This window comes from Paractinoplanes bogorensis (assembly GCF_018829635.1).
GTDB classification, from domain to species: domain Bacteria; phylum Actinomycetota; class Actinomycetes; order Mycobacteriales; family Micromonosporaceae; genus Actinoplanes; species Actinoplanes bogorensis.
Genome location: NZ_JAHKKG010000002.1, coordinates 682,366 through 794,587, shown reverse-complemented (window position 1 = coordinate 794,587; position 112,222 = coordinate 682,366). Strand labels below are relative to the sequence as shown.

The following is a 112,222-nucleotide window of genomic DNA, read 5'->3' as shown; positions in this document are numbered from 1 at the left end:
GCCACCCGGCTGCGGCTGACCGTAGCCCGGCTGCGGGGCTGCGGCAGGACGCGGCGGGGCGGACGACGGCGGGGCCTGACGGGAGTTGAACGACGACTCGGCCTCGAAGAGTTTCTCGAGCTCACCGCGGTCGAGGAAGACTCCCCGGCACTCGGTGCATTGGTCGATCGTGACGCCGCTGCGCTCGTAGACCCGCATCTGGCCGTGACACTTCGGACAGGTCATCTGCATCTCACCGACGGTACAAGGCTGTGTCATCCAACGGGCTACTTGTGGCTGTGTGGTTCCTGAGTGCCGGCTTTGCGGGACTGTTCCGGACGAGCGGAACCAGAGCGCCGGCCCAGACCAGGAACGCGATCGGATACAGAAGGTAACCGAACCGGGTCGTGGGCATCAGCAGGATGGCCGCCAGCAGGCCCCAACCGATGATCAACGAGGCCGAACTCGGGGTGCGCGGGGGCCACCAGAGGATGCGTACGGTGATGGCGGCCGCGACTACGAGCAGCAGCCCCAAGGCCACGAAGCGACCCTCCGGGACGTGCTGGGCGATCAGATAGCCGGGGAACGGGGATTGGGCGGGGCTGGTGACCAGTCCGTGGCCGAGCGGGAAGCGGATGACGTTTTCGAGGAAGGCGTCCTGAGCCACCTGGAACGGCGGGATCAGCACCAGGATGGGCAGGCCGAGGGCGCCGGGGAGCAGCTTGCCGCCGCGGGCCACCGCCATGGCCAGTATTGCCAGCACGGCTACGACCGGAAGCGCGAAGAGTTTGCAGGCGGCGGCCGCGCCGACGGCGACACCGGCCCATCCGTAGCGGTCGGTAGCGGCGAAGGCCAGCGCCAGCAGACAGAGCGCGAGCACCGGGATGTCGTCGCCGCCGGTGGCCAGCGTGAGGGCGCAGACCGGTAGGACGGTGACTGCCTGTAGTGCGCGGGTGGTCGACCGTTTGCGCAGCAGGGCCATCGCGGTGATCAACGTGAGGGCCGTGAACAGGGCGAACCAGATGCGGGCATCGGTCCACCAGACGTCGCCGAACATGGCTCGGGGAAGTCCGAAGACCGACATGCCGGGCTGGTACGGGCTGTAGCCCATCAGGCGCTCGTCGGCGGGCAGGGCGGCGATGGCGTCTCGGGACAGGTAAGGGGTTCCGTCGGTGAGCAGGCGTTCGCCCATCCGTTCGACGACCAGCACCTCTTCCTGGGCCCGATCGGTGCGGCCGTCGGCCCTCTGCACGGCTTGGACGACCAGCGGCAACAGGGCGGCGGCGGACCACGTGATCCAGGTGAGGGTGGCCCGGGCCCGGTTGCCGACCAGGGCACGGAGGACACGCCAGGCGCGGCCGGTGGCGTCGATACGGTCGCGGACCGCGCGGTAGCCGAGGAACTGCAGGAGGGCCAGCAGGAAGGCGTCGGCGTAGGCCCAGGCCGCGATCGATCCCCAGGCGCGGTGCGGCAGCAGAGTCGACGAGAGAGCGGTGACCAGGGCGAACACTGCGGACAGGGCGTAGAGCGGGAGGTCGATCGCGTAGCCGCCGGCCGCTTGATCGAGGCGGGCGAAGAAGCGGCCGATCCGGGTGGTGGGCGCTCGCGCGGTGTCGGATGCGGACTTCGTCGCGTTTGGGGCCGGCTTGTCATCGGGTCGCGGCGGTTCACCACCGTCGTCGTAGCCCTCGTCCGCGTCCGTGTCGTCGCTGGCAGCAGGAGAGGTGGGACCGGCCGGCCGACGGGGAGCGACATCGTTGTCATCGTCGCTCGGGGCGTTGCTGTCGGATGAGGGTGCCTCGACGGTCGCGCCGACGTTGTCATCGTCGCTCACGGCATCGGCGTCGGACGAGGGGGTCGCGGCAGGCCTGCTGGTTCCGGATTTCTGGGCGGGAGATGTGCCGGAGCTGTTGGCGTCACCGGTGGTCGCGTCGGTAGCGGTCGGTTCGCCGGCGCTGTCGGACGGTGTCGTGTCGGTGGCAAGAGTCTTGGCGTTAGCGGGAGCGGGCTGCGTGCTGTCGTCCGGGGGTGCGATGCCTGCGGTGGCCGGGTGCGCTCCGCCGCTGTCGGATGGAGTCGCGTCGGTGGCGAGAGTCTTGGCGTTAGTGGGGGCGGGCTGCGCGCTGTCGTCCGGGGGTGCGGTGGTGGGCGTCTTGGCTGCGGTGGCCGGGTGCGCGCCGGCGTTGACGGATGGCGTCGTGGCGGTGGCGTCGGTGAGGGGGACAGGCGGCTCGTCCGAACCGTCGGTGTCGTCGGAGGGTGGCTCGCCGGTGCCGGCTTCGGGGGAGTCCTCGGGAGATGGCCTGCCGACGGGTTTGCCGGACGCAGGCGATGCAGGGCCGGTGGGCTCCGCGCTGGGCGAAGGAGCTGCGAGCGAAGTAGCTGCGGGCGAAGTGGCGGCGGGCGCGGTGCTGGCCGTGGTCTCCAGATCGGGCGACGCGTCGGCAGCGGCCTCGAAGTCGGACGATGCAGCGGCGGTGTCCAAGGCGGGCGATGCCGTGGCGGTGGCCTCGGAAACGGGCGAAGTCATGGCTGCGGTCTCGGACGCCGACGAAGTGGTGGCAGCGGTCTCGGAGCTGGGTGACTCGGAGAGGACGTGACCGGGTGCGGTGCTGTCCGCTTCGGGGGGAGTACCGGTTTTGGACTGAGCGTCCTCTGTGGGGGGATTCTGGGGGGTGCGGTCACGAAGCGTACGGGAGGAAGGTTTGCCCCCAACGGGGTCGGCGGCGGGCCCCTCAACTGCGGATTTGCTCGCCGTCTGCCCTGCATCAGTCACGCGGGCAAGTGTGGCAGAGCGGATCGCCCGGACCCCCCGGACCGGCGCCGCGACATGCGGACGACCGCGCCACCATCGTGCAGTGAGGGTGCCAGCGCGCCCGGTCGACCGGCCGTTCCACGCTGCATCGTGGCCAGCAGACGCGCCGCCGACATGGGGCGGGCGAACAGGTGTCCCTGCCCCGCTACGCAGCCCAGACTCCACAGCGCGTGCCTCTGCGGCTCGCTCTCCACACCGTCGGCGATGACCGACAGGTGCAGGCTCCGGGCGAGGTCGACCGTGGAACGGATCACAGCCGAGGCCTCGGAGGAGGTTTGGACGGCGCCGATGAACTCGCGGTCGATCTTGAGTTGGTGGACGGGGATGTGGGACAGGACCGAGAGGGGGGTCACGCCCGTACCGAAATCGTCCAGGGCCAGGCGCACGCCGGCCTCGCTCAACTCGGTGAGGGCGCGGCCGACCACGTCGAGCTGGCTCAGCGTCAGCGTCTCGGCGAGTTCGAAGATCAGGCGGTCGGCCGGCACCTCGTGGCGGCCCAGGCGGCTCAGCACCGTCTCGGGGAAGCGCGGGTCGAGCAGGCTGCGGGGCGACACGTTCACCGCCACGGGCAGGTCGAAGCCGGCCTCGCGCCACTGGTCGGACGCCGCGAGCGCCTGGTCGAGCACGGCGTCGGCGAAATCCTGCAGCCGGCCGGACCGCTCGATCGTCTGGAGGAACTCCATCGGCGTGAGCGAACCGTGCTCGGGGTGGTGCCACCGGGCCAGCGCCTCGGCCGAGACCACTTCGCCGCTGCCCAGGTCGACGATCGGCTGGAAGTCGACCACGAACTCGCGTTCGGCGACCGCGCGGTGCAGTTCGCTGCCCAGGGCGAGCCGGCTGACGTCGGCCGTGTCTTGCGAGTGTGCGTACGTGGCGGTCTGTTGCCCGGCCCGTTTGGCCTGATACATCGCGATGTCGGCCCGTCGCATGAGCTCGTTGACGCCGCCGCTGCCGGCCGCGAGGGCGATGCCCCCGGCCGCCTCGACGGTGATCTGCATGCCTTCGACGGCCACGCTCCTTTCGAGCGTGCTGAGCATCGACTTGGCGCGGTGGGTGGCCAGCGCCGGCGTGGGCAGATCGACCAGCAGCACCGCGAACTCGTCACCGCCGAGACGGGCTACCAGATCGCCGGGCGCCGCGGCGTCGGCCAGCCGGCGGGCCACCTCGCGCAGCACCGCGTCGCCGGCGGCGTGCCCGAGCGTGTCGTTGACCTCTTTGAAGTGGTTGAGGTCGATCAGCAGCAGCGCGACGACACCTTCGTCGGTGTGGCTCTGGAAGTGCTCGCCGGCCCGCTCGTACAGCTCACGGCGGTTGGCCAGGCCGGTCAGCGGGTCGTGGGCCGCGTCGTACGCGTTCTGTTCGTTGAGCCGCTGCAGTTCCGCGTACGCCGTCGCGTTGCGGATGGCCGTGCACAGCGCGGACGTGAAGGTGCGCAGCTTGTACTGCTCGAACTCGGTGAGCTTGACCGGCCCGCCGAAGCGCAGCCGCAGCACGCCCATGTGCAGGCGCCCGTCGTGGGTGACCAGCTCGGCGGTGATCTCGGCCGGGGGCAACTCGGTCGCCCCGGCACGCGAGCCGTCGAACGTCACCCGCTGGGAGGTCCCTCGGACGGTGCGTTCGGCGCTGTCGGTGACCAGGTCGATCTCGGTCTCGACGGCGGAGAAGAGGAGTGCCGCGCGGGAGGCCGCGGAGTGCAGCACGTGGGTCAGGTCGACAGCGTTGAGCTCGTCGGTCGCCTCGGCCAGGCGCTGCCACGACTCGCGTTCCTCGCGGGTGCGGATCCGGCGGGACTGCCAGAGGTGCATGCAGAACACAACGAGCGGGAAGATGAGCAGGAGCAGCAGACTTCCGCCGAAGGCCAGCACGGCGACCACGAGCAGGGTGGCCAGGAGGCGTACGAGATAGGCCGCCAGCTTCATGTCGAGGTCTTGCGTCGCGAGCCGCCGCACGGTGGAGTGCGAGGCCGTGGCCATCACCGGCAGGTAGGCGGCGTGGTCGACGATCGCCATCGCGGTCATGGCCACGATCACCGGAATGAGGGCGGCCGGCGGGTCGGTCAGGCTGGGGCGCACGTCCAGGGCCCAGAAGACGGCGACCGCGGTGCTGGCGGTGAGCACCTCTTTGGCCACCGCGAAGATCGCCTTCTGCGGAGACTTCCGGGTCGCGATCATGCGCAGGGTCATCCCGACGGCTGCGCACAGCACGACCCACGGCCCGGGCAGCAGGACCAGCGCGATCAGCACCGGGACCTCGCCCCAGGTGGTGCCGTCCTGACTGGACTTGATCCGGACGTAGACCCGCATGTGGTTGGCCACCAGGACCGCGGCCAGCGTCACGAACAGCATCGCGACGTCGGGGGCCGGTGTGGGCCACACATAGGCGTGTGCGATCACGCCCAGGGCGACGACCAGCGCTGCCACGACGACGAGACCGACAAGCAGCCGGAGCCGCCGATCGGTCGCGTTGTCGTCAGAGTCTGTGCCGGTCATCGAAGTCCCGTCGCCGAGCCCGCGCCGCCGATGGTGTCGCGTTGCTTCGGGCCCCAGCGTATTCAAGATGGGCGGCGTAGCGCACCCACGCGTTTTTCAGCCCCACTCAGTAGCACGACGCATGGCCGTCTCCTCGCTTCGTCATCCGGGGCTCGCGGCCCCCCGAATCTCGTCGTGTCGCGACGAAAGAAACGTTATAGGCGAGGAAGCGGAATTCATAGCGTTTAGTGCCGTTTTGCGCAGAATGCGATAACCGTTCGGAAAACGATTACCCGCAGTCTCCAGGGGTAAACTCTGCGCAATGGTGAAAGTCGTTTTGGGTCGCGGTGTCCGCATGTCGGAGGGTGGTGTTTAGCTAACGCTGCGGATTGTCTAAAGCCCCCGCTCCGGGGATATTATCTCGTCCTTTGCACACCACTTGACCAGCCAAATGATCGCCGAATATTACCGGTTGACAAATAGTGTTTCCCGCTTCTCGGGCCGGTTAACAAGATCCCCGGTCGGACTTTCTATAAACTCCCGGTATGCCCGACCAATCCCCGCTGACTCATGTGGACGAGGCCGGCGCCGCGCGCATGGTCGACGTCTCCGCCAAGGCCGTCACCGCCCGCCGCGCGGTGGCCGCCGGACGAGTGGTGACCACTACCACAGTGATTGCACTTCTGCGGGGTGACGAACTTCCCAAAGGCGACGCGCTCGCTGTGGCGCGTCTAGCCGGGATCATGGGTGCCAAACGGACACCCGACCTCATTCCACTGTGTCATCCGATCGGACTGCACGGAGTGGTGGTCGACCTGGAGTTGACGGAGACGACGGTCGAGATCACCGCCACCACCAGGACGGCCGATCGGACCGGGGTCGAGATGGAGGCGCTCACCGCGGTCGCCACCGCCGGGCTCACGATGATCGACATGATCAAGGCGGTCGACCCGGCCGCCAGCATCGAGGCGGTCCGCGTCCTGCGCAAAGAGGGCGGCAAGACCGGCGATTGGGTACGCCCCGAGGACCGCCCATGACCATCACCGCGCGCATCATCGTGGCCAGCAACCGGGCCGCCGCCGGCGTCTATGCCGACACCAGCGGCCCGCGTCTCGTCGCCGGGCTGCGTGAGCTCGGCTGCACCGTCGACGAGCCGGTCGTCGTGCCGGACGGCGAGCCGGTCGCCGACGCCCTGCGCCGGGCCGTCGCCGACCACGTCGACGTCGTTCTGACCAGCGGTGGCACCGGCGTCACGCCGACCGACCGTACCCCCGAGGCCACCCGCGGCCTGCTCGACTTCGAGATCCCGGGCATCGCCGAGGCCATCCGGGCCTACAGCCGCGACCGGGTGCCCGCCGCCGCCCTGTCCCGTGGCCTGGCCGGGGTCGCCGGGCGCACGCTGATCGTCAACCTGCCCGGGTCGACCGGCGGGGCCAAGGACGGCCTGGCCGTGCTCGGCCCGCTGCTGCAACACACCGTCGACCAGATCCGCGGCGGTGATCACGCGCCCGGTCAAGAGAATGATCACGCTCCTGGTGGATAGGCTCGACCGGTGAGTGACGTGAGCGTCGATTGGGAGAAGGCCCGCGAACTGGCGTACACCGCCGGGCGCGCGGCGGCCGGCCGGGCCGAACCGGTCACGCTGTCCGAGGCCGACGGACGCACCCTGGCCGAGCCGCTGCGGGCGCTGACCGACCTGCCCGCGTTCCCCACCTCGAGCATCGACGGCTGGGCGGTCCGCGGGGCGAAGCCGTGGCGTCCGGTCGGCCGGGTGCTGGCCGGTCAGATCGCCCCGCCCCTGACCGAGGACGGCACGTGCGTCGAGATCGCCACCGGAGCGATGGTGCCGGCCGGTGCCGAGGCGCTCGTCCGTATCGAGGCGTCCACTCGCGACGGTGACGGCCGGGTGCTCGGTGAGCCGCGGAACGGCTATGTGCCCGAGTGGCGGCAGCCGGGCGAGGAGGCGGCCAAGGACGAGGAGCTGCTGCCGGCCGGCACGGCGGTCGACCCGGCGGTGATCGGGGTCGCGGCGACCTGCGGTTACGAGTCGTTGAGCGTCTATCCGCGTCCGCGGGCCGGGCTGCTGGTCTTCGGCGACGAGCTGCTCACCGGCGGCACCCCGGGCGCGGGGCGGGTGCGTGACTCGCTCGGACCCCAGATCCCCGGCTGGTTGCGTCGCCTGGGCGCCACGGTGGAAATGGTCGCCGGCCCGGTGCAGGACACGCTTGATGCGCACGTCACCGCCGTACGGGAAAATCTCTCGATCGCCGATGTCGTCTGCACCACCGGCGGGACGATGCACGGGCCGGTCGACCATCTGCATCCCGCGCTGACCGAGCTCGGCGCCGAATACATCGTCAACACGGTGGCGGTCCGGCCCGGCTTCCCGATGCTGCTGGCTCGTCTGCCCGGCAATCGTTTCCTGGCCGGGCTGCCGGGCAACCCGCAGTCGGCGGTGATCGCCCTGATCACCTTGGTCGCCCCCTTGCTGGCCGGTCTGCAGGGTCGTCCGGCGCCGGTGCTGCCCGCGGTCGAGCTGACCGGCGACGTGCGCGGCCGCGGTGGCGACACCCATCTCGCGCTGGCCCGGTTGTCCCACGATGGACGGACGGCGACGCCGGTCGGGCATGTCGGGTCGGCGATGCTGCGCGGTCTGGCCAACGCGCACGGTTTCGCCGTCGTGCGTCCCGGGAGCGAGGCCGCCGCGGGCGATGTCGTTCCGTTCCTTCCGCTGCCGCTGTTGACCGGGGAGCGTCCATGATCGCTATCGCGGAAGTGCTGGACACGCCGCTCGACCTGGCCGCGCACGAGAAGGCGGTGGCCGACCCACGGTCCGGCGCGGTCGTCTCGTTCCAGGGCGTGGTGCGCGACCACGACCACGGCCGCGGGGTGACGCTGCTCGAATACGAGGGCCACCCCAGCGCCGCCCAGGTGCTGCGCGAGGTTGCGGCCGAGATCGCGGCCGACCCCGACGTCTACGCGGTCGCCGTCTCGCACCGGGTGGGCACCCTGGCCATCGGCGACATCGCGCTGATCGCCTCGGTCAGCACGGCCCATCGGGCGGCGGCCTTCGCGGCCTGCGCCCGGCTGGTCGACGAGGCCAAGGCGCGGCTGCCGATCTGGAAGCGCCAGGTCTTCGCGGATGGCACCGACGAGTGGGTCAACTGCCCCTAGGCCCGGGGATGGCCGGCACTCGCGGCGGCGCGACCGGCCGGCGTACGGGCCGCATCTCGGGCACCACTCCGGGCCGCCAGGGCAGCGCGTTCATCAGCAGGATCACGGCGAAGGCGTACGCGTTCCAGCCGAGCATCCACTGCGGAGGCAACGCGAACAGCACGTAGGCGAGAAACGCACCGGCCGCATATCCGGCACCGGCAAAGCGTCTGCGTCGGCGCGCCCCCGCCCGCGACCGGGCCGCCGCGTCGACCAGGATCAGCATCGCCGGCAGCACCCAGACCAGCTTGTGACTCGAGCTCACCGGGGCAGCGGCCGCGCCGGCCAGCCCGACCAGCGTGAACGCCGCGATCTCGTCGTTGTCGGCGTGCGCCGCCCGGGCCCGGATCAGGCCGACCGCCAGCAGCAGCACGGCGAACGACAACCACACCAGCACCGGGGTGCTCGTCGAGTCGTACAGGCGGGCGAGCAGTCCGGCCAGTGACTGGTTGGCCGGGTCGCCGACCGGGCCGGACCGGTCGACCTGGAACAGCACGGTGCCGATCCAGCGGGCGGTGGCGTTGGGCGCGACGAGATATCCGCCGAACATCAGCGTCGCCGCCGTGGTGGTCGCGGTGACCACCGCCCGCCATTGCCGGGTGACGGCCAGATAAACGATGAACAGGCCGGGGCTGACCGCGAGGGCGGTCGCAAGGCCGATGCCGACACCGGCCCACGAGCCGGTCGACCAGATCCGGCGCAGCCGGGGCATGGACGGCGTGGAGGGCGTGGACGGCGTGGAGGGCGTGGAGGGCCACCAAGCTGCGCGCCGCCGGGCCCGGGCCGCGCGGCGCAGTCCCACCATGTCGGCCGTGATCAGGCCGAGAAGCAGCAGGTCGAGGTGGCCGAGGCCGAGGACCGCGCGCACCGGCTCGGTGACCAGAGCCAGCACCGCCGCGGTGACCACGACGGCGAACCGGGAGCGCCCGTAGCGGCGGGCGATCGGACCCGCCAGCGCGACCAGGGACAGCACGAGGGCGGCCAGGCCGGAGACGGCGAGCAGCCACGCCGTGATCGTCACGGGTAGGACGGCACCCGGCGTCATCACCAGGGCGGTGACGGGCGGCAGGGCGGCGCCCAGCCGGGAGTCGTACAGATCGCCCCCGACCAGCCAGGCCCGGACGGCCGCGTGATTCACGACGAGGCTTGTTCCCCCGTACGCATGCAGGGCCAACCCGATCGCCCAGAGTGCCGTGATGCACCCGAGCCCGACCACCGCGAACCTTCCGGTCCGCCCGCGTTCCCACGCCGGCATGACGCGACCCCCGTCGCTCTCGTCCTCCGGGCGCGCCGTAGCCCCCTCGTCCGCTTTAACGCAAAGATCGCGGAGAGGTTGTTAGCCGGGCAACTTACGGGCGGCGGCCGCGCTCACCGCAGCGATCTTGGCCTCGCGCCGCGCCGTGCGGACGGCCCGCTTCACCGAGCGCTGGGAGCGGTCGGCGGCCCTCTTCACCGAACGCTGGGAGCGGTCGGCCGCGTGCTTGATGGCGGTCTGGGAGCGGTCGGCGGCGTTCCCGGCTCGGTAGCCGAGGCCCGGCCGGCCCTCAGTGTCGACCGCGGCCAGCAGCAGCCCGCCGAGCAGCCCCAGGTTCTTGAGGAAGTCGCCCTTCTTGGCCTGCGCGTCAGCGATCGTCGCGGGCACGAGCCCGGCGGCCAGCACCGCTGCCGCGGGCCGGGTGAAGTGACCGGTGGCCAGCGCGAGGCCCGCGACCACGTCGGCCGCGCCCTTGATCTGCACGAGCGTGCGGGCGTCGGTCGGGATCCGCGGGTCGACCTTCTCCAGGAGCGGCTTCACCCGCTCGGTCAGCTGGGCGGCGTTCTCCGCGTTGGCGTCGGGCTTGGTGAGCGCGCGGACACCCTGGACGACGAAGATCGAGGCGAGCATGGCGCGGGCTGCCGTGCGTACGGGCTTCATGAACTGGTTATACCCGCCGCGCGCCGATCACACCGGCTGCGTGCGCAGGTAACGGCCGAAATGCGGCACCGTGAAGGCCACCGTGCCGCGCTCGCCCGAATAGATCAGGCCCTTTTTGATCAGCGCGTCGCGGGCCGGGGAGAGGCTGGCCGGCTTGCGCCCGAGCGCGACCGCGATGTCGGAGGTCGGCACCGCGGCGTCCATGTCGTTGCTCGGATCGCCGGAGAGCGTGGCCATCGCGCGCATGTATTCGCGCTCGGCCGGGGTGGCCCGCTCGAACCGGGAGCCGAAGAAGCCCACGGCCAGTTCGGCCTCGGCTTCGGGGGCGGCCACGCGCACGTCGGCGTCGGTCACCGGCGACTGCGGGGCGTGGTCCCAGGTCGCTTTCCCGTACGCCTGCACGAAGTACGGATATCCGCCCGACTTCTCGTACAGCAGGTCGAGGGCCTTCGCCTCGTACTCCACTTCCTCACGGGCCGCCGGGGCACACAGGGCGAGGTCGGCCGCCACCCGGTCGAGCCGGTCGATGCGCTGGTAGCGGAACAGGCGCTCGGAGTACGACTTGGCCGCCGAGAGCACGGCGGGCAGGTGCGGCAGCCCGGCCCCGACCACGATCAGCGGGGCGCCCAGCTGGGAGAGCTCGTGGCAGGCGGCGCACAGCGCGGACACGTCGGCCGGCCCCAGGTCCTGCATCTCGTCGATGAACAGCGCGATGCCGGTGCCGACGTCGGTGGCCAGCGAGGCGGCGTCGGTGAACAGCTCGACCAGGTCGATCTCGATGTCACCGGAGTCGGCCCGGCCCCGCGCGGGCGGCAGGTCGATGCCGGGGGCCCAGCGGTCGCGCAGCTTGGACGAGCTGTCGTTGGCCCGCAGCGCGAACGCCTTGAGGACGGCGAGCACGTCGTCGACCCGCTCGGGGTCGCGGTGGTGAGGTGCGAGTTCGCGGATGGCCATGTGCAGGGCGGCCGAGACCGGGCGGCGCAGCGACTGGTCGGGGCGGGCCTCGATCTTGCCGGTGCCCCAGAGCCGGCCGATGGCCATCGAGCGCAGCGTGTTGAGCAGCACGGTCTTGCCGACGCCGCGCAGGCCGGTGAGCACCAGGCTGCGCTCGGGGCGGCCACGGGCGATCCGCTCGAGCACCACGTCGAACGCGTCGAGCTCACGGTCGCGCCCGGCCAGCTCGGGTGGGCGCTGACCGGCGCCGGGGGCGTACGGGTTCCTCACCGGATCCACGCATAGCACCGTATCGGGTCGTCTAGCTTTCACGCTAGAGAGCGCTAGTAAAAGGTCGAGGAGTCTCTACCAATATCTAGCACCAGAGCTAGAAAGCGCTAGAGCCCCTAATGTTCTTTGAGGCAGAGCACGAAGTCGAGCTCGTCGAACGGACTGTCGTAGAAGAACCACTTCGTGTAGCCGGTCACCTTGGCGCACTTGCGCTCGGCGTCCTTCTCCCCGGTGGTCTTGCCGGTGATCCGCTCGAGCACCACGTAGGTGCCGTCGACGCAGGCCGTGGCCCGCATGTTGGGCTCGTTGTCGTTCCCGTTGTTGATGACGCAGTCGCCCTTTTTCACATAGAACCGGGCGTCTTCGCTGCCGACCGGCGCCGGGCCGACCACCGGCGTGGTGGCCGACGTAGTAGTGCTCGGGGTGGCGCCCTGCAGGCTGCGGCGCTCGTTGAGCAGCCAGGCCGTCGTGCCCAGACCGACCACGATCAGCACACCGAGCGTCACGACCAGGGCGATGATCGGGGTGTTGCGCTTCGATGGGGCCGGAGGTGGCGGCGTGCTCTCCCACGACGGGCTCGGGGGTGCCGAGTGGAACCCCACAGGCTGCTGCGGGATCGAGGGCGGATGACCACCCCAGGACGAAGAGGGCTGCTCCGGAACCGGCGCCCCATGATCACTCCACGGGTCGGCGGGCTCCGCATACGGCTCGTCTGAGCTCCCGTGCGACCACGGCGGGCCGGAATACGGGCCGTTCTGCGACATGCTGCCCACCGTAGCGTGCGGGGCCGACACAAACCCGGACGGAATCGCCGCCGGTGTCAACAACACGACCCGTTAACCGCCCGTACAACCGCTACGGTCCCCAGCCGTGTCCCTACCGCTCGTGATCTTCGCGGCCGTCTTCGGCGGTGCCGCGGCCGCCTTCCTGCCCCGCATCGCCCATCGGCTCGCTGTCCCCTTCGGAGACTCGCCACGGCCGGCCTGCCCGCTGTGTGGCGCCGGGTGGGTCAAGGTGGGTGCCTTTTGTCGCTGTTCCCGCCCGTACGTCGTAACGGTGCTCACCGGTGCTCTCGTCGCCGCGCTGCTGGCCGCGGCCCTGGGCCCGTCCCCGGTGCTGCCGTTCTTCCTGCTCGCCGCCGTCGCCGGCCTGCTGCTGGCCCTGGTCGACCGGCGCTGCCTGCGGCTCCCCGACCCGATCGTGGCCACCTTCGCCGCCCTGACGATCGTGCCGCTGGCCACGACGCAGCCGCACCGGATCGGTCCGGCGCTCGGGGCCGGGGGACTGGTGCTGACGGCGTACCTGATCGTGGCTCTTCTGCCCGGCCGCGGCCTTGGGCTGGGCGACGTCAAACTCGCGGCCGTGCTGGCGACGGCTCTCGGCTTCGCCGGCTGGCCGGCCGTGTTCGTCGGCCTGGTCGTGCCGCATCTGATCAACGGGCCGATCGGGCTCGTCCTGCTGCTCACCCGGCGCGCTCGACCACTCCCGTTCGGCCCGGCGCTGCTGGTCGGCGCCCTGCTCGCCGTTACAGCAACCTGAGCTGGCGATCCTTGGGCCGGGCGGGCACGACGTCGCCGAGCCGCTCGAACAGGCCCGAGTCGATCACGTCGAGGAACGGGGTCGGCGTCTGCTCGCGCTCGCTGCCGTGCCGGAACCGGCGGGCCGCGTGCGTGACATAGAGCCTGTCCTGAGCGCGGGTCAGCCCTACGAAGAACAGCCGCCGCTCCTCGGCGATGGTCTCGGCAACCGAGGCCTCCGAGGCGCCCGGCCAGCGCAGCGGCAGCAGACCGTCCTCGCAGCCGACCAGGAAGACCACCGGGAACTCGAGGCCCTTGGCCGCGTGCAGGGTCAGCAGGTTGACCGCCTCGGCCCGCGGGTCGAGCGCGTCCACCTCGGCGCCGGTCGCGATCTCCTGCAGGAAGCGCGGCATGTCGTCGCCGATCCGCTGGGCCAGCGGGCGCAGCAGGTCGGCCGCGGTCCAGATGTCCTCGGGGGTGACCTGCTCGCCGTCCAGGGTCGGGGCGGCGAAGCGCTGGGCCAGCACCTGTGCGGTCAGCTTGACCCGCGCGGCCAGCGACCCGCCGAGGCCGCCGGCGTGCCGCAGCTCGCGCGCGATCACCTGCACGCCCGCGCGGTCCCGCAGCCGGTTGTGCGAGCGCTTCTGCACCGGCACCCCGGCCCGCGACAGCGCCTCGACGATCGCCCCGGACTGCGAGTCGGTGCGATAGAGGACGGCGATGTCCGAGAAGGACAGGTTGCCCGCCGCGACCGAGCGGGAGTCGACCCGGCCCGAGTCGAGCGAGCGGTGCGACAGACCGCCGACCAGGTCGTCGATGGTGCGTACGACGAAATCGGCCTCGTCGGCCACGCTCGCCGCCGGATAGCGGCCGACCAGCGGCGCCTCCGGGTCGAGCCGGGCCGGGTCGAGGCGGCGGCCGTTGACCAGCGACGACGGGGCGATCGCCTGCACCGCCGCGGCCAGGATCGGCGCCGACGAGCGGTAGTTGCGGGTGAGCCGGACCAGCCGGGCCTGCTCGAAGTCCTCGTTGAATCGCAGGAAGTACTTCACGTCGGCGCCGCGGAACGAATAGATCGCCTGGTCGGGGTCGCCGATCGCGCAGAGGTTGCCGTCCGGCGGGCTGAGCAGGCGCAGCAGCTCGTACTGGGTCTCGTCGACGTCCTGGTACTCGTCCACGAAGATCCATTGCCAGCGCTTGCGGTACTTCTCGACCAGTGCCGGCTCGTCGCGCAGCAGGGCCACCGGCAGGCTGATCAGATCGTCGAGGTCGACCAGATCCTGCTGCCGGAGCAGTTTCCTGTACGCGTGGTCGTCGTCGCCGGCCTGCTCGCGCGCCTCGTCCCGCTCGCCCTCGTCGGCGATCCGCCAATGAGCGCCCAGCCCCGCGGCGCGCGCGTTGTCCTTGAGGATGGCCAGCCCGACCGAGTGGAACGTGCCGACCGTGATGTCTTCGGCCACGTCGCCGAGCAGCGCGTCGAGGCGTTCGCGGAGCTCACCGGCGGCCCGGCGGGTGAACGTGATGGCCAGGCAGCGGTGCGGGAACACGCCCAGTTCGGCGCAGAGATAGGCGATGCGGTGCGTGAGCGTACGGGTCTTGCCCGTGCCCGGCCCGGCCACGATCAACAGGGGACCGCCCGGGGCCGACGCCGCCACCCGCTGCATCGCGTCGAGGCGGTCGAGCAGGCCGGTGCCGACCTCTTCCATGCCCGCGAGCATCGGCTCGAACGGCTCATGTGGGCTGACCGGAGCCGCGATCGGCGGGGGCACTTTTTTCGGCTCTTTTACGACTTTGACCGGTTTCGGGTCGGGGCGTCGCTGCTGGGGCACCGGCTGCGCCGGGATGTCGAACAACGTCTCCATCTGCGGCGCCGACGCCCGATTACGCAGCTCACCCGGCTCGAAGAGGGTGATCACGCCATACTCACCGTCGAAGCCGGCGACCCGCCGCACGTCACCGCGCCGCAACCGCGTGATGCCCTCGCGCAGCTCGTCCCCGCCGGCCTGGCCGATCGCGTCGACCGGAATCTTCCGCAGGATGTCGAGCTCCGACCCGAGCGTCGCGACCAGGTGGTTGAGCTGGGCCTCGACCGTCTTCGACTTCGGGCCGACACCGTTGATCTCGCCGAGGATCTCGTGCAGCTGGATCAGATGCTCGACATGCGTGTCCTTGGTGAACCCGATCGGCCGGTCGGCCAGATCTTCGACCCGGCTCAGCACGCCCACGGTCAGCGGCTTGCCGCACTCGGGGCAGCGCCCGGCATGCTCGCGGGTGCGCTCGGGCTCCCAGTTCACGCCGCAGGCCCGGTGGCCGTCGGCGTGATACTTGCCCTCCTCGGGGAAGAACTCGAGCGTCCCGGCCAGCCCGACGCCGTTGCGCACCGCGTCGTAGTCGGGCACCCCGGTGAACAGCGTCGCCTCCCGGGCCAGCGCGGCCGGGGAGTGCGCATCCGAGTTCGATACCAGGCGGTAACGGTCGAGGCTGGAGACCCGCCAGTTCATCTCGGGGTCGGACGACAGGCCGGTCTCGACCGCGGTGACGTGCTCGGCCAGGTCGGCGTAGCAGTCGGCGATCGCGTCGAAGCCCGACTTGGAACCCAGCGCCGAGAACCACGGGGTCCAGATGTGCGCCGGCACCAGGTAGCCGCCCGCCTCGAGCGTGATCTCGAGCAGATCCCGCGAGTCGAGCCCGAGGATCGGCCGGCCGTCGGCGGTCAGGTTGCCGATCCGGCCCAGCGCGGTGTTGAACCTCGTCGCGGCGGCGAAGTCGGGCATGTAGATCAGGTGGTGCACCTTGCGCGTACGGTCGTCGCGCTTGTAGATCGTCGAGATCTCCACGCTGAGCATGAAGGTGGCCGCCGGGCTCGCCTGCAGCGAACCGGGCAACCGTTTCGTGACGTCAGCTTCCTCGGCGTACGCGAAAAGGCCCTGGTCCTTCTCGACCAGCGACTCGCGCAGATGATCGAACCAGGCCGGGTGGGTGAAGTCGCCGGTGCCGAGCAGGCCGATGCCCTTGCGACGGGCCCACCACGACAGGTTGGGAAGCGTCAGATCCCGGCTGCAGGCGCGCGAAAATCGTGAGTGGATGTGCAGATCCGCCACATACGTGTCCGCGGCACTACCTGCGATGTCCGAGGGCACGCGCTGCATCCTGTCACGCCCTCCAGTCCTCGCACGAATCGCCACGCCTTGACGAAATTACGGATCTTGATGTTCGCTACGTGGCGCGCAGCTCGACCACGCTCACCTGTGGCGGCGCGCCCACCCGCACCGGCGGGCCCCAGAATCCGGCGCCGTTGGTCACATACACCGGAACGCCGTCGACCTTGCCCAAACCGGACACGACCGGCTGTTCCAGGCGTACCAGCAGGTTGAAGGGTGCCATCTGGCCGCCGTGCGTGTGGCCGGAAACCTGCAGATCAACCCCGAACGGGGCGGCGTCGTGGACGGCGATCGGCTGGTGCGCCATCAGCACCACCGGCCGGGACGGGTCGCGATCGCCGAGCGCCTTCTGGAAGTCGGCCGGGTCGCCCATGTCGGCGCCACCCAGGTCGTTGACGCCGGCCAGGTCGAGGCCGCCGAGTTCCAGGCGCTCGTTGCGCAACGGCCGCACGTTGAGCCGCGCGACCTCGTCGACCCACTCCTGGAAGCCCGAGTAGTACTCGTGGTTCCCGGTCACGAAATACGCCCCCTGCCGCGACTGGATCTCGGCCAGCGGCGCCGCGAGCCGCCCGAGTTCTGCCACGCTGCCGTCCACAAGGTCACCGACGACGCACACGATGTCCGCCTGCACCGAATTGATCACGTCGACGATGCGCCGGGTGTGATTGATGCCGGTCAGCGGCCCGAGGTGGATGTCGGACACCACGGCCAGCCGCGTTCCGTCCATGGCCCGCGGCAGCTTGGCCAGCGGCACCTGGACGCGCGCGATCTGCGGATTGCCGAGCGCCGTCTTCACGCCGTAGCCGGTCACGCCGGCCGCCGTCAGTCCCGCGAAGATCGCCGCCCCGCGCGCCAGCAGCAGACGCCTTTCGATGCCCGGTTCTGCTTTCTCGCCGCCGTCTGCGCTGCTGGCCCCGGTGGCGTTGCTGGCATCGCCCGTTTTGTCGCGCGTCCGCTCTTCGCCGGCTTTACCGGCATTTTCTTCGTCAACCAGCGTCAGGACCTGGCCCGGCTCGGCCTGTCCTTCGCCTGCGGCGGGCTCGCCCGGGTCCCTCTGGGCGGCGACGGTCGCGCTTCCCTTTCCCGTACGCCTCCGTGAGCGCCACACCAGCACCACCGCGAGCCGGGGAATCTCGAGCACGGCCAGCGTGACCAGCAGGTAGAACATGAGCGCGATCCACAGGTAGCCCGGCCAGGCCAGCCACGGCAGAGCCCCCGACCGCACCCCGATGAGCGTGGCCGGCGCCAGCACGGCCAGCACCACGGCCACGACCGCACCGATGCGCCGCGCCCGTCCCGCCGGTAGCGGATCTTTGACGAGCCGCTTCCACAGATAGAAGTGGATCAGGCCGATCACGACCAGAATCAGCCCGACGAATACCACCAAGACGTCCTCCCCAGCTTCACTCACCGCACAGTGTCCAGGCTGTTCCTGAGAGCGCACTGACCAGCCCACCTTGATCGCTTGATCCCTTGGCTGGTTCCGTTGTCCTGACGACTGTTCTTTCGACGGGCCGGAGGCACGCGGGTGAGCAAGGCGAAGCCCACGATCAAGGACGTGGCCGACCGGGCCGGCGTGTCCCGGTCGGCGGTGTCCCGCGTCATGAACAACGAGCCCGGCGCCTCCCCGCCGGTGCGCGAGCGGGTCCGCCGGGCGATGGCCGAGCTGGGCCACGTTCCGGACCAGACCGCGCGGGCCCTGGCGTCCGGCCGGCAGCGGGCCGTCGACGTGGTGGCGGTGACGCACGGCCCGGCGATCGGCTGGCTGGGTTCGCATCCGTACTACAGCCGGGTGCTGGCCGGCGTCACCGACGCTCTGCAGGGCACCGACGTGCAGGTGCGCATCCAGGTCATCGCCCGGCCCGACGACCTCGACGCCGCCGACGCGATCGCCACCCGGGCGAGCGTCGGCATGGTGCTGACCGACGTGCCGGCCGCCATGACCCTGCGCCTGCAACAGCAGTGCCGCCGGGTGGTGTCATTGTCAGCCACCTCATCCCTGGTGGCCTCGATCGACGCCGACAACACCGGCGGCGCCTACGCGGCGGTCGAATACCTGCACTCACTGGGCCGCCGCCACATCGCCGAGATCTACGGTCCCGAGCAGAGCGCGGACGCTCGCCAGCGACGGGCCGGCTACCGGCAGGCGACCCAGGCGCTGAACTTGCCGACCCTGGCCGATGGCGGCAACTTCCGCCGCGAGGACGGCTACGCCGCCGCCCAGCGTCTGCTCGAGAAGCACCCCGAGATCGACGCGATGTTCGTCTCCTGCGACCTGATGGCGGCCGGCGCCGTCCAGGCCATCACGGCAAGCGGACGCCGGGTCCCGTACGACGTCAGCGTTGTGGGCTTCGACGACAGCATCGCCGCCGTATGCGCAAACCCACCCCTGACCACCATGCGCATGCCGGTCGAGCAGATGGCGGCCGCCGCAACCCGCCTACTGCTCGACGGCGACGTCCCACCCAGCTATCGACAGTGCCTCCCGGTCACCCTCGTGCCCCGCGAAAGCACCGCCCGCCGCCCATCCGCCTGACACCATCCCCTGCTCGTCGGCGGTCGCCAGGCGTTTGGCGGTGTCCGCGTGCCGGTGCTCGGCGGTCCTGGCGTCGTCCGGAATGTGCGGGCGACCGTTTGTTGGTCGCGCGGCCTGCGCCTGGTCTTCGGCCGGGGCCCGCTCAGAGCGCGGGTCGCGTCTTGCGGGTCATGACGGCGCCTGGTCTTCGGCCGGCCCACTCAGAGCGCGGGTCGCGTCTTGCGGGTCATGACGGCCAGGCCGGCGACGGCGGCCAGCGAGAGCACCGCGGGAATGGCGAACACGTGGGGCAGCCCGACGACCGCGGCTCCGATGCCTCCGGCGGCGCCGCCCAGTGCGGAACTGATCGCGGTGGAACTCATGAAGATGGCGGACGCGGTGGCGACGGCCGTCGGCAGCAGGCGCTGAGCCACGATGATGCCGAGCGCCGCGAAGACTCCCCACACGCCACCCATGAGGATCTGCCCCGCGAACAGTCCGGCCGCCGTGCCGGTCGCGGCAAAGCAGACGTTGGCCACGACACCGAACCCCGCGCCCAGCACCATCAGCCGCAACATCCCGGTCCGGCGCGCCACGACGACCGCGATCGGCATCAGCACGATCTCGACGAGCGGCTGAATCCCGATGATCGCGCCGCTGAGCCCCGCCGGGAACGCCAGCTGCTGATTCATATAGATCGGCAGGTAGGCGTACTTGATCGATTCGCCCGCGTAGACCAGCACGTAGAGCCCCGTGAACACCAGCAGCGGCACCATCGCCCGAACTCCCGGCCCGCGAACACCCGACCCCACAGCCCGCGCTTCCGCCGGCCCTGCAACCGCCGGCCCTGCTGCCTGCGCTTCCGGTGACTCCACTCGGGGTGCGCCCGACCACGCAGCGGTCGGTGTTTCGGCGGGCGACGCGAGTGGAGCTCCCGGCTCTGTTGCGAGTGTCGTTCCCGCCGACAACGTGGGTGGGGATTGCGACGCTCTCGTTCGAGTAAGTCCGAGCGGAACGATCTGGGCCAGCGTGCAGAGCGCCGTCGCGAAGAGCATGACGCGCAGCGACGTCTGCGTGGCCAGGAACGCCCCGGCCACCGGCCCGACCACCCAACCGCCGGTCAAAGCCATCCGCACGACCGCGACCACACCGTCGTTGTTGGGGCTCGGGCGGGCGCTCAACTCGTCGTGCAGGGCGGCGAACAATTGCGAGGCCGCAGCTCCGGCGAAGGCGAGCGCAACCGCACTCAACACGTAGGGCATCCACAGCTGAGTCGACAACGCGATGCCGGCCCAGCCCACGAAGCCCGCGGCAGCACAGAGACGGAAGAGTCCCAGCCGGCGACCGGTCCGGTCCGACCGTGCCCCGACCAGATAGCCGGCCACCGGGGCGGTGAGGCTGGTCAGATAGAACAGTCCGGCCTCGGTGAGCGACCCGCCGAGCTCGTTGACCAGGAACGACGCGATCTGCGGGGCCGCCGCCGAGAACCCCAGACCGGACAGGAACATGGCAACGGTCGCGCCCCGATACAGCGGCGTGCGAAACGTCAGCCGCAGCGCCGACTCGCCGCCGACACCAGCCGAAGCCTGCCGTTCCTCAGCGACGCGTTCCATGTCCAACTCCTCCGCCAGAAGTCCCTCAGCGCACCCGGGTTCGCCATCCAAAAAGCTCAAATACGCGCAAAATGCCAGTTCGTGTCGGCCAAAACGCGGCTCGAACATGCGAATTGATGGCGCAACCGGCCGCGCTGTCGTAAGCGACCAAGCGGCACGGTAGGGGTGGGAGCGGTTCCAGGAGAAGCGGCCCCAACCAGAAATCTCAGCGCCCGGCCGCCGTGCCGGCGGTGTTCGGGCCGTGATGGGGGACGTCCACCAGGCGCGGGCGGGCAAAGCAACGCGCCCGGCCTCGGAACCGCACAGGCGGGCGAAGCGCCGTGCCCGGATCCCGGAAGCGCGCGGGCCGACGAAGCACCGTGCCCGGATCCTGGAACCAAGGCACGGAATGGCGCCCACGGAGTCAGAGCGCTGCGAGTGGCGTCCGGAGTCCGGCGACGAGATCCCGCGAGCCGGTCAGACCGGGCGTCGTGCTGGCCGGCTGGTGACCCGGATGACGCCGGCTATCCGCCCGCGAAGGGGGGAAGAACGTCGATCGTGGCGTCGGCGGGGAGGGACGCCGTCTGGTCGTGACAGCTCAGGCCATCGACCAGGAAGCTCGCGGCCTTGAGCACCACGCCCAGCCGCTCGCCATGACGGTCGGTCAGCAGCTGCTTGAGCTCCTCGAGCGTCGCCGCCTCGGCCGGCTCGGCTCGCACCCCACCCGCCGCCGCCCGCGCCCCAGCGAAGTAGCGGACGTTCAGTGTCGCCACGAGAGTCTCCCATCGCAAAGGTCGAGCGACTCACCCAACGAGCCGGCCGCGACCGGGCCGTGCTGGGTGAGTGGTCCGTTGAGCTGGTCGAGGGAGTGGACCGTGGCCCGGTCACTCGGCGAGGTGGCTGCGACCGGGCGGTGGTTGGTGAGCGGTTCGCTGGGCTGGTCGAAAGAGTGGACCGTGGCCCGGTGACCTGGCGAGCTGGTCGCGACCGGGCGGTGGTTGGTGAGTGGTCCGTTGGGCTGATCGAAAGGGCGAGCCGCAACCCGGTCGTGGATGACGCGCGGCCTGCCGGCTTGGTTCGAAGCCGGCGTCGCGGTTCGGGTGCTGTCGGAGGCGGTTGGGCTGCTGAGGTTGGTGATCGACGGCCGGGGGTGCGCGCTGCGGTCGGCCGCTGAGGGCGCGCGTCTGTGCATGTCAGCCACCGATTGCTGACATCGGGCGGGCCGGCTGGAGGAAGGTGGGGTCGTCGATGCCGTGGCCGGCCCGTTTGCCGCTCATGGCGACCCGCCAGGCCTCGGCCAACTCGTCGTCGTGGGCGTCGTCGCGGAGCAGTTTGCGTAAGTCGCTCTCTTCGGTCGCGAAGAGACAGTTGCGCACCTGGCCGTCGGCGGTCAGGCGGGTGCGGTCGCAATCGCCGCAGAAAGGCCTGGTCACGCTGCCGATGACGCCGACTCGGGCCGGTTCGCCGGCAGCGTCTAGGTGGCCGGGGACCAGCCAGGTTTCGGCGGGCGACGTTCCACGTGAAACCACGTCGGGCTGCAAGCCGTACGGGGCCAGCGACGCCAGGATCTCGTCGGCTGTGACCATCGTGTGGCGGTCCCATCGATGCTGGGCGTCGAGCGGCATCTGCTCGATGAAGCGCAGCTGGTAGCCGTGATCGAGCGCGAAGCGCAGCAGAGCGGGTGCCTCGTCGTCGTTGATGTCGCGCATCAGCACCGTATTGATCTTTACCGGGGTCAGACCGGCCGTGGCCGCCGCGGCCAGACCCCGCAGCACGTCGGCGTGCCGGTCGCGACGGGTCAACGCCTGGAACCGCTCCGGGTCGAGCGTGTCGAGGGAGACGTTGACCCGGTCGAGGCCCGCATCGCGCAGCGGCGCCGCGAGCCGTTCGAGCCCGATGCCGTTGGTGGTGAGCATCAGCGTGGGCCGGGGCGAGAGTGCCGCGGCCGCCTGCACGATGCTGGTCAGCCCGCGCCGCAGCAGGGGCTCGCCGCCGGTGAACCGCACTTCGCGAACGCCGAGTCTCTCGACCGCGACCCGGATCAGCCGGATTACCTCGTCGTCGGTCAGCAGCTCCGGACGCGGCAGCCAGGCCAGCCCCTCTTCGGGCATGCAATAGGTGCAGCGCAGATTGCAGCGGTCGGTGAGCGACACGCGCAGATCGGTCGCCACCCGCCCGAACCGGTCGGCGAGCGGGATCACGGTCGAGCCGCCGATCTCCATCGCATGGTCACCATCAGAATCTATCCGCTTCCGCGCCCGGCGACCGCTCCCGAGATCGTCCTGTGGACAACAAGACTGCCCTGTGGACAACAGGCCGGCTCACCCTCGCGCGGCACAAACCACGCCGCCACGCAACGGAGCCGCACAAAGCCCCGCAAATCAGCCGCGCAGTGCGGACTGAGCAGCCGTACGGACGGCGTCGCGATAGCCCCCACCGAACGCCGCCGTATGCACCAGCAGCAGATGAAGCTGATGCAGAGGTACGCGGGCCTCCCAGCCATCGGCCAGCGGATACGCCTCGTGATACGCGTCCAGAACCGTCGCCAGGTGCGGCACACCACCGAACAGGGCCAACTCGGCCAGGTCGGTCTCGCGGTGACCACCCTGCGCGGCCGGATCGACGAGGCGGGCCCGCCCGTCCGCGGCCCACAGCACGTTCCCGGGCCAGAGATCCCCGTGGGTGCGGCTGGGAGGCTCCTTCCCCCCGTACGGGGAAATGGTGTTGATGATCTGCTCGACCAGGCCGATCTCAGTGGTCGTGAGGGCGCCCCGGTCGGCCGAAAGTCGCAGGTAGGGCTGCAGGCGGCGTTCGGCGAACCACGCACCCCACGCGCCGGTGGCCGGTGTGTTGTCGAGGGCGAGCGGGCCGATGAAGCCGGTCCAGCGCGCGCCGAACGCACCCGCCGAGGCCCGATGCAGCGTGGCCAGATCGCGTCCGAGCTGCTCGGCCGCGGAACGGGTGGGCTCGCCGGGCTCGATCCACTCGGTCGCGAGCATGGTCGGCAGCGCGGCGATCACCTCGGGGACCGGCGCTCCCGCCTCGCCCAGCCAGGCCAGACCGGACGCCTCAGCCGCGAAGAACCCCTCCGGCGGCTCGCCCGACCGCCACGTCTTGGCGAAGACCGACGTCCCGTCGTCGAGTGTGAGGCGGCTGGCCGAGCACGTGCTGCCACCGCCCACGGGGGTCTCACGAAGGCGTTGATGGGTGAGAAATGTCGGGAGGTGCTCCGGGTGCGCGCGCAAGTACGCCTGGTCCACGGCCTTATCTTGCGCTTCGGCTTACGGATGCCCGAAATCGGAGTCAAAATGTCGGCATGAGCCCTGTCACAGTGCGTTCGTACCGTCCGAGTGACCACTCCGCGGGCCGTCGCCTGTGGTCCGAGCTGACCAACCAGCACAACCGGATGTACGGCGTGCCGGACGAGGACGGCGGCGAAGGGTTCGAGGAATACCTCACCCGGCTCGATCTGGGCGGCCTGTGGGTGGCCGACCACGCCGACGACGGGGTGATCGGCATGGTCGGGCTGGTCATCCGGGGCCGGGCCGGCGAGGTCGAGCCGATCGTGGTCACGGTCTCGCACCGGCACAAGGGCGTGGGCCGCAAGCTGCTGCGCCACGTCGCCGCCGAGGCGCGCCGCCGCAGCATGACCGCGCTGACCATTTCCCCCGAGTCGCGCAACATCGACGCGATCCGCAGCCTGCATGCGGCCGGCTACGACATGCTCTCGTCGGTCGAGCTGACCCTCGACCTCAACCGGTCGCAGCCGGACGCCGAGTCGGAAAGCGTCGAACTTCACGAGCTGCAGTTCAAGGCGTGATCGCGACTCCTTAGCCGGTGGATAACTCCGCGTGTCGTCCACAGGCCCCCGCGGTGATCGGCGGGACGGGCCACGCTCCCCGGCATGGATCCCGAATGCACCCTCACCGTTCGCTCGTCCGCGGATTTCATCGCCGTCACGCCCTATCTGCTGAGCTTCCACCCCGACGACAGCATCGTCGTGATCGGCACGGTCGGGTCGCGGGTGACCTTCGCCGCCCGCCACGATCTGCTGGCGCCCGACCATGCCGGCGTCACCTCGATCGCGAGGCTGGTCGCCGCGCAACGGCTGCAGGAGGCGGCGGTGCTCGGCTACGGCCGGCCCGAGGCGGTGATCCGGACCCTCGAGGTACTCGGAGACGAGCTCGTCCGCCACGGCGTCCCGGTGCGCGACCAGCTGAGGATCACCGACGGGCGCTGGTGGGGACTCGGATGCACCAGCCCGACCTGCTGCCCGCCCGAGGGCAAGCCCGTCCCCGGGCCCGACTCGGCGGTCGCCGCCTCGGCGATCTTTCAGGGGCAGGTCGCGTTGCCCAACCGGGCCGCCCTGATCGCGCAGGTCGCCCCGGCCGAGGGTGAGGAACGCGAGCGGATGGCCGATCTGACCGTCGACGTCTGCACGCGTTTCATGGCCGCTGGCTGGTCGGGACCGGCGCTCGAGAAGGCCGGCCGCCGCCTGGTGCGCCGGGCCGAGCGACGTTACGCCGCCGGCCGCGCGCTGACGCCCGAGGAGATCGCCGAGCTGGGCGTCGCGCTGGCCCACCCGGCCGTGACGGGCCACACGCTGGACAACTCGCGGGACGAGCCGTGGCGCATCGCGCTGTGGACCGATGTGACCCGCCGGGTCGATCCTTTCTGGGTGCCCGGCCCGGCCTGCCTGCTGGCCTATGTGGCGTGGCGGGCGGGGATGGGTGCGCTCGCCCGGGTGGCGATCGACCGGGCGCTGGTGCAAGACCCCGATCACAGGCTTTCCCGTACGTTCGATCGCCTGCTCGCCGCCGGTATCAGCCACGACGCCGTCGCGAATTTGAAGCCACCACGGGCCCGGTCGTCTAGACGGTGACCCGCTCCGCCGCGGTGTAGACGTTCATGCTGCGGCCGCGGAGAAAGCCGACCAGGGTCAGGCCCGCTTCGTCGGCGAGTTCGGCGGCCAGGGTGCTCGGAGCTGACACCGCGGCGAGCATGGGAAGGCCCGCCATCCAGGCCTTCTGGGTGAGCTCGAAGCTGGCCCGCCCCGAGACGAGCAGCACGTGACCGGTCAGCGGCAGCCGGCCCTCGCGCAGCGCCCGGCCGATCACCTTGTCGACGGCGTTGTGCCGGCCCACGTCCTCCCGCAGCACCAGCAGCTCGCCGTCGGCGGTGAACAGTCCGGCCGCGTGCAGGCCGCCCGTCCGGTCGAAGGTCCGCTGGGCCTCCCGCAGGCGATCGGGCAGCTCGGCCAGCACGCTCGCCGGGATCCGCATCGGGTCGTCCGACACGTCGAACTGCGACCGGGTGCGGACCGCGTCGATGCTGGCCTTGCCGCACACACCGCACGAGCTGGTCGTATAGAAGTTGCGGCTCGGGTCGGTGACCGGCGGCGGCACGTCCGCCCCGAGCACCACGTCGACGACGTTGTAGGTGTTCGGCGTGTCCGTGCCCGCGCAGAGCTGGGCGGTGACCACGTCTTCGGCGTGGCCGATCACGCCCTCGGTCAGGAGGAAGCCCATGGCGAGGTCGATGTCTTGCCCCGGGGTGCGCATGGTCACCGCGAGGGGCGTCTTGCGGACCCGGATTTCCAGGGGCTCCTCGGCGGCGAGATCGTCGGGGCGTCGGCGGGGGTCACCGGGCACGTCGAGATTGATCTTTACGACCGGCCGCCTGGTCATCGTCCTCGCCATGGGTCGAGCGTAGGCCGCTTTCGACCCGATGGCTCGACCAGCTCAGCCACGGGAGGGGCGGCCGGGCCGGCGTCGCGGCGCAACGGTAGTGATCGATGAGGCGGGCGGGACGGGGGAGTGATCCACGACCGGTTACTGAGCGCGCGGTCACGCTCGACACGCGGTCGGGATACGGTACGTACGTGGGGGGATTTGCGGCGGTGGTGCTGGCCGGCGGAGCTGCGCGGCGGATGGGTGGCGCGGACAAGCCGACCCTGCCCGTGGCCGGCCAATCCATGCTGACCCGTGTGCTCGCCGCGGTGCACGATGCCGACCCCCGGGTCGTGGTCGGGCCGGTGCCGCCCGATCTGCCCGTCCCGGTGCATTCCACCAGGGAAGATCCGCCCGGCGGAGGCCCGGTGGCGGCGACCGCGGCCGGTCTTGCGCTGGTGCCGGAAAGCGTTACCTACACGGCCCTGCTCGCGGCCGACCTGCCGCTGCTCACCGGCGAGGCGATCGACGTGCTGCGCCTCACCGCCGAGTCGGCCCCGATGCAGGGCGCGGTCTATCGCGACGCCGAGGGCCGCCGTCAGATGCTGTGCGGCGTGTGGCGGACGAACGCCCTGCGCGAGGCGGTCGGCCGGCTGGCCGAGGAGCGCGGTGGACTGAACGGCGCTTCCGTCCGCGAGCTGATGGAGCATCTGCGGGTGGCCGAGGTCTCGTGGCGCCGCCCGGGCCCGCCGCCCTGGTTCGACTGCGACACCGACGACGATCTGCGCACCGCCGAGGAATGGGCCCGCTGACCCGTCCGTGAGGTCCCGCGGCGTCTGTGAGGGCCTGTGACGTCCGTGGGCGTCCCGCGACGTCCGTGAGGGCCTGTGGCGTCCGTGGGCGTCCCGCGACGTCCGTGAGGGCCTGTGACGTCTGTGGGCGCCCCGCGACGTCTGTGGGCGGCCGCGACCGACAGTTGGCGACGAGGCGAGGAGCCGGGCACGTCACGAGCTGCAGCCGGGCACGTCACGAGCTGCAGCCGGGCACGTCATGAACAGCGGCCGGGTGCAACGGGAGCAGCTGGGCACAACGCGAGCGGTGGCCGGGCGGGATGCGAGTGGCGGCCGGGTACAACGCGAGCAGCCGGGTGCAACGCGAGCGGCCGGGTCCAACGCGAGCGCGGCCGGGCGGGATGCGAGTGGCGGGTGGGACGCGAGTGGCCGGAAACACGATGATCAACTTGGGCCCGAGGCGGAAAGATGGCGGGAAATTCGCAGGATGAGCCGACGGGAACGGGAACCACGATGAACGAGCTGGACGCCTGGGTGATCGCCGCCGCTGGGGAAGCGGGTATCGACCCGGCCGACGTCCCGGTCAAGACGGTGCTCGACCTGGCCCGCGATGTGGCCCACGGAGTGGTGCGGCCGGGGGCGCCCGTGACGGCATACCTGTTGGGACTCGCTGCTGGTCGGGGCGCCGATCCGGCTGTGCTGGCCGACAAGCTCACCGACATGGCTCTCGACTGGCCGTCCGAGGCGACCGGCGAGGAAACCGACTGAGCGCCCGCGAGGAAACCGACTGAGCGCCCGCGAGGAGACCCGACTGAGCGCTCGCGAGGAGACCCGACTGAGCGCTCGCGCGGAAACCGAGTGAGCGCCCGTGGGGAGACCGAGTGAGCGCTCGCGGGGAAATCGACTGAGCGCTCGCGGGGAAATCGACTGAGCGCTCGCGCGGAAACCGAGTGAGCGCCCGTGGGGAAACCGAGTGAGCGCTCGCGGGGAGTGCCCGAGGAAGCCGACGCGCGACCCGTCGACCTCGGGCCGAAACCCGACTGAGCGCCCGCGACGAGACCGACCGGGCGCCCCGCGAGGCGACTGACCAGCGGCGAGGCGGTCGGCGAGGACGAGACGGCGTCGCATCGGTGAGCCAAAAGTAAGTCGTGTCAGTGAGCCGAAGTGAGTCGTGTCGGTGAGCCAAAGGTAGGTCGCATCGGTGAGCCGAAGTAGCTGCATGGGTGAGCCGGAAGTGAGCAGTCCGCCAGGAGAGGGCGAGGAGAATCGCCCAGCACCTGAGAGAGGGCGCGAACCGGCGGACGCCGCTCGATAGGGTGGCGGGAGCGGAGGTGACGATCATGACGGCATCCAGCGCCGAGAGCGGCGAGTCCAACGACAGTGTGCTGCTCGACGAGCCGACCACGGCCGATCTGCGCGCCAAGGTCGGCGAGGCGTGGCGGGAGTTCGCGCGGGCCCTGGCCGGCGTGCTACCGGGCCTCGAGCCGGGGGCGCACGTCGACCTGACGCTCGACCCGACGGCGTCGGGCACCGGCATGGCCGTCTATTCGGTCAGCATCCGGGTGCTCGAGGGCGGCGTCGTCGAGGCGCTGGCGATCGGCAACGCGGGCCTGCCCGAGGGCTATCGGATGGACCGTGCCTCGATCGCCGACCTGGTCGCGCTGGGCTGGTCGCCGCCGGGCGTGCTGCCGGGCTCGGGTGACTCGTTCGGGCTGAGCTCCACTCAAGACAACTCGAACCGGCTGGCCACCGTGGTCGCGCGCACCCTGCGCGACGTCTACGGCGCGCCGCACCCGGCCTTCCTCGTCTATCTGGTGCACGACGAGAACGACGAGCCGATCGACACCGTGCCGCTGGCCACCGCCCGGCACGAGCCGAGCATCGACGGTGACCTGAGTCTCGACGACCTCGACGAGGACGGCTCGTTGGCGGCGGCGCTGGCCGACGCGGCCGACGAGGTCGTCCCGCTCGACGACCGGGTCCGCACGGTGGTCGCCACCATGAGCAAGACGACGACCGACCAGCTTCAGGTGGACGCGGACGGCGACATCGGCATCCGGGCCGGGTCGGCCATGGTGTTTGTCCGGGTGCGTGACAACCCGCCGCTGGTCGACGTGTTCTCGCCGATCCTGACCGAGGTCGAGCCGACCGAGCAGCTCTATGTGAAGCTCTCCGAGCTGACCAACCGGATGCCGATCGGGCGCCTCTACTGCGCGCAGGACACGGTGTGGGCGTCCATCCCGGTCTTCGGGCGCAACTTCCAGGCCACCCACCTGATGCTGGCCGTGCAGGTCATGACCGGTCTGGCCGACGAGCTCGACGACCGGTTGCACGGCGAGTTCGGCGGCAAGCGGTTCTTCGGCGAGGGCGACAAGCCGGCCCCGGCCAAGGAACCGGCCGACGACCACCGCACCGGCATGTATCTGTAGCCGGGTAACGGACAGCCGAAAGCCGCCCACCCCGCCGGGGCGGACGGGACGGGCGGCTCAGGCAGAGCCCGTTCCGGCGGCCACGCGGGGCTGAGGCGGACCGTCGGAACAAGCCCTGGTCAGAGGGACCTATCTCAGGTCGACCGCGGCGATGCGGTCGAGAGTGGATTCGTTCGAGGCGATCAGTCCGGTGCCGGTGAAGGTCCAGAGGTCGCCCCCGATCACCAGCGCCCGGCGCATCGAGCCGTCGTCGCGCGAGGTGGCGGAAAACCGGGCCGGACCCTGCAGGCGATCACCGGTGATGTGCACAGCCAGCGCGCCGGCCGACTTCGCGTCGGCCACCGGCAGCACGAGCAGGTTGGTCGCGGGCCACCAGAGGACGGCGTGCGGGTCGTTTTCGGCCTCGGACTGGCCACCCGCGACGACGTGCTGGTCAAGCCGTTTCGGTGCGGCCGGATCGCTGACGTCGAACAGCGAGATCTGCAGGCCGGTCGGCACACCCTTGCGGTCGGCCTCCTGACCGATCCCGATCAGCCGGTTCTCGCCGACCGGCTGCAGATGCGCCGAATACCCGGTGATCTTCAGTTCGCCGGTGACGCGGGGTTTCGCCGGGTCGGACAGGTCGAGGCTGTAGAGCGGATCGGTCTGCCGGAAGGTCACCACGTAGCCACGGGACCCGATGAACCGTACGGAATAAATCTTTTCGCCCTGGCCCAGTCCTTCGGCCGCGCCGACCTCGACCAGCTTCCCGTCCCGCTCGGCCAGCACCCGCACCGCCGAGGCGTCGTCCGTCCAGCTGGTCGTGGCCACCCGCAGGTGCCCCTCCCAGAAGGACATCGAGTACTGGTTGAGCAGGTGTCCCGGCACCTCACCGGACGCGACATAGGCCGGCTTACCGACCGGCGGCAGGCTGAACCGGTAGATGTCGGTGCCGTCCGGCGCGGCGATCTTGCCGGTGCCCGAGGTGTTGAAGCGCCAGCTCTGGTTGTTCGCGATGTAGAGCCTGTCGCCGGTGCCATAGACCGCGTCGCCGTCGGCCATCACCGCCACCGGATCGCCGGCCCCGAGCGCGGGCGCGTTCAGGTCGAACGACAGCACCCGCAGCATCGTCTGGCCCGAGAACGAATCCGGCCGGCTCACCGCCGAGCAGTCGAGCTGCCCCTTCGTGGTGGTGCCGCCGGTGGTGATCTCCCAGTCGGGCAGCCAGGCATCCACCGGCGTATTCGCGATCGTGTTCTTGTCGTCCTGCATGACGTTCTCGGGCTCGGGCTCGCCACGCCACGGGAACGCGATCTTCGGCCCGCTGCTGATCACGACCCGGGCCACGCTGCCGGTCTGCCGGGCGTCGACGATGCGGCCGTCGCCCCGGTAGCGGCTGATCAGGCGGGGCGTGCCACTCGCCAGGTCGACCAGCAGCACCTCGGAACGGCCGTTACCGGGCCTCATGATGCGGGTGTCGTCGCGCAGCGAGCGGAATCCGCCCCCGTCGGCCAGCACCAGCGCGCGGTCGCCGGCCAGCAGCAACGTCGGCTCGCCGAAGGCCTCGAGGCCGAGGTCGAGCTGGCCCGTCTGCGTGCGGGCGGCCGCGTCGACGACCCGCAGCACCCCGCCGGAGACCGTGACGATGCGGCGGCCGTCGGTCTTGACGATGTCGGGCTCGTCGACCCCCGCCTCGTGCACATTGGTGCCCGAATAGGACTTGGGACCCGATGCCTCGGCCGCGCGGGCGCTGTCCGGGACGGCCAGGCGGGTGTCGCCGGGCGCGGTCGTGCTGCTCAACTCGGTGGCCGCCCGCAACTCCTTCTCGAGCTGGCCGCACGAGTCGAACGCGACCAGCTTCAAAGGAGGCTGGGAGGGGGCGGGCGTCTCGACGGCGGACGCCGTGCAACCGGCCAGCGGCAGAACCGCGAGCGCGGACCAGAGCCAGGATCGACGCGACATGTCCGGTTGGACGGGCCGGTAGCCGAGCCGGTTCCCGCCCGGAGAAGCCGGAGAAGCCGGAGAAGGGGCGTCACTCCAGGGCGGGCACCGGGGTAGGCGTCTCGACCAACCGGGACAGCACGATCATGCTGCGCGTCGACGTGACGAACGGTTCGGCCCGCAGCCGCTCGAGGACCTGCTCGAGGTGCCCGATGTCGGCCGCCCGCAGATGCACGAGAGCATCGGCCTGGCCTGACACCGTGTATGCCCCCACCACCTCGGGATGGCGCCGGGCGGCCACCGTGATCTGGGCCGGAGTCGTGCGCCCGGTGCAGAACAGCTCGACGAACGCCTCGGTCGTCCACCCCACCGCGGCCGGGTCGACCACCGTGGTGAAGCCCTTGATCACCCCACTTGATCGGAGCCGGTCGACGCGTCGTTTGACCGCGGGGGCGGACAGCGAGACCTTCGCGCCGATGTCGGCGTACGACGATCGAGCGTCGGCCACGAGCAACGCAACGATTCGCTGATCCACGGCGTCCAGTTGCAACGTTTCGCCCCCAACGGACAAGATTTCTGGCTGTTTCGTCCACCTCAGCCTACCTACGCTGTGGGCGTGACGACTGAGCGCCTGCCGCGAAACCGGACATATCTCATGTGTCCGCCGAAGCACTTCACGGTCGAATACGCGATCAACCCGTGGATGGACACCACCGTCCCGGTCGACGCCGTGCTGGCCCTGAAGCAGTGGGAGATCCTCCGCGACACCCTGGGCGACCTCGGGCATCGGGTGCACGTGCTGGACGCCGTGCCCGGGCTGCCCGACATGGTGTACGCCGCCAACGGCGCGTTCTCGATCGACGGCATGGTCTACGGCGCCCGGTTCCGCTATCCCGAGCGTGGGGCCGAGGCCGACGCGCACCGCGAGTTCTATGCCGGCCAGGGGTGGCGGTTCGCCGGTCCGCAGCACGTCAACGAGGGCGAAGGGGATTTCGCGTACCTTCCTGCGGCGTACGGGGGAATGGTCCTCGCCGGTTATGGTTTCCGCACCGATCCGGCCGCCCACGCCGAGGCCCAGGAGGTGCTCGGTCGCCCGGTCGTCTCGCTGCGTCTGGTCGATCCGGCCTTCTACCACCTCGACACCGCCCTGGCCGCGCTCGACGACCGGAACGTCACCTACTATCCGGGCGCGTTCTCGGCCGCCTCGCAGCGGGTGCTGGCCCAGCTCTTCCCCGACGCGGTGATCGCTGACCGGGCCGACGCCGAGGCGTTCGGGCTCAACCTGGTCAGCGACGGCCGGCACGTGATCCTCAACACCGAGGCCACGGCGATGGGCGACAAGGTGCGCGCGGCCGGCTACCTGCCCGTCCACGTCGACCTGTCCGAGCTCAAGCGTGGCGGCGGCAGCGTGAAGTGCGCGGTCGCCGAATTGCGGGCCTGAAACCTCAAGGGCGCGACGCCGATCCCGAATTACCGTGACGGCAGACACGGTAAACAACGGCATGGGCGCTGGCGAATGGTTGGTGCCCGTGCGGGAAGATGGGTCTCATGACCGACGAACAGCGCACCGCCGAGAAGCAGGAAGACGGCTCTGTCATCGTGGTCGGCCCCGACGGGCGGCCGATGGGCACGATCGACGCCGACGGGACGGTCAACCCGGAGGAGCCCGGCAACCTGATCGAGCAGCCGGCCAAGGTCATGCGGATCGGCAGCATGATCAAGCAGCTGCTCGAGGAGGTCCGCGCGGCGCCGCTCGACGAGGCCAGCCGCGGCCGGCTCCGCGAGATCCACCAGCGCTCGATCACCGAGCTCGAGGACGGTCTGGCCCCCGAGTTGCGGGAGGAGCTCGAGCGCCTGTCCCTCCCGTTCGAGGGTGACACCCCGCCGAGCGAGTCCGAGCTGCGGATCGCCCAGGCTCAGCTGGTCGGCTGGCTCGAGGGGCTGTTCCACGGCATCCAGGCCGCCCTGGTCGCGCAGCAGATGGCGGCCCGGCTCCAGCTCGAGCAGATGCGCGGCGGCAACGGCGGCCGGCCCGCCCTGCCGATGGGCGCGATGCCCGGCATGCCCGCTCCCCGCGAGGGCGGCGAGGGCGGTCGAACCGGCCAGTACCTGTAGCGGCTAGAGGTCGAAGGCCTCGGCGAGGTAGTTCGCCACCCCGTCCTCATCGTTGGTCGGGCCGACCTCGTCGGCCACCTCCTTGACGGCGGGGTGGGCGTTGCCCATCGCCACCGAGTGCCCGGCCCAGGCCAGCAGCGGGATGTCGTTGGGCATGTCGCCGAACGCCACCACCTCGGACTTGTCGATGCCGTAGCGCTCGCAGTGCCAGGCCAGCCCGGCCGCCTTGGTCACGCCGGCCGCGCTGATCTCGACCAGCGCACTGGTCGACGAGTGCGTGGTCGTGGCGATGTCGCCCAGCGTGCGGCTGATCAGCTCGTAGAAGTCGTCCGCGCCGTGGTGGGCCGAGCGGGCCAGCAGTTTGACGGCCGGCACCGAGGTCAGTTCCTCGGGGCTGGCCAGGACGCGTACGGTCTGGTTGTTGTCGGGCTCCCAGCGGACCGGCCAGGCTTCCTCGTACCAGAACGAGCGTCCGTCTTCGACCTCGACCGCCAGCGCGACGTCGGGCACCGCCTCGCGCAGCCGCTTGGCCACGTCGAGCAGCATCTCGACCGAGAGCGGATCGGTGCGCAGCACCTCGTCGGCCTCGGCGTCGTAGATCACCGCGCCGTTCGCGCAGATCGCCGGCACCGGCGCGGCCATCTGCTGGAACAGCTGATGCAGCCAGCGCACCGGGCGACCGGTGACGACGACGAACGGGACCGGAAGAGCGTCGAGCACCTCGATGGTGCGCTTGCTCAGGGTCCCGTCGGAGCGGATGAGGGTGCCGTCGATATCGCTGGCGACCAGCTTGTATGGCGAGGTCATCACCTCGACAGTAGCCGGTCGAGATAGACCGCCACACCGTCCTCGTCGTTGGTGAGCGTCACCTCGTCGGCCACCGCCCGCAGCTCGGCGTGCGCGTTGGCGACGGCCACCCGGCTCCAGCCCGCCCAGGCGAACATCGGCAGGTCATTGGGCATGTCGCCGAACACCAGCACGTCGGCCGGGTCGACGCCGACGGCCTCGGCGACCACGGCCAGGCCGGTGCCTTTGTCCACGTTCGCCGGGCAGATCTCGACGTAGTTGAGGCCGGCCTGGGTGACCGACGCCACCTCGGCCGGAACGATCCGGCGGGCCACGGCGAGCAGGTCGTCGACGTCGTACGCGAAGGATCGGGCGAATGCCTTGATCACGTCACCGGTGCAGCATTCGGCCCGCGGGCGCTTCTCGACCACCACCGGGTAGCGCCAGGTCGGGTCGTAGTCGCCCCAGAGCGGCGAGTCGTCGTGCTCGAGCGCCTCGACCATCACCGACAGTTCGCCCACCTCGGCCTCGAGGTCGGCCAGCACCCGGGCCAGCACGGAACCGGACAGGCGGGAGCGGAGCAGATAGGCCGACTCGGCCTGGTCGAGCACCCAGCCGCCCTGTGCCATCACCAGGAAGTCGGCGTCGCGGATGTCGTTGCGGGTGAGTGAGGTCAGCCGAGGCCCGCGGCCGGTGGCGCCGACGACCCGGATGCCGGCCGCGCGGACCCGGTCGAGCACCTCGTGGGTATAGGCGGACACGGTGTCGTCACTGCGGACGAGAGTGCCATCGAGATCCGTGGCGATCAGCTTGGGAAGGCCAGGCTTGACCATCTGATACCTCCGAGGGTGGTGAAACCCCCGCGGAGGGCGGAAGGAAAACGGTACACCCGCGCGACTACCAGCGGCTATAACTTTTGGTAGTCGCGGGGTGTATAGACCGTTAGCGCGAAGGTTCGAGGATGTCGCGGCCACCCAGGTACGGCTGCAGGGCCTTCGGGACGCGCACCGAACCGTCCGGCTGCTGGTGGTTCTCCAGGATCGGAATCAGCCAGCGCGTGGTGGCCAGGGTGCCGTTCAGCGTCGCCGCGGTCTGCGGCTTGCCGTCGGCGTCGCGGTAGCGGATGTTGAGCCGCCGCGCCTGGAACGTGGTGCAGTTCGACGTCGAGGTGACCTCGCGGTAGCGGCCCTGCGACGGCACCCAGGCCTCGCAGTCGTATTTGCGCGAGGCGCTCGACCCGAGGTCACCGCCGGCCACGTCGATCACCCGGTAGGGGATCTCGACCTTGGCCAGCATCTCCTCCTCCATCGCGAGCAGGCGCAGGTGCTCGGCCGCCGCGTCTTCGGGCTTGCAGAACGCGAACATCTCCACCTTGTCGAACTGGTGGACGCGCAAAATGCCACGAACGTCTTTCCCGTACGACCCGGCCTCGCGCCGATAACACGACGACCACCCGGCGAACCGCTCCGGACCGTTCTCGAGGTCGATGATCTCGTTCGAGTGGTACGCCGCCAGCGGAACCTCGGACGTACCGACGAGGTAGAGGTCGTCGGCTTCGAGCCGGTAGATCTCGCTCGCGTGGGCGCCCAGGAAGCCGGTGCCCTCCATCGACTCCGGCTTCACCAGCGACGGCGTGATCGACGGGATGAACCCGTGCTCGACCGCCTGGGCGATCGCCATCTGGAGAAGGCCGAGCTGCAGCAGGGCGCCGACGCCGGTGAGGAAGTAGAACCGCGAGCCCGACACCTTGGCCCCGCGCTCGGTGTCGATCGCCCGCAGGGCCTCACCGATCTCGAGGTGGTCGCGCGGGTTGTCGATCTGCGGGATGTCGCCGACCTCGCGCAGCACGACGAAGTCGTCCTCGCCGCCCGGGGGCACGCCGTCCTGCACGATGTTCGACACCGCGAGGTGGGCCTGGCGCAGCGCCTCGTCGGCCGCCGCCGTGTCCGCGTCGGCCGCCTTGACCTCGCCCGCGAGTTCCTTGGTGCGGGCCAGCAGGGCGGCCCGCTCGTCACCGGAGGCCTTGGGAACCTGCTTGCTCAGTGACTTCTGTTCGGCCCGGAGAGCCTCGAACCGCTGGGTGGCCGATCGGCGGGCCTCGTCGGCGCGCAGCAGGTCGTCCACCGCCTCGGTGGACTCGCCACGCAGTCGCTGGCTGGCGCGGATCCGGTCGGGGTCTTCGCGAAGCAGACGCAGGTCAATCACGAGTGTCGAGCCTACCGGCGGCCCTGTCCGGTCAGCACCCGGATATCCCCCAATGCCTAGCTCGGGCGGTCTCGATCGTCGTGCAGCGTGGTGAACGGCTGGGACGGCGAGACGGTGAGGTCCATCGGCTCGGCGTCGAAGTCGTCGTCGGAACGGGACGGCCGGCGCCACGACCAGACCGCGGCCGGCTCTTCCTCGGGATCCGCTTCCTCGTCGGGAACCGGGTCGCCGGCCAGGTGCTGCCCGGCCAGATAGAGCGCACCCGCGGCCAGGATCACCGCGATAAAGGCACACCACACCCCTCGCCCGTACGAGAGGGAAGTCTCGGTCGTGTCGAAGGCGACCCGGTAAACGGGGTCGATCACGTAGCTCTCGGACGTGATGCGGGACGCCACCGCGATCAGGACCCCGCCCATGGTGCCGGCCACGCTGAGACCGGTGAGCCGGAAGGTGTGCCTGGTCGCGAGCGGCCCGAACAGCGTGAGAACGGTCACCGGCACCAGCAGGAACAGGCCGAGCACGTAGCCGATGCCGAGTGCACCGAGGTCGTCGAGGCCGGCCGGCAGCACCCGCGCGGGCGATTCGCCGCCCAGCGAATTCGGCGCGAGGTTGGTGACCTGCCATTCGGAGAGGGCCGAGACGAGCGCGGCCAGGGCGGCCAGCGCGGCCAGCAGGGGCACCGTGCGACGGTCGGCGAGCAGCTCACGGCCGGTGCCGGAAAGATCCCAGCGCCGTTTGCGGGACGGAGTCGGATCGGGCTCGGAACCGAACTCGACCACGGCCTCGGACGGCGTCACGTCGATCTCGGCCGGTGGTGGCTGCGCGGGCATGGCAACCATGGTGCCCTGTGCCAGGTCGAGCGGCCAGCGGCCGCGACATGGACTAGCGTTTTGGTATGCCTATTCGCACAGCTTCGGCCCGCTGGCAGGGGAACCTCACCGAGGGTTCCGGTTCGATCAAGACCGGCAAGGGCGGCATCCAGGGGAACTACTCGTTCAAGTCGCGCTTCGAGGAGGGCGAGGGGACGAACCCCGAGGAGCTGATCGGCGCCGCGCACGCCGGCTGCTTCTCGATGGCCTTCTCGAAGGCGCTCGCCGACGCCGGCTTCACGCCGACCTCGGTCGAGACCGTCGCCAAGGTCCACATGGACAAGACCGACGCCGGATTCAGCGTCACCAAGATCGACCTCGAGACCGTGGGCGACGTTCCCGGCGTCGACGACGGCACGTTCCAGAAGATCGCCGAGGACGCCAAGGCGAACTGCCCGATCTCGCGCCTGCTCTCGCCCGGCGCCGAGATCACCCTGAGCGCCAAGCTCGCCTGACAACACCCCATCGCGATGCACCGGCTGCCTTTCAGGTGGCCGGTGCACAATGGCTCGTGTGCCGGTCGACATGAGTCGCGAACGCTTCGAGGAACTGGTCGGTGAGGCCCTCGACGAGGTGCCCGCCGAGCTCCTGAAGGTCATGGACAACGTGGTCATCGTCGTCGAGGACGACCCGCCCGAGTCTGAAGATCTGCTCGGCCTCTACGAGGGCACGGCGCTGACCGAGCGCGGCTGGGACTACGCCGGCGTGCTGCCCGACCGCATCACCATCTTCCGCAACCCCACGCTGCGCGTCTGTGACACCGAGACCGACGTGATCGACGAGGTCGCCATCACGGTCGTGCACGAGATCGCCCACCACTTCGGCATCGACGACCACAAGCTGCACGAGCTGGGCTGGGGCTGAAAGATACCTGAAAGGCTGACCGCGCCCTTGGCACGGACTCCTACCCTGATTGCACATACCGTCAGCAGGAGGAAGTGCCATGCGCAGCGAGCTCTTCTCAGCCGAAAACCTCGAGAAGGAGTCGGCTCAGCCCGGGCTCCGCCTCCAGAACTCCAAGCTGCTCAAGGCCGAACTGAACGGCGAGTTCATGGCCCGGCAGGGCTCGATGGTCGCCTACCAGGGTCAGGTGCAGTTCGAGGCTCTGGGCTCGGGCGGCATCGGCAAGTTCATCAAGCAGAAGCTCACCGGCGAGGGCGTTCCGCTGATGCGCGTACGCGGTCACGGCGACGTCTTCCTGGCCGACGCCGCGGCCGACGTGCACCTCATCGACCTCGAGCCGGGCGACGCGCTCTCGATCAACGGCACCAACGTGCTCGCCTTCGACTCGACGCTCAACTACGACATCAAGATGGTCGGCGGCGCCGGCATGATGTCGAACGCCGGCCTGTTCAACTGTGTCTTCACCGGCCACGGCCGGATCGCGGTCACCACCAAGGGCACGCCGGTCGTGCTGACGGTCGACCAGCCGACCTACGTCGACCCGCAGGCCGCGATCTGCTGGTCGGCCAACCTGCAGACCGGCTACCACAGCGCCGAGTCGCTCGGCCTGGGCACGCTGCTCGGCCGCACCACCGGTGAGCGGTTCACGATGACGTTCGCCGGTCAGGGCTTCGTGGTCGTCCAGCCCTCCGAGGAGCCCCCGGCCGGTCTGGCCGGCACCGGCGGCGGCCAGCAGCAGGGCGGCGGCGTGCTCGGCAACATCTTCGGTAATTAGGAAAAGTCGCCGGCCCGGATCCGGGTGAGCCAGGCGGCGGAGTCGGCGAAGTCGGTGTTGGAGAGCCCCCGTGGTGAGGCCACGGGGGCCTCGGGCGTGAGCCGGTGACGGGCGTAGCTGCCCAGGAAGCGCACGTCGGCGCAGATCCGGCGCAGGCCCTGCAACGCCTCGCCCAGCCGCGGCTCGGCCACGTGGCCGGTGCAATCGAGGAAGAAGACGTACGTCCCCAGCTGCTCGCCGGTCGGCCGGGACTCGATGCGGCTCAGGTTGATGCCCCGGACGGCAAGCTCGGTGAGCACGGCCAGCAGCGCCCCGACCTGGTCGCGGCGGATCGACAGGGCCAGCGAGGTCACGTCGTCGCCGGTCGGCTCGGCCGGCGGCCCGGGCCGGGTGAGCAACGCGAACCGGGTCACGGCGTCGGCGTGGTCGGCCACCTTGTCGGCCAGCACGGTCAGCTTGTTGCGGGGCACACCGATCGGCGCGCACAGGGCTGCGTCGTGCTCGCCCGCGGCGGCGCTGATCGCCGCGGTCGCGTTGGAGAGCACGTCGACGACCACCGCGTCGGGCACATTGGCCCGCAGCCAGTTGCGGCACTGAGCCGACGCCTGCGGGTGCGCCGCGATCGAGCGGATCTCGCCGAGCGGGGTCAGCGCCCGGGCCGCCAGCACGAACTCGACCGGGATCACCACCTCTCGGGTGATCACCAGCGGGCTGCCGGTGACCAGCTCGTCGAGCGTGACCGGGATGGCGCCGCCCACGGAGTTTTCCAGCGGGACCAGCGCGGCGTCGGCGTCACCGGCCCGGACGGCCTCGAGCGCCTCGGGCACACTGCGGGCCGGGGTGCGCAGGCCGCGCTCGGCGGCGGGGATGGTGCGCAGGGCGGCCTCGGTGAAGGTGCCCTCGGGGCCGAGGTAGACGAAGCGCGTGGGCGGCGTACCAGGCATGGAGAAAGTCTAGAAGCCGCAGGCCAGCACGCGGATGCCGGGCGGCGCGGTGGTCTGCACCCGGTCGATGCACACGTCGGAGCCGGCTGCCACCAGGGTCAGCGCGGTGGCGCTGCTGGTCGCGACCACCATCAGCGGCTCGAGGTCGTCGGCTCCGGTTCCGGTGACCTCGACCGTGGCGAACGACCACACGCCCGAACAGAACGGGCCCTCGTAGATCCGCAGCGGCTTGTCCGGGATGCCTTGCTGCCCCTTGATCAGCTCGAGGATCTGGGCCCCGGTCGGCTGGGCCGTGCACTTGGGCGCGTGCGAGGGCGTCGCGGTCGCCGTCACCGTCTCGGGCGGGATCGTCGGAGTGGGCCGGACCGGCCGCGTGGTCGCCACCCCGGTCGGATAGGTGGTGGTGGGGACGGTCGGCAGCGGCGGGGCCGTCGGCAGCGAGTATCCGACCGAGGGGCCCAGCGAGATCGGGCCGTCGCTGGGGGTCGCGTACGGGGGTGAGGTCGGCAGTGGTCGCGGCGGCTCGCCACACGCGGCCAGCAGGGCCACGGTGGTGGCCAGCCCGAGGGGGATCAGGGGTGTGCGGGGGGACACGCGCACATGGTAAGGCCGTTCAGTACGCGATCCGATGCCCAGCCGCGCGCAACGTATCGACCGCCTCGCTCAGCCGCACCGACGGCACGAGCAGGTAATCGGTCGAATACGTGGAAAAGGTGACAATGTTGACGCGAGCGTCGGCCAGCGGGCCGATCAGCGACGCCAGCACGCCGGTGAGCGCGAGGTCGAGCGGGCCGACCACCCGCAGGCAGCGCCAGGCCGTATCGACCTCGGCGCCCTCGGGCACCCGGTCGGCCGGGCAGATGATGGAGAACTCGTCCGCGTCCCAGCTCAGCGAGATGACGCTCTTGTCGTCCGGACCTTCGCTCAGCGAAGCCGGGATCGGCGAACCGGCCGGCAGCCGGCACACCGCGTACTCCGCAGGCAGCAGATCTAGATCGAGCATGAACGCAGACTACGTTTCGCGGTCAGATTGCCCAATGCCCACCCGGTGCGGCAAACACCACAAACCCGAAATCTGCTCGTAATGAGAGCGGGAACACAGGCGTCAGTAGCGAACCGCCGAGAAGAAGGTCATCGAGCCGGCCACCCGTTCGTTGTCGAACAGCGGGGTGGCGATCGCGTCGACGGTCAGCGGGGTCTCGCCCGGACCGGGCACGACGCGCAGCAGACCGCGCGCGAGCCGCTCGCTGCGCAGCGCCAGCAGCGGCGGGATCTTGTCGGCGTCGGACTCCTCGAGCTCGCTCGCGTTGGCGGTGAAGTCGATCAGCCGGAGCATCGCGCCCAGCGGCTTGCCGATCACCTCGGGCGGCTTGCCCATGCCCAGCAGCTCGCCGCAGCTGACCGACACCGCCACGATCGCGGTGGACGTGTCGATGATCAGGCAGGGCTCGGGGGCGGCGGCGACGGTCGCTGTCCACCGGTCGAGGCTCGGGACGAACTCGGCCTCGGACGGTGTGCGCGCCTGCGGCACGAACGCGCCCGAGAGTGAGAGTTCGACGTGCGCCACCCGGAGTCCTCCTCACTCTGGCGACAGGCGTCCGCCGCGGCCCGCGCCCGGTGACCCGAGCGTCTCGCCGCGGCGGGGAAGCCGTCGACTACAACCGGAAGGAACGTTACCGGCGTGCTGTCCGCTTGTCAGCGGCCGTTTGTCCGTCAGCGTGCCAGCGATAGTCACCGGCCGGGCGGTACGGGGCGTTCGCCCACGTCGCCGGGTGCTCGGCCACGGCCGACAGTTTGCCCGCGGTGGCGGGCGAGATGCGGGCGCCGCCGGCGATCAGCAGCCGGTCGAGTTCCTTGTCGGTGGCCACGAGGACCTCTTTGGGCAGGCCGTGCACGCTGATCACGCCGGAACCCACGAATGTGAGCACGGGGGTCACCGGCACGCTCAGGCCGACGGCGGCCGAGAGGGCCTTGCTCGCCCGGCGGGCCTCGCGGCGCGCCTCGGCGATGTAGGCCGGGCGCTTCCCGTTGATCTGCACCACGTCACCGGCGATGAGCACCCGGGCGCGGCCGTGGTCGGCCACGGTCACCGCGTAGACGCCGCCCGGTCCGATCGCCAGGAACCCGGCGCGGTCGTCGGCGGGGTCGGGCTCGTAGTAGCCCAGCGCGTCGGTGCGCGGCCAGTCCACGATGTGCCAGTTGGGTCCGAGGCGGTCGAGACGGGTCAACGCCCGGGCACCGGCTGCTTCGAGGCGGCGGGCGTCACGCTCGGCGCGGCGGCGGCGGGCCCAGTCGGCGGGCGACGGGCGGTTCGGCGCCTCCAGAGCGGGGGTTTCGCTCAGACGACGATCGATGACCCGTTGGCTGTTCGGTGGGACGGGTAGAGCTGGGCGTGCTGGGAAGACAGTCACTGCGACCTCCGGCAAAAGGTCCTTCGGGCTCTCTTTTCACTACCGTAAGTGCTCGACCCCATACGGAAGCAAGACACCCGGTGGAAAGAAAGTGGAATGAAAGAGGGATGAATGCCGCATTCACGCATCGCGACTTCTTGCGGATGGTGCATCTCGGCGTCAGATCCCCTGTTCGACCAGTTTCACCTTCAAAGCTAGACCGCCGGTCGCGCTCGCGCACCGATGTCTCATGATCTAGGTCGAACGTCACCGGCCGATCGCTGACCGTGCCGGGCGGGTGCCGAGAGATCGACGAGTGGGCTAACGTCGGCACGTGGTGCACTACGTCGACAGTGAGGTGGGCCGGCTGCGCACGGTGCTGTTGCACCGCCCGGGGCCGGAACTGGCCAGGCTCACGCCGCGAAACAACGACAGCCTGCTCTTCGACGGTATTCCGTGGGTGAGCCGAGCTCAAGAGGAGCACGACGCTTTCGCCGCCGCCCTGCGCGAGCGCGACGTCGAAGTGCTCTATCTGGGTGACCTGCTGGCCGACACCCTGGCCGTCGACGACGCCCGCGCCGAGCTCACCGAGGGCGTGCTGGCCGACCGCCGCCTGGGTGACACCCTGCGCGACAGCGTGCGCCGCTATCTGGCCGATCAGGACCCGCGCCGGCTGGCCGGGGTGCTGATGGCCGGGCTGGCCCACGAGGAGCTCAAGCCGGGCCCGGGCGGCCTGGTCTACGAGATGATGGACCGGCTCGACTTCGTCATCGACCCGCTGCCCAACCTGCTGTTCACCCGCGACTCGTCGGTCTGGGTGGGCGACCGGGTGGCGGTCACCAGCCTGGCCATGCCGGCCCGCAGCCGCGAGACCACGCTGACCCGGGCGATCTATCGCTACCACCCGCGGTTCGCCGGCACCGAGCTCCTCTACGACCCCTCGCTCGAGTTGCTCGAGGGCGGCGACGTGCTGCTGCTGGCGCCCGGGGTGCTGGCCATCGGGGTCGGCGAGCGCACCACCCCGGCCGGCGCCGAGCGGCTGGCCCGCCGGGTCTTCGCGGCCGGGCTGGCCCGCACGATCCTGGCCGTCCCGATCGCTCAGGAACGCGCCACCATGCACCTCGACACCGTGTGCACGATGGTCGACGTCGACGCCGTGGTGATGTATCCGAACGTCGCCGACTCCCTGCGGGCCTACACCGTGACCGGAGACGCCGACGGTGAGCCGCGCGCGTCGGCACCGCGACCGTTCCTCGAGGCGGCGGCCGAGGCCATGGGCATCGACCGGCTGCGGATCATCGACACCGGCCTCGACCCGGTCACCGCCGAGCGCGAGCAGTGGGACGACGGCAACAACACGCTCGCCATCGGGCCCCGGCTCTGCGTCGCCTACGAGCGCAACGTCGAGACCAACGCCCAGCTCGAGCGGGCGGGCATCGAAGTCGTCCGGATCAGTGGTTCCGAGCTGGGCAGCGGCCGGGGCGGGCCGCGCTGCATGAGCTGCCCGATCGAGCGGGTGTCTCTGGCCGCGTGAAACCGCGATTCACGCGGTGCTTCTCACGCCGACGGACGATGGCGAACGTGTGACACGACCAGTTCGGGCACGGGCACCCGCCCCTCGACCAGGTCGGCCTTGTCGGGGAAGTCGAAGACGGCGATCTCCAGCTGTACGGGGTAGTCGGGGGCCTGGCCGACCCGCTTGACCACCTCGCCGTCGACCGTGAAAGCGAGCGATCCGGGGCGCCAGTTGACCCCGTACGTGTGGAACTGCGCGACGTCGATCGGAAGGGTGACCGTCGCCCACTCTTCCGTGAGGCGCGGATCGCGGAAACGGTGCAGTCCCATCCCGACGGCCTGCGGGGCGGAGCCGAAGACCTCCATCACGCAGATCTCGCCGGACTGCTCGGGCGTGGTCTCGATGCCGGAGAGCCAGAACGCGACCATCGACCGTGGCGTGATCGTCCCGCGCATGCGGATCTCGATGTCGCCGTAGAGCGGCGTGCAGCCCCAGAACTCCTCCTGCTCCTCGAGCACCCGCTGCTCGCTCAGGAAGGGCTGGCCGCCGATGGTGCTGCCGACCGGCCCGGAGAAGTTGGCGCTCTGGATGCCTGACACCCGCAGCGGCGTCTCGTGCACGCCTTCGGCCCACAGTCCTTGGTCGGCGGGGATGCTCAACCGCAGCTCCCCGCCACCCACCGCGTAGGTCGCAGCGGAGGCGGCTCGGGAACTCCAATGGGGCAAATACCACGGCACCCAGACAGAGCGGTCCAACTCATCAGAGGTGAACCGCTCGTCCATCACCGCAGCGTTAGCTGACGGCCGATGAGGCCCTGCTTGGCCCGGCGGGCGTCGGCGTCGAGCGGGCCGGTCTCGGCCAGCGTGTCGGCGTAGCGCTTGGCGAAGTCGGCCAGCGGCGCCTCCCAGTCGACACCCTCCGGCTCGCCCGGGATGTCCCAGACCGGCACCAGCAGGCCGTGGGCCCGGAACATGCCGGCGAACTTCGTCTGGTCGCCCAGCAGAAGGTCACCCGAGGCGGAGAGCCGGGCCAGCGTGTCGAGCGCGCGGTCCTCGGCGTCGGGCAGCACCCAGCGCACGTGACCCTTGTCGGGGGCGACCCGGCACCAGTACGCCGCCCGCCCGGCCGACAATCGCAGCGTCGGATAGATCGACGCATTCGCCCGTTCGAGTGACGCCTTCACGGTGGGGTCGTCCGCCTGCTCGGCGTCGAGCCAGTACTCGAAGCCCTCGTGCATGCTGATCTCGAGCGGGCCGTCGACGAGGATGTCCTGCAGTCGCGGGCCCTCACCGGGCAGGGCCGGAACCGAGACCGTGTCGCCCGGCTCGGTGCGCAGCGCGCTCAGGATGGCCACCGCGAGATCCCGCGAGACGTCCCCCGACTGCACGTGCCGCTGGAGGCCGATGAAGACCCGGCCGTCCTGGCGCGTCATCGCCGGCCAGGCCATCGGCAGCACGGTGGACAGCGTGATCGGGCGGTCGCCGTACTCCTCGATCACCTCGGGCCGCAGGGTGAGCGGGGCCGAGGCGGCGGGCACCAGCTCGCGCAGGGCGATCCACTCCGGTTCGTCGGCCAGGCCCTCGAACGGGCGAGCCACGAAGATGTCCCGCACCTTCTCGCGCTTGGGTGCGGACGGGCGTTGGTTACGACGCTTGCTCACGGCGAGACAGCCTAGGCGTTCCGGGCCGGAAAGGGACACTCAGGCGCGCGGGAGCCTTACCTCGGCCGTGGTGCCGCCGCCCTCACGCGGACGCAGCGAGACCCAGCCGTGCTGCCGTTCGACCAGACGCCGTACGAGATAAAGCCCCAGCCCGGCCCCCGGATGACGGCGCCGGTCGTTGCCTTCGGCCTGCCAGTAGCGCTCGAACGCCCGCTCGACGTGCTCGGGGCGGATGCCCGTCCCCCGGTCGGAGAGCCGGAAACGCAGCGTCTCCTCGTCCACCCCGGCGCACAGTTCGACCGCTGACCCCGGCGGTGAGTGCTTCTCGGCGTTGGTGGCCAGCTCGGTCAGGATCGTCGCGATCGAATCCCTTTCCCCGTACGCCTTCGGCAGCTCGCCGGGCATGTTGTCGAGGACGATCCGGCGGCGGAGATCGTGCGGCAGCTCTTCGACCGCCCCGCGCAGCGCCTCGGCCAGGTCGAACGGGCCGGCCGGAGCCGCGCCGACGTCGCCGTCCGCGCTCGCCGCCGAGAGCAGCCGGTCGACCAGCCGGGCCAGCTCACCGGCCCGCGTGTTGATGATGCGGACCGCCTCGTGCCGGCCGGTGTCGCCGAGTGTGTCCCAGTGGTTCGACAGCGTGTCGGCGTACCCCTTGATCACGGTGACCGGTGTGCGCAGCTCGTGGCTGGTCACGGCGACCCAGAGATCGCGATCTTCCTGCCGGCGGGCCTGCTCGCCGCTGTGCACGGGCAGGCCGTTGCGGGCCGCGTAGAGCCGCCCGACATAGCCGGCCAGCAGCTCGAGCACGGCGGCGTGCTCGGGGCCGGGCTCGTCGTCGCCCTCGCCGAAGTAGACGTGCAGCGAGCCCACGATCGTCTCGCCGACCTCACAGCGGGCGCCGAGCATGCGCCGGACGTCACCGCCCTCGACCTGCTTGGCGAATTCGTCGTTGAGCGAGTCGAGCGGGATGAGCAGCGTGCGGCCGCCGCGGAGGCGGGTGTCGGCGCGGTCGACCCGGCGCCCGATCGCGGCCGCGCAGGCTCCGCTGGCGGCGACGATCCGGCCGTGGTCGGAGGCGTATTCGGCGAAGCCGGCACCGCGGCCGCCCAGCGTCTCTTGAGCCAGGCGGACGATCTGCTGGAGCACGGGCAGGCCCGCCTCGCCGACGTTGATCCGGTCGAGGACCGCGATCTGCCCGCGTGTCAGCGTGGCGTAGTCGGGGCGGTCCGGCATGTCTGCGAGTCTGCCTCGCTTCTCTGTCTGGAGATAGTGCCGTGCGTCACAGTGGGCAAGGCCGTCAGCCGATTCACAGGGCGGCCGCCAGATGGTCGATCACGAACTTGGGCCGGTCGGTGATCACGCCGTCGACCCGGTGTTCGAGGAGCATGTCGAGATCGGCCTTGTCGTTGACCGTCCAGACGTACGTCTGATGGCCCGCGGCCCGGATCGCCGGGATCAGCCCCGGCCGCGACCGCACCAGCGCGACCCCCGGCCCGGCGATCCGCGCGCCGAACGGCAGCCGGCCCCGGCCGACCCCGGGCGGCAGGATCTCGATCAGATAGACCGTCGGGAGGGCGGGCGCCTGGGCCCGGACCCGGCGCAGGGCCAGCGCGGCGAACGACATCACGGTCACCTGGACCGGGTCGTCCGGTTTCGGCTCGGCCAGCCCGTAGCGGCGCAGCAGCTTCACGAGGCGGCGCTCGACCTCGGCTCCGTAGCGTGACGGATGTTTGGTCTCGATGAGTAGCCGCACCTGCCGGCCGCTGTCACGCACAGCACCGAGCAGGCGGTCGAGCGTCAGCAGCCGGGAAAGCTCGGGCAGCGGCTCCTCGTCGACCGGATAGCCGGGGTGCCAGGAGCCGAAGTCGAGCGAGTCGAGCTCGGCCAGCGTCTTGGTGCTGACCCGCCCACGGCCGTTGCTCGTACGCCCGAGCTTGCGGTCGTGCACGCAGACGAGGTGGCCGTCGCGGGTGAGCCGCACGTCGCACTCGAGGCCGTCCACGCCGTCCTCGAGTGCGCGCAGGTAGGCGCCGAGCGTGTGCTCGGGCAGAGCGTCGGCGCCCCCGCGATGCGCGAAGACGAGCGGGCGGTAGCTCATAGAACTTGTGGCTGGCCGCTCTCGCTGACGACCTCACGGCCGGACGCGGCCCAGGACTGCATGCCGCCGTCGAGGTTGCGCACGTTGTCCCAGCCGTTGCCCATCAGATAGGAGACGACCTGGCCGGAGCGGCCGCCCGACCGGCAGACGACCACCACCTCGCCGTCACTCGGGACCTCGGCCATGCGGGCCGGGATTTCCATCATCGGGAGGTGGTGGGCGCCGGGTGCGTGCCCCGCCGTCCACTCGTCGGGCTCGCGCACGTCGAGCAGATAGGCATCGTCGCCGACTTCGGCGGGGGTCACGCTGGGTACTTGTGGTCCGAACACGACTCCAAGCGTACGGGTCAGCCGCCGGACGTGGCCGTCGAGTCCTTCTTCAGGTTGGCCGACATCCAGGTGTCCATGTCGTCGGCGACCACCGCCTTGAAGAGGGCCAGGGCCTTCTCGCGGTCGGAGACCACCACGGACTGGCCGTTGATGGTTTCGCTGCCCTTGTTGGGGGTGGTGATGAAGGTGAGGTTGTCGCCGCGTACGCCCCGCAGCTCGCTCGCCATGTCGGTCAGGGAGAAGTCGTTGTCGACCGTGACCGCCGCCGTGACGGCCTTGAGGAACGAGTTGAGCTTGGCCGGGTTGCTGATCGTGCCGCCACTGACCGCCTTGTCCATGAGCGCCTTGAGGAACTCCTGCTGGTGCCTCATGCGGTCGAAGTCGCCGCGAGGGAACTGGTACCGCTGCCGCACCCAGTCGAGGGCCTGGTCGCCGTTCATGTGCATGGTGCCCTTCTTGAACACCCGGTGCGGCTTGTGGATCGACGTGATCGTCTTGTCGACCTTGAGGTCGACACCGCCGAGCGCGTCGGTCACCTCTTTGAAGCCGCCGAAGTCGATCGCCATGACGTGATCGATCTTCACGTCGGTCAGGCACTCGACGGTGTGCACGGCGCGCGGGAGACCACCGAAGGCGAAGGCCGCGTTGATCTTGGCACGGCTGCCGTCGCCGCACTCGGCCTCGTTGCTCTTCGGGATGACCACCCACAGGTCACGCGGGATCGAGATGAGCTGGGCGCTCTTGTGGTCCTCGGGCACGTGCATGAGGATCAGCGTGTCGGCGCGCCACTTGCCGGCGCCGTCGTCCTTCATGTCGGGGTCACGCGAGTCGCTGCCGACCAGCAGGATGTTCTGCGCGCCCTCGATGGCCTTGGCCGGGCGGTCGGTGCTCATGCCCGAGAAGGCGTCGGTGCGCTTCAGGTCCTTGTCGAGGCCCGAGGCGTAGCCGTAGAGCGAGATGCCGGCGATGACCGCGATGATCAGGACCACCAGGCCGGCCAGCAGGGCGATCCGGCCCCACTTCGGCTTGGGGCGGCGACCGCGATAGGAAGTGCCACGGCCGGGGTCACCCGGAGGAGGTGGCGGGGGAGCACCCGCGCCACCGCGGGGCGGCCAGTTGTCGCGCTGCGCCGAGGGCGCCCCGCGGTAAGAACCGGACGGAGGGGCCGACGCCCGGCCCGACGACGGGACAGAGGCTCGACCGGAACCGGAACCCCGCTGGGGGGACAAGGGCGCTGACATGAAACCAGGTTACGTACCCCGAGCCCGTACGCCCTGCCATCAAACCGACACGGCACGAAGTAGGGAGACCCTCGAACAGGGGAAACGCGGGACCGACGGTGGCCGGTCCCGCGTTCACGAATTAATGCAGTGTTTAGTGCGCGCCGTGCCCCGTGAGAGACCGGACCTCGAGCTCGGCGTACTTCGCGGTGTCGTCCTCCTTCGAGATCACCGTGCCGATCCAGCCGCACAGGAAGCCGATCGGGATCGAGATGATGCCCGGGTTGGACAGCGGGAAGAAGTGCCAGTCGTGGTCGGGGAACATGGCGGTGGCCGAGCCGGAGACGACCGGCGAGAAGAACACCAGGACCACGGCCGCGGTCAGACCGCCGTAGATCGACCACAGCGCGCCCGACGTGTTGAACCTCTTCCAGAACAGGCTGTAGAGGATCGCCGGCAGGTTGGCCGAGGCGGCCACCGCGAACGCGAGCGCGACCAGGAAGGCCACGTTCAGGCTCTGCGCGAAGATCGACAGGGCGATCGCCACCGCGCCGATGACCAGGGCCGAGATGCGGGCGACCCGCACCTCGTCCCGCTCGTTGGCCTGGCCGCGCTTGATCACGCTGGCGTAGAAGTCGTGCGCGAGGCTCGACGACGACGCCAGGGTCAGGCCGGCCACCACGGCGAGGATCGTGGCGAAGGCGACCGCGGCGATGATGGCCAGCAGCACCGCGCCGCCGGTCTCGCCGCCGAGATAGTCGACGCCCAGCGCCTGAGCGAGCTGGGGCGCCGCCGTGTTGCCCGCCTTGTCCTGCGCGGTGATGTTCGCGCCGCCCACCAGGGCCGCCGCGCCAAAGCCGAGAGCCAGGGTGAACAGGTAGAACGTGCCGATGATGCCGATCGCCCAGAGCACGCTCTTGCGGGCGATCTTGCTGGTCGGCACGGTGTAGAACCGGGTCAGGATGTGCGGCAGACCAGCCGTGCCCAGCACCAGCGCGATGCCAAGCGAGAGCAGGTCCATCTTGCTGTAGAAGGTGGCCGAGGCGCTGGCCGACTCGATGCCGTAGCGCAGGCCCGGTTCGAGGAAGGCGTCCCCCTTGCCGGACTGCTGAGCGGCGTCGCCGAGCAGCTGCGACAGGTTGAACTTGTAGTGCGCGAGCACCAGGATCGTCATCAGCAGCGCGCCGGTCATCAGCATGAACGCCTTGACGATCTGGACGTACGTGGTGCCCTTCATGCCGCCCACGATCACGTAGACGATCATCAGGGCGCCGACCAGGATGATCGTGGCGACCTTGGCCGTGCCCGCGTCCATCCCGAGGAAGGTCGTGTCCGGCTTGATGCCCAGCAGCAGCGAGACGAGCGCGCCGGCGCCGACCATCTGGGCGATCAGATAGAAGATCGAGACCACGATCGTCGAGACGCTGGCCGCCGTCCGCACCGGGCGCTGACGCATCCGGAAGGCGAGGACGTCGGCCATCGTGTAGCGGCCCGAGTTACGCAGGTACTCGGCGACCAGCAGCAGCGCGACCAGCCAGGCGACCAGGAACCCGATCGAGTAGAGGAAGCCGTCGTAGCCGTAGAGCGCGATCAGGCCGGCGATGCCGAGGAAGGACGCGGCCGACATGTAGTCGCCGCCGATCGCCATGCCGTTCTGGAAACCGGAGAACTGGCGGCCGCCGGCGTAGAAGTCGGTGGCCGTCTTGGTCTGCCGGCTGGCCCAGATCGTGATGGCCAGGGTGATCGCGACGAAGATCAGGAACAGCGTGATGGTGAGACCGCGGGACGTCGAGGTGGAGACCTCGGCCGCGAGCGTGTGGCTCTGCATCAGTCCTCCACCTTCTTGTCAGTCGTGTCGCCGGCCGAGAGCTCGCCGTGGATCTTCTCGGCCAGCGGGTCGATCTTGCGAGCCGCGTAGCGCGAGTAGTACCAGGCGATCAGGAACGTGGACACGAACTGGAGCAGACCGAAGATCAGGGCAACGTTGATGTTGCCGACGACCTTGGCGCTCATGAAACCGCGGGCGTACGCGGAGAGCAGGACGTAGAGGGCGTACCAGAGGAAGAACGCGACCGTCATCGGGAAGACGAAGCTGCGGACGGCGTGACGCAGCCGGCCGAATTCCTCGGACTCCTGGACGGTGCGGTACCTCTCGGTGGAGGACGAGGGTACTTCGGTAGTCACCGGGGTTCACCACCTTCGGGGTGGAGCGGACTTTCCGGCAACGTACGGAGACTCCGGGCGTGGCGAAGGTCACTGGTCGGTGCCTGCGCCGAGTGGTGGTCTGACTGCGCTGACCGGTTTATCGGAGCTCGGTATATCGACCCCGATAGTGGATCAGCGGCGCCGGGGACGGGCCGGCCTCGACCTTTTCGATCACCGCCTCGACCAGCAGCGCCCAGCCCACCACCCGCGACGACTCGAGCCGGCAGCCGGCCCACGTACGCGCTCCGGAGGGCACCGGGCCGTACTCGGTGTCGAGCCACTCGTCGGCGGCGAACAGACCGCCCGGCGCGGGCATCAGGCCGGCGAACCGGTCGGCCAGCTGCCGGTCGGCCGGAGTCAGGGCGGTCAGCGCGAACCGGCCGCTCGGCTCGAGCGCGTCCCAGAACTCGCTCTCGTCGTCGATCAGGCCCAGCACGCGTCCGGGGTCACCGTCGGCGACGACCGTCGAGGAAACGGTCAGCCCGGCCGGACCGGGTGCGGTCCACAGCGTGACGGGAGCCGCCAGCCGGCCGCGCAGCCTCCGTACGGGGGACTTGTCCTCGTCGGGCGTGGCGAAGGGATCGGTGGAGTGAATCGTCACGGGCACCATTCTCGCTTTGGTTACAGAAGGTGCACATAGCTATCCCCCGCTATTGATCAACAACTATCTTCTCTGCGGGAGGAGGCGTCCGTGCATCAGCAAGTGCAGCTACAGCCCGGCGAGGTGCTGCACATCGGCGGTGAGGCGAGCGTGCAGTTCGAAGGCGCCCGGGCCCTGACCTTCCGGTTGATCAGGGTCGACCCGCGCAGCACGTACGACGGATGGCTGTGGCTCGAGGGTTACGTGCTCGGTCCCGACGGTGTGGCACAGCAGCGCCGTCGCATCTTCGTCCTCAAGGACGGTCTCCGTCCGGCGTTCGGGGCATGTGGGCGCGAATGAATCATCGGTAGCGTAATCCCTTCCGTAATCGCGTACGTACCAAGCGATATGGGAGGGACCACGGAATGACCGAGGCGTTGCCGCGACCCGGCGACGTGCTTCTCGTGGGAGGTGCCGCCAGCGTCCAGTTCCAGGGCGACCGCGCGCTCACCTTCCGGGTCATCCGCGTCGACCCGCGCATCACGTACGACGGCTGGTTGTGGATCGACGGTTACGTGCTCGGCCCGTCCGGCGACGCCCTCGAGCGACGCGTGATCTTCGTACGCAAGGACGGCCTGGTCAAGAAGTACTAACGCCCGGCCGTCACCGTCGACAGCAGCTCGGGCATGCGGCGGTCGAGCGATTCGGCGGCCACGCCCGACCCGATCAGGTAGGCCGCGGTGCCGAACGCTATGCCGACCGGCAACCCGATCCACCACCACACGGCGCCGAGCGTGAAGGCCAGGATCTGCAGCGGCACGGTGGCGATCAGCGCGCCGAACATCACCGCGACGGTGAGCAGGCCCTTGGCCGCCCCGCCGCCCGACGACACGGCGAACGGGCTGGTCGACTCGGGCAGTGAATAGGCGGCGCGCACCGACATCGGCAGCACCAGGCCCAGCCCGACGCCGTAGGTGGCGATGAGCAGGCCGAGATCGCCGGCGATCCGCTCCGGCCGGCCCGACACGGCGCCCACCACCAGCGCGATCAGCAGCAGGAGCGGCAGCACGAACATGGCGTGCGCGGCCGCCCGCGAATGGATCTCGACCCGGCCCGGAACCCCGGCCGTGATGTTGGCCGAGTACGCGCTGCCCTCGTAACCGAACTGGTTGGCCAGCGCGATGGCCGCGATCGCGCCGACGAAGACCGCCATCGGCCCGGCCGGACCGCCGCTGACCGAGATCGAGATGGGCAGGAAGAACCCGGCCACGACCAGCGTGATCAGGGCGGCGCGGCGCCGGGTCTCGCGCCACCAGTAGCGTCTCTCGCGGGCGACCAGCGCCCCGAACCGGCTACGGGGCAACCGGCGGCCGAGCAGCAGGGCCGTCGGCGAGGCGATCTCGCGGTCGGTGCCGCGACGACCCCGGCTCTCCGAACCCAGCATCGCCTTCTCCAGCGTCGCGCCCCACCAGACGAGCAGGACGACGATGGTGGCGGCGACGATCAGGAGCTTCAGCGGTACGGCCCACAGCCGCCCGCCGGCCACCTCGAGGCCCAGCGAGTACGGGGCACCGAACGGGGTCCAGCCCAGCACGTCGGCCAGCACGGCGAAAGCGTCCCAGTCGGCGCGCTCGGCCCCGGCCAGCAGCGCCAGTTGCAGCGGCCCGAGCAGAGCGGCCATCACGGCGAACAGGACCACGGCCAGGTCACGCGATCGGCGCGAGCGCAGGCCGGTGGCGAAAGCGCTGGTCACGGCCCGGCTCACGGCCACGCAGAGGAGCAGGCCGAGCAGGATGCCGACGAGCTGGGTCACGGCCGCGAAGGCGCCGCCCAGGGCCGCGGCCGTGCTCACCATGCCGGCCGTGGCGGCCAGTGTGGACAGAGCGGGCAGGCCGGTCAGCGCGGCGGCGAACAGACCGGTGATCAGGGTGCGGTGGGCGAGCGGGAACAGCGCGAACCGGGCCGGGTCGAGCGACTCGTCGACCCCGAAGAACACCAGCGGGAAGAACAGCCAGCCCAGCACCAGGGCCGAGCCACCGAGTTGGAGCAGCATCGCGGCCGCCCGCGCGTTGTCGGCCACGCCGGGGATCGCGAAGATCGCATAACCGGCGATCGCGAAGAAACCGGCCATGACCGCGCCCAGCACGAAGATCGTGATGCGAGCCGGGCGGCCCCGCAGGCCGTTGACCTGCAGGCGCAGTTTGAGCCGGACGAACGTGCCTACAGCCATGCCAGTTCCGAGCCCGTGCTGACCCGGCCGCCGACGACGCGGACGAACACCTCTTCGAGGGAGCTGTCACCGCGTACGGAATCAAGCGTGCCGTGCTGGCGCAGGACGCCGTCGGAGAGGATCGCGACGTGCGAGCAGAGCCGCTCGACGACCTCCATGACATGACTCGAGAAGATCACTGTGCCGCCGCCGGCCACGTAGCGCTGCAGGATCTCGCGGATGCGGGCGGCCGAGACCGGGTCGACCGCCTCGAACGGCTCGTCCAGCACGAGCAGCCGTGGCGCGTGCAGCAGGGCACAGGCGAGGCCGATCTTCTTCCGCATGCCGGCCGAGTAGTCGACGACCAGGGTGCGGTTGCCGGTGCCGAGCTCGAGCACGTCGAGCAGTTCGCGGGCGCGTTGGTCGACGGTCGCCGCGTCCATGCCCCGGAGCAGGCCGTGATAGGCGAGGAGCTCGGGGCCGGTGAGGCGGTCGAAAAGGCGTACGCCATCGGGAAGCACCCCGAGACGGGCCTTGGCCGCGACCGGATCGGCCCAGACGTCGGACCCCAGCAGGACGGCCTGACCGGCGTCGGGGCGCAGCAGGCCGACGGCCATCGAGAGGGTGGTGGTCTTGCCCGCGCCGTTCGGGCCGAGCAGGCCGTAGAACGAGCCGGCGGGTACCTCGAGGCTGACGCCGGAGACCGCGAGTTTGGTGTCGAACCGTTTGACCAGCCCCCGCAGTGACATCGCGGCCGCAGCCTGCTCGGTCGGGTCTGCCCCACGTGGTGCCGGCACCGTCATGGCAGTGAACCTATCGGCTGCTCGCCACCCTGACCAGCACAAATCACACCCGCAGGGACTCCGGAGCGTGCAGTCGCAGCATGGTCGCGCCGACATCGGGCGGGACCCGCCGGCTGGTCAGGAGCGAGCCGACGATCATCACCAGGAAGGCCAGCGGGACGGTCCAGGCGGCGGGCTGACCCACGGCGTCGGCGACCCAGCCGTCCAGGGGCGGGCCGAGCACGGTGATCAACACGGCCGCCATCGACGCGCCGCCCCCGGCCAGAATTCCGGCCACCGCGCCGACGTCGGTCAACCGCCGCCACCAGATGCCGAGCACGAGTAGTGGGCAGAAGCTGGAGGCGGCGACGGCGAACGCGAGGCCCACCACCCGCGAGACGTCCATGTTGGAGACGTACAGGGAAAGAAGAATCGGCACTGATGCGGCCAGAACGGTGGCCAGGCGGAAATCGCGGACCGAACCGCTCCGGCCGGCCCGCAGCACGTCGGTGAAGACCACCCCGGCCACGCTGGTGAGCAGGCCGGACGAGGTGGAGAGGAAGGCGGCCAGTGCGCCCGCGGTGACCAGGGCGCCGAGTAACCGGCCGAGATGACCGCCGCCGAGAGCGGCCTCGGGCAGCAGTAACACCACGGCGTCGGTGCGGCCGGTCATCAGCAACTGCGGGGTGTAGATGCGGCCGAGCACGCCATAGAGGGTGGGCAGCAGATAGAAGGCGCCGACCAGGCCGAGCACGACCAGGGTGGTGCGGCGGGCCGAGGCGCCGTCCGGATTCGTATAGAAACGGACCAGCACGTGGGGCAGACCCATCGTGCCGAGGAACGTCGCCAATATCAGGGAATAGGTGGTGAAAAGGGTGCCGTCGTCGCCGCCGGGCAGCAGCCAGTCCGGGCCGAACGTGGCGTCCACAGTGCTCACCCGCGGCACGGGAGCGCCCTCGTCGTAGCTGAGCTGCTGCCCCTTTTCGAAGGGAACGCCGTCGACCACCGCGTCCTGCTCGAGCACCACCGTGGTGGCGGCCGGGAAGGTCGCGCCAGGCTCGGGCGTGACCGGCGGACGACCGTCGGACTGCCACTGCAGGGCCAGGAAGATCACCGGGACGGCCAGCGCGGTCAGCTTGAGCCAGTACTGGAAGGCCTGCACAAAGGTGATCGCGCGCATGCCGCCGAGGGCCACGTTGGCGGTCACCACGACGCCGACCAGCAGGGCGCCCCATGCGTACGAGCCGCCGGCGACGGTGGTGAAGGTCAGCCCCGCACCCTGCAACTGGGGGACGAGGTAGAGACAGCCGATGAAGACGACAAAGACGCTGGCCAGGGTGCGCAGCAGGGGCGAGCCGAGGCGTACCTGGCAGAAATCGGGCAGCGTGAAGGCACCCGACCGGCGCAGCGGCGCGGCCACGAAGAGCAGCAGGGCCAGATAGCCCGCGGCGAAGCCGACCGGATACCAGAGCACGTCGACGCCGTAGCGCAGGATCAGGCCGGCCACACCCAGGAACGACGCCGCCGACAGGTATTCGCCGCTGATCGCGGCCGCGTTCCACGACGGGCTCACCGACCGCGACGCGACCAGGAAGTCGGACGTGGTGCGGGCGAACCGCAGGCCGTACACGCCGATCCCGACCGTGACCAGGATGACGACGATCAGGCTCGGGACCAGGTAAGGGTTCACTGTTCGGGCCGTCTGATCAGGGCCTCGAAGTCCTGCTCGTTACGTTCCGCCCAGCGCACGTAGGCCCAGCCCACGCCGATCAGGAACGGGAACGAGAACACGCCGAGCAGCAGCCACGGCAGCAGAACGCCGAAGACCTTGACCCCGCCCACGCCCGGCGCGACCGCGAACAGCAGCGGGAGCGCGCCCAGCCCGGTCACCACCACCAGCGCGAGCCGGAGGGCGAGGGCGAGCTGGGCCCGCATCAATCCCTTGACCAGCGCCTCGCCGACCGGTGTCTGCTCGGCGAGGTCGGATCGGGCGCGGTCGGCCGGGCGTCGTGCCGCCGCGGCCTCGCCCAGCACCACACGCGTACGCCGGGGGGTCGTGCCCGCTGCGTCGTCGGTGGTCATGACCGGGAGTCTGGCCGTCAGCGGCCCGATGTCAAGGGGGTGCAGTCGAAGGTGGGGTTTCCGTGAGTCGCGATCAGCACCCGGGCCTGCTGCCGGCCCAGGCTCCAGCTGCGCCAGTCGTCGCTGGTCGTCACCAGGCCGGTGTTGAGGCGGCCGAGCACGCAGAGCAGTTGCTCCTCGGTCAACCCGTCGGCCTTGGTCAGCGCGGGAACGGCGTCCGGGGAAAGGTCGCCGAGGTAGCTCAGGTCGATCGGGCGGTCGCCGTTCGGCTGCGCGTTGCGCTCGGCGATCATCCCGTCCGGGTTGGCCACGGCCAGGGCGATCAGGGCGCCGACACCGGCCGCGATCGCCACCCGGGGCAGCCACGGCGCCCGGATGCGGCGGCCCGCGATCAGCACCAGGAGCAGCACGAACACGAACCACAGCTCGCAGCAGAAGACCAGGAGCCGCAGGCGGGTCAGGCCGTACTCATTCGTGTAGAGGACGATGCGCTGGATCGCGGTCGCGGCGATGACCAGGGTGAGCGCGGTCAGCGCGCCGAGGACGATCCGGATCAGCAGACGGTCGGTCCGTCCCTGGCGGGGAGCCCAGCGGGCGGCTCCTGCGAGCACCAGCAGGGTCAGGCCGACGACCCAGCTGAGCTGCCAGAATCCGCTGCGCGCCTCGCTCGCGTATCCCTGCATCTCCGTGTTGATCATCTGGACGGCCACGAACGCGGCGAACAGCGCAGTCAGCAGGCTCAGCGGGACGGCCCACTCCCAGCGGTGCACCTTGCGGCCCTCGGTGCGGTCCAGCTTGGACAAATCGGGCGGGGCGACCCGGAGGAACGCGGCACCGCCGACCGCCATCGCCGTGAACCCGCCCAGGAAGATCCACCGGAACACGGTGTCCACGCCCAGGTCGGGGACGAGTCGTTCCAGCGCGGTCGCGAACCGGGCGTCGGCCGAGGCCAGCAGGGAGCCGAAGGCCAGGAGCAGGACCGCCGAGACGAGGGCGGTGGTCAGGATGCGGACGTTTCCCTTACGCGGTAGGCCGCGGGCCAGCCACGGCACGGCTCGGAAGGCGGCGATGTACGGCATCGTGTACGCCACGAAGATGCTGCGCATCGAGCGGCCGCCGGCCAGCGCGAGGGCGGCGGTGAGGGTGGCCACCACCACGCACAGGGCGTAGAGCCAGCCCGCGGAGCGGAACGTGCCGACGGCGAGTAGAGCGACCGTGGCCAGGGCCCAGGCAAGTTGTTCGGTTCTGACGTTTCCCCGGCGGTGAGTCACCAGGGGCTGGGGGCCACGGGTCTTGGCCACGTCGGCTATGAACACCGCGGCCATGGCGGCGATCGCGGTGACCAGCCAACCCACGCCGGCCCGGTCGAGCGGCAGGCTCAGCGCGGCGATGGCGGCGGCCCCCGCGACCGACGCGACCGTCACGATCGAGGCCGGGCGGCCCGGACCGATCCACTGACGTCCCCACGGGGCAGTCGCGGGCCACGGGCCGTGCAGCGGCGGAAAGACCTGTTTTTGGGCAGGGGCTATCGACATTTCGGACCTCAGCTTTCGGGTTGCTCTTACTTGCTGATCAGCGGAAGCGTTACGTGGATCTCGCAGCCCGGGTGCTCGGGATCGACGGCGGCGATCGTGCCGTGATGCAGCTGGACGACCCAGCGGGCGATGGCCAGCCCGAGGCCGGTGCCGCCCCCGCCGGGCCGCTCGCCGCGGGTGAACCGTTCGAAGACGCGGTCGCGCTCCTCGGGCGGAATTCCCTCGCCCTCGTCGGCCACGGCGATCAGCACATGCTCGTCGCGGCGCTCGGCGCGCACCTGCACGGTGCCGCCGGGCGGACTGTGCCGGGCCGCGTTGTCGAGCAGATTGGCGAAGACCTGGTGCAACCGCTCGCGGTCACCCGGCACGACGATCGCGGCCGACGCGACCTTGAACCGGACGTCGCGCCCGGCGCCGGCCGCGTTGACCTCGGCCTCGCGCACCACGCCGTCGAGGAACGTCCGCACGTCGATCGCCCGGCGCTTCAGCGGTGCCACGCCGGCGTCGATGCGGGACAGGTCGAGCAGTTCGGTGACCAGCCGGCCGAGCCGCTCGGTCTGAGCCAGCGCGGTCTGCATCATCTCGGGTTCGGCCTTGGCCACGCCGTCGACGATGTTCTCGAGCAGGCCCTGCAACGCGGTGATCGGCGTCCGCAGTTCGTGCGAGACGTTGGCGATCAGCTCGCGTCGCTGCCGGTCGGCCGCGGCCAGGTCGGCCGCCATCTGGTTGAACGCGACGGCCAGCTCGCCCACCTCGTCGGCCGAGGTCGCCCGAACCCGCCGGTCGTAGTCGCCCTGCGCCATCGCCCGGGCCGCCGAGGTCATCTCGCGCAGCGGCGAGGTCATGCCGCGGGCCAGGAACTGCACGATCGTGACGCCGATGACGGTCGCGGTGACGCCGGTCCAGATCGGGAACCAGCCCAGCCACAGATAGAACCAGAGAAGACCGCTGAGGCCGCCGGCCAGCAGCACCATGATGATCTTCATCTTGATCGACCGCACCGGGTCGAGCGGTCGCGGCAGGCCTCTCATTTGCGCACCTCGAGGGCATAACCCACCCCGTGCACCGTACGGATGAGGTCGGACCCGAGTTTGCGGCGAAGTCCCTTGATGTGACTGTCGACCGTGCGGGTGCCGGACGCGTCGGCCCAGCCCCAGACGTCGGCCAGGAGGCGTTCGCGGGGAAGCACCGTACGGGGGTGGGCCGCCAGATGCACGAGCAGGTCGAACTCGGTCGGCGTCAGATGCGCCTCGACCCCGCCGCGCAATACCCGGCGCTCGGACTGGTTGATCTCGAGATCCCCGAACCGCAGAATCTTGTCGTCCCGGGTCTCCTGCCCCTTCTGCGCGCGCCGCAGCAGGGCGTGCACGCGGGCGGCCAGCTCGCGCATCGAGAACGGCTTGACCATGTAGTCGTCGGCGCCGACGGCCAGCCCGACGAGCAGATCGGTCTCGTCGTCGCGGGCGGTGAGCATGAGGATCGGCACGGGCCGCTCGGCCTGAATGCGCCGGCAGACTTCGAGCCCGTCGAAGCCCGGCAGCATGACATCGAGCACGATGACGTCCGGCGGCGTCCGTCGCGCGGCCGCGACCGCAGACGGCCCGTCGCCGGCCACCTCGACCACGAAGCCTTCGGCCCGCAGCCGGGCCGCAACGGCTTCCGCGATGGTCCGCTCATCCTCGACGACGAGAACGCGCCGCTCAGTCTCCACGCCCGCACCTCCTTCGGTGGTAGAGGCGGCCGGTGCGCCCCCGTGACTCACCGGCCGCTTCGGCGGTGAGCTTATTGATCCCCCGTGCAGGCAGGGCGGTGACTTTGTGAACGACCTGTGGAGATCCCCGCTCTTACCGCTGCCATGGGTCGACGACGGCAATGCCGGTGTCGACGAAGTCCTTACCGTTGCGGGTGGCGAGCGTTGCGGCCTGGGATCGGCAGATGGCCGCGATCTGCGCGTCGAATCCGCTGATCGGGTTTCCGTCACGTTCGCGTCCCGCGACCAGGTCGGCGTAGGCGGTGGCGGCGGCGAGGTCGAACGACAGGACCTGGCGCGGGAAGGCGGCGAAAATCTCGTTGGCGGCCTGGTGCAGATCGTGTTTGCGCCGGCCGTCGGGGAGCCGCGCGATGCCGTAGCGGATCTCGGCGACGGTGACCGACGTGGTGTAGAGGCCAGTGCTGGAAGTTTGCTGCAGCCAGGTGAGCACGGCCGGAGCCGGGGCCACGCGCATGAGTTCAGAGACGACGCTGGTGTCGAGGACGATCATCAGTCGTCGAAGTCCGCGGAACGGGGCGGGGTGGTTCGGTCCGACACATCCAGATCCACACCGCCGAGCCGCCCGAATCGTTCGGTCAACGCGCTGAACAGGTCGTTCCGGGGGCGTTCATCCTCGGTAGCGGCTGCGGTAAGGATCAGGCGGATTTCAGCTTCCATGGAGCGGCCGTTGCGGGCGGCCCGGAGACGCAGCTTCTCTCGTACGGAATCATCCAGATCTCGGATGCTGAGGGCCGCCATCGTCGTCTCCTCGTCACCAATGGTTGATAGCAATGCTAGCGCACACCGATTTTGTCCCCATCTGCCTGTGGATAACTCTGTGGAAAACCATGCTGGGCTGTGGACAACGGTGTGGATTGGCTGTGTATGGCTAGCGGGTCCAGTCGTGTTTGGCCGCTCTGATCAGGCGATCCTTGAGTTCTCGGGTGTGTCTGCGGCTTACCGGGAGCTCGATGCCGTCGACCGAGACCACGTAGCCGGATGTGGTCAGGCGTAGCTCGGCGATCAGGCGGATCTGCACCAGGTAGGAGCGGTGGATGCGGACGAAACCGGCGTCGGCCCAGCGTTCGGCCAGGGTGGCCAACGAGACGCGTACGAGATGGGAAGCCTCTGACGTGTGCAGGCGGGCGTAGTCGCCCTGGGCCTCGACCCAGCGGACCGACGAGCGCGGCAGCATGCGGGTGGTGCCGGCCAGCTCGACCGGGATGGCGGGCTCGTCGGTGGGCGGGGTGGGCGCGGACGCAGGGATCACGCGGGAGCCGGCCACCCGGCGCAGAGATTCGCCCAGGCGTTCGGCTCGTACGGGCTTGCGGACGTAGTCGGTGACGCCCAGGTCGAAGGCGTCCACGGCGCCGTCGTCGTAGGCGGTGACGAAGACGATCGCCGGTGGGCGGGCGAAGCGGCGCAGGATGCGGGCCAGTTCCATGCCGTCCAGGCCGGGCATGCGGATGTCGAGGAACACCGCGTCGACCTCGGTGTCGCGCAGCACCCGCAGCGCCTCGGTGGCGTCGCCCGCCCGGTGCACGTGGGCGACCCGGCCGTCGGCGTTGAGCAGGTAGGCCAGCTCGTCCAGGGCGGGCGGCTCGTCGTCGACCGCGAGCACGACCAGGCTCATGCCCGTACGCCCGGGTGGAACTTGGGAACTCGCATGCTCACCTTCGTGCCGGCTCCGGGCGCTGTCTCGACCACCAGGCCGAAGTGGTCGCCGAAGACCGATCTCAGTCGCTCGTCCACATTCGCCAGGCCCACGTGCTGCCCGTCGTCTGTCTCGGGCATGCCGGCGGCGAACACCGCCGGATCCATGCCGACCCCGTCGTCTTCGACCGTGATGTGGCATTCGGCGCCGGCGTCCTGGGCCTCGATGCTCACCATACCGACGCCGGGCTTACGTGACAGGCCGTGGCGGACGGCGTTCTCGACCAGCGGCTGCAGGCACAGGAAGGGCAGCCCGACCGGCAGCACTTCGGGGGCGATCTGCAGGCGTACCTGCAAACGGTCTCCGAACCGGGCCCGCTCGATCGTGAGATAGCGGTCGATCGAGCGCAACTCCTCGGCCAGCGTCGTGAAGTCGCCGTGGGCGCGGAACGAGTATCGGGTGAACTCGGCGAACTCGAGGATGAGCTCGCGGGCCCGCTCGGGGTCGGTACGGACGAACGAGCCGATCGCGGTGAGCGCGTTGTAGATGAAGTGCGGGCTGATCTGGGCCCGGAGCGCTCGCACCTCGGCCTTGGCCAGACGTTCGCGGGACGAGTCGAGTTCGGCCAGCGCGAGCTGTGAGCCGGCCCAGCGCGCGGTCTCGAGCGTCGCCTGCACCAGGCCGGGTGCGGGCTGGTCGTCGGCCACGGCCACCAGTGCGGCGGCGGCCCGGCCGTCGGGGCTCGACAGGGGGGCCACCACGGCGCCGCGCACGATGCAGTCGACCAGGTCGCACGGCAGGTCGGAGGCGGAGAGCACGATCGAGCGTTGCGCTTCCAGAGCCCGTACGGCGGCGGCGGTGAACTGGTCGCTGTGGTGGCTGCCGCGACCGTCGAAGGCCAGGCAACGCTCGTGGTCGGTGATCGTCAGGCCGGCCGCGCCGATCAGGGTGCGCAGGGGGCGGGCCGCCTTGGCCGCGGTGTTCGGGCTGAGGCCGGCACGCAAAGGTTCGGCGGCGAGGGCAGCGGTGTGCAGCACGTCGTAGGTCGCTCGCTGCATGGCGGTGGCGATGCCGCGGCGGGCGCGCAGCCGGATGACGGCCAGCACGGCGGCGGCGAGAGCAGCTAGGACGGCCAGGACCGCCAGCACACTGCCCACCTGTCCGGTCACGCAGCAGATAGTAGGCGGTCATAGCGTATTGGCAGGGTGCCAACTGGGATTACCCCGTAGTAACAAACCGATCAACAATTTAAACAAGTCGATATATGGCGAGCTCATCCCCAACCACCCTCAGGGAGAGTGCCCATGTTCAGTAAGTTCCTGGCCGCCACCGTTCTGGCCGGCGCCCTCGTGACGGCGTCACCCGCCGCACCGGCCCTCGCCGCCAACCCCTACGAGCGCGGTCCCGCCCCCACCACCAGCACCATCGAGGCGTCGCGAGGCTCCTTCGCGATCAGCCAGACCACCGTCGCCCGGTCCTCCGTCAGTGGTTTCGGCGGCGGCACGATCTATTACCCCACCAGTACGACGGCGGGGACGTTCGGCGCCGTGGCCATCTCGCCCGGGTTCACCGCCTCACAGTCCAGCGTCTCGTGGCTCGGCCCCCGGCTCGCCTCGCAGGGCTTCGTGATCATCACGATCGACACGCTGAGCACCCTCGACCAGCCGGCCAGCCGCGGAACGCAGTTGCTGGCCGCGCTCGACTACCTGACCCGTACGAGCAGCATCCGCACCCGGATCGACGCCTCCCGGCTGGGCGTCATGGGGCACTCGATGGGCGGCGGCGGCAGTCTGTCGGCCTCGGTGTCGCGGCCATCGCTGCAGGCGGCCATCCCGATGACCCCGTGGCACGGCACCAAGAGCTGGTCGAGTGACCGGGTGCCCACGCTGATCATCGGGGCCGAGAACGACAGCACGGCGCCGGTGAGCTCGCACGCCGAGCCGTTCTACACCAGCCTGCCCAGCACCGCCGACAAGGCGTACCTGGAACTGAACAACGCCTCACACTCGGCGCCGACCTCGACCAACGTGACGGTCGCGAAGTACAGCATTTCGTGGCTCAAGCGCTTCATCGACGACGACACCCGCTACGACCAGTTCCTGTGCCCGAACCCGAGCGGCTCGGCCATCCAGGAGTGGCGCTCTACCTGCCCGTACAGCTGAGCCTGCTGGCTCCGCTTCGCTCCGCGGCGGTCGCCTTGTAACCGCTGAGTTGGCAGCCGGTTTTCCGCCACCCGCAAACCCCGCGGGCGTCGAAAAACCGGTTGCCAACTCACCGGCGGCGATCGCGTTAGTAAGCGCCTTTACGTTTCAGGACCACGAAGATCGTTCGCCAGAGGATTCCGAGGTCGTACGTCAGGGACCAGTTGTCGACGTAGTACAGGTCCAGGCGTACGGCCTCGTCCCAGCTCAGATCGGACCGGCCGGACACCTGCCACAGGCCGGTGATGCCGGGGCGCACCAGCAGGCGGCGGCGCACGTCACCCAGATAGTCGCCGTCGTCGGCGGGCAGCGGGCGCGGCCCGACCAGCGACATCTCGCCCTTGAGCACGTTGATCAGCTGGGGGAGTTCGTCGAGCGAGGTGGCCCGCAGCTTCGCCCCGAACGAGAAGATCCGCGGGTCGTTCTTCATCTTGAAGAGCATGCCGTCGGACTCGTTGAGCTCCTCCAGCGTGCGCTTGCGCTCCTCGGCATCCACGTACATCGTGCGGAACTTCCACACCCGGAACGTGCGGCCCTCGTGGCCGACGCGGGGCTGGCGGAAGAAGACCGGGCCGGGGTCGGAGAGCTTGATGCCGATCGCGATGGCCAGCAGGATCGGGCTGATCAGCAGCAGACCGAGGCCGGCGGCGACCCGGTCGAGCAGGTTCTTGACCAGCCAGCCGGGACCGGAGAGCGTGGGCTCCTCGACGTGCAGCAGCGGCAGGCCCTCGATCGGGCGGATGTGCACCCGGGGGCCGGCGATGTCGGTGAGCTGGGGGGCGACGACCAGGTCGACGCCGGTGCCCTCGAGCTGCCAGGCCAGCCGGCGCAGTTCGCCCGGTTCGGCGCTGGCCGAGCCGCAGACCGCGATCGTGTCGGCGCCGACCTCGCGCACCAGCGAGAGCACGTCGCGGGCGGCGTAGACCGGCACCGGCGTCTCGATGCCGCGGGCGGCCGCGTAGCCATCGGTTATGTGAATGGCGACCGGGATCAGGCCGGCGGCGGGGCTGCGGGTGACCGCGGTGTAGACCTCGAGGGCCTCGGGCAGCGTGCCGACCAGAACCATGCGGTGGGCGCCGTGGCCGGTCTTGCGCCGGGCGAAGTGCAGCACCTGGCGGGCGGCGACCCGGCCGATGAGCAGGAAACCGACGCCCATCAGCGAGACCGCGGCGACCGTGCCACGCGAGAGCGGGGCCTTGGTGGCGAACGCGAGCAGCGACACGCAGGCCACGATGGTGACCGAGGTGCGCACGATGCGCTTGAACTCTTCGCTGCCCAGACCCAGGTAGCGGCGATCGTAGGTGCCGTTGGCCCAGAGCAGGACGAGCCAGCCGAGCGGGAGAACCACGTACGCGAAGAAAATGAACAGCTGCTCGTTGTGCAGGAAACCGAGGCTGCGGCCGTAGAAACCGGACCGCGACTTCTCGATGTAGGTGGCGGCCAGATGACTCGCCAGCACCACCGAGATCAGATCGAGGAAGACGAGGACCAGCGTGTACGGCCGGTGCCAGCGCGACAGGCGTTTGTGCTGACGCGTCCAGGCCGATCGGGGAACGCCGTTGCTCGGTGGCGGCTCCTGCTGCCACTCGAAGCTGTCGTACGGCACGGGTTTGCTCCGGCTGCTGTCGGTAACCGGGTGATGCAGGCCAGCGGTCACCTCGCCTGAGTCCTCCCGCATCCGGAAAAGATTACGCACCGCAACGTGTTTGGACGGACAACCGCGCCGCGGAAACGTGGGACCGGGCCACTATACCGATGGATCGGGCGGAAAGAAGCGGACGTAGCGCCCGCTTTCCCTACCGTGCACGTAGCGTGACCGATGCGCCGCTATCGGATCAACTTGGACAGGCGTCGATCGGCCAGCGGCTTGCCCCCGGTCTGGCAGGTCGCGCAGTACTGCAGGCTCTTGTCGGCGAACGAGACCTCACGGACAGTGTCGCCGCAGACCGGGCACGGCAGGCCCGTGCGGGCGTGGACGCGCAGGCCGGCTCGCTTCTCGCCCTTGAGCTCGGCCGCCTTCATGCCTACCGAGCGTGCAACGGCATCGGTCTCGACCTCGCGCATGGCCGCATACAGCGTGTCGATCTGCTCGTCGGTCAGTTTGCCGGTGAGCGCGAACGGCGACATCTTCGCCACGTGCAGGATCTCGTCGGAGTAGGCATTGCCGATGCCCGCGAGTACCTCCTGGTCGACCAGCACGCCCTTGACCTGCCCGCTGCGGATCTTGAGGCGGGCGGCGAACTCGTCGCGCGACACCGCCAGTGCGTCGGGGCCGAGCCGGGAAACACCGGGGACCTGGTTCGGATCCCGTACGAGATAAGCCGCCAGGGACTTCTGGGTGCCGGCCTCGGTCAGGTCGAACCCGGACTCGTCGTCGAGGCGCACCCGGATCGCGATCGGCCCGCTGCCCGGCTTGAGCGGGGCGGGCGACTTGAACGCGTCGCGGTAGTGCAGCCAGCCGGCCCGGGCCAGGTGGATGATCAGGTGAATGTCATCGCCGAGCCCGATGTCGAGGAACTTGCCGTGCCGGCCGGCCGAGGTGATCGGCAGCCCGGCGATGGCCGAGGCGGGCGGATCGTAGGTCTTCAGCGCGCTGAACGAGGACACCTCGAAGCGCTGCACGGTGTGGCCGACCGCGCGCTCACGCAGATAGGCCGCGAGCGCCTCGACCTCAGGGAGTTCGGGCACGTGGTCAACGGTAGCGTTAAAAACCGTGAAGGTCGTCGTTGCGCACAACCGCTATCGGGAAGCGATCCCCTCCGGCGAGAACGTCATCGTGGACACCGAGATCGCCCAGCTCCGCGAGGCGGGGGTCGAGGTGCTGCCGTTCCAGCGCAGCTCCGACTCGATCGGCGAGCTGCCGCTGGCCGAGAAGGCGCTGCTGCCGCTGTCGCCGATCTATGGCCGGGCGGCCCAGCGCGACCTCGCCGACCTGCTCGACCGGGAGCGGCCGGACGTGCTGCACCTGCACAACCCGTACCCGCTGCTCTCGCCCTGGGTCGTGAAAACAGCGCACAAGCACGGCGTACCGGTGATCCAGACGGTTCACAACTACCGGCAGGTGTGCTCGTCCGGTCTTTATTTCCGCGACGGCCACAACTGCCAGGACTGCCGGGGCAGGCTGATCGGCCTGCCCGCGATCAAGCACCGCTGCTATCGGGGCTCGGCCGCGCAGAGTGCCCTGATGGCCACCACCCTGGCCGTGCACCGCCCGACCTGGCGTTCGGTCGACCGGTTCATCGCGCTGACCGACCGGATCGCCGCTCACCTGCGCGACTACGGGATCGCCGACGAGCACATCGTGGTCAAGCCGAACGGCCTGCCCGACCCGGGCGAACCCGAGCCGCTGGGTGAGGGTTTCCTGTACGGCGCTCGCCTGTCCCCCGAGAAGGGCCTGGAGCTGCTGCTCGACGCGTGGCGCCGGCACCCGGACGGCTCGCTCGGCCCGCTGCGGATCGCCGGTGACGGCGAGTTGCGGCCGCTGGCCGAGCAGGTGGCGGCCGAACGCTCCGACGTCACCTACCTCGGCGTGCTCGACCGCGAGGGGATGCGGAAGGCGCGCACCGACGCGGCCGTCGTGGTGGCCGTGCCGACCTGGAACGACGTGCTGCCGACGGTGATCCTCGAGGCCATGTCGTCCGGCCGGCCGGTCCTCGGAACCGACGTCGGTGGCATCCCCTACCTGGTCGGCGACGACGCCGGCTGGGTCGTCCCGCCGCAGCCCGAGGCACTGGCCGCGGCCCTGCCGATCGCTCGGGACCAGGCCGTGGCGAGAGCGTCGTCGGCCCGGGCCCGCTATCTGAGCCGGTTCCACCCGCGGGTGCTGACCCCGCGGCTGATCGAGATCTACACCAGCCTCACAGCAAACTCTGATCATCTGTATAGGTAGATCTTGTCCGGCCCGGGGAACGCTCGGGTACGTGAGTGAATCCCCCCGCACTACCAGGCGAAATGTCCTTATCGGCGCGGGTGGCGCCGTGCTCACCGGCCTCGTCGGCGGTGGCATCGGCTATGCCCTCGGCCGCGACGACGAACCGGCTGCCGTCCCCGATGACGCGGCGGCGACCCCGGCCGGTGATCCGAAATACCGTTCCCGCCCCGATCTCCGCACGCTGCCCGACGTCACGATCACCGTGGCCGCTAACGGCACGGTGGCCGGTTCCGTCTTTCTCACCCCGGCCTCGGGAACCGGCCTCTGGGGTCCGCTGATCGTCGACGAGAAGGGTTCGCCGGTCTGGTTCAAGAAGGTGCCCGACCCGGCCACCGTCGCGATCGACCTCAAGGCCCAGCGGTACCGGAACAAGCCCGTGCTGACCTGGTGGGAGGGAACCATCGGGGGCACCGGCGGCCAGGGCGTCGGCCAGGGCGAGTTCGTGATCGCCGACCAGTCGTACCGGGAGATCACCCGCATCCGCGCGGCCGGCACCGAGCAGGCCGACCAGCACGATCTGGTGATCACACCGCAGAACACCGCGCTTTTCTGGGTTTATGACCCGATTCCGTACGACCTCAGCGCGCTCGGCGGTCCCGAGGACGGTGTGCTGCACGACGGCGTGATCCAGGAGATCGACATCGCGACCGGCCGCAAGGTCTTCGAGTGGAGGTCGAGTGAGCACGTGGGCCTGGACGAGTCGTACGCGCCGTTGCCCCAGGGCGATTCGGCCCATCTCCCGTACGACTACTTCCACGCCAATTCGGTCGGGCTGGCGGCCGACGGCAACATCATCGCCTCGGCCCGGCACACCTGGTGCGCCTACAAGATCGACCGGAAGAGCGGTGACATCGTCTGGCGGATCGGTGGCAAGAAGTCCGACATCGAGGTCGACGAGCGGACGAAGTTCTCCTGGCAGCACGACTTCCGGCAGCGACGGGACGGCTCGTACGGGCTGTTCGACAACGGCGCCGGGGTGACCAAGGAGAAGGAGTATTCGCGCGGCGTGGTGTTCAAGGTGGACGAGGCGGCCAGGACGACCACGTTCGTCGCCGAGTACCTGCACCCCGACCGGCTCTCCGCACCCACACAGGGCAGCTTCCGCGAACTGGCCGACGGTGGCTCGTTCGTCGGCTGGGGGCAGATGCCGCACTTCACCGAGCACAACGCCGACGGGAGCGTGCGGTTCGCCGGGCACCTGCCGCTCGACAACCAGTCCTACCGCGCCTACAAGGCCGAGTGGGCCGGCGAGCCGCTCGACCAGCCCGCGCTGGGCCTGCGGGTCGACGGCGGCAACGTGATCGTCTCGACCAGCTGGAACGGTGCGACCCGGGTGGCGCGCTGGCGGGCCAAGTGGTTCACCCAGCCTGGCGGCTCGGCGGGCGGCCAGGTCGAGGAGGCGTACGCCGGCTTCGAGACGACCCTGACGGTGCCCGGCACGCCCGAGTACGTGGTGGCCGAGGCGCTGGACGCGAGCGGGAAGGTTCTCGGCACGTCGTCGGCCATTCCGGTGCGGGTCTGACAGATCACAGTTGACAGGCTTGGCTAACGCCATTAGCTTTTAGCTAACGGAATTAGCCAAGCCTGGAGGCAGTCATGACCGAGTTCCTGAAAATCGACGGCGGCACGATCGCGTACGAGGTGACCGGGGCGGGGCCGCTGGTCGTGCTCGCGCACGGCATGGGCGACACCCGCGAGTCCTACCGCTTCGTCGTCCCGCAACTGGTCGCCGCCGGCTACCGGGTCGCCAACGTCGACCTGCGCGGCTGCGGCGAGTCGAGCGCCGTCTGGCCGTCCTACACGCGTACGGACATCGCCGGTGATCTTCTCGCGGTGGTGCGTCACTTGGGCGGACCGGCAGTGATCGTCGGGCAGTCGATCTCGGGCGGCGCCGCCACCGTGGCCGCCGCGCAGGCCCCCGAGCTGATCGAGGGCATCGTCGAGATCGCGCCGTTCACCCGCAAGCTGGCGTTCCAACTGGGTGACCTGCGGGTGAAGTCCTACCGGTCGGGCATGACGCGGCTGGGCCTGATGGCCGTGCTGGGTAGCGTGAAGTGGTGGCACCGCTACCTCGACCTGGCCTTCCCCGGGCGCAAGCCGGCCGACTGGGACAACCAGCTGCGGCGCAACGCGGACAGCCTGGCCGAGCCGGGCCGGATGAAGGCGCTGCAGAAGATGGGTCAGACGCCGGCCACCGACGCCGGGGCGCAGCTGGGCAACGTGCGCTGCCCGGTGCTGATCATCGAAGGTTCACTCGACCCCGACTGGGTCAGCCCGCGGGCCGAGGGGGAGGCGATCGTGGCTGAGCTGGCGGCCGGTCTCGGGCAGCTCGAGGTGATCGAGGGGGCCGGCCATTACCCGCACACCCAGTTCCCGGACGAGACCGTCGCCCGGCTGCTCCCGTTCCTCAAGGCGTACGCCCGTGCCTAGGGCCGGACTCGACCCGGCCGCCGTGACCCTCGCCGCGGCCGGGCTGGCCGACGAGGTCGGGCTGGCCAACGTGACCATGGGGGCGCTGGCCGAGCGGCTCGGCGTACGGGCGCCGTCGCTCTACAAGCACATCGACTCGCAGGCCGACCTCAACCGGCGGATCGCCCTGCTGGTGGCCGAGGAACTGGGCGACCAGCTGCGCTCCGCGTTGCAGGGCCGATCCGGGCGCGACGCCCTGGCCGCGGCGGCGCACACCATGCGGAACTACATCATCGAACACCCCGGGCGGTACGCGGCCACGGTACGCCTCGCCGTGACCGGGCCGGACGATCCGCTGGCCATCGCGGGCGGGCGGGTGCTCGAATCGCTGGCCGCGGTCCTGATCGGCTACGACATCGACCCGGCCGACACCGTGCACGCGCTGCGGTTGCTGCGCAGCCTCTTCCACGGCTTCGCGACGATCCAGGCCGCGGGCGGCTTCGAAATGGACACCGACGTCGACGAGAGCTTCAACTGGATAGTCGACTTCATCGACCGAGGCCTGACCACGAAGCCGACGTATGGCCGCCTGACCTAGCATGACCGGCGTGAGTCGGGAGGTTGAGCAGCTCAATCGGCGGCTGTTGCGCGCCCGCGACGCGATCGACCGGGCCTACGCCGAACCCCTCGACGTACGGGCCATCGCGGCCGTCGCCTTCCTGTCGCCGGCCCACTTCAGCCGCTGCTTCCGGGCCACCTTCGGCGAGACACCGCACCGCTACCTGCAACGCCGGCGTATCGAACGCTCGATGTTCCTGCTGGGCCGGACCGACCGGAGCGTCACCGACATCTGCTGCGATGTGGGCTTCACCAGCCTCGGCACCTTCAGCCGCACGTTCCGGCGGATCGTCGGCCAGACGCCGTCCGCCTACCGACGGGCGTACCGGCTGGACGGGGTTCCCTCGTGCGTCCTGATGGCGTACAACCGGCCGTCCAGCAGTTTTGGATAAGCGATCACCGGCAGGCTGCCCCTAGCCTGTGGCGGGGAAAGGGGAATCGCATGATCACGAAGCTGAACGTCACCTCCATCTACGTCCTCGACAAGGACGAGGCCTTGGACTTCTACGTCGGCAAGCTCGGCCTCGAGAAGGGCAACGACGTCACCCAGGGTTCCTACCGCTGGCTCACCGTCCGCGTCCCGGGCGGTGACGGCACCGAGATCTCGCTCGAGCAGCCCGGCCCGCCCATGCACGACGACGCGACCGCCGAGCAGATCCGCGAGCTCGTCGCCAAGGGCGCCCTGAGCGGCCTGGTGCTCAACACCGACGACGTACGGGGGCTCTACGAGTCGCTCAAGGCGCAGGGCTTCACCGACTTCACCCAGGAGCCGGCCGATCACTTCTACGGCACCGACATGGGCCTGCGCGACCCGTTCGGCAATGCGATCCGGGTGTTGCAGCAGGGAAAGAGTTAGGGGCCTAACGCGGCTCGAGCAGGATCCGAGCGCCGGGCCCCTCGAGAGCGAGCGAGTCATTCGGGTTGATCAGTTTGCAGCGGTGCAGCGACAGGCATCCGCAGCCGATGCAGCCCGTCAGGTCGTCCCGCAGACGCTGCATCAGGGCGATCTTCTCTTCGAGCCGGTGCCGCCACCGGTCGGACAGGTGGGCCCAGTCGGCCCGGGTCGGCGTGCGGTTCTCGGGCAGTTCGGCCAGCGCCGCCCGGATCTCGTCGAGGGAGACGCCGACCTGCTGGGCGATCCGGATGAAGGCGACCCGCCGCAGTTCGGCCCGTTCGTAGCGGCGCTGGTTGCCGGTCGTCCGGGTCGAGCGGATCAGTCCCTCGCGCTCGTAATACCGCAAAGCCGACGGCGCCACCCCACTCCGGGCGGCGAAGTCACCTATGGTGAGCGTCTCCATTGGGGTCCCTTGAGTTGAAGTGAACTTCAACTTGCACCCTAGCGTAATGACAGCGACAGCAGAGCTGCTGCACCGCATCACCGGCGACGAGAAGCACGCGCCGAGCGCCCATTCGACGCTCGATGTGCTGTGGGTTCTCTACGACCGCATCCTGCGGATCAGCCCGGAGACCGCCGACGCGCCCGACCGCGACCGATTCCTGCTCTCCAAGGGGCACGGGCCGGCCGCCTACTACGCCGTGCTGGCCGCGAAGGGGTTCTTCCCCGAGTCGTGGCTCGACGACCTGGGCCGGTGGAACAGTCCACTCGGCCACCACCCCGACCGCGTCCTGATCCCGGGCGTCGAGGTCGGCACCGGATCGCTCGGGCACGGTCTCGGGCTGGGCGTCGGCATGGTTCTCGGGCTGCGCGCCCAGGGCTTCACCCGTACGCGAACCTTCGTGCTCCTCGGTGACGCCGAACTCGACGAGGGGTCCAACCACGAGGCCATCGCCTACGCCGCGGCCACCCGTCTGCCGATCACCGCGATCGTCATCGACAACCGGTCGTCGACGCACGGCTGGCCGGGCGGCATCGCGGCCCGCTTCCCGGGCTGGGACGTGTCGGTTGTGGACGGCCGCGACCGGGACCGCCTGGAACTGGCCCTGCGACCGAGGCACGACCGCCCCAACCTGATCGTGGCGACCGTCGCCCAGAAGGGGAGCTGACCATGATGCGCGATACGTTCGTCGCCACCACGACCGACCTGCTCGACGAGGATCCGCGGACCGCGCTGGTGCTGGCCGACATCTCCGCCGATTCCTTCAGAAGTGCCCGCGACCGGCATCCCGACCGGGTGCTCAACGTGGGTATCCGGGAGGCGCTGATGGCCGGCGTCGCGGGTGGGCTTGCGCTCACCGGGCTGCGTCCGTTTTTGCACTCGTACGCCCCGTTCGCGGTGGATCGGGCGTACGAACAACTGAAGCTCGATCTCGGCCACCAGGACGCGGGCGCGGTCGTGGTCACCATCGGCGGCTCGTACGACGCGTCGGAGGAGGGCTACACCCATCAGTCGCCCGGCGACGTCGCCCTGCTCGATACGCTCGAGGGCTGGACCGTGCACGTCCCCGGCCATCGGGACGAGGTGCCGGCCATGTTGCGCGAGGCGGCCCGGCACGACGACCGGGTCTACGTGCGGCTGAGCGAGCAGGAGAACGACCGGGCCTATCCCGGCGGCGGTCGTCTGCGGGTGTTGCGTCGCGGTGGTCCGCTGGTCGTGGCGGTGGGTCCGATGCTCGACCCGGTGCTCGAGGCGACGTCCGGCCTCGATGTCACGGTCGCCTACACCAACATGCCGCGCCCGTTCGACGCCGAAGGCCTGCGTGCGCTCACCGAGAGCGATGTCGTGCTGGTCGAGCCCTATCTGGCCGGCACGTCGGCGGCCGCGGTGAGTGCCGCCCTCGAGGGCCGGCCGCATCGCGTGACGCATCTCGGGGTCGGTCGCCACGAGGTCCGCAACTACGGCGGTTGGCGCGATCACGCCCGGGCCCACGGCCTCGACGCTGCCGGACTGCGCGCATCGATCGGGCAGTTCCTGGCGCTTTAAGCCGCGGCGGCGAAATCTTCCCGGCGCGGGCTCACCACGCTGCGCAGGCATTCCTCGGCCTCACGCACCTGATCGGGAGAAGCCAGGCGAAGAACAAACCTTTCCCGTACGCCGTCAATCGCGGTCAAACTGACCTCGAGCCGGTTCCGGGCGTCCACATTCCAGCTGACGTTGCTCAAGTGCGCGAACGTCGCGTTCAGGTGCATGCTCTTGCGGCGCAGCATCCCGGCCTTGCGGGTGACGACGAGGCGACGCCGGGTGAGCATCAGGTTGCCCTGCTCCCACGGTGCGACCAGCACCGCTTCGTCGCCGGGCTCGACGCAGCGCTCGAGGATCGTCCGGTGGCCGCCACTGGTTGTGCTGTTGAACACGTCCATGTGGCGTTTAACGGCGACCGTTCGGCTAAGTCGCTGCCACCGGGCGGTGAATGTGGAATTACAACGCCTCGACGATCGTGGCGTTGGCCATGCCGGCGCCCTCACACATCGTTTGCAGGCCATACCTGATGCCGGACTGTCGCATGTGGTGCAACATCGTCGTCATGATGCGCGCGCCGGATGCTCCGAGCGGGTGACCGAGGGCGATCGCCCCGCCGCGCGGATTCATCCGGGAGCGGTCGGCGCCGGTCTCGGCCAGCCAGGCCAGCGGCACCGGCGCGAACGCCTCGTTGACCTCGTACACACCCATGTCGTCGATCTTGAGACCGGCTCGGGCCAGCACCTTGGCCGTGGCCGGGATGGGCGCGGTCAGCACGATCACCGGGTCGGCGGCGGCGATCACGGCCGTGTGTACCCGGGCCAGCGGACGCAGTCCGTGCGCGGCGGCCCACTCCGAGGTGGTGACGGCCAGCGCGGCCGCGCCGTCCGAGATCTGCGAGGCCGACCCCGCGGTGACCACGCCACCGTCTTTGAACGGCGTCTTCAGCCCGGCCAGCTTCTCCAGCGTCGAGTCGCGGCGGATGCCCTCGTCCTGCTTCACGCCGGCCAGCGGCTCGATCTCGGCGTCGAACTCGCCGGCATCCTGGGCCCGGGCCGCCGCGGCGTGGCTGGTCAGCGCGTATTCGTCGAGCTGGGTGCGGGAGAACCCCCACCGCTCGGCCACCATCTCGGCGCCCACACCCTGGTTGAACGAGTCGACGCCATAGCGATTCCGAATGCTTTCCCCGTACGGGTCGGCGCCCTGCCCGGTCGAGCCCATCGGCACCCGGGTCATCGACTCGACGCCGCCGGCCACCACCAGATCGGCCTGCCCCGAGATCACCGTCGCGGCGGCGAAGTGCAGCGCCTGCTGACTCGACCCGCACTGCCGGTCGATGGTCGTGCCGGGCACCGCCTCGGGCCAGCCGGCCGCGAGCACGGCGTTGCGCCCGATGTTCCACGACTGCTCGGCGATCTGGGACACGCAGCCCCACATCACGTCGTCGACGTCGGCCGGGTCGAAGCCGGTCCGCTCGGCCAGCGCCCGCAGCACGTGCGCCGACAATTCCACCGGGTGTACCTCGGCCAGCCCGCCCTTACGCCGGCCGATCGGGGTCCGGACCGCTCCGACGATCACCGCATCACGCATACGTCGAAGGTAGCCCGAACTGCCATAGTGGTGCGATGCAGTGGCGTATCAAGCCTGTTCTTCCGGTCAGCAAAGTCATCGCCGCGGTCGCCGTGGCGGTGGCCGCGGTCGCCTTCGCGGGCTACGACCCGGTGCGCTGGATCTTGGCGGCCGTGCTCGTGCTGGCGCTGCTGGTGTGGGCCCTGCGCGACGTGGTGCGGCCGGTGCGCCTGGCCGCCGACGCCGAGGGCGTGACGGTGGTGACCGGCTTCCTGGGCCGGCGTCACCTCGGCTGGGGCCAGATCGAGCGCATCCGGGTCGATCGGCGCAGCCACCGTGGCCTGCGCAGCGAGTTCCTCGAGGTGGACGCGGGCGACGCGATCTACCTGTTCAGCGCGAACGACCTGGGCGAACTCCCGGACGAGGTGGCCACCGCGCTGGCCGACCTGCGCGTGAGCCCGGCTTAGCTCTGAGTCCGGCTTAGCCCAGGATCGCCTGGGTTCGGAGCACGGCGGCGACTATGAGCACCACGAAGACGGCGGCACAACCGAGCGCCTGGATCTGACTTCGGCGCTTCGTGGGGGCGTACGCGAGAACGAAAGCGACCGCCCCGCCGACCACCAGACCGCCGATGTGACCGGCGATCGAGACGTTCGGGATGCTGAACGTGAAGATCAGGTTGACCACGAGCAGCGGGATCAGCTGGCTGATGTCGAGCCGCAGCCGGCGGTTGACCACGATCATCGCCAGGACCAGACCGAAGATCGAGGTCGAGGCGCCCGCGGCCTGCGCGTTCTGCGGCGTGAAGAGGTACGCCGCCACGTTGCCACCGATGCCGGCCAGCAGATAGAGCGCGGCGAAGCGCAGCGGGCCCAGCTTCTCTTCGAGATAGCGGCCCAGCTGCCAGAGCAACATCATGTTGAGCAGCAGGTGCAGCACGCCGTAGTGCACGAACATCGCGGTGACCAGGCGCCACCATTCACCGGCGGCGATGCCGTGCGCTTCTCCGCCGTACGTCGCGTAGCCCAGCACCGAGGACCAGAGAGTGACCTCGGTCTGGCTGCCCATCAGGCCGAACCAGCCGCCCGACCCGGCGATCGCACGCACACCGCCGACCGCGGCCGAGATCACCATCACCACGACATTGATCGCGATCAGGGCGCGGGTGACGTAGCCGTTGCGGCCGATCGCGCTGCCGCCGAACGCCGTGCGGGCCTGGCGCTGGGTGCGCTTGCCCTCGGCCACGCACTCGGGGCACTGGTGACCGACCGACGCCTCGTTCATGCAATCGGGGCAGATCGGCCGGTCGCACCGCGTGCACCGGATGTAGGTCTCCCGCGACGGATGGCGGTAGCAGACCGGAGCCGTCGAGGGAGCCTCACTCATAACATCAACGGTACTTCAACGAGTCTCTTTCCAGCGCGGCGGAGACCGCCGTCAGGAAACTCTCAGTCGTTGACGCGCTCGATCTCCACACGCTCGACCGTGACGTCCTCGCGCGGGCGGTCGCCCGGGCCGGTCGCGGTGGTGGCGATCGAGTCGACGACCTTGGCCGACTGCTCGTCCGCGACCTGGCCGAAGATCGAGTGGCGACGGTTCAGGTGCGGGGTCGGCGCGACCGTGATGAAGAACTGCGAGCCGTTGGTGCCCGGCCCGGCGTTGGCCATGGCGAGCAGGTACGGCCGGTCGAACGACAGCTCGGGGTGGAACTCGTCACCGAACTGGAAGCCCGGGCCGCCGCGGCCGGTGCCGGTCGGGTCGCCCAGCTGGATCATGAAGCCCGCGATGACCCGGTGCGAGATCGTGCCGTCGTAGTACGGCCCGCTGCCCTTCTGGCCGGTGCGCGGGTCGGTGTAGTCCTTCGTGCCCTCGGCGAGCTCCACGAAGTTGCGCACAGTCGCCGGGGCGTGATCCGGGAAGAGCTGCAGGCGGATCGCACCATGGTTGGTGTGCAGGATGGCGTAAAGCTTCTCGGCCACGGGTACTCCTCTTGTGTCACGGTCGCCCCGTGGCGTACCTCGGCGGGGCGATTGGACAGTGCATTGCAGTTCGGATCCTCCCCCATGTGTCTGAAGCGGCAGCGAGGGGGTACCAAAACAGGGCACCATGCATGGCAGAAGACAACGGAGGTGGGCACTGGTGTTCACGACGATGCGCCGCAAGAACCGCAGTCGGCGGATGAAGAACGAGCTCGGGCAGAGTGTTGACCACTTCAAGCGTGCGGCGTCGCTCGCGGCTGCGGAGACCAGCGCGACCGTGGGGCCGACGCTGACGGCGGCGGTCGACCGGGTGCAGCCGGCCGCGGTCAAGGCCAAGGACGTGGCCTCGAGCGGGTGGGACAGCGCGGTCGCGACGATCACTCCGCTGGTCGCGGCGGCGAGCGAAAACGTTCGCCAGACCAGCGAGCTGAGCAAGCGCAAGGCCAAGAAGGCCGCCAAGACCAACAAGAAGGCGGCCCAGAAGCTGCAGAAGCGGGCCAACAAGGCGGTCGGCCGGAAGCAGAGCCGCAAGGGCACGAAGCTGCTCGGCTTCGCGCTGCTGGGCACCGCGGTCGGCATCGGTGCGGCCTACGCGGCCAAGCGTCGCCGGGCCGCGCAGTGGGACGAGTACGACCCCGCGGCGCCGATCAGCTCGACGACGCCGGCCGGTGCTGACGACGCGGCCTTCGAGCCGGCCGACAGCGACGAGCCGGAGAACCGCGAGGCGTACAGCTCACAGAACGGCACCTCACCGAACACCCCTCGGTAAGTGCTTCGCCCGATCGGGCGGGTTGGCCCCTAACGGCAACCCGCCCTTCGTGGTGCCCGTCTACAGCCAGCCGCTGCGGCGGAATACGCGGTAGAGAAGCACCGAGGCGATCAGGATGATCGTCCACCACGCCGGATAGCCGTACTGCCAGGTCAGCTCGGGCATGAAGGAGAAGTTCATGCCGTAGATGCCGGCGCCCGCCGTCCACACCGTGGCGATGGCCGCCCACGCCGCGATCTTGCGCATGTCGTTGTTCTGGTCGACCGTGACCTGCGCCAGCCGGGCCTGCAGGATCGAGTTGAGCAGGTCGTCGAAGGAAGAGACCTGTTCCACCGTACGGGTGAGGTGGTCCTGCACGTCGCGGAAGTATTTGCCGATCCGCTTGGGCACCAGCGCCACGATCATCGCCAGCGGGCGCTGCAACGGCACCACCGCGCGCCGGAACTCCACCAGTTCCCGCTTCATCTGATAGATGGCCGGAATCGGACTCGCGTGGTCGCGTGAGAAGACGCCCTCCTCGATCAGGTCGAGGTCGGCCTCCACCTGATCGGCGACCGCCACGTAGTGGTCGACCACCCGGTCGGTCACCGCGTAGGCCACCGCCCACGGGCCCTGCTCGACCAGGTCGGCCCGCTTCGACTCGAGATCGGCCCGGACCGAACCCATCTCGGACGCGTCGCCGTGCCGGACCGTGATGACGAACTGCTCGCCCACGAAAATCATCATCTGGCCGGTCTCGACCACCTGCGACGTCTCGGTGATCTCGCCGTGCGGCACGTATTTGGCCGTACGCATGACCAGGAAGTGCACCGATCCGAACTGCTCGAGCTTGGGCCGCTGCTCGGCCTTGACCGCGTCCTCCACGGCGAGTTCGTGCAGCCCGTAGGTGTGGGCGATCGCGGTCATCTCGGCCTCGGCCGGCTCGTGCAGCCCGAGCCAGACGAACGCGTCGTCCCGCTCGCAGGCGACCCGCAGCGCCTCGTCCGGCGTGAGCCGCCCGGGCAGGCGCTGGCCGGCCACGTAGACCGCACAGTCGACGACCGCACTGCCGGCCTCGCGGCCCGGCCCGAGTTCGGGGCGGTCGGTGGTGCCGAGGATGCGGTTCATCGCCCGGACGGGAGCGGTGAAGGCTCTCGACAACGGCCTGTTCCGGTTGCGATCGACCATGAACCCTCCCCACATCGGACGAGCAAACCGCCCGAGGCTACGCCCGGCGGGTGTTCTGAATACCCACCGGGCGTCCGTTGACCACCGTGCTAGCCGGCGCGCACTTCCTCGATCGCCTCGGCCAGACGGCGTACACCCTCGTCGATCTGCTCGACGGTGACCGCCGAGTAGGCCAGACGGACCGAGCTGCGGCCGCCCTCGAGCAGGAAGTCGCTGCCCTTGACGATCGCCACGCCCTTCTTCATCGCGGCCGGGAACAGCTTGTCGACGTCGACGTCGTCCGGCAGGTCGACCCAGAGGAAGTAGCCGCCGTCGGGCTCGGTGAAGGTCGCGCCCGGGATGTGCTTGCGCAGCGAGTCGGCCAGCACGCGGGCCCGCTCGCCGAGGGCAGCGCTGACCGTCGCGACCGAGCGCTCGATGTCACCCGAGACACAGAACTGGTGCACGATCGCCTCGGAGACCATACCGGGCGAGATGTACAGGTTGGTGGCCTTCTTGGCGATCGCGTCGATCAGCGCGGCCGGGCCGACCAGGTAGCCGACGCGGACGCCGGGGCACACCGTCTTGGTGAAGCTCGACGCGTGCACGACCAGGTTGTCGGAGTCCATGCTCAGCATCGAGGGCAGGGCCTCGCCGCGGAACCGGATGTCGACGTACGGGTCGTCCTCGAAGATGGTGAATTCGTACTGAGCGGCCAGCGCGAGCAGGGCCTGACGCTTCTCGGCCGAGAGCGTGATGCCGGCCGGATTCTGATAGTTCGGGATGATGTGGGCGAGCTTGGGGCGCACGCCCGACTCGAGCAGGCCGCGCAGCTCGTCGACGTCGATGCCGTCCTCACGCAGCGTGACCTGGTGCACCTTGGCGCCCAGATTCTGCAGGCTGAGCAGCGTGCGGTCGTAGGTCGGCTTCTCGACCACCACGTCGTCGCCGGGCTGCACGAGGTGGTTGAACAGGAAGGCGTCGGCCTGCAGGGAGCCGTTGGTCACGATGACCTGGTCGGGCGAGACGCTGTGCTTCTCGGCGATCCACTTGCGCAGCGGGAGGTAGCCGACGGACGTGCCGTAAGCGGTCACACCAGCGGGATCGGCGTCGAAGGCGCGCGCGGCGGCGGCCTTGAGGCCCTCGACGTCGATGATGTCCAGCGACGGAGCGCCCCGGGCGAAAGAGATCAGCTGCTCAGCGGTCATGGCGACAAGCTTACGAGCCGCCTCTATAGGATTTTCGTCTGGCTCGTGCGGTCCGGGCTGTGGGACGCCACCCGTTATTCTCCTGGAGTTCACCCAACAGATGGAGAAACCCCGATGATCGGTCTGATTCTCGCCGCCGGAGCCGGCCGCAGGCTTCGTCCCTACACGGACACGCTGCCCAAGGCCCTGGTCCCGGTCGACGGCGAGACGACGATCATGGACATCGCGCTGCGCAATCTGGCCGCGGCCGGGCTGACCGACGTGACGATCGTGGTCGGCTACCGCTCGAGCGCCGTCGAGGTGCGCCAGGCCGCGTTCGAGAGCAAGTACGGCGTGAAGATCTCCCTCGTCCACAACGACAAGGCCGAGGAGTGGAACAACGCGTACTCCCTGTGGCTCGCCCGTGACCACTTCGCGCAGGGGGCGTTGATGGTCAATGGCGACACGGTCCACCCCGTCAGTGTCGAAGAGACCCTCCTGGCGCAGCGCGGCCCGGGCATTTTGCTGGCCGTCGACAATGTGAAGAAACTCGCCGACGAGGAGATGAAGACGATCTTCAACGACGACGGACAGCTGACCCGGATCACCAAGCTGATGGATCCGGCCGAGGCGTTCGGCGAGTACATCGGGGCCAACATCATCGAGGCGTCGGTGGCCGCCGACGTGGCCGACGCGCTCAAGACCACCTGGGAACGCGACCCGAACCTCTACTACGAGGACGGTTTCCAAGAGTTCGCCAACCGCGGCGGCGAGGTCCGGGCGGCGGTGATCGGCGAGGTCGACTGGGTCGAGGTCGACAACCACGACGACCTGGCCAAGGCCCGGGGCATCGCATGCCGCTACTAGCCCGCAGCGTCCAGGCGCCGCTGCACATCCACGTCCGCCGGGGTGCGGTGGCCGACCTGGGCCGCATCCTGGCCGACGGACGGGTCTCGGCCGGCGGCGACGTGGCGGTGGTGGTCGGTCCCGGGCTCGGCGAGCGGGTGGCCGAGTTGATCCGCCCCACGCTGAGCTCGGCCGACGTCTTCACCACGACCGGCGGCACCCTCGACGCGGCCCTCGAGCTGGCCGACAAGCTGCGCAGCCGCCCCTACGACGCGGTCGTCGGCATCGGCGGCGGCACCACCGTCGACACGGCCAAATACGCGGCCAACCGCTGGGGCCTGCCGATGATCTCGGTGGCCACCAGCCTGGCCAACGACGGGCTGGCCTCACCGGTGGCCAGCCTGATCAACGAGGGCGTCAAGGGCTCGTACGGCGTGCACATCCCGTTCGGCGTGATCGTCGACCTCGACTTCGTCGACACCGGGCCCGACCGGGTCAACCGCGGCGGCATCGGCGACGCGATCAGCAACATCAGCGCACTGGCCGACTGGGAACTGGCCCGCCAGATGCGCGATGAGCCGGTCGACGGGCTGGCCGCCTCGCTGGCCCGGATGGGCGCCGAGGCCGTGCTGACCATGCCGGGCGATCTGCACGACGACGCGTTCGTCACGGTCCTGGCCGAGGCCCTGATCTCGAGCGGCCTGGCCATGGCGGTGTGCGGCAGCAGCCGACCGGCCAGCGGCGGCTGCCACGAGATCATGCACGCGATCGACTCGCTCTACCCCGGCACCGCCTCGCACGGCGAACTGGCCGGTCTGGGCGCGCTGTTCTGCACGTTCCTGCGCGAGGACGAGCGGCGCTTCGCCCAGATGGCCGACTGCCTGGCCCGGCACCAACTGCCCCGGCTGCCGTCCGACGTCGGCCTGAGCGACGAGCAGTTCGTCGAGGCCGTCCACTTCGCCCCGCGCACCCGCCCCGACCGCTTCACGATCCTGGAACATCTCGCCATGACCCCCGACGAGATCAGCCGAAAGCTGGGGAACTATGTCGCAGCCGTCGCCGCCCACTGACTCCGGCACCGGCTCGGTCTATCGAGCACCGACCGCCGCCGACTACTACGCCGTCAACCGGGGCGGCGGGCTGTTCAGCGAGGCGCTCAGCCAGCGGATCGGCGCCCGCATCGCGGTCTACGCGCACAAGCACCGCCTGGCCCCGACCGTCCTGACCGTCTTCAACCTCGGCTTGGGTGGCCTGGTCTCGATCGCGGTGGTCGCCACGGCCGTCCCGATCGCCGACGGCCGCGTCTGGGCCTGGCCGATCGGCCTGCTCGCCCTGATCGGCTGGCAGTTGGCGTACGCCTTCGACTGCGCCGACGGTCAACTGGCCCGGGTCACCGGCCAGACGAGCGCGGCCGGCGCCCGCCTGGACGTGCTGTGCGACGTGGCGGTGCAGATCTCCCTGGTCGCGGCGCTGGCCGCCACCGCCGAGGCGCAGGTGCCAGACACTCCGGCCTGGTTGCTGGCCGCTTTCGCCGGCACCTGGATGGTCAACCTGGTGACGTCGGTGATGCAGTCCGGCGACAAGGCCGCCAGCATGGTGACCAGCCGGTCCTTGCCCGTACGCCTGGTCAAGCTGGTCCGCGACTACGGCGCCGTGATCGCCCTGGCCGGCGTCGTGCTGACCATCGCACCACAGTGGACAATCTGGTTCATCGGCTTGTTCACGCTGGTCAACGCAGCTTTCCTGGCCGCCAGCGTGATGTTCTCCGCCCGCGAGGCCCTACGTTCGTGATCGAGGCGTGGCGCCCAAGGCCTCGGTAGCCAGGTCGTCGGCACAGCCTCGGTCGACGAATGCTGCCACCAAGCCGTCCAGCAACTCCTGCGGCGGGCGGTATCCGTGCTCTTCGAACTAGGGCGACAGATCCAGAGACTCCACGGCGTCGCGGCTGTCAGAGCTCGTGGAACGGGGCCGGCTCGGCTGGGATCTGTTTGGACATCAGGCAGAACTCGTTGCCCTCGGGGTCTTCCAGCACGATCCATGACCCCGACCCGATGATGGTGGTGGAGCGCCGCGCACCCAGGGCGAGCAACCGCTCCAGCTCGTCGGCCTGGCTGCGGTCGGTCGGGCAGATGTCGTAGTGCAGGCGGTTCTTGACCGTCTTGGGCTCGGGCACCCGGATGAACAGGATGTCGGGGCTGGTGGTCGCGCCTCGGATGGCCACGCCGGTGTCGTCGCGGGCGAAGATGCGGTAGCCGAGGGCCTCGCTCCAGAAGCGGGCCATCAGCTCGGGGTCGGCGCAGTCGACCACCATGTCACCGATGCGGCTCGTCACGGGCCGGAGCCTAGCTGGGGCCCAGCCGGGGCTCAGCTGCGGAGGACGTGGGATTCGAACCCACGAAGAGTTTCCCCTTACCGGTTTTCAAGACCGGCGCCATCGGCCACTAGGCGAGTCCTCCCGATGTTGCCGTCCCAGTGTGCCAGACGGGCACCGGTGTCTCGGCAGGCAGTCGTGCCGAAACTAAATTCACGTGTCTTAACAAGGGTCTGAGCTGCTGGAACACGCTTTCCGTAACTGTTACAAGGTGTTGACACAGCATTGATGTTCGTGGTTATGGTTCACAGCCTTTACCTATCCCGGCCAAGGCCCCCACCTCAGGCAAGGGAGTCCCCGTCATGTCCATCCCCCGAAAAGTGGCGTGGATCGCTGGAGCAGCCGCGGTTGCCTCAGCCACCGTCCTCGTCGCACCCGCGGCCTTCGCGGCCAACGAGTCGGTGAACGTCTATCTGACGACCACCAGTGACAGCGGCGGCCGCACCGTCACCCGCGGCCTCCAGCAGCAGACGCCGATCTCGTTCGCGAGCAGCAGCGGGTCGGCCAACCAGACCATCACGGTCAACGAGAACACGTCCTACCAGCCGTTCGAGGGCGCCGGTGCGTCGATCACGGACACCGCGGCGTTCAACATCCGCGGGAGCGGCGCGCTCTCGGCGGCCACCCAGAACGACGTCATGACCAAGCTGTTCAGCCCCACCGCCGGCATCGGGGTGAGCGCTATCCGCAACGTCATCGGCTCGTCCGACCTCGCACAGGGCAATTTCTCGTACGACAACACGTGCTGCGACGTCAACGACTTCTCGCTCGCGCGGGACGCCGACGTCATGGCTCTCACCAAGCAGGCGGTCGGGCTCAACCCGTCCGGCTTCGTGATGGCCTCGCCGTGGTCGGCGCCGCCCTGGATGAAGGACAACAACGCGTACAGCCAGGGCTATCTGCAGGCCCAGTACTACAAGACGTACGCGCAGTACTTCGTCAAGTACATCCAGGGCTACCAGGCCCAGGGCGTGCCGATCCGCTATGTCACCTCGCAGAACGAACCGGGCTGCTGCCCCGGCTACCCGTCGATGCAGTGGCCGGTCTCGGGCCTGCAGTCGTTCGCCAAGAACGACCTCATGCCGGCGCTCCAGTCGGCCGGGTTGAACACCAAGCTCCTCATCGGAGACTGGAACTTCGACACGTACGACCAGTGGGTGGCCCCGCTCGTGGCCGACACCGCGATCCGCAACCACCCGAACTTCGGTGGCATCGCCTGGCACGACTACGGCGGCAACCCGTCGACCGCGTCGACCGTGCGTAACCAGTACCCGAACGTCAACATGTACATGACCGAGCACTCCGGCGGCACCTGGGTCAGCAACCAGCACGCCGAGGACATGGGCGACCTGATCGAGTACTTCCGCAACTGGGGTCGCGCCTGGACGAAGTGGTCGCTCGCGGTCGACCAGAACATGGGCCCGCACAACGGCGGCTGCGGCACCTGCACCGGCCTGATCACCGTGCAGCGCGGCGGATCGCGGGCCGGCCAGGTCGACTACACCATCGAGTACTACACGATGGGTCACCTGACCAAGTTCGTGAAGCCGGGTGCCGTACGGATCGACTCGAGCGCGAACGGCACGGTCCCCAACGTGGCGTTCCGTAACAGCGACGGTTCCAAGGCGCTGATCGCCTACAACACCACCACCGGCAACCAGTCGGTCAAGGTGAACTGGGGCGGGCAGTCGTTCGTCTACAACCTTCCCGGCCGTACGTCGGCGACGTTCACCTGGAACGGGACGCAGTCCAACGGCGGCGGGGGCGGCGGCTCGGGCCGAACCGGGACGATCACCGGTCTGGGCAGCAAGTGCCTCGACGTCACCGGCGGCTCGACCACCAACGGCAACCAGCCTCAGCTGTGGGACTGCGGCGCCGGCAACCCGAACCAGCAGTGGACGGTCGGCACCGACAACACGATCCGCGGCCTGGGCAAGTGCCTCGACGTGGCGAACAACTCGACGGCCGACGGCGCGGTGGTCCACCAGTGGGACTGCATCGACTCGGTCGCGAGTCAGAAGTGGACGGTCAACGCCAACCGCGACATCGTCAACACCGCGTCGGGCAAATGCCTGGACGTGAAGGACAACAGCACGGCCAACGGCGCCAAGCTCCAGCTGTGGGCCTGCACCGGTGCCGCGAACCAGAAGTGGATCACGCCGTAAAAGCCGTCGCGAGAGGGCAAGCTAGGAACCATGCGTGCGATCGTGATCGAGGACAAGCACCTGGTCCTGCGTGAGGTTCCGGATCCTGAGGCCGGCGACGGTGAGGTCGTCATCGACGTCACCGCCGCCGGCGTCAACCGCGCCGACGTCTCTCAGCGGCAGGGGTTCTATCCGCCGCCGCCCGGTGCCTCGCCCTATCCGGGTCTGGAGTGCGCGGGTGTGATCAGCGCGGTCGGGCCCGGCGTGACCGACCGGCACGTCGGCGAGCGGGTCTGCGCGCTGCTGGCCGGGGGCGGTTACGCCGAGAAGGTCGCCGTGCCGGCCGGGCAGCTGCTGCCGGTGCCGGCCGGGCTCTCGCTGATCGAGTCGGCCGCGCTGCCCGAGGTCGCCTGCACGGTCTGGTCGAACGTGGTCGACCTGGCCCGTCTGCGTAAGGGCAAGACGCTGCTGGTGCACGGCGGGGGCAGCGGCATCGGCACGTTCGCGATCCAGCTCGGCCGGGCGCTCGGCGCACCGGTGGTGGCCACCGCCCGGGCCGGCAAGCACGAGGCGCTCCGGGCGCTCGGGGCCGACCTGGTGATCGACTACACCACCGACGACTTCGTGACCGCCACGCGCGAGTTCAACGGCCGGGGTGCCGACGTGATCCTCGACATCGTGGGCGCGAAGTACCTGAGCCGCAACATCGAGGCGCTGGCGCCGAACGGGCGCATCGCGGTGATCGGTATGCAGGGTGGTCGTAAGGCCGAGCTCGATCTCGGACAGCTCATGGCCAAGCGCGGATCGGTGTCGTCGACGTCGTTGCGGGCCCGCCCGGCCGCCGACAAAGCGCGAATCGTCACATCTGTTGCCCGTGACGTCTGGCCGCTGGTCGAGGCGGGCGCCGTCAAGCCGGTCATCCACAGCACGTTGCCGCTGGTCGAGGCGGACCGGGCGCACGAGCTGATGGAGTCGAGCGAGCACCTCGGGAAGATCCTGTTAACCCCCTGATGGCATTCTAAACGTACACCTTCGGGGGATATGTCTGAGCATTTTATGCAGTTTTGACCGATTTCTGCGGCGCGGCGGCACGGGTTGGAAGGGGAAACGACCTCAGCATGGTGTGACTTGGGCCGAGTAATCGGCCGAGCGACACCGGGAGGTCTTATGACCAACACACCGTTGCGTCCCGCGCGGTCAGCACCCGCTGATCCCAAGCCGCCGCAGGCGGCTCGCCGTAGTCGGACGCCCTGGTTTGTGGGTGGAGTGTTTGCGCTGGTGGTAGCCGGGGTAGTGGCTTATGTCGCGTCCGGGACGGGCGACAAGGCCGAACCCGCAGCCCAACAGGTGATCGCCCAGAGCGCCGCGCCGGCCGCCGCCGCGACCGAGACCGCTGCGCTCACGGTGCTTCCGGCGGGCCGGGAAGCGGCCGAAGGAACCCTGTCGGTCGCGGTCACCAAGACCGAGTGCGGCGTCGCCGAGGTCGGGCCGCCCGACCTGCCGATGCCCGCCTCTGCGGGGCAGTTTTGCCTGGTCAGCGTGGCTGTGCAGAACACCGGCAAGGAGCCCCGGCTGCTCGACCCGGGCGCTCAGCGCGCGGTCGACCAGCACGGCCGCTCGCACCGGGTGGCCGAACAGGCGGCGGTCTTCACCAACGACCAGGATCCCTCGCTGCTCGACGAGATCCCGCCGGGCGCGATCCGGCTGGGCGTGATCCCGTTCGATGTACCCACCGGGGTCCATCTCACCTCACTGATGTTGCACAAGTCGCCCTGGAGTGCGGGCGTACGGGTCCCCTTGTCCTGATCACGGACGTATTTCGGAGATCCACCATCACCGATCGAGTGCGGGACTCGCATTCTTTTCTCGATTGAGCGAGGGTGATTGTGGGATTTCCGCCACGCAACATTCCTGTTGTGTGTTGGCATGGTCGACGGAATTAACGAGTTGTCCGGGTTCCCATTGCCGTCCGTATTGGGCGGCGCCGGTGCGGCGCACGCTAATGCCACGCCGACGGGATACGCGCGAGTGCCCTGGACCTATTTCGGAGGCAACACTGCACTGTCCGTCCCCGAGCCGGGCATTCACGGCCGGCGCGATCGCGCTTGCCGTCATCTCGCCGGCTCTTGACCCGACTGAGCACGCCGCCGAGGCCGTGCCTCCCGTCCACCCGGCGGGACCCGAAGCCTCGGACACTGTCCGACTCACCGAGCGCACCACCACCGCCGAGCGCGCCTCGCGCGCCGCCCCCCGGCGTTTCTCGCTTTCCCGCCGGGCCGTCACGACGGCCCTGCCCCGAGTCAACCCGTTCGCCGCACCCGACGGCGGCCGGGCCCTGCGCGACGCCGTGCAGCTGGCCGTGGCCGACGAGCGCGTGGCGTTGCGTACCGCCGACACGCTGGCCGCGGTCGAGCTGCGCGACGGTCTGCGCGGCGGCGAAGTCCAGCCCGACGGTGAGCCCACCGTGGTCACGGCGGCCCTGCTCAGCCAGGCCGACCAGACCGCCCGGGAGCTCGCCGCCCGGCGCGCCATCGAGGTCCGCAAGGCCCTCCGGGCGGCCAAGGCCGCAGCCGAGGCGGCCGAGGCGGCCGGAGAGCTCGACTACGTGACGGTGGCTCCGGACCGTGCGGTCAGTCCGAACCGCGGCCTGAAGCGCTACCAGCGCACGGTCACGGTGCGGCACGCGGTCGCCAAGCAGCAGGGCCAGCGCGTCATGCAGCTCGGCAACGGGATGAACGCGGTCATCGCGTTCGCCCGCTCCCAGGTCGGCAAGAGCTACGTCAGCGGCGGGCTCGGGCCGAACGGCTTCGACTGCTCGGGCTTCACCAAGCGGGCGTACGCGCTGGCCGGCATCCGGCTGCCGCACTCGTCCGGCGCCCAGGCCGCTCGCAGCCGCAGCGTCTCGCGGGCTCAGGCCCGGGCCGGCGATCTGGTCGTCGGACCGGGGCACGTCGGCATCTACATGGGCCGCGGGATGATGATCGACGCGGGCAACCACCGCACCGGAGTGGTGTATCGCAAGTTGTATTCCGGACTGCGGGTCGCGCGCATCCACTGACGATGACGGAATGGGGCCGCGCGCATCATGTCGCGCGGCCCTCCGGCGTACGGGGAAATGGTTTTATCGGGGCAGGGTGAGGCGGACCGTCGTGCCGGCCCCGGGCTCGCTCTCCAGGTGCACGCTGCCGTGGTGGGCGTCGACGATCGATTTGACGATCGCCAGCCCGAGACCCGGACCCTGGATCGCCATCACGTCGGTCGCCGCACAGCGATAGAAGCGGTCGAACACGTGCGGAAGCTCGTCGGCGGCGATGCCGACCCCGGTGTCCGTGATGATCAGCTCGGGTTCGCCGCCGGTCGACGAGTCGATGGTGATCTCGCCGTCCGCATGCGTGAACTTGATCGCGTTGACCAGCAGATGGTTGAGCACCTGGGTGATCCGCTTGGCGTCGACCCGGGCCGGCAGCGGCCGCTCGGTGCGGTCGTGCAGCGTGACCCCGCGATGCTCGGCCAGGGCCCGGCAGCCGGCGATCGCCTGGTGGGCCAGTTCGGCGAGATCCACGTCGCCCAGGTCGAGCTGGACCCGGTCCTCGGTCATCTTCGCCACCAGCAGCAACTCGTCGATGAGCCGCAGCAGCCGGTCGGAGTTGCGCGACATCACCGACAGGAACCGCCGGGACGTCTCGGCGTCGAAGTCGTCCTCGAGCAGCATCTCGAGGTAGCCGCGGATGGTCGACAGCGGTGTCCGCAGCTCGTGGCTGACCGTGGACAGGAACGAGTCCTTCATCCGGTCGAGCTGGCGCATCCGGTCGGCGATGTCGGCCGCGTTCCGGGCGTAGCGGCGGAGTTCCAGCTGCACCGACGCGTGCCGGGCCAGGCTGCGCAGCGCGCGCCGCTGCGGAGCGGTGAGCACCCGCGGAACGTGATCGATGACACAGACCGTTCCGACGGCGTACGTCCCGTCGAGCACCACCGGCGCCCCGGCGTAGAACTTGATGTTGTTGGCGTTGATCGCCGGGTTCTCGGCGAACCGCGGGTCGGTCGACGCGTCGGGCACCTCGAGCAGATCGTGCGAGGTGATCGTGTGGGCGCAGAACGACAGGTCGCGCGGCACGGCGACGAGATCGGTGCCGAACTTGGCCTTGAACCACTGCCGGTCCCGATCGACGAGACTCACCAGGCCGACCGGCGTTCCGCAGATCTGCGAGGCCAGCAGCGCGATGTCGTCGAAGTCCTCCTCCGGCGCGGTGTCGAGCACCTGTGCGTCGAGCAGAGCCGCCAACCGGGCCGGCTCGTCGGGAGGCAAGGGCGCCCGCATCTCTTGATCGTCTCACTCTCCGCGCCCGATTCGGCCGGATTCGTCGGACCGAAGGGGCCGCAACAGCAGTCGGCACCCGCCGTACTGGCGGGTGCCGACTTGCGTATCGCCACCGGGCGCGGGGATCTCTGCCGCACACACCCGGTCGGATGTCAGACAGAAGCATCACCCGGCCCACGGGTTTGGCTACGCACCAGCTGTGCGTCCGCCCGATCGGGTGACAGAGCCTCGCAACGCGGTCGAAAGGCAGGGGATACCGGGACGGACTACTGTTCGGCGAAGAAGGCCTGCATATCGCCGGAGGACAATCACGATGAGTCTCGAACGTGCCGTAGCCCCGGATCCGTACGATCTCCTGCCCGCCGTCCCGTCCTTCACGGTGACCAGCGCGGACGTGACCGACGGCCAGCCGCTCGACGAACTGTTCGCACACACGAGCGTCGGCGGCAAAAACCTTTCACCCCAGCTGGCCTGGTCGGGTTTCCCGGCCGAGACCCGTGGCTTCGTGGTGACGTGTTACGACCCGGACGCCCCGACCGGCAGCGGTTTCTGGCACTGGGTCGCGGTCAACCTGCCGGTCACCACCACCGAGCTGCCGCGCGGCGTCGACCCGCTGCCCGGCGATGCGTTCTGCGTGCGCAACGACTACGGCGACAGCAACTACGGCGGTTCCGCCCCGCCGCCCGGTGACCGTCCGCACCGTTATGTCTTCGCGGTGCACGCCATCGACGTCGACAAGCTCGAGGTCCCGCCCGAGGCGTCGCCCGCCTACGTCGGCTTCAACCTGGCCTTCCACACGTTGGCCCGGGCCACGATCCGCCCGACTTTCCAGGTCAAGGGCTGATTTCTTTCCCGTACGCATGCAGAAAGGCCGCCGCCCATTCGGGTCGGCGGCCTCATGCGTTGTCCGTCAGGCGGGGACCTTCGCCACTACGAAGACCGACTGACCGAACGGCGGCTTCACGACGCTCTCGGCGGCCTTGGTCACCGGCAGCACGATCGAGTCGTACACCTTGACCATCGGGCCTTCCTTCGGCGCCAGCTTGAAGATGCTGGTCGCGCCGTAGTAGCCGATCAGGCCGAGCGCGTTCGCGTAGTGCATCTTCTCGATCTCGAGGCCGGCCTCGGTCATCGCCGCGCGCATCGTCTTCTTGGTGTACCGGCGGATGTGCCCGGTCGCGATGTCGACGTTGCTCATGGCGAACATGAACGCCGGCACGATGATGATGACCCGGCCACCGGGGCGCACCAGGTCGGCCATGCTGCGCAGCGCGCCGACGTGGTCCTCGATGTGCTCGAGGACGTTGTAGGAGACCGCGGCGCTGTACTCGCCGTTCGCGTCCGGCGAGGGCAGGAGCATCTGCCGGACGTCGATGTTCGGATATTCGGCCATGCGCTCCTTGAGCAGCACGAGCCGGTCCGGGTCGGCTTCGGTCGCCGTGAACCGCGGGAGGTGCTCCGCCCACTCGATCGCGTAATCCCCGAGACCGCTGCCGACCTCGATCGGGTTGTCCCCGAGATACGGGAGAGCGAGCTCGACGAACCACCGGCGGTGGTTCACGGCCGTGGCGAGGCCTTCGAGCACTTCGGACTGGATCCGCTGGTCTCCAGTGATGTCTGCCATATGTAAGGTTCCCTCGTCTTGCCGATCCGAGCTGACAGCGGGACCGGAAGAGTTAACCACCTTTGACCGCACAACCGAAAGTTGAGGCGGCCTCGGGCGCACTTTATTTGCCTGATTGAGACATGGCCCACCTGGGTACTAGGGCCGGTTGCTTCTCATGCGCCGGACCGCACGGATGTCGCGAATACACCGTTCATATCGGCTCGATCACGCATGGGCAGCTCGTCACTGCAACGTTACCAACCTCGGTTAGGCTCGCCCACGCTATGACGATTACGGGTATTGACTCGACAGGCCAGCCGGCCGGCGGGAACGTGCTGCCGCCGCGTCAAGAGACGGAAACCGACGACCTCGAAGCCGAGTTGCAGGCGCTCGAGACCGATGTCGCCCCGACCGCTCCGATCTCGGTCGTACCCGATGTCGAGGCCGCCCCTGAGCAGGCCAGCAAGCCCAGGAAAAGGTGGTGGAGGCGACGTCCCGATTGGCGGGACGTTCTCGCGGCAGCGACGTTCGTCGCTGTCGCGTTCTATCTCACGGCACCGTTGTGGCTCAATCTCGATCATGAGTTGCGCGATGATCCACAGGATCAGGCTTTCTTCGAGTGGATGATGGCGCATGGTGCGCGAGTGCTCACCGATGGCGCATATCCATTCTTCTCCGATCGCATGAATTACCCCGATGGGGTGAACATGATGGCCAACACCTCGGTGTTGGCTGTTTCGCTACCGATGACGCCCGTGACTCTGCTCTTCGGGCCGCATGTGGCGTTCAACTTATTTCTTACTCTCGCGTTGGCACTTACCGGCATCGCGTGGTATTTCGTGCTCTCCCGCGTGTTCGTCTCGTCACGACTCGCGGCCTGGGTCGGCGCTCTCTTCTGCACCTTTGCGCCGAGCATGGTTTCGCACGCCGGCGGCCACCCGAACATCGTCTCGCAATTCCTGGTCCCGCTGATCATCTGGCGGACGCTGCGCCTGCGGCAGCCGGGCCGGGCCGTACGGAACGGCCTGATCATGGCCGCCCTGCTGATCTGGCAGGCGTTCATCAACCTCGAGGTCCTCTTCATGACCGCGGTCGGGTTGGGCGTGTTCTGCCTGATCATGGCCATCTCGCGGCGCAAGACGCACCCCGGGGAGACCCGCCGGTTCCTGCGCGGCCTGGCCGTGGCCGGCACCGTGACGCTCGGCGTGCTGGCCTACCCGCTGTCGGTGCAGTTCTTCGGGCCGCAGAGCTATCACGGTCTGCCGCAGTTCGTCCGTAACTTCGGCGCCGACCTCGGCTCGTTCACCGCGTATTCGAGCCACTCGGTGGCCGGCAATCCGGTGATCGCCGAACGGCTGGCGCAGAATCCGGCCGAGGAGAACGCATTCTTCGGCTGGGGCCTGGTCATTCTGTTCTTCGGCCTGATCGTCTGGATGCGGCGGTCGGTGGCGGTCCTGTCCCTGGGATTCCTGGCCCTGATCTTCGCCGCGATGTCACTCGGACCGCGAATTTTCCTGAACGGGATCAACACCGGCGTTCCCGGCATCTGGTCGGTTTTGCACAGCGTTCCGGTGCTCAACTCGGCCGTACCGACCCGCTGGGCGATGGCCATCGCGCCGGTCGTCGGCATCCTGCTCGCCCTGGGCGTGCAGCGGGCCATCGACCTCGTCCGGGCCCAGCCGGCCGCCCGCGGCCCGGTCCGGGTGGCGATGGTCACCGCGGTCGCGATGGCCCTGGTTCCGCTCGTGCCGGTACAGCTGAAGACCGCGCCGATGGCCCCGATCCCCGACTTCGTGACGTCCGGCGCCTGGAAGCAGTACGTCGACGACAACCACACCGTCGTCACCCTGCCGCTGCCCGACTCGGGCTACCCCGACCCGCTGCGCTGGACCGCGATGACCGGCCAAGACATGCGGATCGCCGGGGCCTACGCGCTGCTGCCCAACCAGAACCCGCTCAACCCGGAGGACCGGACGGCGCTGTTCTCCCCGCCGTGGCGCCCGACGAGCGGCCTGATGGCGTCGATCCGCCAGGGCAACCCGATCCCCGAGATCAACGACACCCGTCGCGAGATGACCCTGGCCGACCTCCGCTACTGGAAGGCCGCCGTCATCGTGCTGACCCCGCAGCTGCGCGACACCGAGATGCTGCGAGCCATGACGGCCCTGCTCGGCTACCAGCCGACCTGGACCGGCGGCGCCTGGGTCTGGGACGTCCGCCACCTGGTCGACGACCCGGCCGCGACCCTCACCGGCCCCGACATCGGCTGAGATCGGTCATGAAAAGGGCGGCCCGACCGGGCCGCCCTTTTTTGGCGGGCTAGGGAGCATCGGGTGACTGGTACGTGCCCTCGTCGGCCCAGTTCCTGGTGGTGTCGAGCTCGCGGGCGCGGGCCAGGTCAGCCTCGTCGCGCAGCAGACGCCACCGGGAGGCGAAGTGCCATGCCTCGCTCGAATCGAGTTCGATCGCCCGGTCGATGTCGGCCAGCGCCTGCTCGTTCCGCCCCATCAGCCGGTGGGTCTCGCCGCGGCCGGACAAGGCCCAGTCGTACGCCGGGTTCAGGTCGATCGCCCGGTCGAAGTCGGCCAGCGCCTCCGCGAACCGGCCCATCGCCCGGTAGGTCTGGCCCCGGGTGACGATGGCCCACGAGTATTTCGGGTTCAGGTCGATGGCGCGGGTGAGGTCGACCAGCGCTTCGTCGTACCTCTGCGTGAAGCGGTATGTCTCACCCCGCTCACCGAAGGTCCACGGCAACGCCGGGTCGATCTCGATGGCCTGGCTGAGGTCGGTGAGCGCGTCGTCGAGCCGTCCCATCTCCCGATAGGTCTGGCCCCGGCTGCCGATGGCCCACGCATAGCGGGGGTCCAGTTCGATGGCCCGGGTCAGGTCGGCGATCGCCTCGGAATACCGCTCCTTCTCCCGATGCACCTGGCCCCGGCTGGCGATGGCCCATTCGTAGTTCGGGTCGAGCTCGATCGCTCGATCGAGGTCGGCGAGCGCCTGTTCGTGCTGGTCGAGCAACCGGTAGGTCTCGCCGCGGTTCGCCCTCGCCCACGCGTAGTCCGGGGTGAGCTCGAGGGCTCGGGTCAGGTCGGCGAGCGCGTCGTCGTACCGTCCCGTCTCGCGGTGGATCTGGCCCCGGCTGGCGATGATCCAGGCGTTCCTCGGGTCGAGTTCGACGGCTCGGTCGAGGTCGGTGAGGGCGTCCGCGGGCCGTTCCAGCAACCGGTGGGTCTCGCCACGATGGGCGAGGGCCCACGCGTATCTCGGAGCGAGTTCGATCGCCCGGGTCAGGTCGGCGAGGGCCTCGGAATACCGTCCCATCTCCCGATGAATCTGCCCTCGGCTGGCGACGGCCCACGAGGACGTCGGGTCGAGCTCGACTGCTCGGTCGAAGTCGGCCAGAGCCTCTTCGAACCGCACCAGCAATCGGTAGGTATGTCCACGGCCGATGACCGCCCACGTGGACTTCGGGGCGAGTTCCATGGCGCGGTTGAAGTCGGCCAGCGCGTCGTCGTACCGTTTCATCTCCTGGTAGGTTTCGCCCCGGCCGGCGACGATCAGGCCCGACGCCGGGTCGAGTTCGATGGCGCGGTCGAAGTCGGCGAGCGCTTCTTCATAACGTTCCATCGCCTGGTAGATCTCGCCTCGACCGGCGACGGCCAGACCCGACTCCGGGTCCAGTTCGATCACCCGGTTCAGGTCCGCCAGTGCCTCGTCGAAACGCCCCAGCCAGCGGCTGGTCTGACCCCGCCCCAGATAGGCCTTGCCGCGTGCCGGATCGAGGCGGATCGCCTCGGTGAAGTCCACGATCGACTGCTCGTCCCGGTCAGCGTAATAATGCAGGCGTCCGCGCTCGACCAGGGCATTGACCCGCGACTCGGGGCTGAGCGACTGGTCGCCGATCAGTTCGGTCAGCATTTCGGTGCAGTCCTTCTGCTGCTCGTCCAGGGTGGCCACGAGGCGCTCGCCGCGCTGCTGGAGTCTGTCGTGTCCGGAGTCGCGGCCGGCCTGCCGGATCATCTCGGCCCATCGGCGGGCAGTCGTGAGACCGGCGATCGCGGCGTCGACGCCGATGGCGAGTGCGTCCGGCAGCCGACCGGCTGGATCCGCGCACAGGCGGTGGTAGGTCTCTTCGAGCCGGTGACGCAGCCATTCCGCATCCGTCCAGTCCGGATCGGCTCGCACCTGGGTCCGCCACGTCTCGTGCGCGTCGGCCAGGCGGTGGTGGGCGGATCGCCAGTTCTGGGCCGACTGCGCCTTCTGGATGCGGAGCATCGGAGCCCGTACGACGTCGTGGTATTCGTAGCGTCCGGCCCGCGCCTTGACGAACGGCAGGGTCTGGAGCCATTCCAGAGTCGATGGCTGCGCCAGCACGGCCAGCACGTCGGCGTCGATCTGGCGGGACAGCGCCCCGGCCAGCACCGCGTCGCGCCGGCCGGGGTCGTGCTCCCATTTCAGGAACCGTTCGACGGCCGTGCCGCTCGGGTCGCCCACGTCGCCGGGGTCGGTCGGTCGGCCTTCGGCCAGCGTCGCGACCAGCAGCGGCAGCCCGCCGGACAGGGTCAGCACGGTGCGTACGACCGGCTCGTCGGTGACCCCCTTGGAGGCCAGCAACTGCCGCGACTCGGCTTCCGAGAACGGAACGATCGGCAGCGTCGCGATCGCGCTCAGAAACTCCGACCACCCGCCGGCGACCAGCGGATGCCGCCCGGCCACGGTCAGCGTCAGCGCGGTCGGCGGGTCACCGAACCGGCCCCGCAGGATGTCCAGCAGCCAGCCGTCGAGGAGCGGACCGGTCTGCTCGTACGTATCGAAGAAGAGCGCCACCGGTAGCTGGGCGGCCGCCTTGCGTAGCCCCTGCAGGAACAGCGGACTCAGTTCGGCCACCGGGTTGAGCAGCAGGCGCACATCGCGGCTGTCCGAGAACTTGCCGCTCAGATAGACGCGGACCTGGTCGGTGGCCTCGGCGGCGGCGTCGGCATCGACCAGGTCGACGATCGGCCCGGCGCCCGGCAGGGCTTTCGACGCGTGCAGTCCGATCTTGACGGCGGTCCGGGTGACCTTGCTCCAGGCGGTCATCGGCGCCTGCGGGTCCTGCGCCATCTGCTCGCGGCGCTTCTCGAAGTCTTCGTACTTGCTCAGGAAGTCGTTGAAGGGCTTGCCGAGTTGCCCGGCCAGCACGGACATGGTTTCCGGTACGCCGTAGACGTGCTCGTCGGTGTAGGCGTCGGACGCTCCCTCTTCCCGGGCGATCCGGCGGAGTTGCTGGAGCAGGAACGTCTTTCCGACGCCGCCGTCACCGTGAATGCTGATCACGAAGCGCTTGTGGTCGTCCAGCGCCGGCAACCGGAGGTTGTCACGGAAGAACTCGAGGTGCCCGTGACGGCCGACGAATCCGGCCCGCTGCTTGCGTCGCAGGATGTCCAATAAGGAGTCGGGCTCGGCCACGCACTACATTTTGGACCCGCGAGGCAACCGGCAACAGCCTCAGCTCTTGATGCAGCAGCCCCGGCAGACCTTGGGCTGGGGCAAAGTGAAGGCCAGGCAGCAGGTCTTGCGCTGCACGTCGAGCTTGCCGTTGGCCGTGGGCACCAGCTCGATCAGGTCTTCCACGCCCAGGGCCTCATGCAGCTGGGCGATCGTCTCGGCGGACGCGCCGGGCAGCACGTCGGCCGAGCGCAGAACTCCGTAGGCGACGCCCGACGACAGCGAACCCATCAGCGTGCGCTTGCCCAGCCGGACGCGGCCGTGCAGCGCGTCGAGCAGCGGGGTGAGGTGCTGGTCGAGCAGGGAGGCGCGCAGCTCGGCCAGGAGGGCGGCCTCATCGGGGACCACGCGGACGTGCGGCCGGTTGGCGATCGTGATCGGGTCGCCCGGGAGCACCGCCACCGGGGTGTCGGCGCGCAGACCGATGGTGATCAGTGGGCGCTGGTCGTCGAAGTGGACGAGCACGTTGTCGGCGGTCAGCAGCGGTACGCGTCGGGCCGAGGCCCAGCCGAGCACGGCCGGGAGGGCCAGCCAGTACGTGTACGCCTTCCAGGCCAGCGCGGCCGCGGCGTGGGGCTGGGCGTTCCAGCGACGGCGGGCCGAGTCGAGCAGGGTGTCCAGGTGGTCGCCGGCCAGTGCGCTCGCGGAGGACCAGCCGGCCGTGTCGTGGACGAGCAGATCGGGGGCGATGCCGGGAAGTTCGGTGCTGGTGCCGAACATCGCTCGCAGCGTGGCCGTCACGGGGGCCAGAGGATCAGCGAGCGTGACGGAGTGTGCTGCACGGTCGAGGGCTGTGGTCACCGGGCGCGTCCACCCCGCGGCGACATCCACGACCGAGCCACCGCATTCACCTCGCCGAATTCGTTGCCGGAGCCATCCCGTACGGAAGGCCGGAACGCCTCCGTGACGACGACTCACCGTACACCTCTAAGGGTAGGCTAACCAAGCCCTCATTTCGGACGAATACCCTATGCAAGGGTCACCTAACCGTCCGCGCGCACGTTGCCTGGTTCGTCAAGGTATCTGTCGTGTACGCGCTACTAGCACCATCCGGACACGAGCGACGGCGACACTGAAATTCTCGTCCGCGAAGGGGACATCGATGATGACCACCTCGCCCGTCGAGCGGGCCGCTGACCAGTTCGTGACAGCGCTGGCACATTGGCGGGTCGAGCGGGGCATGAGCAAGAAGCAGCTCGCCGCGCGCATGGGTTTCGACCCCTCCTACGTCAGCCACGTGGAGGGCCGCCGACACAAGCCCACCGAAGACTTCGCCCGCCGGGCCGAGGCCGTGCTGGGTGCGGGTGGAGTGATCTGGCAGCGCTTCCAGGAGTACGACGAACTCCGCCACACCCGCAGCACCGCCCTGCACCGCGACCCGCCGGTACCGGTTCAGTGGCTCCCGCCGGGCACCGGGCTGATCGTCGAGCGTGAGGTCGCCGAGCTGACCTACGCCGACGGCGCGTACCTGTGCCGGGTCCGCCGCGCCCTCTACAACGCGGGCTCCGAGCCGGTGACGCGCTACCTGGTCAAGATCGCGGTCGACCGCTATCCGAACGACCCGACCGGCTCCAACCGCCACCACCGCGACAATCCGCTCACGTTCGCCGAGATGAACCTGAGCGCGTGCGCCGGCGAGGGCGACGCCGTGGAACCGATGCAGTGGCGGATCAAGCTCGACCGCGACGCCTCCAAGGAGGTGTGGCTGATGTTCGCCAACGACGGCGGCCAGTTCGCCCTCTATCCCGGCGAGCGGACCACCATCCAGTACGAATACACGATCAGTGTCGAGAAGTGGGGCCAGTGGTTCCAGCGGGCGGTGCGGCTGCCCACCCGACGGCTGACCGTCCGCCTCGACTTCCCGACGTCGTTCGACCCCCAGGTGTGGGGCGTCGAGACGTCGCTGGCAGCCGAGGTTCCCGTACGCACCCCGATGGAGCGCCACGACGACGGCGACCGCGCCGTGTTCGAATGGTCGACCGACGCGCCGCAGCTCAACGCCCGCTACCGACTGGAGTGGCGGTTCCGGGGAGCGGGCGCGCCCTCGTGCCCGGCTCTGGCCCCCGAGAGCAACGGCAACGGCCAGCCCCGCGCGTCGGGCCAGATGCGCGGCATCGGGATCGTCCAGCGCGGCTCCGAACTGCTGCGCCAGCGGGCCCGTCACTTCCAGCTGCCCCGCGAGTCGGCGGCCGCCCACGAGGCGGTGTCGGCGCTGCACGCGGCCCTGGGCCGGCTCGAGCAGGTGCACGACTTCACCAAGGGTGTCGGCCTGTCCGCACCGCAGATCGGCCGGTCGGCGGCGGTCGCCGTGGTGCGCCCGGCCGACCGGAACGCCGAGCCGGTGGTGCTGATCAACCCGCGGGTGGTCGGCGAGTCGAGCGACCGGGACGAGCAGTACGAGGGCTGCCTTTCGTTCTTCGACTACCGGGGCCTGGTGCGCCGGCCGCTGCGGATCGACGTCGAGCACGCCCGATACGACGGCGCCCGCGTGATCAGCCGGTTCGAACGGGCGATGGCCCGGCTGGTCGCGCACGAGATCGACCACCTCGAGGGGCGGCTCTACGTCGACCGGATGAACGCCGAATCCAACCTCGTGCCGGACTACACCCAGAGCGGCCGGCCCTGGTCGTACTGAAAAACGGGTCTAGAAGTCTGTGAAGCTGTCGTATTTGATGCGGATCGACGGCACCTGCAGCTCGGCCAGCGTCTTGAGGGTGTCCTTGACCATCGGGCCCGACCCCGAGACGAAGAAGTCGTGCTCGCTCCACGGGCCGTAGCGCGCCACCACCTCCGAGATGTTGCCCTGCTCGCCCGGGAAGGTGGGGTCGTCGCTGCACGCGGTCACCACCGACAGCCACGGGTAGCGGGCGGCCAGCCGGTTGAGTTCGGCCAGGTCGTACAGGTCCTCGCGGTTGCGGGCCCCGAAGAACAGGTGGACCCAGCGGGTGCGGTTGTAGCGGGTGAGCTCCTCGAGCAGCGATTTGATCGGCGCCAGCCCGGTACCGCCGGCCACGAACACGGTGTCGCGGGTCGAACGGCGGTCGAGGTTCATCGTGCCCATCGGGGCGGCCAGCCGGATCATGTCGCCGACCTCGAGACGGCGTACGAGGGCACTCGACACCCATCCGGCGCCGATCGACCGTACGTGGAACTCCAGGGTGTTGTCGCGGCGTGGAGCGTTCGCGACCGAATACGTTCGCCACAGCCGCGGTTGTATTCGCGGGCACTCGACACTCACGTACTGGCCGGCCCGGAACTCCAGGGGCTGCATGGGCTGCACGGTGAAGACGGCGATGTCCTTGGCCCGGCGCTCGTGCGCGACCACCTCGGCGTACCAGTAGGGCGGATTGGAATCGGCCTCCGCGCCCTGAATCATCTTGGAGGCGATCACCGCGTACGCGTCGGCCCAGGCCTGGTCGTACTCGACACTCCACTGCTCGCCCGCGTACTCCCGCATCGCCTCGATCAACGCGCCTCCCACCACCTCGTAGTGTTCTGGTTCCACGTGGAACTTCCGGTGATCACGGCCGAGCGAGCGCAGGTACTCGTCGAACTTCTCCGGATCCTCGAGCGTCTGCACGGCCGTGACGATCGCGCCCAGCAGCCGGGAGCGCTGCACGTCCATGTGCACCGGGAAAAGTTCCCGCAGATCCGGGTGAGACAGGAACAGGCGGGCGTAGAAGTAGCCGGCCACCTTGTCCTGATGCTCCTCGACGAGGCTCCAGCTCTCTTTGAGCAAGCGTCCGAGGTCTCCCATGCCCTTCAGGGTGGTCAGGACAGTCGTAAAGACGACGCACGAGACGTGCGACTCATCTCATTTCATCCCGTGACGGTTGCCCCGATAAGTCCGTTTAAGGCGTGGGCCGGAGTATCCAACGGGTGACAGCTCCTAAAGTTGGCCCGTGACCCTTGAGCGCCAGCAGGCCACCCGGCCGATCCTCACCGCCGAGATCGTCATCGTGCTGCTGCTGTCGCTCGGGCAGAGCGCGATCTATTCGGTGGTCTCGCTGACCGCCAAACTGACCGCCGACAAGCCGCTCTCCCAGCAGGCGGCCGTGCTCAACGCCTCGCAGTCGTCGCGGCCCTACCTCGACCTCACCTATCAGCTGCTCGGCATCATCTTCGACCTGATCCCGGTCGCGCTGGTGCTCTATCTGCTGGTGCGCGACCGCATCTCGCCCCGCCACGAACTCGGCCTGTCGGCCGACCGGCAACGCTTCGACTGGGGCTGGGGCACGTTGCTGGCCGCCTGCATCGGGATTCCCGGGCTGCTTCTGGTGTACGTGGCCAAGCTGCTCGGGCTCAACGCGCAGATCGTGCCGGCCGCCCTCAACCCCGTGTGGTGGGCGGTGCCGGTGCTGATCCTGTCGGCGATCCAGAACGCCGTGCTCGAAGAGGTGATCGTGGTCGGTTACCTGATGACGCGGCTCAAGCAGTGGGGCATGTCCACGGTCGCCATCGTGATCACGTCGGCCGTGCTGCGCGGTTCGTACCACCTCTATCAGGGGTTCGGCGCCTTCGTCGGGAACGCCGTCATGGGTGTCGTGTTCGCGCTGTTCTTCCTGCGGTTCAAGCGTGTGATGCCGCTGATCGTGGCGCACACGCTGCTCGATGTGGTGGCGTTCGTCGGTTACGCCCTGTTGCCGGCGGCCTGGTTCAGCTGGGTCTGAGGCCGGCCTTTGTGGGTCGGCCCTTTGTGGGTCGGCCCTTTGCGGGCCGGCCTTTTGCGGGCCGGCCTTTTGCGGGCCGGCCCTTTGCGGGCCGGCCCTTTGCGGGCCGGTCGGCTCAGCCGGCCCGGTAGTAGCTGTTGGCCCGCGCGGCGGTCGTCTGGGCCGTGCCGGCGCTGGTCAGCACCGCCCCGAGCAGACTGACGCCGGGGAAGTAGCGGTTGACCGCGCGTAGGGCCGTCCAGCTGCCGGTGCGCGAGACATAGAGCCGGCCGAGACGCCACAGCGCTTCACCGAGGCTGCTGTCGTCCGGAATCGTCGCGAGCGCGGCCTCGGCGTCGGCGGCGGTCTCATGCACCTGCGAGATCACGAGCAGGTCGACCGCGCGCCGCGGGTCAGTCGGATCTTCGCCATAGGCGGCGGCCAGGTGCAGCACCAGCTCGGCGTCGGTCAGCGTGCGGGTGGCGACCAGAGCGATCGACGCGTACGACCCGGCCAGCGCGCCGAAGACGCTGGCGTACGCGCTGAACTGGGTGAACTGCCGGGTGGCGAGCCGGGCCAGCGCGGCCGGGGTGGCCGTCGGGTAGGTCGCGCGGGTCGTGGCGGCCCACTCCCGGGCGCGGGGGCCGATCGTCTCCACGGCGGCCAGGGCCAGCAGCTCGGGGGTGTGCACGGGGTCGGCCAGCAGCTTGGCCCAGCGGTCGGGCTGCGGCTTGGGGGTCGGCTCGGCGACTTCGACCGCCGGCTTCACGACCGCGGCGGCTGCTTGCACGGCCGGCTCCACGACCGGCTTCGCGACCTCCATTGCCGGTTCCACTGCCGCCGCGACCGGTTTCGTGGCCTCCATTGCTGGTTCCGCGGCTGCTGCGGCTGGCTTCGCGCTCTGCGCTGCCGGTTCCGCGGCTGTTGCGACCGGTTTCGTGGCCTCCACTGCTGGTTCCGCGGGCACTGCGGCTGGCTTCGCGGTCTGCGCTGCCGGTTCCACGGCCGTCGCGGCTGGCTTCGCCGCTTCTGCTGCGGGCTTGGGGGCTGGCTCGGCGGTCTCTGCGATCGGTTCAGGGGCCGTCGTGAGCGGCTTGACCGCCTCCACCGGGAGCGCCTTCTTGACGGGCGCGGGAGTTGGCGCTGCCTTCTTGACGGGTGCAGGTGTTGGCGCGGCCTTCTGGGCGGGCGGTAGCGGTGCCGCTCCCGTGGCTGGCGCGGGTGTCGGTGTTGCTGTCTCGACGGGCGCGGGCGCTGCGGGTGCGGGCGCGGCTTTCGCGGGCGCTGTGGGCGCGGGCGCTGCGGGCGTGGCGTTCGCGGGCGCTGCTTTCTTGGCGGGCGCCTGCGCTGGAGTGGCCTTCTTGGCTGGGGTGCGCTTGTGGGGCGCGGGCGCCTTCTTAGCCGGCGCCGGGGTCGCGGGGGCCTCGGAGGTCGTCTCTCGGGCGCCCGGCGGCGTCTCGGGGGTCGCCCGGCGAGCTCGCGGCTTGCGCGGGGCCGGCTCGGCCTCGTCGGGCCGGGACGGGGGTGGTGCGTCTGTCGGGCGTGAATCCCGCGTACGGGAAACTGGTTTTGCCGCCTCCCCCTCGGGGTGATTCTCGGCACTCGGCGGTTGGAAGGTGACCGGCGGCGCGGCCTTCCGCGGCCGACGCTCAGCCGGTTTCGCACCGGCCGGCGACTCGCCCGGGGGATTGAACGGCGCCCGGGGGTTACGGGCCTGACGACGCTCGGCGGGCGGATTGTCCTCCATGCTGCCGCAGCCTATCCCTAGCGGCGACATTTCACCTGTTGGAGACGGGTCCGACCCGCGGGTTGCCAACCTCTTTGTGCGGCGCCGAACGGGTCCGGTATCCTCAACCGTCGGTGGCCTTCACGGGCCGCCGGGGAGACTTCGCCTAGTCTGGTCTATGGCGCCGCACTGCTAATGCGGTTGGGGTTTTATAGCCCCTCCCGGGTTCGAATCCCGGAGTCTCCGCGTGCAGAGCCAGTGTGTATGCTGGCAACGCACTGAGCGCCCGTAGCTCAATGGATAGAGCATCTGACTACGGATCAGAAGGTTAGGGGTTCGAGTCCCTTCGGGCGCACAGCATTAGGAAAGGCCTGAACCGTGGAAACGCGGTTCAGGCCTTTCTGCTTCCGGTGTCCGGTGGCTCAGATGAAGATCCGGTTGCTCGTCTCGTGGCCGGAGACGACGATCTGGATGGCGTAGATGCCGTATGACAGCACGCGGCCGTCCTGGCTTGCCGGGTAGTCGATCGACGGGCGGCCCTGGGTCGGCCACACGCGCACGTAGAGCGTGAACCCGTTGCGCGGCACGTTCACGACCTCCCACGAGTTGCCCACGGCCGAGATGCCGGCGTAGCCGCTGTCGTACAGGGCGGCTCCGGTGTAGGTCTCGCAGACGTGGTAGTCGCTGTAGTTCTGGCAGCGCCACTCGACGTTCGCGGCGTGGGCCGGCGCGGCCACGCCCAGGCTGAGCGCGGCGGTGGCGATGGTCGCGGCCGCCGCGGCACGCAGGGCACGGAGTCGTTTCATGTCGGTCCTCCTGTACGGGGGTGTGCGATCCCGGGCAGCGTGCCGCACCGGTGTGGGCCGGAATGTTGACAGCGTTGCGACGATGGCTGTCGATGGACGAGAGCGGTGCGCAGTTCCGGGTCCTGGGGCCGGTCGAGATCCGCTACGGCGGGCGCCTGCTCGGTCCGCCGGTGCGGCCGCAGCAGCACCTCGTCCTCGCGGCTCTGCTCGTCGACGCCGGTCGGCCGGTTCCGGTCGAGCGGCTCATCGAGCGGGTCTGGGGCGACGAGCCACCCGCACAGGCCCGGCGGACCCTGCACACCCACGTGACCCGGATCCGGCGGCTGCTCGATCAGACCCGGACCGATCTCGTACGCCATGACGGTGCGTACCGCATCGACGCCGACCCGCTGCAGGTCGACCTGCACCGGTTCGAGCAGCTGATCGCCCTGGCCCGCGAGGCCGGGGACGCCGCGGAACGGGCGGCCCGCTGGCGTGCGGCGCTGGACCTGTGGCGCGGAGAACCGCTCTCCGGGCTCACCGGCTCGTGGGCCGAGCGGACCCGCGAGCGGCTCCGGCTCAACGTCGTCGAGGCGACCGTGGGGTGGGCCGACGCGTCCGTACGCTGCGGGCGCCCGGCCGAGGTGATCGACGCGCTGGCCCGCGTCGTGGACGACTTCCCGCTGTCCGAACCGCCGGTCGAGGTGCTGATGCGAGCGCTCGCCGCCGACGGACGCACCAGCGAGGCACTCGACCGGTACGAGACCACGCGCCGCCGCCTCGCCGACGAGTTGGGCACCAGCCCCGGCTCCGACCTGTCCGCCCTGCACGTCTCGCTGCTGCGCGAGGCGGCCGAACCGGCGCACCTGCCCGGCGCCGTTCGCGGGTTCGTCGGCCGCACCGAGCACCTGACGTGGCTGGACGACGTGGCCCGCCGCGGACGTGACGCCGGGATCGGGACGACCGTGGTCGTGCTGCCCGGCATGCCCGGGGTGGGCAAGACCACGCTGGCCGTCCACTGGGCCCACCGCGTACGCCGGATGTATCCCGACGGTCAGCTGTTCGCCGGACTGCGCGGCTTCCACCCCACGGCGCCACCGGTGGACCCGGCCGAGGCGGTCGGCGGGCTGCTCGAGACGCTCGGGGTGTCGCGCGCGTCGATCCCGGCCGGCCTCGACGCGCGGACCGCCCTGTACCGGGGGATGCTGGCCGACCGCAGGATGCTGGTGCTGCTGGACGACGCGGCCTCGGTCGACCAGGTGCGCCCGCTGCTGCCCGCCGGCTCGGGCTCACTGGTGCTCGTCACCAGCCGTCGCCGCCTGGACGGGCTCGTCGTGGCGCAGGGTGCGCACCGGCTGGCGGTCGAGCCGTTCTCGACCGACGACGGCACCGCCCTGCTCAGCGAACGGTTGGGTGTACGCCCGGTGGCCCGGGAACCGGAAGCGGCCCGCGACATCACCGCCGCCTGCTCCGGTCTGCCGCTGGCGCTGGCCATCGCCGCCGCACACGCCGGAACGCGCCCTTTGCGAGTGCTCGCCGACGAGCTGCGCGAGGCCCGCGACGCGCTCGGCGTGCTCGCTACCGACGACCCTGCCGTTGACGTACGGACGGTCTTCTGGTGCTCGTATCGCGCACTCGGCGCCGGCGCGGCCCGGCTCTTCCGGCTGCTCAGCCTGCACCCCGGCGCCGACATCGGCCTCGCCGCGGCGGCCAGCCTGGCCGGGGAGCCGCCGGAGCTGGTGCGGCAGCGGCTGGCCGAGCTGACCCGGGCCCACATGATCGCCGAGTCCACGCCCGGCCGGTGGTCGGCCCATGACCTTCTGCGGGCGTACGGGATGGAAATGCTCGCCGACGATGACCGGGACGCCGCGCTGGACCGCCTGCTGAACCACTATGTCCTGGCCGCGGCCGACGCCGACGGGAAGCTCGGCCCGGTCCGCCGGGCCCTCGACCTGCCGATGACCGCCGTCGGTGTCACCCGCGCGCCGATCGGCGGCGATCTTGGCGCCCGAGCCTGGTTCGACGCCGAGTGGCCGGCCCTGCATCCGCTCGTCGTGGCCGCTTCCGAGTCGGGCCGCCACCGGCCCGCCTGGCAGTTGGCCTGGTCGCTGACCACCTACGCCCATCGCCGGGGCTCCTACCAGGAATGGCTGGCCGTCCAGCGGATCGCGATCGAGGCCGCGGCAGCGCTGGGTGACCGGGCGGCCGGGGCCCACGCGCGGCGACTGCTGGGCATCGCGTTGATCCGGCTCAACCGCTACGACGAGGCGCACGCCGAACTGACCGTCGCGCTCGACGAGTTCACCGCGCTCGGCGACCCGCAGGGGCAGGCCCAGGCCCACCGCGGGCTGGGGCGCGTCGCCGCCTACCGGAACGAGCTGCGGGTGGCGCTGACCCACGGGCGGGCCGCGCTCGAGGGGTTCACCGCGGCCGGCAACCGGGACGGGCGGGCGAGCGCGCTCAACTCCCTCGGCTTCAACCTGGCCAAGCTGGGCGAGCACGCCGAGGGCGTACGGCTGTGCCGGCAGGCCCTGGAGATCCACCAGGAGAGCGGTGACCGTTTCGGCCAGGCCAACGCCTGGGACAGCCTCGGCCTGTGCCACGTCGGTCTCGGCGACTTCGACGAGGCGTTCGCGTGTTACATGACGTCGCTGGCACTCTCCCAGGAGATCGAGGACCGCCACGGCGAGGCCTCCACGTTGGACAACATGGGGCACGCGTACCGCGCGTTCGGCCGCGAGGAGGACGCCCGGCGGGTCTGGCGCCAGGCGGTGACCCTGCTGCGCACCGTCGACCCGCTGGCCGCCCAGCGCCTGGACGCCGAGCTGGCCCAATAGCGCTCCTGGTCAGGCCGCCGGGCCTGCCACTCCGCCGACGTGTCCAACGACGACGAGACCGATCGGCGGTGGAAGCTGCCGGTCGGTCTCGCCTTCGTCACGACAAGGTCAGGCATACCGGGAGTTTATAGAGGGCCGATTCCCTTTCATCGGCGATTCGATGCCGTCTCGAGGAATCGTCTCGCTGGGTAAATCCCCTGTTCAGGGCCAATCTCCGAACTGTGAAGCGCGCTCCGGAGTCGCTACCCAAAGAGCTGCCAATCGATGCGGTCCGCCAATCAGAAGCGCGCGCTTCGGTAGTGAACTGTTCAGGTTTCGAGACTGTGAGTAATTCGGCTCCTGCGTTTTCGCTTTTTATGCGCATAACACCACAGATGCCTTTAAAACATGACGAATCTTCCTCAACATGTTGCCAAGGCTCGCGCGCGGACGGCGTCGGCTCGGCCGCGCAGAAGTGCCGGGAAGGAGGTGAAGTAGTGACACGACAGGCCGAAACGCCTCAACGCCGTGACCGCGTGTTGAGGTGGGTGTACGGCGTCGCCACTCTGGTGACCGCCGTCGCGGGGCTGGTAACAGCCCTCAACGGCTGCGGCCCCACCTAGGCGTTGACCTAGATGGAGCCGTCTTACCAGAGAAGGGGTCCGCGTCGGATTGACGGCCGGGCGCGGGCCTCTTCCGCCGCCTGAGCGTAACCAGCAAATCGGGACATTTGAAGCGGGCGCAGGCGACCGACTCGGCCGGCTGCAGGCGTTGCCGGGCGGGCCGCTGCCGCCCCGGAGGTGGGGCGGCCGCGGAACTGACTACTTGGTGACCCTGGGGGTGGGGGCTGACTTGGCGGTTGTTGCGGTGTAGCCGGGCTTGGTGGCGGTCACCGCGACCGTCAGTTTCTTGCCCAGGTCGGCGGGGCGGATGCGGTAGGTGGCGGCGGTCGCGTCGCTGATCGGCTCGCCGGCGGCTGACCACTGGTAGGTGAAGGTTGTCGCCTTCGGGTTCCACGTGCCGGTTGACGCCTTCAGACGGGTGCCGACCTTTGCCGCGCCGGTGATGGTGGGCTTGGTGACCACCTTGAGCGAAGGCTGGGCGACGATCGTGAAGGCGTTCATGAGCTTGACCGACGGGTTGTAGCCGTCGGGCTGGACGCCCACCGTCACCGGGCCGGGTGCGGCGCCGGTCAGGTCGACCGTGATCGTGAGGGTCTTGCGGTCGGCGGACACCGCGGTGATCGTGCCGGCCGCGTAGCTGCCGTCGGACGGGTAGACGTAGGCGTAGTTGCCGGTGTGGAAGCCCGAGCCGGTGATGGTGAGCGTGCGGACGCCGCCGGTCGGCACCGTGGTGGGCGACACCGCGGTGACCGTCACGGGATCGGCCTGGATGAAGAACTCGTAGCGGGACTCGGTCGAGCGGGCGCCGCTCGCCGTCCGGCTCGTCGCGGTCAGGTCGAAGTAGCCTGAGTTCTTCGGCGTCCACGCCACGGTGGCCGTGCCGTCGGCACCGACCGGGACCTCGACGTCGTAGATGCCGGCGCTGCTGATCGAGTAGACGAACCTGGTCGCCCCCGCCTGCCGGGCCTTCAGGGTGAACGTGCCGGGGGTCATGTGGCCTCCGCCGCTCGCCGGGAAGTCGGTCGACGTGATCACCGGGCCGTTGGTCACCGACCAGGAGGTGCTGCCCTCGTCGGTGTGCACGCCGGCGGCGTTGCGCGCGATCACGGTGACATAGGTGTATTCGGCCTTGGTCACCGGGAACTCGAACGTCGCGGTGCCGTCGGCCGCCGCCGGCACGACCTGCTTGGTCGCGGGGTCGCGGTTGAGGACTGCCTCGTACTCCGTGGGGTTCACCATCTCGGTGCGTGCCTTGATCGTTGCGGTCGTGCCGACCAGCTCACCGCCGGTGCGGGTGACCTGAGGGCGGGCTCCGTCGACGTAGATCCCCAGCCAGCGCGGCTCGGACAGCGAGCCGTCGGCGCTGCGCGCCTGCACGCGTACGCCGCGTGTGCTCTCGTTGCTGTTGTCGGCGGCCCAGGTCAGGTCGGCCGTGCCGTCGGCTCGGGCCGGGATGGTGGTCTTGGGCCCATCGGCGGAGTTGTAGTCGACGTCCCAGTGGACGTACGACGTCACGTCGCTGGTCCGTGGCGCGAGGTGGAAATTGAGCGAGGACCCGCGGACCACGCCCCGATTGATGTCGCCGGTGACCAGGGGTCCATTGTCGACGTAGAACCGGTAGGCCTGCTCCGGGTGTGGCACACCGTCGCGGGTGATCGCGCGTACGTAAAGGGTCTGACGCCCGGCCCTGGTCGGCGCGATCATCACGGTGGCCTTGCCGTCAGCGTCGGCGTCGGTGCTGCCCGACGGGCCGTCTTCGTCGATGTGCCAGGTGAAGGACGACGTGTCACCGACGTTGGACGAGAACTCGAACTCGCCCGGAACGCCGACGTTGTATTTCAGGTCGCCGTAGCCCGAGTTGTCCTGGTAGGCCGCCGAGAAGACGCTGGGCCGCGTCTCGCGCACCGTGAAGTCGTAGTGCTGCCGGTCCGAGTAGTTGCCGGCGCGGTCGATCGCGTAGACCGTCAGCCCGGTGGGGCCCGACGTGCGTGGCTTCCAGCTGACCGTGACCGGGCCGCCGGTCGGGGAGGCCGGGACGGTCTGATCGCCGGTGGTGGAGCCGGAGTCGACGCCGTCCCAGACCGACCAGATGTAGCGGACCGTGTCGTCGGCGGCCGGCGTGAAGGTGAACGAGCCGGCGACTCCGATCTCGCCGACGGGGGTGTCGCCGGCCGGGAAGTCGTCCGTGGAGACGGCCGGCGCCGGGCCACCGTCGCGGTCGACCGTGTAGTAGCAGGTGTCACTCCACGGCGAGGCGTCCGAGGCGTTGAGCACTCGGACCTTCCAGGCGTACGTAACGCCGTCCAGCTGGCGGTCCTCGTCTTCGAGCTGGACCCGGACCGTGCCGTTCAACGCCCCGGCGCGCTCGCTCCAGTCCTGCGGCTGGTCGGGGTGGGCGGTGTCCCAGACCTGGAAGTCGGCGGTCGGTTCCGCGCCCCAGACCGAGGTGTCGTACCTGCCCTCGAGCGCGACGGCGTGGGCGTCGTTGAGGCGCATGGGGCTCAGATAGGGGCCGGGCGACGTGGTGACACACGCCTGGTCGGCCGTGGTGAGGTCGCCCGGACCGCCGTCGGTGGCGAAGGCCGGTGCGGCGCCGAGGCCCACGGCCCCGAGCGTGAGCGTAGAAGCGAGTAAGAGTGACAACACACGCCTGTGCATGCGTTCCCCCGTGCGGATCGATGGGCCTCGTTGCGGCCCGAATGCCGGGAGCATGACATAGGCGTACGACAATTTCTGCACCGCCCCATACGGCCCCCTATACTCCGCGCGTGAAATCCGCCCGTGCCGTCATCGCGGCCACCGTGCTCGCCGGGGTAACCGGCACCCTGTTCTACGTCGTGACCGGCACCGCCACCGCGGAAACGGTCCCGGTCCAGGTGACGGCGCCGCCCGCGCGCAAGACGACGGCGAAGTTCACCTCGGTCGACCGGGTGATCGTCGACAAGGCGCACCGGCGCGTGCTGGTCTCCGACCCCAGCGCCGGGAAAGTCGTCGCGCTGAACTACGACGGCACGACCGCGGCCACGGCCACCGGGCTGACCCAGGTCAACGGGCTGGCGCTGTCGGCCGACTCGAACACCGTCTATGCGGCGGTGCGCGACGAGGCGTCGATCGTGGCGCTGCGAGCCGACACCCTGGCCGAGATCAAGACCTTTCCGGTGTACGGCAGTCCGACCGAGCTCGTGCGGGCCGGCAGCCGCCTCTGGTACGCCGCACGGGGTGGCGTTTTCGGTGTTCTCGATCTGGCCACCGGCGAGGCCCGGGCGCACGAGTTCGAAGACCTCAATCCGTGGGAGGGCATGAACGACCTGCTGATCGCGGTCAGCCCGACCAACCCGAACCTGCTCGCGGTGACCACCGGGCCGGGCATCACGAGCGGTGCGATCGCGCTGTTCGACACGTCCGGGACGACCGAGCGCCAGATCGCGTACCGGAGCAATCTCAACTTCGATTACGTGATCAACTTCCGCGACCTGCGGTTCACCGCGGACGGCGCCACCTTGATGGTGGCCGGTGAGAAGGGCATCGCGTACCTGTCGGCGACCGATCTGGCGGTCACCGGCAACAAGGCGATGAACAGTTCGGTCGCGCTGGACGTCGCCTCGAACGGCTGGTTCGCGACCGCCAACGGGGGTCCCTACTCGGTCAGCGTCCAGTTCGTTCCGGCCGGCTCGACCACGCACACGCGGGTCATGGAGCTGAGCGCCGGCGGCGGACTGTCCGGCATGGCCTGGGAACCGGGTGGCGCGCGCCTGGCCGCTCTCACGGTCTCGACGCTCGGCGAGAGCTCGCTGTACGTGGTCGAGGAGCCCACCAAGGACGTACCGGCCCCGCTTCTGACGCCGTCGCTGACGCTCACGCCGAGCGCCGTCTACGCGTACGGGACGACCGCGACCTTCACCGCGACACTGGGGAAGACCGCCACCAACCGGGTCGTCGAGATCTGGGCCGACCCGGCCGGCACCGACCAGCCGAACCGGCTGCTCAAGCGGGCCACGGCCGACAAGGCGGGCAAGGTCAGCACCACCTTCAAGCTGACCCGCACTACGAACATCGTCGCCAAGTTCACCGGTGACGCCGGGTACCAGGCCCGTTCGGTGATCGCCTACGCGCGTACGCGAGTGAGCGCCAGCACGGCGCTGACCCGGCACTACAAGACCGCGAAGATGGGCACGCTGTCGTACCAGTACTTCCGGTCGTCGGCCGACCCGCTCGTCACCCAGACCATGACCGCGGCCACGAACCGCAAGGTGCGCACCACCATCGAGGTGTGGTCGGGCAGCAAGTGGGTGCTGTGGTCGGGGCGGGACACCAAGCTCAGCTCGGCCGGCAAGGCGTCTTTCACGTTCGTCACCGGGGCCAAGGT

At 69.8% G+C, this 112,222-nt stretch carries 106 protein-coding genes, 3 tRNA genes and 1 pseudogene (2 of these 110 running past the window's edge); 46 read left to right on the top strand and 64 right to left on the bottom strand.

Annotated elements, in window-relative coordinates:
* Both KOI35_RS08500 and KOI35_RS47130 read right to left on the bottom strand, forming a co-directional pair.
* A protein-coding gene (locus KOI35_RS08500) for a TFIIB-type zinc ribbon-containing protein (RefSeq protein WP_438870587.1) crosses the window boundary here: on the bottom strand, positions 1-231 show its 5' portion. 186 nt of this gene lie to the left of the window's left edge; only the first 231 of its 417 coding nucleotides appear in the window; its start codon is at positions 229-231; the stop codon falls past the left edge of the window.
* Between the two features lies 1 nt (position 232).
* Positions 233-1,567: a glycosyltransferase 87 family protein gene (locus KOI35_RS47130; protein WP_308120869.1), complete on the bottom strand. Its 1,335-nt coding sequence runs from the start codon at positions 1,565-1,567 to the stop codon at positions 233-235.
* A gap of 556 nt (positions 1,568-2,123) precedes the next feature.
* Between KOI35_RS47130 and KOI35_RS47125 the strand changes: the two genes are divergently transcribed.
* The gene (locus KOI35_RS47125) at positions 2,124-2,579 is read left to right on the top strand and encodes a hypothetical protein (protein ID WP_246612651.1); all 456 of its coding nucleotides are present in this window, start codon (positions 2,124-2,126) and stop codon (positions 2,577-2,579) included.
* 172 nt (positions 2,580-2,751) lie between these two features.
* On the opposite strand, the gene KOI35_RS08490 is transcribed toward KOI35_RS47125, so the two are convergent.
* Positions 2,752-5,283 carry a putative bifunctional diguanylate cyclase/phosphodiesterase gene (locus KOI35_RS08490; RefSeq protein ID WP_215785457.1) on the bottom strand — a complete coding sequence of 844 codons (2,532 nt, stop codon included), beginning with the start codon at positions 5,281-5,283 and terminating at the stop codon, positions 2,752-2,754.
* A gap of 524 nt (positions 5,284-5,807) precedes the next feature.
* On the opposite strand from KOI35_RS08490, the gene moaC reads away from it, so the two are divergent.
* From moaC to KOI35_RS08470, 4 genes are read left to right on the top strand one after another with little or no spacing between them, the layout of a single operon-like run.
* Complete coding sequence (gene moaC / locus KOI35_RS08485; protein ID WP_215785456.1) at positions 5,808-6,299, top strand: cyclic pyranopterin monophosphate synthase MoaC; 492 nt, start codon at positions 5,808-5,810, stop codon at positions 6,297-6,299.
* Complete coding sequence (locus KOI35_RS08480) at positions 6,296-6,805, top strand: MogA/MoaB family molybdenum cofactor biosynthesis protein (protein WP_215785455.1); 510 nt, start codon at positions 6,296-6,298, stop codon at positions 6,803-6,805. The genes moaC and KOI35_RS08480 overlap by 4 nt, the downstream gene beginning before the upstream one ends.
* 9 nt (positions 6,806-6,814) lie before the next feature.
* A complete protein-coding gene (locus tag KOI35_RS08475; protein WP_215785454.1) occupies positions 6,815-8,023 on the top strand; it encodes a molybdopterin molybdotransferase MoeA in 1,209 nt (402 codons plus the stop codon).
* Entirely contained in the window at positions 8,020-8,436 is a 417-nt protein-coding gene (locus KOI35_RS08470) for a molybdenum cofactor biosynthesis protein MoaE (protein WP_215785453.1), read from the top strand. The genes KOI35_RS08475 and KOI35_RS08470 overlap by 4 nt, the downstream gene beginning before the upstream one ends.
* Here KOI35_RS08470 and KOI35_RS08465 read toward each other — a convergent pair.
* The 4 genes from KOI35_RS08465 to KOI35_RS08450 all read right to left on the bottom strand — a co-directional run bounded on the left by KOI35_RS08465 (position 8,423) and on the right by KOI35_RS08450 (position 12,378).
* Complete coding sequence (locus KOI35_RS08465; protein WP_215785452.1) at positions 8,423-9,730, bottom strand: glycosyltransferase 87 family protein; 1,308 nt, start codon at positions 9,728-9,730, stop codon at positions 8,423-8,425. The genes KOI35_RS08470 and KOI35_RS08465 overlap by 14 nt on opposite strands.
* A gap of 81 nt (positions 9,731-9,811) precedes the next feature.
* Entirely contained in the window at positions 9,812-10,390 is a 579-nt protein-coding gene (locus KOI35_RS08460) for a DoxX family membrane protein (protein WP_215785451.1), read from the bottom strand.
* Positions 10,391-10,417: 27 nt separating this feature from the next.
* Positions 10,418-11,623: an ATP-binding protein gene (locus KOI35_RS08455; RefSeq protein ID WP_215785450.1), complete on the bottom strand. Its 1,206-nt coding sequence runs from the start codon at positions 11,621-11,623 to the stop codon at positions 10,418-10,420.
* A gap of 107 nt (positions 11,624-11,730) precedes the next feature.
* Positions 11,731-12,378: an LppU/SCO3897 family protein gene (locus tag KOI35_RS08450; protein WP_215785449.1), complete on the bottom strand. Its 648-nt coding sequence runs from the start codon at positions 12,376-12,378 to the stop codon at positions 11,731-11,733.
* 106 nt (positions 12,379-12,484) lie between these two features.
* Here KOI35_RS08450 and KOI35_RS48805 point away from each other — a divergent pair, with 106 nt between their 5' ends.
* Complete coding sequence (locus tag KOI35_RS48805) at positions 12,485-13,153, top strand: prepilin peptidase (protein ID WP_308120857.1); 669 nt, start codon at positions 12,485-12,487, stop codon at positions 13,151-13,153.
* On the opposite strand, the gene KOI35_RS08440 is transcribed toward KOI35_RS48805, so the two are convergent.
* Together KOI35_RS08440 and KOI35_RS08435 are read right to left on the bottom strand one after the other, a co-directional pair.
* On the bottom strand, positions 13,140-16,280 hold the full coding sequence (locus KOI35_RS08440; protein ID WP_215785448.1) for a UvrD-helicase domain-containing protein: 3,141 nt from the start codon (positions 16,278-16,280) through the stop codon (positions 13,140-13,142). The two genes, KOI35_RS48805 and KOI35_RS08440, sit on opposite strands and share 14 nt — an antisense overlap.
* A 67-nt stretch (positions 16,281-16,347) precedes the next feature.
* Positions 16,348-17,676 (bottom strand): metallophosphoesterase, encoded by a 1,329-nt coding sequence (locus tag KOI35_RS08435; RefSeq protein ID WP_308120868.1) that lies wholly within the window; start codon positions 17,674-17,676, stop codon positions 16,348-16,350.
* A 144-nt stretch (positions 17,677-17,820) separates the two neighbouring features.
* On the opposite strand from KOI35_RS08435, the gene KOI35_RS08430 reads away from it, so the two are divergent.
* On the top strand, positions 17,821-18,828 hold the full coding sequence (locus KOI35_RS08430; protein WP_215785446.1) for a LacI family DNA-binding transcriptional regulator: 1,008 nt from the start codon (positions 17,821-17,823) through the stop codon (positions 18,826-18,828).
* 200 nt (positions 18,829-19,028) lie between these two features.
* On the opposite strand, the gene KOI35_RS08425 is transcribed toward KOI35_RS08430, so the two are convergent.
* From KOI35_RS08425 to KOI35_RS08410, 4 genes are all read right to left on the bottom strand, one after another.
* Entirely contained in the window at positions 19,029-20,528 is a 1,500-nt protein-coding gene (locus KOI35_RS08425) for an MFS transporter (RefSeq protein WP_215785445.1), read from the bottom strand.
* Positions 20,529-20,923: 395 nt separating this feature from the next.
* Positions 20,924-21,172, bottom strand: coding sequence for a MoaD/ThiS family protein (locus KOI35_RS08420; protein ID WP_215785444.1), 249 nt, complete (start codon positions 21,170-21,172; stop codon positions 20,924-20,926).
* Between the two features lie 420 nt (positions 21,173-21,592).
* Positions 21,593-22,621, bottom strand: a complete 1,029-nt coding sequence (gene moaA, locus KOI35_RS08415; RefSeq protein ID WP_215785443.1) for a GTP 3',8-cyclase MoaA — start codon at positions 22,619-22,621, stop codon at positions 21,593-21,595.
* A 159-nt stretch (positions 22,622-22,780) separates the two neighbouring features.
* Positions 22,781-23,659, bottom strand: coding sequence for a fructosamine kinase family protein (locus KOI35_RS08410; RefSeq protein WP_215785442.1), 879 nt, complete (start codon positions 23,657-23,659; stop codon positions 22,781-22,783).
* Between the two features lie 56 nt (positions 23,660-23,715).
* Between KOI35_RS08410 and KOI35_RS08405 the strand changes: the two genes are divergently transcribed.
* Both KOI35_RS08405 and KOI35_RS08400 read left to right on the top strand, forming a co-directional pair.
* On the top strand, positions 23,716-24,219 hold the full coding sequence (locus tag KOI35_RS08405) for a GNAT family N-acetyltransferase (protein ID WP_215785441.1): 504 nt from the start codon (positions 23,716-23,718) through the stop codon (positions 24,217-24,219).
* Between the two features lie 84 nt (positions 24,220-24,303).
* Complete coding sequence (locus tag KOI35_RS08400; RefSeq protein ID WP_215785440.1) at positions 24,304-25,281, top strand: DUF4192 domain-containing protein; 978 nt, start codon at positions 24,304-24,306, stop codon at positions 25,279-25,281.
* On the opposite strand, the gene fdhD is transcribed toward KOI35_RS08400, so the two are convergent.
* Positions 25,271-26,098 (bottom strand): formate dehydrogenase accessory sulfurtransferase FdhD, encoded by an 828-nt coding sequence (fdhD, locus tag KOI35_RS08395; protein ID WP_215785439.1) that lies wholly within the window; start codon positions 26,096-26,098, stop codon positions 25,271-25,273. The genes KOI35_RS08400 and fdhD overlap by 11 nt on opposite strands.
* 182 nt (positions 26,099-26,280) lie before the next feature.
* On the opposite strand from fdhD, the gene mobA reads away from it, so the two are divergent.
* The 3 genes from mobA (at position 26,281) to KOI35_RS08380 (ending at position 29,288) form a co-directional block, all read left to right on the top strand.
* A complete protein-coding gene (mobA, locus tag KOI35_RS08390) occupies positions 26,281-26,880 on the top strand; it encodes a molybdenum cofactor guanylyltransferase (protein ID WP_308120856.1) in 600 nt (199 codons plus the stop codon).
* A 492-nt stretch (positions 26,881-27,372) separates the two neighbouring features.
* Positions 27,373-27,627, top strand: coding sequence for a DUF6457 domain-containing protein (locus tag KOI35_RS08385; RefSeq protein WP_215785438.1), 255 nt, complete (start codon positions 27,373-27,375; stop codon positions 27,625-27,627).
* A 572-nt stretch (positions 27,628-28,199) separates the two neighbouring features.
* Entirely contained in the window at positions 28,200-29,288 is a 1,089-nt protein-coding gene (locus KOI35_RS08380) for a T3SS (YopN, CesT) and YbjN peptide-binding chaperone 1 (RefSeq protein WP_215785437.1), read from the top strand.
* Between the two features lie 129 nt (positions 29,289-29,417).
* On the opposite strand, the gene KOI35_RS08375 is transcribed toward KOI35_RS08380, so the two are convergent.
* Complete coding sequence (locus KOI35_RS08375; protein ID WP_215785436.1) at positions 29,418-31,229, bottom strand: beta-propeller domain-containing protein; 1,812 nt, start codon at positions 31,227-31,229, stop codon at positions 29,418-29,420.
* A 70-nt stretch (positions 31,230-31,299) separates the two neighbouring features.
* Positions 31,300-31,758, bottom strand: coding sequence for an Lrp/AsnC family transcriptional regulator (locus KOI35_RS08370; protein ID WP_215785435.1), 459 nt, complete (start codon positions 31,756-31,758; stop codon positions 31,300-31,302).
* Positions 31,759-31,824: 66 nt separating this feature from the next.
* On the opposite strand from KOI35_RS08370, the gene ddaH reads away from it, so the two are divergent.
* Together ddaH and KOI35_RS08360 are read left to right on the top strand one after the other, a co-directional pair.
* A complete protein-coding gene (ddaH, locus tag KOI35_RS08365; protein WP_369076847.1) occupies positions 31,825-32,649 on the top strand; it encodes a dimethylargininase in 825 nt (274 codons plus the stop codon).
* 107 nt (positions 32,650-32,756) lie between these two features.
* Positions 32,757-33,323: a bacterial proteasome activator family protein gene (locus tag KOI35_RS08360; RefSeq protein ID WP_215785434.1), complete on the top strand. Its 567-nt coding sequence runs from the start codon at positions 32,757-32,759 to the stop codon at positions 33,321-33,323.
* Positions 33,324-33,326: 3 nt separating this feature from the next.
* Here the strand turns inward: KOI35_RS08360 and KOI35_RS08355 are convergent, their stop codons facing one another.
* The 4 genes from KOI35_RS08355 to KOI35_RS08340 all read right to left on the bottom strand — a co-directional run bounded on the left by KOI35_RS08355 (position 33,327) and on the right by KOI35_RS08340 (position 37,144).
* Positions 33,327-34,130 (bottom strand): HAD family hydrolase, encoded by an 804-nt coding sequence (locus KOI35_RS08355; RefSeq protein ID WP_215785433.1) that lies wholly within the window; start codon positions 34,128-34,130, stop codon positions 33,327-33,329.
* Positions 34,130-34,942, bottom strand: coding sequence for an HAD family hydrolase (locus KOI35_RS08350; RefSeq protein ID WP_215785432.1), 813 nt, complete (start codon positions 34,940-34,942; stop codon positions 34,130-34,132). Before KOI35_RS08350 ends, KOI35_RS08355 begins: the two co-directional genes overlap by 1 nt.
* Positions 34,943-35,051: 109 nt before the next feature.
* Complete coding sequence (gene serS / locus KOI35_RS08345) at positions 35,052-36,314, bottom strand: serine--tRNA ligase (protein ID WP_215785431.1); 1,263 nt, start codon at positions 36,312-36,314, stop codon at positions 35,052-35,054.
* Positions 36,315-36,370: 56 nt separating this feature from the next.
* Complete coding sequence (locus KOI35_RS08340) at positions 36,371-37,144, bottom strand: hypothetical protein (RefSeq protein WP_215785430.1); 774 nt, start codon at positions 37,142-37,144, stop codon at positions 36,371-36,373.
* A gap of 65 nt (positions 37,145-37,209) precedes the next feature.
* Between KOI35_RS08340 and KOI35_RS08335 the strand changes: the two genes are divergently transcribed.
* The 3 genes from KOI35_RS08335 to KOI35_RS08325 all read left to right on the top strand — a co-directional run bounded on the left by KOI35_RS08335 (position 37,210) and on the right by KOI35_RS08325 (position 38,861).
* Positions 37,210-37,638 (top strand): OsmC family protein, encoded by a 429-nt coding sequence (locus KOI35_RS08335; RefSeq protein WP_215785429.1) that lies wholly within the window; start codon positions 37,210-37,212, stop codon positions 37,636-37,638.
* Positions 37,639-37,687: 49 nt separating this feature from the next.
* Positions 37,688-38,047 (top strand): metallopeptidase family protein, encoded by a 360-nt coding sequence (locus KOI35_RS08330; RefSeq protein WP_215785428.1) that lies wholly within the window; start codon positions 37,688-37,690, stop codon positions 38,045-38,047.
* Between the two features lie 79 nt (positions 38,048-38,126).
* Positions 38,127-38,861: an AIM24 family protein gene (locus tag KOI35_RS08325; protein WP_215785427.1), complete on the top strand. Its 735-nt coding sequence runs from the start codon at positions 38,127-38,129 to the stop codon at positions 38,859-38,861.
* On the opposite strand, the gene pheA is transcribed toward KOI35_RS08325, so the two are convergent.
* The 5 genes from pheA to KOI35_RS08300 all read right to left on the bottom strand — a co-directional run bounded on the left by pheA (position 38,858) and on the right by KOI35_RS08300 (position 42,216).
* Positions 38,858-39,805 (bottom strand): prephenate dehydratase, encoded by a 948-nt coding sequence (gene pheA / locus KOI35_RS08320; protein WP_215785426.1) that lies wholly within the window; start codon positions 39,803-39,805, stop codon positions 38,858-38,860. The two genes, KOI35_RS08325 and pheA, sit on opposite strands and share 4 nt — an antisense overlap.
* A 9-nt stretch (positions 39,806-39,814) precedes the next feature.
* A complete protein-coding gene (locus KOI35_RS08315) occupies positions 39,815-40,399 on the bottom strand; it encodes a hypothetical protein (protein ID WP_215785425.1) in 585 nt (194 codons plus the stop codon).
* A 19-nt stretch (positions 40,400-40,418) separates the two neighbouring features.
* A complete protein-coding gene (locus tag KOI35_RS08310; RefSeq protein ID WP_215785424.1) occupies positions 40,419-40,808 on the bottom strand; it encodes an ACT domain-containing protein in 390 nt (129 codons plus the stop codon).
* Positions 40,809-40,910: 102 nt separating this feature from the next.
* Positions 40,911-41,372, bottom strand: a complete 462-nt coding sequence (locus tag KOI35_RS08305; protein WP_215785423.1) for a hypothetical protein — start codon at positions 41,370-41,372, stop codon at positions 40,911-40,913.
* Between the two features lie 106 nt (positions 41,373-41,478).
* On the bottom strand, positions 41,479-42,216 hold the full coding sequence (locus tag KOI35_RS08300) for a hypothetical protein (RefSeq protein WP_215785422.1): 738 nt from the start codon (positions 42,214-42,216) through the stop codon (positions 41,479-41,481).
* A gap of 313 nt (positions 42,217-42,529) precedes the next feature.
* Between KOI35_RS08300 and KOI35_RS08295 the strand changes: the two genes are divergently transcribed.
* The gene (locus KOI35_RS08295; protein ID WP_215785421.1) at positions 42,530-43,729 is read left to right on the top strand and encodes an arginine deiminase; all 1,200 of its coding nucleotides are present in this window, start codon (positions 42,530-42,532) and stop codon (positions 43,727-43,729) included.
* A 23-nt stretch (positions 43,730-43,752) separates the two neighbouring features.
* Here KOI35_RS08295 and KOI35_RS08290 read toward each other — a convergent pair whose 3' ends face one another.
* The 9 genes and pseudogenes from KOI35_RS08290 to KOI35_RS08250 all read right to left on the bottom strand — a co-directional run.
* Positions 43,753-44,370 (bottom strand): glycoside hydrolase family 16 protein, encoded by a 618-nt coding sequence (locus tag KOI35_RS08290; RefSeq protein WP_246612648.1) that lies wholly within the window; start codon positions 44,368-44,370, stop codon positions 43,753-43,755.
* 122 nt (positions 44,371-44,492) lie between these two features.
* Entirely contained in the window at positions 44,493-45,371 is an 879-nt protein-coding gene (locus KOI35_RS08285; protein ID WP_215785419.1) for a DUF5926 family protein, read from the bottom strand.
* A gap of 39 nt (positions 45,372-45,410) precedes the next feature.
* Positions 45,411-46,604: a sensor histidine kinase gene (locus KOI35_RS08280; RefSeq protein ID WP_215785418.1), complete on the bottom strand. Its 1,194-nt coding sequence runs from the start codon at positions 46,602-46,604 to the stop codon at positions 45,411-45,413.
* Positions 46,605-46,677: 73 nt separating this feature from the next.
* Complete coding sequence (locus KOI35_RS08275) at positions 46,678-47,469, bottom strand: glycerophosphodiester phosphodiesterase (RefSeq protein WP_215785417.1); 792 nt, start codon at positions 47,467-47,469, stop codon at positions 46,678-46,680.
* Entirely contained in the window at positions 47,466-47,798 is a 333-nt protein-coding gene (locus KOI35_RS08270) for a rhodanese-like domain-containing protein (protein WP_215785416.1), read from the bottom strand. The genes KOI35_RS08275 and KOI35_RS08270 overlap by 4 nt, the downstream gene beginning before the upstream one ends.
* 17 nt (positions 47,799-47,815) lie before the next feature.
* Positions 47,816-49,039, bottom strand: a complete 1,224-nt coding sequence (locus tag KOI35_RS08265; RefSeq protein ID WP_215785415.1) for an LCP family protein — start codon at positions 49,037-49,039, stop codon at positions 47,816-47,818.
* A gap of 133 nt (positions 49,040-49,172) precedes the next feature.
* A complete protein-coding gene (locus KOI35_RS08260; RefSeq protein WP_215785414.1) occupies positions 49,173-50,846 on the bottom strand; it encodes a monocarboxylic acid transporter in 1,674 nt (557 codons plus the stop codon).
* The gene (locus KOI35_RS08255; protein ID WP_215785413.1) at positions 50,846-51,202 is read right to left on the bottom strand and encodes a DUF485 domain-containing protein; all 357 of its coding nucleotides are present in this window, start codon (positions 51,200-51,202) and stop codon (positions 50,846-50,848) included. The genes KOI35_RS08260 and KOI35_RS08255 overlap by 1 nt, the downstream gene beginning before the upstream one ends.
* A gap of 118 nt (positions 51,203-51,320) precedes the next feature.
* A pseudogene (locus tag KOI35_RS08250) lies at positions 51,321-51,818 on the bottom strand (flavin reductase family protein); the annotation flags it as partial.
* Between the two features lie 96 nt (positions 51,819-51,914).
* Between KOI35_RS08250 and KOI35_RS08245 the strand changes: the two are divergent.
* Entirely contained in the window at positions 51,915-52,163 is a 249-nt protein-coding gene (locus KOI35_RS08245; RefSeq protein WP_308120854.1) for a hypothetical protein, read from the top strand.
* Between the two features lie 65 nt (positions 52,164-52,228).
* Positions 52,229-52,456 (top strand): hypothetical protein, encoded by a 228-nt coding sequence (locus KOI35_RS08240; protein WP_215785411.1) that lies wholly within the window; start codon positions 52,229-52,231, stop codon positions 52,454-52,456.
* On the opposite strand, the gene KOI35_RS08235 is transcribed toward KOI35_RS08240, so the two are convergent.
* The 11 genes from KOI35_RS08235 to KOI35_RS08185 form a co-directional block, all read right to left on the bottom strand.
* Positions 52,453-54,033, bottom strand: a complete 1,581-nt coding sequence (locus KOI35_RS08235; RefSeq protein WP_215785410.1) for an ABC transporter permease — start codon at positions 54,031-54,033, stop codon at positions 52,453-52,455. The two genes, KOI35_RS08240 and KOI35_RS08235, sit on opposite strands and share 4 nt — an antisense overlap.
* Positions 54,024-54,815 carry an ABC transporter ATP-binding protein gene (locus KOI35_RS08230; protein WP_215785409.1) on the bottom strand — a complete coding sequence of 264 codons (792 nt, stop codon included), beginning with the start codon at positions 54,813-54,815 and terminating at the stop codon, positions 54,024-54,026. Before KOI35_RS08230 ends, KOI35_RS08235 begins: the two co-directional genes overlap by 10 nt.
* A 43-nt stretch (positions 54,816-54,858) precedes the next feature.
* On the bottom strand, positions 54,859-56,484 hold the full coding sequence (locus KOI35_RS08225) for a sodium/solute symporter (RefSeq protein WP_215785408.1): 1,626 nt from the start codon (positions 56,482-56,484) through the stop codon (positions 54,859-54,861).
* The gene (locus KOI35_RS08220; protein WP_215785407.1) at positions 56,481-56,876 is read right to left on the bottom strand and encodes a DUF485 domain-containing protein; all 396 of its coding nucleotides are present in this window, start codon (positions 56,874-56,876) and stop codon (positions 56,481-56,483) included. The genes KOI35_RS08225 and KOI35_RS08220 overlap by 4 nt, the downstream gene beginning before the upstream one ends.
* A 17-nt stretch (positions 56,877-56,893) precedes the next feature.
* Entirely contained in the window at positions 56,894-58,411 is a 1,518-nt protein-coding gene (locus KOI35_RS08215; RefSeq protein WP_215785406.1) for a DUF4153 domain-containing protein, read from the bottom strand.
* 26 nt (positions 58,412-58,437) lie between these two features.
* Positions 58,438-59,442 carry a HAMP domain-containing sensor histidine kinase gene (locus KOI35_RS08210; protein ID WP_215785405.1) on the bottom strand — a complete coding sequence of 335 codons (1,005 nt, stop codon included), beginning with the start codon at positions 59,440-59,442 and terminating at the stop codon, positions 58,438-58,440.
* Complete coding sequence (locus KOI35_RS08205) at positions 59,439-60,122, bottom strand: response regulator transcription factor (RefSeq protein ID WP_215785404.1); 684 nt, start codon at positions 60,120-60,122, stop codon at positions 59,439-59,441. Before KOI35_RS08205 ends, KOI35_RS08210 begins: the two co-directional genes overlap by 4 nt.
* Before the next feature lie 133 nt (positions 60,123-60,255).
* Positions 60,256-60,672 carry a type II toxin-antitoxin system VapC family toxin gene (locus tag KOI35_RS08200; RefSeq protein ID WP_215785403.1) on the bottom strand — a complete coding sequence of 139 codons (417 nt, stop codon included), beginning with the start codon at positions 60,670-60,672 and terminating at the stop codon, positions 60,256-60,258.
* A complete protein-coding gene (locus KOI35_RS08195; RefSeq protein ID WP_215785402.1) occupies positions 60,672-60,920 on the bottom strand; it encodes a FitA-like ribbon-helix-helix domain-containing protein in 249 nt (82 codons plus the stop codon). Before KOI35_RS08195 ends, KOI35_RS08200 begins: the two co-directional genes overlap by 1 nt.
* Before the next feature lie 130 nt (positions 60,921-61,050).
* Positions 61,051-61,794, bottom strand: coding sequence for a LytR/AlgR family response regulator transcription factor (locus KOI35_RS08190; RefSeq protein WP_215785401.1), 744 nt, complete (start codon positions 61,792-61,794; stop codon positions 61,051-61,053).
* Positions 61,791-62,984: a sensor histidine kinase gene (locus tag KOI35_RS08185; protein WP_215785400.1), complete on the bottom strand. Its 1,194-nt coding sequence runs from the start codon at positions 62,982-62,984 to the stop codon at positions 61,791-61,793. Before KOI35_RS08185 ends, KOI35_RS08190 begins: the two co-directional genes overlap by 4 nt.
* A 135-nt stretch (positions 62,985-63,119) precedes the next feature.
* On the opposite strand from KOI35_RS08185, the gene KOI35_RS08180 reads away from it, so the two are divergent.
* Positions 63,120-63,977 carry a poly(ethylene terephthalate) hydrolase family protein gene (locus tag KOI35_RS08180; RefSeq protein ID WP_215785399.1) on the top strand — a complete coding sequence of 286 codons (858 nt, stop codon included), beginning with the start codon at positions 63,120-63,122 and terminating at the stop codon, positions 63,975-63,977.
* A gap of 127 nt (positions 63,978-64,104) precedes the next feature.
* Here KOI35_RS08180 and KOI35_RS08175 read toward each other — a convergent pair whose 3' ends face one another.
* Both KOI35_RS08175 and KOI35_RS08170 read right to left on the bottom strand, forming a co-directional pair.
* Entirely contained in the window at positions 64,105-65,694 is a 1,590-nt protein-coding gene (locus KOI35_RS08175; RefSeq protein ID WP_215785398.1) for a sugar transferase, read from the bottom strand.
* A 149-nt stretch (positions 65,695-65,843) separates the two neighbouring features.
* Positions 65,844-66,704, bottom strand: a complete 861-nt coding sequence (locus KOI35_RS08170; RefSeq protein WP_215785397.1) for an Fpg/Nei family DNA glycosylase — start codon at positions 66,702-66,704, stop codon at positions 65,844-65,846.
* A 25-nt stretch (positions 66,705-66,729) separates the two neighbouring features.
* Here KOI35_RS08170 and KOI35_RS08165 point away from each other — a divergent pair, with 25 nt between their 5' ends.
* From KOI35_RS08165 to KOI35_RS08140, 6 genes are all read left to right on the top strand, one after another.
* The gene (locus KOI35_RS08165) at positions 66,730-67,905 is read left to right on the top strand and encodes a glycosyltransferase family 4 protein (protein WP_215785396.1); all 1,176 of its coding nucleotides are present in this window, start codon (positions 66,730-66,732) and stop codon (positions 67,903-67,905) included.
* A gap of 88 nt (positions 67,906-67,993) precedes the next feature.
* A complete protein-coding gene (locus tag KOI35_RS08160) occupies positions 67,994-69,469 on the top strand; it encodes an arylsulfotransferase family protein (protein WP_308120852.1) in 1,476 nt (491 codons plus the stop codon).
* Positions 69,470-69,543: 74 nt separating this feature from the next.
* Positions 69,544-70,377 carry an alpha/beta fold hydrolase gene (locus tag KOI35_RS08155; protein ID WP_215785395.1) on the top strand — a complete coding sequence of 278 codons (834 nt, stop codon included), beginning with the start codon at positions 69,544-69,546 and terminating at the stop codon, positions 70,375-70,377.
* Positions 70,370-70,954 (top strand): TetR/AcrR family transcriptional regulator, encoded by a 585-nt coding sequence (locus KOI35_RS08150; protein ID WP_308120851.1) that lies wholly within the window; start codon positions 70,370-70,372, stop codon positions 70,952-70,954. The genes KOI35_RS08155 and KOI35_RS08150 overlap by 8 nt, the downstream gene beginning before the upstream one ends.
* A 1-nt stretch (position 70,955) precedes the next feature.
* The gene (locus KOI35_RS08145) at positions 70,956-71,366 is read left to right on the top strand and encodes a helix-turn-helix domain-containing protein (RefSeq protein WP_246612646.1); all 411 of its coding nucleotides are present in this window, start codon (positions 70,956-70,958) and stop codon (positions 71,364-71,366) included.
* A 50-nt stretch (positions 71,367-71,416) separates the two neighbouring features.
* Complete coding sequence (locus tag KOI35_RS08140) at positions 71,417-71,830, top strand: VOC family protein (RefSeq protein ID WP_215785393.1); 414 nt, start codon at positions 71,417-71,419, stop codon at positions 71,828-71,830.
* Positions 71,831-71,834: 4 nt separating this feature from the next.
* Here the strand turns inward: KOI35_RS08140 and soxR are convergent, their stop codons facing one another.
* Positions 71,835-72,272, bottom strand: coding sequence for a redox-sensitive transcriptional activator SoxR (gene soxR, locus KOI35_RS08135; RefSeq protein WP_215785392.1), 438 nt, complete (start codon positions 72,270-72,272; stop codon positions 71,835-71,837).
* Between the two features lie 46 nt (positions 72,273-72,318).
* Here soxR and KOI35_RS08130 point away from each other — a divergent pair, with 46 nt between their 5' ends.
* Both KOI35_RS08130 and KOI35_RS08125 read left to right on the top strand, forming a co-directional pair.
* Positions 72,319-72,978 carry a thiamine pyrophosphate-binding protein gene (locus tag KOI35_RS08130; protein ID WP_215785391.1) on the top strand — a complete coding sequence of 220 codons (660 nt, stop codon included), beginning with the start codon at positions 72,319-72,321 and terminating at the stop codon, positions 72,976-72,978.
* Between the two features lie 5 nt (positions 72,979-72,983).
* Positions 72,984-73,856 (top strand): transketolase family protein, encoded by an 873-nt coding sequence (locus KOI35_RS08125; RefSeq protein ID WP_215785558.1) that lies wholly within the window; start codon positions 72,984-72,986, stop codon positions 73,854-73,856.
* Here KOI35_RS08125 and KOI35_RS08120 read toward each other — a convergent pair.
* Positions 73,853-74,233 carry a hypothetical protein gene (locus KOI35_RS08120; protein ID WP_215785390.1) on the bottom strand — a complete coding sequence of 127 codons (381 nt, stop codon included), beginning with the start codon at positions 74,231-74,233 and terminating at the stop codon, positions 73,853-73,855. The genes KOI35_RS08125 and KOI35_RS08120 overlap by 4 nt on opposite strands.
* Before the next feature lie 58 nt (positions 74,234-74,291).
* Positions 74,292-75,422, bottom strand: a complete 1,131-nt coding sequence (locus tag KOI35_RS08115; protein WP_215785389.1) for an acetyl-CoA C-acyltransferase — start codon at positions 75,420-75,422, stop codon at positions 74,292-74,294.
* A gap of 35 nt (positions 75,423-75,457) precedes the next feature.
* On the opposite strand from KOI35_RS08115, the gene KOI35_RS08110 reads away from it, so the two are divergent.
* Positions 75,458-75,868 (top strand): PH domain-containing protein, encoded by a 411-nt coding sequence (locus tag KOI35_RS08110; protein WP_215785388.1) that lies wholly within the window; start codon positions 75,458-75,460, stop codon positions 75,866-75,868.
* A gap of 13 nt (positions 75,869-75,881) precedes the next feature.
* Here KOI35_RS08110 and KOI35_RS08105 read toward each other — a convergent pair whose 3' ends face one another.
* Together KOI35_RS08105 and KOI35_RS08100 are read right to left on the bottom strand one after the other, a co-directional pair.
* A complete protein-coding gene (locus KOI35_RS08105) occupies positions 75,882-76,787 on the bottom strand; it encodes a rhomboid family intramembrane serine protease (RefSeq protein ID WP_215785387.1) in 906 nt (301 codons plus the stop codon).
* A gap of 62 nt (positions 76,788-76,849) precedes the next feature.
* The gene (locus tag KOI35_RS08100; protein WP_215785386.1) at positions 76,850-77,380 is read right to left on the bottom strand and encodes a peptidylprolyl isomerase; all 531 of its coding nucleotides are present in this window, start codon (positions 77,378-77,380) and stop codon (positions 76,850-76,852) included.
* Between the two features lie 160 nt (positions 77,381-77,540).
* Between KOI35_RS08100 and KOI35_RS08095 the strand changes: the two genes are divergently transcribed.
* The gene (locus KOI35_RS08095; RefSeq protein WP_308120850.1) at positions 77,541-78,149 is read left to right on the top strand and encodes a hypothetical protein; all 609 of its coding nucleotides are present in this window, start codon (positions 77,541-77,543) and stop codon (positions 78,147-78,149) included.
* Positions 78,150-78,209: 60 nt separating this feature from the next.
* On the opposite strand, the gene KOI35_RS08090 is transcribed toward KOI35_RS08095, so the two are convergent.
* The gene (locus KOI35_RS08090) at positions 78,210-79,316 is read right to left on the bottom strand and encodes a magnesium and cobalt transport protein CorA (RefSeq protein ID WP_215785385.1); all 1,107 of its coding nucleotides are present in this window, start codon (positions 79,314-79,316) and stop codon (positions 78,210-78,212) included.
* A gap of 89 nt (positions 79,317-79,405) precedes the next feature.
* Positions 79,406-80,503, bottom strand: coding sequence for an aminotransferase-like domain-containing protein (locus KOI35_RS08085; protein WP_215785384.1), 1,098 nt, complete (start codon positions 80,501-80,503; stop codon positions 79,406-79,408).
* Between the two features lie 114 nt (positions 80,504-80,617).
* Here KOI35_RS08085 and KOI35_RS08080 point away from each other — a divergent pair, with 114 nt between their 5' ends.
* The 3 genes from KOI35_RS08080 to KOI35_RS08070 are packed head-to-tail and all read left to right on the top strand — an operon-like array spanning position 80,618 to position 83,119.
* Positions 80,618-81,349 carry a phosphocholine cytidylyltransferase family protein gene (locus tag KOI35_RS08080; protein ID WP_215785383.1) on the top strand — a complete coding sequence of 244 codons (732 nt, stop codon included), beginning with the start codon at positions 80,618-80,620 and terminating at the stop codon, positions 81,347-81,349.
* Positions 81,337-82,398 carry an iron-containing alcohol dehydrogenase family protein gene (locus KOI35_RS08075; RefSeq protein WP_215785382.1) on the top strand — a complete coding sequence of 354 codons (1,062 nt, stop codon included), beginning with the start codon at positions 81,337-81,339 and terminating at the stop codon, positions 82,396-82,398. The genes KOI35_RS08080 and KOI35_RS08075 overlap by 13 nt, the downstream gene beginning before the upstream one ends.
* On the top strand, positions 82,373-83,119 hold the full coding sequence (locus KOI35_RS08070; protein WP_215785381.1) for a CDP-alcohol phosphatidyltransferase family protein: 747 nt from the start codon (positions 82,373-82,375) through the stop codon (positions 83,117-83,119). The genes KOI35_RS08075 and KOI35_RS08070 overlap by 26 nt, the downstream gene beginning before the upstream one ends.
* A gap of 157 nt (positions 83,120-83,276) precedes the next feature.
* Here KOI35_RS08070 and KOI35_RS08065 read toward each other — a convergent pair whose 3' ends face one another.
* The gene (locus tag KOI35_RS08065; RefSeq protein WP_215785380.1) at positions 83,277-83,660 is read right to left on the bottom strand and encodes a VOC family protein; all 384 of its coding nucleotides are present in this window, start codon (positions 83,658-83,660) and stop codon (positions 83,277-83,279) included.
* 39 nt (positions 83,661-83,699) lie between these two features.
* A tRNA-Ser gene (locus tag KOI35_RS08060) sits at positions 83,700-83,784 on the bottom strand.
* 217 nt (positions 83,785-84,001) lie between these two features.
* Between KOI35_RS08060 and KOI35_RS08055 the strand changes: the two genes are divergently transcribed.
* The 4 genes from KOI35_RS08055 to KOI35_RS48800 all read left to right on the top strand — a co-directional run bounded on the left by KOI35_RS08055 (position 84,002) and on the right by KOI35_RS48800 (position 88,901).
* Positions 84,002-85,864 (top strand): RICIN domain-containing protein, encoded by a 1,863-nt coding sequence (locus KOI35_RS08055; RefSeq protein WP_215785379.1) that lies wholly within the window; start codon positions 84,002-84,004, stop codon positions 85,862-85,864.
* 30 nt (positions 85,865-85,894) lie between these two features.
* Entirely contained in the window at positions 85,895-86,854 is a 960-nt protein-coding gene (locus KOI35_RS08050) for an NAD(P)H-quinone oxidoreductase (RefSeq protein WP_215785378.1), read from the top strand.
* A 267-nt stretch (positions 86,855-87,121) separates the two neighbouring features.
* A complete protein-coding gene (locus tag KOI35_RS08045) occupies positions 87,122-87,649 on the top strand; it encodes a DUF4352 domain-containing protein (protein WP_215785377.1) in 528 nt (175 codons plus the stop codon).
* A 349-nt stretch (positions 87,650-87,998) separates the two neighbouring features.
* Positions 87,999-88,901 carry a C40 family peptidase gene (locus tag KOI35_RS48800; RefSeq protein WP_308120848.1) on the top strand — a complete coding sequence of 301 codons (903 nt, stop codon included), beginning with the start codon at positions 87,999-88,001 and terminating at the stop codon, positions 88,899-88,901.
* 63 nt (positions 88,902-88,964) lie between these two features.
* On the opposite strand, the gene KOI35_RS08035 is transcribed toward KOI35_RS48800, so the two are convergent.
* Positions 88,965-90,161, bottom strand: a complete 1,197-nt coding sequence (locus tag KOI35_RS08035) for a GAF domain-containing sensor histidine kinase (RefSeq protein WP_215785376.1) — start codon at positions 90,159-90,161, stop codon at positions 88,965-88,967.
* A gap of 313 nt (positions 90,162-90,474) precedes the next feature.
* Here KOI35_RS08035 and KOI35_RS08030 point away from each other — a divergent pair, with 313 nt between their 5' ends.
* Positions 90,475-91,005, top strand: a complete 531-nt coding sequence (locus tag KOI35_RS08030; protein WP_215785375.1) for a YbhB/YbcL family Raf kinase inhibitor-like protein — start codon at positions 90,475-90,477, stop codon at positions 91,003-91,005.
* Positions 91,006-91,071: 66 nt separating this feature from the next.
* Here KOI35_RS08030 and KOI35_RS08025 read toward each other — a convergent pair whose 3' ends face one another.
* A complete protein-coding gene (locus KOI35_RS08025) occupies positions 91,072-91,785 on the bottom strand; it encodes a class I SAM-dependent methyltransferase (RefSeq protein WP_215785374.1) in 714 nt (237 codons plus the stop codon).
* 266 nt (positions 91,786-92,051) lie between these two features.
* Here KOI35_RS08025 and KOI35_RS08020 point away from each other — a divergent pair, with 266 nt between their 5' ends.
* Positions 92,052-94,037 carry a DUF6311 domain-containing protein gene (locus KOI35_RS08020; protein ID WP_215785373.1) on the top strand — a complete coding sequence of 662 codons (1,986 nt, stop codon included), beginning with the start codon at positions 92,052-92,054 and terminating at the stop codon, positions 94,035-94,037.
* A 49-nt stretch (positions 94,038-94,086) separates the two neighbouring features.
* Here the strand turns inward: KOI35_RS08020 and KOI35_RS48795 are convergent, their stop codons facing one another.
* Together KOI35_RS48795 and KOI35_RS08010 are read right to left on the bottom strand one after the other, a co-directional pair.
* A complete protein-coding gene (locus KOI35_RS48795) occupies positions 94,087-97,218 on the bottom strand; it encodes a tetratricopeptide repeat protein (RefSeq protein WP_215785372.1) in 3,132 nt (1,043 codons plus the stop codon).
* A gap of 39 nt (positions 97,219-97,257) precedes the next feature.
* Positions 97,258-97,977, bottom strand: a complete 720-nt coding sequence (locus KOI35_RS08010; protein ID WP_215785555.1) for a ferric iron reductase — start codon at positions 97,975-97,977, stop codon at positions 97,258-97,260.
* Positions 97,978-98,362: 385 nt separating this feature from the next.
* On the opposite strand from KOI35_RS08010, the gene KOI35_RS08005 reads away from it, so the two are divergent.
* Positions 98,363-99,892 (top strand): peptide deformylase, encoded by a 1,530-nt coding sequence (locus KOI35_RS08005; RefSeq protein ID WP_215785554.1) that lies wholly within the window; start codon positions 98,363-98,365, stop codon positions 99,890-99,892.
* Positions 99,893-99,901: 9 nt separating this feature from the next.
* On the opposite strand, the gene KOI35_RS08000 is transcribed toward KOI35_RS08005, so the two are convergent.
* Positions 99,902-101,014 carry a globin domain-containing protein gene (locus KOI35_RS08000; protein ID WP_215785371.1) on the bottom strand — a complete coding sequence of 371 codons (1,113 nt, stop codon included), beginning with the start codon at positions 101,012-101,014 and terminating at the stop codon, positions 99,902-99,904.
* A 145-nt stretch (positions 101,015-101,159) separates the two neighbouring features.
* On the opposite strand from KOI35_RS08000, the gene KOI35_RS07995 reads away from it, so the two are divergent.
* Positions 101,160-101,927 carry a CPBP family intramembrane glutamic endopeptidase gene (locus KOI35_RS07995; RefSeq protein WP_215785370.1) on the top strand — a complete coding sequence of 256 codons (768 nt, stop codon included), beginning with the start codon at positions 101,160-101,162 and terminating at the stop codon, positions 101,925-101,927.
* 115 nt (positions 101,928-102,042) lie between these two features.
* Here the strand turns inward: KOI35_RS07995 and KOI35_RS07990 are convergent, their stop codons facing one another.
* Complete coding sequence (locus KOI35_RS07990; protein WP_215785369.1) at positions 102,043-102,729, bottom strand: hypothetical protein; 687 nt, start codon at positions 102,727-102,729, stop codon at positions 102,043-102,045.
* A 1,058-nt stretch (positions 102,730-103,787) separates the two neighbouring features.
* Between KOI35_RS07990 and KOI35_RS07985 the strand changes: the two genes are divergently transcribed.
* Together KOI35_RS07985 and KOI35_RS07980 are read left to right on the top strand one after the other, a co-directional pair.
* Positions 103,788-103,878: transfer RNA gene (locus KOI35_RS07985), tRNA-Ser, on the top strand.
* Positions 103,879-103,914: 36 nt separating this feature from the next.
* Positions 103,915-103,987, top strand: a tRNA-Arg gene (locus KOI35_RS07980).
* Positions 103,988-104,054: 67 nt separating this feature from the next.
* On the opposite strand, the gene KOI35_RS07975 is transcribed toward KOI35_RS07980, so the two are convergent.
* Entirely contained in the window at positions 104,055-104,438 is a 384-nt protein-coding gene (locus tag KOI35_RS07975) for a hypothetical protein (RefSeq protein ID WP_215785368.1), read from the bottom strand.
* Positions 104,439-104,530: 92 nt separating this feature from the next.
* Here KOI35_RS07975 and KOI35_RS07970 point away from each other — a divergent pair, with 92 nt between their 5' ends.
* On the top strand, positions 104,531-107,254 hold the full coding sequence (locus KOI35_RS07970) for an AfsR/SARP family transcriptional regulator (RefSeq protein ID WP_215785367.1): 2,724 nt from the start codon (positions 104,531-104,533) through the stop codon (positions 107,252-107,254).
* Between the two features lie 800 nt (positions 107,255-108,054).
* Here KOI35_RS07970 and KOI35_RS07965 read toward each other — a convergent pair.
* Positions 108,055-110,460, bottom strand: a complete 2,406-nt coding sequence (locus tag KOI35_RS07965; protein ID WP_215785366.1) for an RHS repeat domain-containing protein — start codon at positions 110,458-110,460, stop codon at positions 108,055-108,057.
* 164 nt (positions 110,461-110,624) lie between these two features.
* On the opposite strand from KOI35_RS07965, the gene KOI35_RS07960 reads away from it, so the two are divergent.
* Positions 110,625-112,222: the 5' portion of a YncE family protein gene (locus KOI35_RS07960; RefSeq protein ID WP_215785365.1), read on the top strand. 106 nt of this gene lie beyond the right edge of the window; only the first 1,598 of its 1,704 coding nucleotides appear in the window; it begins with the start codon at positions 110,625-110,627; its stop codon lies beyond the right edge, outside the window.

What these genes read in the sequence shown, in the direction of transcription:
- KOI35_RS08465 (WP_215785452.1), bottom strand. Translation starts at nt 9,730, where the DNA reads ATGCCGGCGTGGGAACGCGGGCGGACCGGAAGGTTCGCGGTGGTCGGG.
- KOI35_RS08090 (WP_215785385.1), bottom strand. Translation starts at nt 79,316, where the DNA reads ATGGTCGATCGCAACCGGAACAGGCCGTTGTCGAGAGCCTTCACCGCT.
- KOI35_RS08120 (WP_215785390.1), bottom strand. Translation starts at nt 74,233, where the DNA reads ATGGACGTGTTCAACAGCACAACCAGTGGCGGCCACCGGACGATCCTC.
- KOI35_RS08025 (WP_215785374.1), bottom strand. Translation starts at nt 91,785, where the DNA reads ATGGCAGACATCACTGGAGACCAGCGGATCCAGTCCGAAGTGCTCGAA.
- KOI35_RS08330 (WP_215785428.1), top strand. Translation starts at nt 37,688, where the DNA reads ATGGCTCGTGTGCCGGTCGACATGAGTCGCGAACGCTTCGAGGAACTG.
- KOI35_RS08375 (WP_215785436.1), bottom strand. Translation starts at nt 31,229, where the DNA reads ATGTCGCGTCGATCCTGGCTCTGGTCCGCGCTCGCGGTTCTGCCGCTG.
- KOI35_RS08470 (WP_215785453.1), top strand. Translation starts at nt 8,020, where the DNA reads ATGATCGCTATCGCGGAAGTGCTGGACACGCCGCTCGACCTGGCCGCG.
- KOI35_RS08240 (WP_215785411.1), top strand. Translation starts at nt 52,229, where the DNA reads ATGACCGAGGCGTTGCCGCGACCCGGCGACGTGCTTCTCGTGGGAGGT.
- KOI35_RS08130 (WP_215785391.1), top strand. Translation starts at nt 72,319, where the DNA reads ATGACAGCGACAGCAGAGCTGCTGCACCGCATCACCGGCGACGAGAAG.
- KOI35_RS08260 (WP_215785414.1), bottom strand. Translation starts at nt 50,846, where the DNA reads ATGCAGAGCCACACGCTCGCGGCCGAGGTCTCCACCTCGACGTCCCGC.
- KOI35_RS08000 (WP_215785371.1), bottom strand. Translation starts at nt 101,014, where the DNA reads ATGGGAGACCTCGGACGCTTGCTCAAAGAGAGCTGGAGCCTCGTCGAG.
- KOI35_RS08075 (WP_215785382.1), top strand. Translation starts at nt 81,337, where the DNA reads ATGCCGCTACTAGCCCGCAGCGTCCAGGCGCCGCTGCACATCCACGTC.
- KOI35_RS08105 (WP_215785387.1), bottom strand. Translation starts at nt 76,787, where the DNA reads ATGAGTGAGGCTCCCTCGACGGCTCCGGTCTGCTACCGCCATCCGTCG.
- KOI35_RS08230 (WP_215785409.1), bottom strand. Translation starts at nt 54,815, where the DNA reads ATGACGGTGCCGGCACCACGTGGGGCAGACCCGACCGAGCAGGCTGCG.
- KOI35_RS08200 (WP_215785403.1), bottom strand. Translation starts at nt 60,672, where the DNA reads ATGATCGTCCTCGACACCAGCGTCGTCTCTGAACTCATGCGCGTGGCC.
- KOI35_RS08460 (WP_215785451.1), bottom strand. Translation starts at nt 10,390, where the DNA reads ATGAAGCCCGTACGCACGGCAGCCCGCGCCATGCTCGCCTCGATCTTC.
- KOI35_RS08125 (WP_215785558.1), top strand. Translation starts at nt 72,984, where the DNA reads ATGCGCGATACGTTCGTCGCCACCACGACCGACCTGCTCGACGAGGAT.
- KOI35_RS08030 (WP_215785375.1), top strand. Translation starts at nt 90,475, where the DNA reads ATGAGTCTCGAACGTGCCGTAGCCCCGGATCCGTACGATCTCCTGCCC.
- KOI35_RS08265 (WP_215785415.1), bottom strand. Translation starts at nt 49,039, where the DNA reads ATGTCAGCGCCCTTGTCCCCCCAGCGGGGTTCCGGTTCCGGTCGAGCC.
- KOI35_RS08360 (WP_215785434.1), top strand. Translation starts at nt 32,757, where the DNA reads ATGACCGACGAACAGCGCACCGCCGAGAAGCAGGAAGACGGCTCTGTC.
- KOI35_RS08085 (WP_215785384.1), bottom strand. Translation starts at nt 80,503, where the DNA reads ATGACCGCTGAGCAGCTGATCTCTTTCGCCCGGGGCGCTCCGTCGCTG.
- KOI35_RS08115 (WP_215785389.1), bottom strand. Translation starts at nt 75,422, where the DNA reads ATGCGTGATGCGGTGATCGTCGGAGCGGTCCGGACCCCGATCGGCCGG.
- KOI35_RS08190 (WP_215785401.1), bottom strand. Translation starts at nt 61,794, where the DNA reads ATGAGCCTGGTCGTGCTCGCGGTCGACGACGAGCCGCCCGCCCTGGAC.
- KOI35_RS08050 (WP_215785378.1), top strand. Translation starts at nt 85,895, where the DNA reads ATGCGTGCGATCGTGATCGAGGACAAGCACCTGGTCCTGCGTGAGGTT.
- KOI35_RS08490 (WP_215785457.1), bottom strand. Translation starts at nt 5,283, where the DNA reads ATGACCGGCACAGACTCTGACGACAACGCGACCGATCGGCGGCTCCGG.
- KOI35_RS08180 (WP_215785399.1), top strand. Translation starts at nt 63,120, where the DNA reads ATGTTCAGTAAGTTCCTGGCCGCCACCGTTCTGGCCGGCGCCCTCGTG.
- KOI35_RS08010 (WP_215785555.1), bottom strand. Translation starts at nt 97,977, where the DNA reads ATGTTCGGCACCAGCACCGAACTTCCCGGCATCGCCCCCGATCTGCTC.
- KOI35_RS08145 (WP_246612646.1), top strand. Translation starts at nt 70,956, where the DNA reads ATGACCGGCGTGAGTCGGGAGGTTGAGCAGCTCAATCGGCGGCTGTTG.
- KOI35_RS08055 (WP_215785379.1), top strand. Translation starts at nt 84,002, where the DNA reads ATGTCCATCCCCCGAAAAGTGGCGTGGATCGCTGGAGCAGCCGCGGTT.
- KOI35_RS08335 (WP_215785429.1), top strand. Translation starts at nt 37,210, where the DNA reads ATGCCTATTCGCACAGCTTCGGCCCGCTGGCAGGGGAACCTCACCGAG.
- KOI35_RS08480 (WP_215785455.1), top strand. Translation starts at nt 6,296, where the DNA reads ATGACCATCACCGCGCGCATCATCGTGGCCAGCAACCGGGCCGCCGCC.
- KOI35_RS08215 (WP_215785406.1), bottom strand. Translation starts at nt 58,411, where the DNA reads ATGTCGATAGCCCCTGCCCAAAAACAGGTCTTTCCGCCGCTGCACGGC.
- KOI35_RS08020 (WP_215785373.1), top strand. Translation starts at nt 92,052, where the DNA reads ATGACGATTACGGGTATTGACTCGACAGGCCAGCCGGCCGGCGGGAAC.
- KOI35_RS08005 (WP_215785554.1), top strand. Translation starts at nt 98,363, where the DNA reads ATGACCACCTCGCCCGTCGAGCGGGCCGCTGACCAGTTCGTGACAGCG.
- KOI35_RS07990 (WP_215785369.1), bottom strand. Translation starts at nt 102,729, where the DNA reads ATGGAGGTCGCGAAGCCGGTCGTGGAGCCGGCCGTGCAAGCAGCCGCC.
- KOI35_RS08210 (WP_215785405.1), bottom strand. Translation starts at nt 59,442, where the DNA reads ATGAGAGGCCTGCCGCGACCGCTCGACCCGGTGCGGTCGATCAAGATG.
- KOI35_RS08425 (WP_215785445.1), bottom strand. Translation starts at nt 20,528, where the DNA reads ATGTTCGAGCCGCGTTTTGGCCGACACGAACTGGCATTTTGCGCGTAT.
- KOI35_RS08340 (WP_215785430.1), bottom strand. Translation starts at nt 37,144, where the DNA reads ATGCCCGCGCAGCCACCACCGGCCGAGATCGACGTGACGCCGTCCGAG.
- KOI35_RS08385 (WP_215785438.1), top strand. Translation starts at nt 27,373, where the DNA reads ATGAACGAGCTGGACGCCTGGGTGATCGCCGCCGCTGGGGAAGCGGGT.
- KOI35_RS08405 (WP_215785441.1), top strand. Translation starts at nt 23,716, where the DNA reads ATGAGCCCTGTCACAGTGCGTTCGTACCGTCCGAGTGACCACTCCGCG.
- KOI35_RS08110 (WP_215785388.1), top strand. Translation starts at nt 75,458, where the DNA reads ATGCAGTGGCGTATCAAGCCTGTTCTTCCGGTCAGCAAAGTCATCGCC.
- KOI35_RS08350 (WP_215785432.1), bottom strand. Translation starts at nt 34,942, where the DNA reads ATGGTCAAGCCTGGCCTTCCCAAGCTGATCGCCACGGATCTCGATGGC.
- KOI35_RS08070 (WP_215785381.1), top strand. Translation starts at nt 82,373, where the DNA reads ATGTCGCAGCCGTCGCCGCCCACTGACTCCGGCACCGGCTCGGTCTAT.
- moaC (WP_215785456.1), top strand. Translation starts at nt 5,808, where the DNA reads ATGCCCGACCAATCCCCGCTGACTCATGTGGACGAGGCCGGCGCCGCG.
- fdhD (WP_215785439.1), bottom strand. Translation starts at nt 26,098, where the DNA reads ATGGCGAGGACGATGACCAGGCGGCCGGTCGTAAAGATCAATCTCGAC.
- KOI35_RS07970 (WP_215785367.1), top strand. Translation starts at nt 104,531, where the DNA reads ATGGACGAGAGCGGTGCGCAGTTCCGGGTCCTGGGGCCGGTCGAGATC.
- KOI35_RS08035 (WP_215785376.1), bottom strand. Translation starts at nt 90,161, where the DNA reads ATGCGGGCGCCCTTGCCTCCCGACGAGCCGGCCCGGTTGGCGGCTCTG.
- soxR (WP_215785392.1), bottom strand. Translation starts at nt 72,272, where the DNA reads ATGGAGACGCTCACCATAGGTGACTTCGCCGCCCGGAGTGGGGTGGCG.
- KOI35_RS08080 (WP_215785383.1), top strand. Translation starts at nt 80,618, where the DNA reads ATGATCGGTCTGATTCTCGCCGCCGGAGCCGGCCGCAGGCTTCGTCCC.
- KOI35_RS08220 (WP_215785407.1), bottom strand. Translation starts at nt 56,876, where the DNA reads ATGACCACCGACGACGCAGCGGGCACGACCCCCCGGCGTACGCGTGTG.
- KOI35_RS08380 (WP_215785437.1), top strand. Translation starts at nt 28,200, where the DNA reads ATGACGGCATCCAGCGCCGAGAGCGGCGAGTCCAACGACAGTGTGCTG.
- KOI35_RS08140 (WP_215785393.1), top strand. Translation starts at nt 71,417, where the DNA reads ATGATCACGAAGCTGAACGTCACCTCCATCTACGTCCTCGACAAGGAC.
- KOI35_RS08195 (WP_215785402.1), bottom strand. Translation starts at nt 60,920, where the DNA reads ATGGCGGCCCTCAGCATCCGAGATCTGGATGATTCCGTACGAGAGAAG.
- KOI35_RS08450 (WP_215785449.1), bottom strand. Translation starts at nt 12,378, where the DNA reads ATGTCGCAGAACGGCCCGTATTCCGGCCCGCCGTGGTCGCACGGGAGC.
- KOI35_RS08310 (WP_215785424.1), bottom strand. Translation starts at nt 40,808, where the DNA reads ATGCTCGATCTAGATCTGCTGCCTGCGGAGTACGCGGTGTGCCGGCTG.
- KOI35_RS08280 (WP_215785418.1), bottom strand. Translation starts at nt 46,604, where the DNA reads ATGCCGGACCGCCCCGACTACGCCACGCTGACACGCGGGCAGATCGCG.
- pheA (WP_215785426.1), bottom strand. Translation starts at nt 39,805, where the DNA reads ATGCCTGGTACGCCGCCCACGCGCTTCGTCTACCTCGGCCCCGAGGGC.
- KOI35_RS08175 (WP_215785398.1), bottom strand. Translation starts at nt 65,694, where the DNA reads ATGCGGGAGGACTCAGGCGAGGTGACCGCTGGCCTGCATCACCCGGTT.
- KOI35_RS08235 (WP_215785410.1), bottom strand. Translation starts at nt 54,033, where the DNA reads ATGGCTGTAGGCACGTTCGTCCGGCTCAAACTGCGCCTGCAGGTCAAC.
- KOI35_RS08440 (WP_215785448.1), bottom strand. Translation starts at nt 16,280, where the DNA reads ATGCAGCGCGTGCCCTCGGACATCGCAGGTAGTGCCGCGGACACGTAT.
- KOI35_RS08275 (WP_215785417.1), bottom strand. Translation starts at nt 47,469, where the DNA reads ATGAGCTACCGCCCGCTCGTCTTCGCGCATCGCGGGGGCGCCGACGCT.
- KOI35_RS08155 (WP_215785395.1), top strand. Translation starts at nt 69,544, where the DNA reads ATGACCGAGTTCCTGAAAATCGACGGCGGCACGATCGCGTACGAGGTG.
- KOI35_RS08400 (WP_215785440.1), top strand. Translation starts at nt 24,304, where the DNA reads ATGGATCCCGAATGCACCCTCACCGTTCGCTCGTCCGCGGATTTCATC.
- KOI35_RS08355 (WP_215785433.1), bottom strand. Translation starts at nt 34,130, where the DNA reads ATGACCTCGCCATACAAGCTGGTCGCCAGCGATATCGACGGCACCCTC.
- moaA (WP_215785443.1), bottom strand. Translation starts at nt 22,621, where the DNA reads ATGGAGATCGGCGGCTCGACCGTGATCCCGCTCGCCGACCGGTTCGGG.
- KOI35_RS07975 (WP_215785368.1), bottom strand. Translation starts at nt 104,438, where the DNA reads ATGAAACGACTCCGTGCCCTGCGTGCCGCGGCGGCCGCGACCATCGCC.
- KOI35_RS08325 (WP_215785427.1), top strand. Translation starts at nt 38,127, where the DNA reads ATGCGCAGCGAGCTCTTCTCAGCCGAAAACCTCGAGAAGGAGTCGGCT.